The following is an 81,120-nucleotide window of genomic DNA, read 5'->3' as shown; positions in this document are numbered from 1 at the left end:
AAGTAGGTCAAACCACCTCACTATGATTTTTGAGGTTAAGCGCCGCTGGCAAGGAATGGGGCATTTTCGATTTAGAAAATGCCAACTGTAACGTTTCTGGACAGGAATGAGCTAGACGTTTTACTAAATTAGCATTTAACGGATTACCTAAGGTACCTACAAATCTCTAACCTAGTGGCCAAATTCACTGTTCCACAACAAAAAGCTCAAATAGATTTAAACAATGGAGAAATAAAATTAAATCATTTCATAAATTCATTCAGTTTTGCTCTGTAAACATGAACCTTGCAGCGACCATCAAACTCTATTTCAAAACTCCTGATCAAGTTAAGTTCTTTCATTATGTTGAGAATATACTTTGTTGATTCTGTAGCATTTATCGTAACTTTATGCTTATTTTCATTTTCATCACTAATTAAATCTTCGATATTACCTACTCTATATTTAGTCACAAACGTGTTTAATACCAACGCCTTATCTTCACTGAGAGCAAGAGCCTTTTGAACAATGGTTTCTTTGTCTAACACTTCACTATCATTTACGAAGGTAAAGAAATCCCCACTAAGTACCCAAGCTTCTGGCTTAATAATGAAGCCGTCATCCGTAAGTAGGAGATCTAATATCACAGAACTTACAAGCTCATCCTCAAAGTTGATGTCAGAACTTATTAGCTCCTCCAATAACTTCTTTCTAATTAAAGACAACTCACTATCTTCATAATTAACGATAGCAACCTTTATCCTGTCATCAAGTAACGATAGCTGCTTGAAAGGTAGTGCCCCACCTACATCAACGCCCAATAGATAATCAAATGCTAGTTTATTATCAGTATCAAAAATGAAAGCGAACACATCACTTTCAAATGGTATCGTTGAATACTTGACCAGCTGCTTCAAACTTTCCGAATTTGATTCTTCCATCTTCTCAAGTTCTTCTAGGTTGAACTCAATATCATTAAAGATCGCTTTCTTAATCTCATTCGTAACATTTGATGATATAAAATCGCTAGTTAACGCCAATGGTTTGTCATTAAATAGACGCTTAAATTCCTTGCACATGTCATCATCAAATTCATCATTAATTTGGTTCACTACATTCAAATCAAACTTTTCATAACGATGATAAACTTCCGGGATACTAATGTAGTTCAGACCTATGAAGTTATTATCCACCAACAAATCCCAGAGAGATGAAGGGATGTCGTTAAGCTGGTCATATTTATGTGTATATACTTCTAAAAATCTCTCCCTAGCCGATACTTCAAGAGTCTCCAAACTGAGTAGATCAAGGAAGTGTTCACGGGTTTCAACGCCATCACTATCGCAACTGTAAAAGCTTATAAATTCATTAATATTACTCTCAACAAATGCAAGTAGTTCACTATCACCTGTGTCTCTAATCGATGAATAGGAGATGTTACTCTCATCTATTTGATGTAAAACGGACACTAATACTGAGATATTTTCTTTTATGAATACCGCGCTATTATTTTGTTTTAATTTAATAGCTGTATCTATAGAGATGCTTTTAGATATGTGTTTAAACTTACCACTTGCGCCATTGAGTAAATAAGATTCCCAGTCAAATTTAGAGCTCTCAAATGTAAACAATATATCAATATCTCTAATGTTGAATGTTGCTTCATCTACCATATTTTTATAAGTATCAGGCATATCAACAGGATCGACAATTTTCATAATGAAAATGAATTCGGCAAGTTCAGCTTCATTCCCATCTAGAAATTTTAGCATTTCCTTCATATGTAATTCATAGTCAATGGTCATTCCAACAAACTTAATCTTTGTTTGGATATCATCCATTGATTGGTAATAGTTCTGATAATCTGTTCTTTCGATTGCGCAATCAGATAACTCAAATGACGTAACTTTTGGATAGTCTAGGAGTGTTTTTACTAGAGATGCTGGAATTCTCTTAGGTAGCTCTGTGAGTGATAGCTTCGTCAAAACAAGTTTGGGGTTGTCAACCTTTCGTTCTATATCTAGATCCCAACCCTGTTTGAGACTTTGAATTACAGAAATATCATTCTTTGTTAGAGAGCCTTCGTAAAATCTACTTATATAAAACTCATAGTCATTTGCTAATGTTTGGTTCCTGATACATAAAGAAACCAACCCGAATTCTTCACCTAGTTCAGTGCTGATTAGTTTTCTACCTACTGAATGGTTAATCACATCACCGATTGAGTATGTGCGAATCTCGCGTTCTGTTTTCAATAAAGAAGCTCTGCTACTTTTAAGATCTTCAAGCGAAACAATAACTTTTTGTTGAGCTTCATAAGCGGTTTCACCTAATGCATTTTTGATTGCATTAGTTCTGATGGAGGTTTTGGCGTTGCTGTATACAATAGTCAGCTGCTTACCTGATGGGGTGCCTATGAATGTACTTACGAAGTCGTCATACGTCAATCCATCCATAGTACGCACATGATAGCCCGTTACCTCTGCTGCTTCGGCATACAGTAACCAAAAAAGCATATTCACTTCTCTCAGATTAGAATCTAAGCGATTTTCTAATCGTTCTATTTGTTCATCTATTTCTTCTCTTTCTTTTCGCGTATCTCTAGAAAGGGCATCTTTAAATTTATCAATACCAGCGATGGCTTCATAAATATTTCCTTTCCTCAAAATCAGCTGAGCATACTCTTTCGGGTAAAGGTTCTTAATTGCTATCATAGAGAGTAATTTGTTTCCGACTGGCGCCGAGTCGGGAAGCTGTCCTTTATACAAAGTAAACTCATTGACAACGTTATTTATCAACCTCATATCATCAAAATACAAGGCGATAGACTGTAAATGCGATGTCGTAATGCCATCCTTCTCTTCATTATTTACCCTTTCCCCATTAGCTTCGAGTAATCGCTTAAATATCTCAAAAGCGTTACTACTATGGACAACTGGTACTATCGGGATGATGAGGTCAAAAAACTTAGTTCTATCATTCGCTAAAAACAGGCAATCCCTTACTGCATAAATAAAGTAAATGGGTCTTTTAATATTGTCATAACTATTCAATATGAGGTTCAGTTCTCTAAGCGAGTTAAATACTCCTACATCTTCAAATCTATCTAAATCCTCAAAAATGACTACGTCTGTGTCACCACTTTCAAAGAAATATACAATTTCATCTATGTAACGATGTAACGCTGAACTTTTCGGGCTAGTTCCGTTAAATTTGATTCCTTTAAAATCAAAGTTTGAAAAGTGTATGTTTCCAGCAAACTTAACTACTTTCCAACTGACATAAGAAACACCTAATAAACAACCTAAAGAAAATAGCCCTGCTGGAAACATCTCGAAATAGGTAAGTAAGGCCAAAGGAATTTGATCAACTAAGAAGACATAAGCATAACTAGTCAATGAAAACAGAAATATACAAGCGTTTACAAATACAGAAGCCTTAGACTGATAACTAATACGCCTAAACCTTGAGTTAGGGAGGCTTTTTGCTTGTACAGAGTACAATAACTGTTGGACAATACTTTCTTCAACAACTTGTCTAGTGGCTCCCTCATCAGAAGACCCTCTCGCTCCCTCAACAACTGGTTCAGTGGCCTCCTTATTCGTAGGTCCTTTTAACTTATTACTCGAACTATTGGCAAACTTGGCTAGCGACACTGTTTTATACTGGTATTGTGGGTTTCTTCCCTGAAATGACTTGAGATGACTACTTTTACCAACAGAATAGTTGCCAGTTATTGAGATATTCCTAATAGCGGTTCCATATTGTCCCGATAAAACACCATTGAGCTCTTCTTCAAATTGCGCCATTTTACCCACTGGAATTTCTGCTGGAGTCAAAGGCACTAAATTGGACTTATACTCCACAGAATTAAGGCATTTAAGGAAAGTTGACTTTGCAGATTTGAAGGCTCTATAGACATTGCCTACTGTAAACTTGGAGTTGTTTATCACGTTATGACCGCTAATTTACTTGAGTGCTGATATTGTACAAGTAATCGCATATATCAACTAACAAATTACTGAATATGCTAGATCTTTATCCTATTTAGGTGCCAAATTTGGCCGCATAGTTGGATGAGGAAACGTAAGTCAAATTGCTAGGCTGGAAACCAGATTCGATCTTACTCTGACAAACTTTGGGGCACAAACGCTCTAGTAATGTTCATCCCAGCATTGTGATCACCAAGCGATTCTGTCGTACCTTAACAACCAAGCGACTTTGTCGTTATTCGCCTTTGAATTAAGGGGTATATATCTTGTCTTTAATCGTTTATGGAGGTTGATATGGTACAACGCCAACTTCATCTAAAGTGATGACTTTATCGAAATGGTCTAAATATGAATTGTCGTGCGTTACAACAACCATTTTGGTTTGTGGCTCTAATAGACTAAAAATTACCTTCCACAAATCATGGCCTGTTTGACTATCTAAGCCTGTTGTAGGCTCATCGAGTAGTAATAATTCATGGGAATGGATATAAGCTCTAAGAAAACACAGCCTTCGCTTTTCACCGCCACTGAGGTTCTGACCGTTACCATGTAGTTCCGAATCTAATGACAGCCTAGAAGACAGTCCTATCTTATCTAGCTGACTCGTCAACCAACCAATATCCATTTCTTTCCCAAGGGAAAGGTTGTCGTAAACACTTCCCGAGAAAACAAAGTTGTTTTGTTCTAGATAGTTAGAAGAGAGAGGAGATACGGGCTTTGGGGTTAACAAACCTGCCAGAGTATCGAGTAATATTGTTTTGCCTTGTCCACTTTTACCTATAACGGCAATTGTCTTTACATTTGGCTTTGCCAGTTCCTCTAGGGCCTTACTTAATAACTCACTCACTTCAGAACCTTCACCTTTGTGACTTAAAATTTCCTTTAATGCTGAAAAATCTTCTTGGCTTTGATCAAGCAATCTATAGACATCCAATAACCCTGCGAATGCCCTCGTTAAACTAGCAGAGAGAAGTAGTGCTGTGACAAGCGCTCCAGCATCAGCGTGTTGCACTGGAAACAAGAAAAATATGAACAATGCGATAATGGAAAGTGACATTAAGCTGTGTGTCGCTATAGCGACACCATCAAATACACTCCGGCTGACGGCAAGCGATACAGTTGTTTGTCTATAATGTTCGAAAAATGGAGCAATGCGCTTTTCAAAGAACCCTTCGACACGATTAGACTGGATGGTGCGTATACCCGAAAAGACACCAACAAGTTGATCGAGTATTTCATCTTCTGCCTCATTAACTCGACGGATGTGAGGGCGTCTTAGCCTGATAATTAGAGCCTTAATCAATGCAGCAGTCGCTAGGATAACAATCACTAGAGCAAAGGTTCCCCATCCACTAAAGAGAACAATAGCGCCACAAAAGACCAGCAATTCAATGACTAAAGGTAAACCTCGCGATACGCTTAGATTGATGAACTGCTCGTAAGATCCTATGCCTCTTTCAAACTTACTGGCTAATGAACCTATCTCTAACCGTTTGAAATGACTAAAGGGTTTACGAATTAGCTGACTAAACAATATCCGTGATTTGGTCTCGACGTTGAGTTGTATTTCTTGCTCAAAAAAATAGGTAAAAAAAGGCGATATACTAATAGTCACTACTGTCGACAACAGTAGATACGTTAACAAAGTCTCCATTCCTTCTAGCGAGATAGACTGAGAAGCAACGTTAATTATCTGCCCGATTAAATACGAAGGAAGCGCCAAGTTAGCTTTAAGCAAAAGTAAGATAAAAAAGAGCAAAGAATACTTTAGGTAGGTGACTTTAAGCATTACATATCTCCCAATGGTACGACCAACTTCCCCTTATCTATAATATTGAAGCGCTCCAATCCGGGTATATATGTCGATGTAAGCCATATTTTTTCCTGATTAAATGCCGTATGGACTAGTAAGTCATACCCTTTAGCTTTAACTGAACTCACTAGATTTTCGTAATGCTGCTTAAAATCTCTTGAATCCTGTTGCATGGCAGAGCAATCCATAAGAGGTAGCGTGTCTAACTCAGAAAGATCTGTGATTTTACATAGTCTATCGTATTTATTTAGCAATTCGCTTGCCTTAATATCATCATTAAGTTCGACAGCGTCATAGTTCTCTATAATTTGAATGAGCTCTGAGAGAGCTCTTTCTATGGCATGAAATTCTGAATACGAAACACCAGACGAACGAAATGCCATAGGGCTAGCTGCAGAGTGCATCACGCACGCACAAAAATGGGAACCAAAGAGTGTGGTAGACATGATGAAAGAAAGCTCGTCAACATTGGGAAGAGATAGCTGATATTTTTCCAGTAGTTCCCATGGGGGGATGACTCGGTAGAATCCACCAGAGTAATCAGAATAACCTATGTATTGTTTGTATAATTCACTCAAACAATGGCGCTCTACCACTTCGTTTGCTCCATGAAGCACGGCTTCTTCATATGAAGACCCAGATGCCCAACCACTATTTGACGTGTATTTATTAAGGAAACAATACGCATCATTTGGCTGAAGAGTTTCAATGTAAAAAGGGTTAATTAAAGTTTCAGGCACAAGATAGTTTTCTAAGGATAAAAGGGAGTGATAACTTGAGAATTTCAATAACTCATTCCCGTATTCAGCCAGTGTCTTTCCAAAGAGACATTGAGAGTGGCATTTTTTCGATTTCAACCATTCCTTCAACGGAACCACTTGAATATGTGAAGAAGTAAAATGATGCTGCAACATCATGTGCTCAAAAGCCTCAAAATACGCTCCTGTTACAGCGTAGCTTCCCTTTCCTGACCCACTTGATAAGGGGCTTCCTGTTAAAGAGGAAAGCTCAACAGTTGCCACTAGATTGTCTTCCGTGGAGTAAAGTGAGGAGTGAATGTTATGCTCCTTTAACCAAAGTTTCATCGTCTCGACAGCCTGTTGACCACTGAATTCGCGCTCTATTGGGTATGTACACATATAACACTCCTCAAATTTTAAGCTAAGCCAAGAAAGCTAAGAAATCGCGCTCTTTGCTATTTGTGCTTTCGGAGAAGCCAAATTCAAGACTTACTCCCAGAGGTGGCTCAGTTGGTTCGGTAATTTCAGTACGTTTGTTACCCATAGTTTTTCCTTAACATTAAGAGATGAAGTGGACTGTACCGACTAAGAATTAGTGTGCACAGTCGACCTGAACTTATCTGACCCATTGAAGTTGTTTAAATTATTTATACTTAATTATATTTTAGTGTGAGTGGCTTTAAATGGATTTTCTTGGCAGTCTTTGAAGCGTTAGTACGATAAACACGCTCTATGAYCTTGTCATTTATAGCCTGCATTGTTGGAGTGAAAATGCCCCTGTAAAATATAAATACGGTCTCATKTTAAAAACAGTKTGGTCAAATTTGCACCCCAACCCCTTCCAATAGGGGCGTTTTTAATCGATAACCCAGCCTCTTAGCAAAAACAAAAACTAAGTAGAAATAGGGCAAGAAGTGTCCCCTGCTATTTCAAATTCTTTACCACAGCCCACGCTAATGAGAAATCTGGGATTGGCAAGCCAAAAGCTGTACCTAATCGCGCACAGATCCATTCTTTAACCAAACCGTTCGATGCGGCTTTGCGTCCTTTGACAATATGCTTATTGTTCTCATCATCAGTACAAAGGTAAGGAGCCGTTTTTCCTTGAGTCATTTCTCGTGAGATTTTCTCAATACAAATCTCTCTTTACTACAACATTACCGAGTACCAGAACACACAATGCTACGACCCTAACGCAGTAGACATTACACATATAAGAAAAAGTAGGTCAAACCACCTCACTATGATTTTTGAGGTTAAGCGCCGCTGGCAAGGAATGGGGTATTTCTAAGTTGTGTTTATGCTGATGTCGCTATTTCTAAAACCATTGCGACTGTTTCATCAACCGACAATAGCGAGTTGTCAATATGGGAACCAAACTCTGGATAGGCAATGCCACCTTCTACAAGTTCACTAATCCTGGAAATCTCCTTATCAGACAATACCCTATTGCCACGATTACTCTGTAAAACATCAATACATGGAGTGAGTGATATTGGAACTATTTTTTCTACATTCTCACTTAATAGTTCCTTTATAAACTGAAAATTAAATTCATCTAATGGATATGCGATTAGTGAATTTATACCTTGAGCCTCAAAGTTACTCGCTAGTGCAGCTGCATTGGTCAAACTTAACTGAATTGAATCTTGAAGATCCATCCATCGTACGCAGTCTCTAAGAGAATCACCTTCAATAAATGCAAATTTCTGTTGAGTACAAAAAGCATTACCGATGGTCGATTTTCCTGAATTGATGGATCCATTTAAAAGAATAACCACTCACACTACTCCTAATTATCACGACTTTAAGTTCGACGCAGATTGATGTTACCAGCCTTTGTACACAGTAGAGTCATGAGAAAAAGTAAGTCAAATGATGCTCTGGTAAAGTGAGCTGTAGATCGGGCGCAACACGAAAGGGCAGTAAGGTGCTTATCACAGCCTTTGAGAACCTCTCAATACACAGCAAAACCATGGCCAACAACTATACTATTAGTATCGTTATGGCTATCAGGTAAGCATGGGGAAGAGTCAGCTTTTTGAACATGGTCGGCATAACCCATTCTATAGTCGAATCGGTCGCCGTATCATTGTCATAATCATTGCTCTAAGTGGTTTGATTACATTGTTAACAACCCTGATGCAGATCTATTGGGATTACCACGAGGAGTTCAATACTGTCGACCAACGGCACTATGAAATAAGGCGTGTCCACGCCCCTTTGCTCGCCTCATCGCTATGGGATTTTGATATCGTTGTTCTAAAAGAGCGAATGGATGGCTTGGTCGATCTTCCTAGAATAGATTATCTACGGATCGACTCCGAAGATTATTCCTTTGATGCAGGAGTCCCAGTTCGTGGCGATTCTATTTCCAACACCTACCCGCTAGAATATGCCAATCAGGACTTAGCCGAAACAGAAGTGATCGGCCAGATCTATATTGAATCTGACACTCAATTAATTTATGACACACTACTCAGACAATTCATAGTCACTTTGACCCTGAATGCAGCTAAGACCTTACTGGTATGTTACCTCATTCTCATGGTGTTCCATGAAAGCATAAATCGACGGATTTTCTCAATCGCCAACTACCTAAGACACTACAGCCCAAAACAACCGTCCAATCCTCTTATACTGATCCATAAAGCGTGGATCATGGAGAAATATGACGAGCTGAATTTGCTCGCCGATGAAGCCAACAAGATAACTAGAGACGTCACGCAGCTGTACACAAACATAAAATTTGAACAGGAGCGCCTGAGCGATTTTACCCATGTCTCCTCCGACTGGTTATGGGAAACGGATGCAAACGGGCGATTAACATACTGCTCTGAATCCATGTTACAAGCACTGAACATCAACGAGTTTGACAAACCACTCATTTTTGATGTGCCACAATTTAAAACCCTGTTTTCATTACATGAAGCAATTCGTTCGACAACCGATTTTACGATGTGTGAAGAGTCAATCATCATTAACGGACTCACTTATTATGTACTTTTTCATGCGTTAGCAAAGTTTCGCCACGGCGACTTTATTGGTTATCGTGGAACAAGCATTAACATTACGCCGCTCAAATCCACTCTATTTGAATTGGAACAACTTAACGTGACGCTGGAAAAGACGGTTGCAGTTAGGACATTGCATCTAAAACAAAGTATGGAAAAGCTGCAAGCCACTCAGACACAATTGATCGAGTCTGAAAAATTAGCCGCTCTTGGGGCGTTAGTCGCGGGAGTGGCTCACGAAGTGAACACACCATTAGGCATAGCCATAACCACGGCCTCTTATGTTCAGGATCTCACCGCCGAGCTAAATGCTGCCTTTTCCAATCAAACACTCAATAGCGCTGATTTTAAAGCGCTCGTTAACCAACTGGAGGACGGCAACACCCTATTAGACAAAAACCTCAATCGAGCGGCGAAATTGGTCAATGATTTTAAACAAACATCCGTTGACCAAGTGTCCGAGGCTTGCACCCCCTTTTATGTAAAACAAGTTCTCGATGCATTGATGACCACCTTGAGTTCTGAAACCAAACAAGTCCCTGTCACACCAATCATCGATGGAGATGACAGTATCATGATGGACAGCCTACCGGGTGTGATCACGCAAATTGTATCCAACTTAGTGATGAACAGTATTCATCATGCCTTCGATGATAACGATGACCCAAAAATCTCAATTCATTTCTCTCAAAACGAAAATAATATTGTTCTCGAATATCGAGATAATGGTTCGGGCGTTCATCACTCATTACATAAAAAAATATTCGAACCTTTTTTCACTAGCCGGCGTGGTAAGGGTGGCAGTGGTCTGGGACTAAATTTGGTGTTTAATTTAGTAAAGCAAAAACTGTGCGGGCAACTGCATTTTGAATCACAGCCAGATCAAGGGCTCACGTTAACGATGATCATACCGAAAAATCACCAAATGAAGGTGGAATAAACGAACGAGCTAGCTTCGGTATTAATATCACATTTCCACACCCTATACGCTATAAGTATCACCCTTGTGTAAGCCACGCTCCAAGCTTGTCACTCTAAGGCGGTTAACCTCCCCTCAACTATACTTTAGGGTACACAGTAGACGACAAGCAGTAGAAATTATGAAAATATTTTTGCTCGTATTATTCACCCTTTTTTGCTTTCCTGCTGCCGCGGGAAAGATATTACTCATTGAAAGTTATCACTCAGAGTTTCCTTGGGATAAAGAATACATCCAAGGAATAAAAAGTCGCGTCAATGTCGACCATGAATTGGTAACTTTTCAAATGGACACAAAGCGTATCCCCCAAAGCCAATATGCCGACAAGGCGGATAAAGCCTGGGACTATTACCAAAATCATAAGCCAGATATCGTGCTCCTTGGGGATGATAATGCCCTCAAATACATGTTACCAAAACTCTATAACGAGCCCATTAGTATTGTTTTCTTAGGAATAAATTCGAACCCTAGAGGACTTCTTGCTGAGTATAGGGGACAAGCGGAAATCACCGGTATATTGGAGCGACCTTTATTGCTCAAGAACATAAAAAGCATTACCCAGTTGATGCAAATGGACCAAGGCAAAGTGTTAGTGCTTTTTGATTCTGGTACTACGTCCCACATAGCCAACACCTTTATTTCTACCCAGTTTGAGGGCGCCCTTCGCCAGTTAAAGGTGGAGGTCACGAGCTACAATGTTGAAACCATTAGTGAGTGGAAAAGCTTAGTGACTGACGCCAAAAAAGATGGGTACCAAGCCATTGTTATAGGGTTGTACCACACGCTGGTAGATGAACAACTCAATAATGTCGACGCCAACAATGTGTTGTCTTGGACAAACCAGAATACTCCTATTCCCATTTTTGGTTTCTGGGATTTTTCTGTAGGTCAAGGCAAAACTATCGGTGGCATCGTGTTATTTGGGGAAAGCCAAGGGTCTGCTGCCGGGGCAATTGCTGAGCAGATACTCCAAGGTAAATCAGCCTCTAAAATCCCAATTAAAACGGGTGAAAAAGGAAAAGCCATGTATAGTCGACAAGAAGCAGCGCGTTGGAACTTAACCCCCCCTTCTAGTTGGTCTGCAATAGATTGAGTGTGAAGTGCACGAGATTTAAATGTGGGCAGTCACGATCACTCGCCGATCTGCCCACGGGAAATGGCGCCCATTTCAGCGTCTCGCGGAATCAAAAGAAACGTGAATATTAAATGATCCAGCTCTGAAACAAAGTCAGCATTTTGTACGCCCTGAATAAAATAATATTAGATAATTTAGTATTATTTACTTCTAGTTCCATATCATAGGTGCATACTCAATAAGGTTAGTAACGTGGGTTGTCACAGGAAAGTACATACTTCCTTTTTACGCATCACCTGTACTCTTTCTGTATCGCGTTGGTAATAAGTCTGAATTGGTATTTTTGTTTATTTATTGTTCACTTTGGCTACAGTAACTGCACAGTCGGTCTGTAGCCATTTTTTTCAGCGCTAGCATGTTTTTATATATCAAGCGTTGAGCATGTAGTGATTGAGGCTAATTGGTCATCATTTGACCAAGTTTGGATTTGTTAAGGTTATCTGATTTTCAAAGATTCGAAATTCGTAGTTCTCTTAGGTATCCTCTCTCAATAATCTTAACCCTCCTCAACAAATTGCCTTTTACATAATGTTATAGGGTGCTGATTTATTTTTGTCCAGTTACGAGCAGAACCGTTCAACAGCCAGACATAACTATAAGTATCTTAAACTCAGTAGCGCGACCCGTTGCTGAGTAATCGCGCTAAAACACAAAGGGGAAAAAGCGTGTTAGACGGCATTCTCGAAATAGTCTTCTGACAACGTAAAAAGCTAGCTATTGACGCCATAGTCGTTTACGTGCTTGTTACAGGCTAACTAATCTTCAAATAAACCTAAGTTTTCATTCACATAGTCCATCACTTCATCATAGAAAAATTCGTCGATTTTACCCGCAATGACATAACAAAGTAGATAAGATGATACAAAGTGGAATCTGTATTGTTTTTTCGAATTGGAATCGAATGACCAGTCTGTTTCTACTTGTTCATCAATTTCATTGTTCATCATTTCAAATAACGCATCATTGCTCATTTGATTTCGTTTAGCATAGAGAACTGATGCCAATTGGTACATGTTTTCCTTGGAGATTTCACCAGAAGAAATAGCAGACAGTGCTTCTTCTAATGCTGCATTCACCTCTATAAGCCACTTTTCCATCGGCTATCTCTCCGTTATTCTCTAATTGGTACATAACGCTGCATTAAGCGGACTTAAATAGTTGGATATAATGTGTAGCGAAGCGTAACCTAACCAACTGTTTAGTCCCGTTTAAACGCCTTGTTAAATGCCCATGATTGTACAAATTCCATAAGCTTTTCCATCTGTAAGTCACCATCTGTTTTGGTTGCTAGATCAGATAATTCAGCGAAAGACATGCAAGCTATCATTGTCGAAAACTCAATGGCTTCATTAATATGCTCATCATCATAGCAATGTGCTATTGAACGACCGTTAAAATTTCTATTAAGCTGAATACTTCCTGAATGAGTGAGGCTATTTAAACCACTCCAGATGTTATCTTTTATCTCAGAAAAATAAGCGGGCAATTCGTGTGTAGCTTCTACTTCAAGAACCATATCACCAAAGTTAATGCGTTTATTACTCTTTGAAACCAATTTATCTTCGTTAATGTACTTATCCAACTGCATATCATTTGCACATTTCTCTAGCCACATACCACGAATATACGTTTCAAATATAATTCTTAGCAAGGAAGATGCTGAAGGGTAAGCGCTATTACTTAAACAAAATTTTATCCCTTGTGCATGATCAAGAACAATAGCGAATAAAGTCGCAGCAGCTTTAACTGAGACCTTATCGGTCGTAATCTTAATTTTTACGATATTACTTTCGATAATATCAAGTGTTTCTATGTATTTTGGTAGATTATTCATATGTATCACCACGGCCACTTAACGCCAAACTAACCCGCGCGAAACCTTGGCATAGACTTTTGCGAAGCAAAAATTCCAAGCGTGAAGAGTCGGGTTCAGTGCCTTGTTAACTTGCTTTTACAGCCTCTTTGCACAAACCAATCAATACTGCTTTCAGTACATCAAATGGTAGACCACCGATTTGCGGCATAATTTTCTCTTTGGCATTTTTCCAAATTGTTTCATTCTTAATTGCATCTGCGAAATCATGCCCCTCCCACGTTAAAGAAAATGGGATTACTCGTACAATACGGTCTGGCGTAGAACCAGAACATACAGTTTCGCAGCGGACTAAACCTGCTTCATATAGAAGGTGATAATGTTCGTCAAATTCTAGTTCCGTATAACCTTCAAAAAGAGGTTTCATAATCGGATGATCATTTTCTTTTTCCACGATGAACAAGACCAATTTTCGTATTAGATCCATATCTCTTTTCAAAATAATTCCTTTGAACTCGACCAAGCCAGTTAACGCTTATTAGACGGAATAATTCCGCTTTTGCTTTCCCTCTATCTTGCTCAAGCATCATCGGTTACTCACTATGTATCAATGCTTTATTTGAAGTTTGATAGAGGATTACGGAAAAATCCCGTCTTGTAAGCCAAGGCTGTTCGTTAGTTGTTTTGGCTTAATATTGAGTTACAAAAACAATCAGGCTAGCACTCCGAGAAGCTTTAAGCCAAGCACGATTGAGCCTTGATTCTAGGGATGGAAGCTGGACATGAAAAAGTAATAAAATTGTAGAGCTAGATAGACCTTTAATATCCATCATCGTCTCAAAAGATCCAAATATTCGCTTTGGCTCTAGCCAACCATAGCACTTTCATGTGCGCGGCTCAGAAATAAGCAGTAAACCTGCTAGTAAAATGAAGTACAAACTACCCCAGCGCAAATACCATTAAGAAACGCCAAAACGGGGCAATAGATCAAGTATATCCAAAAATTGAATGAGAACGATTGAAACACCGAATGAGAAAACGACAAAAAGAGCGCCGTTTCCACCCACAAATCGATATTGACTAGCACTTGAGCTAGGTTGAGTTTCAGTATTAGATCCCATCAGAGAATCTTTACGCAGTTTTCTCACTATCAAAACTGGGATTATACATGTCCAAGTAGCTGCAAACGGAGCTACATATCCAATAGAGATAAGAAACCCCATCGGATAAAGTAGAGAGCATATCAATGGTGGTAAAAATGTCACAGCCCATGTTTTGGTCCTATCAATGCGAGAGTTTCCAAACTTAAAAACATCAGCAAGAAAGTCAAATAGCCCTAACCCCACACCGATAAAACTCGACAAGATAGCCGCTGATGAAAATGAACCGATCACAATAGTTAATGCTTCATCCTGTAATCCCTCAATTATCGCCAAAAGTAAAGAGTCAACGTTGCCACCAGCAGCATTGATTTCCCAAAAGCTAGACCGTTCTATATTACCGTAAATACTGAGTACCCAAATAACGTATACTGCCAGTGCAATCAGAGCGCCACCGACTAACGCTCTCTGAGCGACATATTCATCACGATAATAGTCTCGCATTGTCGAAACAGCATGATGAAACCCGAACGCTGCAAGAGCAATAGGCAGAAATGAAAGAACATATTTGCTTTGTGATCCGCTGGGATCGTGATACATCAGAAAGTTGACATTGATGTCCTTTACAAGGCCTAAAACAGAGAATATAAAAGTAAAAACCATCACCAGGAGTAGTACAAGTGATGCTCTATCAACCCACTTTGTGGAGTGCCAAATTAAGAACGAAAATACCGAGACAAACAACACTGATGCAACAGAGGCATTTATGCTCACATATTCCTCTAAAATCAGTCCAGAAACGGTGATGTATGCATAAAGAAGGATCACTCCAACAAAATAGACTGCCAAATTATTAATAAGCGCAACGCGATTACCCAATATATCTTTAGTCACGGTTGAATAAGATGAACGATATGGGTAAGCCTTTAGGGCTTCTAACAAAATACACCCGCTTGAGATCATAATGGCCATGACTCCTATAAGGGTGAGTATTGACCAAATAGTCCAAGCGCCCGCTCCAGCGGCAGGGAGAGTTAACGTGCCAGTGCCGACACAGATGCAGGCTATTATACTGCATCCTCCCAATAACTTAGGTTTTTTACTTTCCGTATTTAATTGCTTTTGATTAACTGACTCATTACCAGAAATATTATCCATTATTAGCTCCACTTAATTTTAATTCTTCATCACATTCACACTCCGCCCATACCAAGACAATAACTGACTAACTTACTCACACCTCAAGTATGCTACCAATATTATTGCGGACACATGGTCGCACGTAACAAGAGTTAGAGGTCCTAAATAATGGTTATTTATTATTGGTATATACTTGTTATGAACGCTAAAGGACGTTGAATATATAATCGGTACGTGTAGCGGTGATGAGATAAAATAGATTTCGTAGAGATATCACCACCAGCTAAAATGATTAAAGTTTTAAAAATGGTCAGAATTATCCTATCGGAAACAAGACAGCAAAACCACTCTTTGTCGGATATGACCTAGGGTATATGGCAATAAATTACCGACTATTTACTACCTCACTCAGTACTATCGTGTCATTTTAGCCGTGTAAATAGTTAGACGGGATTAACCTAGCTCAGGTCTGTGTCAAGGAACGACTACTCGGCACCCTCACCCTGTCATCCTATTTACTTGAATGTAGCATTAACCGTACGTTGAACAAACCCGCCCTTTGTTTTACTTACACTCACTGCTGTACCGGCGATGGAGCACCTCATTAAAGAGTACTCCATCGCCTCTTTTCTTTCGATTTATCTTTATGAACGCTGAAACGAATCGATCGAAAACCTAATTAAGCTGAGCATTAGTTAGCCTAAAGATGGCGTTTAGGCTTTGAAACGGCCGCACCTCACTTATTGGAAAAGCAAACGGTTCTCTAGCCCTAAAGATCACGTGGTTCAAGGGTGCCCTCAACGATAGCTCTTAAACTAAAGCGATCTAAATGAGCCTCGTCGATGCGTTCACGAGACAAGCGTCAAAATGCCAAGGGTAGCGAGTAAACAAGGCGCCATTTTTCTTTTAAGGTGAGTATGTTCATTTAAGACAAAGTAGCCCAAAATCATATCCAACATAAAGGCGCATTGAAACAAAGCCATAACGACACTATAGGCGCTCATGTTGAGCACTTTTAATAACAGGTAGTAGCTTATGGAGCCACAAGCGGCTGTTATCATTGCATTTAGTGCGACCTCTTTTATCAAATCATAACGAATTTTAAAGAGTGTTAGCGTTAAAAGAGCCGTCCCGGAAAACCCGATAAACGAGATCACGCTGGAGGGTAAAAGCTCGGTTAGCGTTTTATCAACGCCTATCGCCATGGTTAGGAATATCGGGGCGAGCCAAGCGTGTAAATAAGTCAATAAACGAAGGCTTAGTTGGCTGCTTTTACCGATGAGCATTGACGCAAGCAGTATCAGCATCCCTCCTAAAATTTGCAAGGAGGTCAGACTCTCATTAAAAAAGCAATGCCGAACAGAACGCCCAGGCCACCTTGGTTTTTGAGATAACAGAAACAATGCCTAATTCCGTTGACGTGCGCGCTCTATACCTAGAGTAAGCAAACCCCATCCAGGAGAAAATACTGACAAGGATCAAAAACACGAGCGCCCACCCCCAATCTGCCATAATGTATATGCCTCCTGATTTAAGGTATGGAAAGGAGGCGACAAACGCATTAGCAGAGGCTAACGCAGCCGACAATTGCCATAGTTCAAATTCAATCTCAGCTTCGTTTGCCAACAGCATCTTGCGAATACCGGTTATAGTGATGATTGTAATCAAGCGAGCTCTTATCTGACTAATGGCATTAAAGGGGTTCTCAGAAAAATCAAGAAAATCGACTCAGTTCGCATTGCTATCAAAACGACGAAACGTTTAGAGTTTAATCAAGTGAGCGATAAATAGCATTACACCCATTCGTTCTCCACAACTCTTGATTAACTAGCTTCCAATCGAAATAAAATGCCTTTTTTTGCTCATCTTTCTCAACTTCGAATGCTTTGTCGGGTTCAGACATTTTGGCGACCATATAGCCTAACAATATCTGACGGTCTTGCAGCATTTCTAAAAAAGTCTGCATCACCTCATCATTAGCTTGAAGCTGCAACTCTAGGATTTTGTCCGTATTCGCTGTAATTGCTCTGTAAAACTTGGACATTGCTTTTTGGGCTTGTGCATCTGATTTAAAATTACCTAACGTGACATCCAAGCATTTCGCATAGTCTTGATTGACCGTATAAAGCTGCTTTGCAGAATAAGGAACAGCATGGCTACTTAGAGACACCGCCAGCACAAACAAACTAAGACTAGAGATAAACTTCATATGTTTTTCCTCAAACGTATAACGTTTAGCTAACTCGTACGAAACCTTGGTATATACTTTTTCCGAAGCAAAAATGCTAAAAATTACAGTGTCACGTATATCGCTTTGTTAACTGTATGGCTAAGAACCAAATGGTTTAGCTGAAATTATCATATAGCTGATTGCGTCAATCAGGCGCTCTGCTTTGCTTAAACTTCTTGTATAAAACAGTTTTACCACGAGATTTTCGTCGTTTCTCATTTGAACGATATACCAATCTCTCTTACTGAAAAGTTCCAAGGCTGATATTGAATTGAAATAGTATCTTGAGCTAATGTCAGATGCTTCTATTTTGACAGAAGATAACACCATGCCTGAATCCTCATTAATATTGCTCATAGTGTGACTACTGGTTTTTAAACCGTCAGACAAACCAATATACGAATCGGTGACAACTATGTCTTCAGGTCTGTAATTTAAAGGCTGTTCCATAACAACCTGCTCAATGATTTTTACTGCGGCTTCTTCACTTAACTCTAGCTTGGCGGAATAAGGCATATGTTTAGCGGCACAACCAGATAAAAACAGAAGTAAAAAGACAATACAATTTTTCATCAAAACATTACCTTTAACAATCAATAGCGGGGGAGAAGAGCTTAAAATTAAGGTACCAAGCGTTGTGAATAACTCTTAAATTTATTGTTAGGCGCTAATTATTATCACCCGCCTTTTGCCTCAAGCTATCCTGAAATGATTGTGCAACGAGTGCTGATAAAGGAAAGACTTCCTCACCTTCCTTACCAACAATTTTGAGGCGTAAATCAGAGTCAGTTAATTCCTGCAATTTTGCTGTCGTCAGTTTGATGGCGAAATATTCATATATATTTCCAGCATTAGCTGTATCTCTATCAATAAGCGTTACTGGGTACTCGAAACCCTTTTCGTTATAAACAGAGTCAACAAAATACCAATCTAGTGATTTCAACACGAAGTACAGCTGAATAAATTGTGGTGAATTAGCATTCTCGGACTTGTAAAATGCACGATATTTATACGCAATGCCATTAGCGCCACTTACAAACCAACTCATATAATAATCCGAAGTTAGCCAGCCCTCTTTCTCAAACTGATCGAATTCGTAGGTAACGTTGACAGCTTCAACACTTTCAGGTGTATTCGATATATCAATACGGTCATAGTAAGCATGCTTGAGTGACTGGCAACTAACTAGCATAAACACCAAAGTTGGTATTATTATTTTTTTCATTGTTTATCCAATTCACTGCATAACGCCTAATGCCCTATTAAGGAGTAAACACCGCGATACCGAAGCTTCCGCATAGCACCTTAACCACTAAACCCAACGCATAGAATAAATGCCACGTGTTACGAATCATTCCCAGACAGTTTGTTATACGTTTCAAGCTTCTAGTTGGTATCGTTCAACAACAATTTCTTCCAAGTTTTCTTGGGTAAATTCAGTTGTACGCGGATCAATACCCGCTATCTGTCTAACAAAGCTGGTAATTGATGCATCACCGTCAATATCGAGATTTTGCGCAAATTCCCATGCGGATAAAGGTTTTCCTTTTTTAACGTCATGAGAGTAATTATGTGAATCTTCGAAATTTTGAACTGACACGTAACGCTCTACAATGTTTGGAAATAGCTCGTTACTAGTAACCATCTGATTCCAAATGGTTTGATTCAGGGTCCAAGCACTGTTTGCTTTCGGTGTTTGATCATTTTTCAAAAGCACGTTGCCTTGTCGATCGTATTGGTACCTACAATCACTATCGTGGATTACATGTTGTTTTATCTTAAAGTGCGAGAGCCCTTTAACAAAAAAGGGCATGTTGTTTTTTGTACCAGTATTTAAAACAAATATATCTTTTTCAGGATAGTGTTCATCTAAGAGTTGTCTTACTACTATAGCTTCTGTATCGCCCTCAACCAAAACAACTTCATCAGCAAAAAACGTTTCGCAGATATGTGGGTTAAAACGGTTGAGCATTAGAATACGATCTCGGTTTTTGCCCTGAGAATCAAACACATCATCCCCAACTTGATGAATAATAGTCGTTCCATCTCCTTTTGCCGTCAAACGAGCCAGTGTTGTGTGAGGCTTCGATAAGTCAATTAGTTGAGGATTGTGTGATGCGCATAAAATTTGAAATTTTGATGCTCGACAAAGAGAATAAAGTGTGTCTTTTAATAAGCGAATTCGCTTAGGGTGAAGGTACAATTCAGGCTCTTCAAAAAGGATGATAAATTCCTTTTTAACTCCCTCATTTGCGTCTTCAGGATCATAGTCATTTTTAGATAAGCCCAAGAAGTTAAACATAGCTTGGCGTATTACACCATGCCCGTGAGAGTTAAACTCGCTCTTACCGTTTTGTCCTTCATGGTTTATAGCAACGCAAAACTCTTTGTCCAATGCTTTTGTAACATCAACACTTTGTCCAATTTGCGGCGATATAGATAATGATAATTCTGGGAAAACTTTTTGAAAGTTGGAGTTGGCTTTATCTGAAAAGCCTTTTACTAAGTCCGTATCTTCAATTTGAGACTGAAGCTCATTTAACTTATCAAGAGCTTCTTGATAAGTCTCAGCGTGTTCTGTAGATAGAGTTTTCAATACCTGCTTTTTAATTGTCTCAGTAATCCACTTACTTAAATCTTCTGGAGTTGGCATAGCGGGTATTACTATAGGAGTAGGAGCCTCTTTTGCCAAGTGTGAGTCAAAACCACCAAAACCATTATTTAGAAAATCACCTTCAACAGGATCAAATGTTTCTTTCTGCCCTTCAGCACCTGCGCGGGTCCACGTTTTCCGGAACCTAATTTCGTTTTGCTCTGATACCCATCGGTTAAGACCCTTACGTTCGAATACAGCCTCATCACCAGCTTCTTTAGTAAACACCATTTCCATTTCAATAGTGTTTTCTTCATCAAACTTGTGAAAATCTGATAAGGCACTTTTTTTCTTGGGTGTTACAAAATATTCATATGCTCGTAGAAACGTAGATTTACCTACATTGTTCTGACCAAAGATAAAAATAATGTCAGAATCATCGAACTCTAACACATTATTCTCACCGTTGATGTTTCTGAAACTTATGACTTTTAACGATTTTATTTTCATTTTTACCAACTGATATTTTAATTGTATGACTAAAATCTGGGGAAACGTATAGCGCTTATTAGACGAAATAATCCGTCTAACAATCGATGAACCTTTCATTAGGTGTGCTTGCTTACTTTACAGCGTGACGTTTGTTGAACACCTAATCGCTTGTTACACCGCTAACCTATCCCCATGCCCTACGCGAAACAAATAATTTATGTTTAATAATTAGTCACTAAATGGGGCAAGCCAGAACCGGCGAGTGCGAAGGTAAATGGAAATGAGTTTTGGAAAATAGAATATTCGCGACTCATGAATAACGATGGGTATGGAAAGTCGCTTAGGTTGGTGTTCAGTATTGATGGTGCAGATCAGGGCTGTATTGGTGTATTGTATCCCCATCAATACAGCCCGCTTTTCATTGGTGTATACAAACGAGTTGAATAGACGATCATCAATCGGTTGGGCCGAGTAGTAACACAGAAACATTTTTTCTTGCCCACGCGATTTATTAATCGCTCTACAGGCTTGCCATGCATTTGTATTTATCGTGTTGTTACATGTCTACTTGCGTAAATCGAGCATTGAAATGCCTCAACACAGGCGGCTCATAAGAAAAAGCTAACCCTCTTATTTGGCTTGCGTTTTCCTTCACTATAGAAAAGGCCTTAATGATATAATCCATATGAGACTGAGTGTAAGTCGCTCTTGGGATCGTGATACGTAATAACTCCGCAGGACACGGCAGTTGCACTCCTGTTTTTGGATCACGCCCGAGTAGCAATGAACCAATTTCTGGCGTTCTAATTCCAGCAATTAAATACAATTCATTAGCTAACGCCATTCCGGGAAATTGTGTCGGGGGAATATGAGGCAGTAATCTTCCAGCGTCTACAAATGCAGCATGGCCACCGGGTTGCTGACAGACAACCCCTATCTTTTCTAACCCTTCAACTAAGTATTCGATCTGTTTTACTCTATATTCAAGCCATTCTTGTCGCATCGATTCATACAGTCCAACAGCCAACCTTTCCATTGCGCCGCCTTCTAGTCCGCCATAAGTTGGAAAACCCTCCAAAACCACACATAAGTTTTGGCAGTCTTTAAAGACATCCTCATATTGACGATTTTTGAAACTCAGTAAACCGCCCATAGGTACCATCGCATCTTTTTTTGCCGACATAGACATTAAATCAGCGTATTCAAACATCTCTTTAGTAATCGCCTCAATACTTACATTTTCATACCCAGGCTCTCGCTGTTGGATAAAATACGCATTTTCAGCAAAGCGGGCACAATCAAGGACAACGGGGATCTCATATTCTTTTGCTATGGTGTACACACCTTTAAGGTTAGCCATAGATACGGGTTGTCCACCGATTGAATTGCATGTGATCGTACTAACAATGTACGGGATATTGTGGGGGCCATGCGTTTCGATGGTATCGCGAAGTCTTTCTAGATCAAAGTTGCCTTTAAATAGGCCATCCACGCTAGTGTCAAAGGCTTGGTCAGATGGGGTATTTTTAATCGTGCAGCCATTTATTTGCGCATGAGCCTGCGTGGTGTCGAAGAAAAAGTTTGAGATCACTACCATCTTACTTTTATCTAAACCGTGGTGAGTCTCTCTGTATTTGATCAAGTTAGGAACATACAATTGCTCTGCGCCCCTTCCCTGATGAGTAGGAATCGTCAAAGCGTAACCAAAAATATTAGTGACAACTGACTCCAGTTTTCGAAAGCTTTTACTGCCACTATATGCTTCGTCACCGAGTAGCATCGCCGCTTGCATTGATTGAGTAACCGCACCAGTCCCACTATCCGTCAAACAGTCGATATAAACATCTTTACTGTCCAACAAAAGCGTATTTAGACCCGCTTGTTCCAATGCCCTCAGTCGATCCGTTTTAGAAATTCGAGTAATAGGTTCAATGACTCGGATTCTAAATGGTTCGGGTAAATGAATAGAATCGCTTAACATCGGATCATATAGTTCTGCTTTCATATAGTAGACCTTACTGATTGAATTATGAAGTTCATGAACTACCGCTCAAATACAAGTATTTATATCGGTTTCATGCCTAATTTTAGCTTTATGGTAACCGCACCTAAACACATGCTGATTATTCCAAAAGAACAAATACCATAGCTTTCTATTCAAAAATCCAATCTTAATTTATGCATTAATTATAGCATTCGGTCCATCAAGGATGACCATGACCAAAAAATAAACTGGAGTAAAAGCATCGTTCATTACGTTGGAAATTAGCCGATTATCACAGAGCCATATTATGAACGTCATCTTGTATTCGTAATGACCTAAAGCAAAAATTCAACAAAACTTGGAATCACCATTTAGACCAATTAAACACAATTACGTTACTTAAAACGGTATTTTCGAGTCCAAATACGATTAAACCACTAGCAAGAAAATCGCCAATCACAAAATGACCTAAAAACTTAAATTCTTAATAAACAGTACCTTATAAAATTAGATATATAAATTATTATAAATAATACTTCATGTATGAAATTAATATGTTACTTATATGTAAAATTATCAGTAAGGCACACTAAACAAAAAAACGCTCATTTCTTCTTTTATTATTGGAGAAGAAACAGAGGTGCTTCCCTACAATGACGCTTGCTACACTAACTAAAAACGGAATAATAAGTGACCATGCTTATGACAGACAGCCAAGAAGACATTGATCAACAAACCCAATACCGGCTAGGTAAATGCATTCTTGTAAAAGACGACTCTACCTCCGAAATCCGGCTTCAGAATGGAAAGTCATTTTCACTGACACACCCCGAAAGTGCAATTTTACGCTGTTTGTATGAACACGACGGAAACGTAGTCAGTAAGTATGACTTGATCATCGCAGGTTGGGGACGACCCGATATAATCGGTTCTAATTCACTCCCCGTCGCAATGACTAACATTCGAAAGATTCTTAAACTGGTTGAGGTGGAGATTACTAATGTCCCACGGATCGGTTATAAACTTGAGATCCCGCAGACCGAGTTGCGTGCCACCCCCTCAATGGACGACACACTTCAAGATGGAATTCAAAAAGCATCGTTGCATCATGTGTTTAGTATAATCATTTTCTATGCCGTAATAAGCATTACTGTTTTATGTATATTGTTTGTAAGTACGTCCTGGGTAACTACCCAGTGTACGGTTATTGACACGGTGAAAGTATGTTATAACTCAAGGGAAAAACATCAATCAATAGCAATACCTGACACATTATCAGCCCAACCTAATGATACTTTCTATTTAAGTGGTCAAAACTGGATGAAGGTGGAAAATAATGAATAGTTTTCGAACAAGGTTCTCACTTACCTTATTGGTATTGATGTTTGCTATTTTTCTTTTTGGTGCGTTCGGTGGCTATGTGAGCAATTTTGAAATAAAAATCAATCTGGAAGAACGTCATCGTCGCGCTACGATTGCATCTAATCGTGGTTATGTCTCCGCGCTACATACTCAGGAAGACGATCAGGGCAATGTTATTTCCCAATGGCGTATTAATTCGTATCAGTTGATATATGGGAGCCAATGGATACGGATATTTGAAGATAGAGAGTTTATCGTAGGCAAAAAAGATGATGACAATTATGTCAACGTCGAAAACTTGCTAAGCGAAAATTTGTTTGCTCAATTCGAAAAAATTGAGCGAGTGGGTGACCAAGTTTACCTATGGCAGAATTACCCTACCCCGGCTTTTTGTGTCGGTAAAGTAATAGGGATCACGAGCCTAAGTGAATACATAAATAACCTTTAAACCTCTTCGACAGACGTTCACTAAAACGTTAGCCAAGTAAGGCTTGGGTAACTGGTGTATTCACAAGACAAATTTGGTCATTAAACGAATACTAACTATATAATATCATCGTCATTTTTAGCCCTGCATGACACAAGACCTTGAACGTTAGAATCCATACGAACAAGATCGGCACTTGCCATCTGTGTATTTGCCCCTATAGTCCAATCGCCAAAGCGATCATAACTTGTAATCAGCATTAACATACTGAAATACTGCTCTTTGCCCCCCTTTATAAGAATACGTCTATCATGATCGACAACTAATGCACCATTGCCCGCATCTAGAGTTGATACATAATCGTATGCCCCTCCTTCAGCCCTAATCACTACTTCTTCATGAACGCTGTAGATAGCGATCGGTAGTTTGATGGTTGCTGAATAATCCATAACCCGAACAGTGAGCTTTTCAATTCTTTTATCCCCCCTTGACGTTGAAACCTCGCTAAAAAAAAACGCATTCTTGCTCCTTGGTTTATTGCCATCGCGTATGACTTCCTGCTGTAACATTGGTTCTTCGGGTTCTTCGTCAAAGTACATTTTAGCCTGATCTCGATTAAACGTATTTTGTAGCGTTACGAGTCGCTGTCTAATTTCATCACCATATGTCTCAAATATTTGCTTAATCTCCGCTTCCCAATCAAATTCATCTGCCGCCCCGATCTTGGATACAATCCCAAGTTTAATGACACCGCATCGGCGATCACTATCCAATGAATCAATCGTACATCTGAATCCTTGAGACATTGTAATACTTGCTCCACATTGATAAGTGTCTCCTTCCGACATATTTAGCGGTGGAATGCATACAATGGCGTTTTCAGATTCAAACGTAGCCAGATCAGCTGTCCGATCATCTGCGATTGGTTCGGTTGCCCAACACATTAATGACATTGCTAATGGTTTTCCGAGTGATTTCATTATTTTCCCTCTATTGTGTTTATTCTTTTCATTAATGATCGATAACGAGTCAACATTATTTACAACTAGAACAAAGACCAGTTATTTATAATAATTAATACAAGCCATCCACGTTGGATATACATCAATAAAAATAACCCTACTCAATCCAAAACGAATGACATCACGACTATTACTGCGTTACAAAAACAAATAACAATCAAAGGCATTAAATAATCTATAAATTACTCCTTACCAATAAACACACGTGGTTATATAGGATTAAAATAATGCAGTAACGGCACAGAAATCCCTAGCGATAAATGGCGATAAAATTGAATTATGTTTTTAAAAAACGAACCAATACTAACTTAGGTGAATAACCGGTTACGGAACCAACACCTTAACAGTCACGTAAATAAAGTTCATAGCCTTATTAAAAACTAGAAAAATACGGAGTGGATGATGTACACATACGCAGTCCCATCAGAACGTCAAATAGATGTGAATGAATCACTGAAAAACATTACAGATTGCCTAAAAGAATACAATATTCATTCCTCTGTCAAGACGAGTCAAAATGGTTTAGTGGCGTCCGTCGATTTATCAAACAATAAAGGCGAATACTTAACGACAGGCGTAGGTAAAGGACCTTGGTCGGTTGTCGGCGCATATTACAAAGCACTCGAACAGATACTGCTGCAATATCAGTTCATTTCATCAGACACATCAGTCCAATCTCTAAGACATTGGCTATTATCAGAAGAGAGGCACTGTGCATGCTTGTTTGGGAATATCTTGACGGAATATGACGACGGCCCTTTGAAATACTCGCGCTACTATTCACTCACTAACACCCACACTTACCTAATCCCAGAAGTGCTCGTCAACCCCTATCACGCTGAACCTCTTATAAAAACTGATGCGTTTCAATTTCTTAAGACTTATTCATCAAGTAGCGGCTGGGCCTCTGGCTCAACATTCGAAGAAGCTATTTTGCATGGTGCGAACGAACTTGTCGAAAAACATCATATGAGTGAACTTTATAAACAGTATATTAGTCATTCTCAATATACTGGCTCGTTTTATCGGGTATTAATACCTTTAGCGATATTAGAAAAAAATCCGTTATCAACCATAGATCTTGACCAGGTCACAGTGATCATGTCGGCTACTGAGCTCGGGTCTTATTTCTGTGCTTGTATCCTAGAATCAGATATCAGCCCTATGACATTACGCTCGTCAGGCGTCTCATACTCTAAATACCACGCTATAGAACGGGCATGGTTTGAACTGGTTCAAACCGTCGAATTCTTTAGCCCGATTAAGCATGAAAAAGACACCCAATCCGCAAACTTTTTAAACAGTGTTGAGAAACTAAGTAGGTTGGTCAAATTTTCACACTTTAGCGATCTGCCAATTAGGGATCTAACCGCCCTTAGGCCTGACTTGCACAGTTTTTATTACCATTACAAAAAATTAAACCTAGCGATAAATGAAACACGTTCATCTCTATTATTTCGCACCGCATTCCAAACAAAGAATATATGGTTTGTTTCCGTTTACATACCCGGATTGGAGCGATTCAATATCATTGACAAAGGTAAATGGGTCATACCTTTAAGATAAATTTAGATTATAAAATCAAGACATATCATTCACTAATATAATTACCATGCATTAATTATTCATAATTCATAATTCATATTTTGTATTTTGTATTTTGTGATGATAAATAACCACAACGAAAGGAGCACATATATGCTAATAAACACTGAAAGTTCGCGTTATATACTTACAATAATTATTGGAGTTAACTCTTCCCTAGCTGTCGCTAACGATGTATATAATCACCTTGGAGAACCTATAATGATCGACGTTTCACAACTCCATCAAGACCCGGACAGTTATGAAATGATCGATGAAAATGGCCATATCTATATTTTCAATGGCACATACTTCCTAGATGGAAAAATCCCCGACATTGGAACTAAGGAAGAATTACCATGTAAAGAATCGTTACTGAAAACGATTAATATTGAAGAGGGGGATAATTTACAGCCAGAAATCAACGATTGCTATATACAGAGGATAACCAATGACGAATATGAAATTGTCCCAATAAAATATTTGCCAAAACCGAATCCAGATAGAGCAAATTACTATATGCCTGGTGAAAACAGCTATGGACCACACAGACGACTCGATGTATTTCAGCAGTTAATCATGTAATACGACTTATTGGGAAATCACATTATGGAAAAGGAATACTATGAAAATTAGATGAGCCTACACACTTGGTCTTTTTAACACGGGTTGGCAAATGAGCGTTGTATCTCTTTTATTAATACATCAAACATTATGCCCGCAAAGCCTTTTGCCACCTCTTCATTGGACATCAATCATTTCATTATCTGATAAGGCCTCATTAAAACAGATCGTTCATCCGTTCTATAATTGCTTTAAGTTGCTCTGTTTTCGGATCTTTTGGTGCGGCACCTGCACTGTGCTTTATCAACAGAAGCGACGGCGGCGGTTTCGAGGCCTCAACGATTTTATTTCCTTACTACCAAAATGGTTAAAATCAATCTCATAACCAACAATACCTACTCCCCCATCGAGTGGGTCTGTCTTATTGATGTCAATCCACGCGTCTGACACACGCGGTAACACTTCTCGTACAAAGTAGTTCCCAACGGTTTGCGTGAGTGGAACGTTTTCATAATCACGAAGCTCTGGGTTGGCCTCTGGTGTGCCTTTTGCTTTTCCGGATTCATGCAAACACACTTCGGCCTCATCATCGTGTTCCCCAAGGTGTTTTACTATCAATTTTTGCTGCGCTGCTGTTAACTTTGTGCCCCCCAGAATACTGGTGATGATCAGGTTTAATGAGGTCAGAAACGTGTCGCGCGAGTTCTGTTTTTCTTTCTCAATGCAACTTAAAGCCGCCTTAACATTACTTTGAACTGAACTCGCTAATTTAAGCCAGGCTTTATCGGCTTGCAGTGCAGTGAGTCGAGTCTCATCCTTTGGGTAAATCGCCAATTTTAATGGGCGATCTACTGTGATTCTACGGTAACCAAACGCTCGATAATCGAAGATCTTGCTGACGTCATTTTCAATAAAGTGACCGTAGGTGTTCACAATAATTTCTATGCCGTCTTCGGTGAGTTCCCGACGCTTACTGCCTAACGATTTGCGCATCGCTTGATAAAATACGTGTTCATCTTTTGCTTCATCCTCAACGTCTGTGTTTTGAAAAGAAGCACGACCGTTTTTTTTAGCGTGCTCTTTAGTTGCGTTTATAAGCTGAACTTTGCCCTTTCGGTTTGCTGCTTTATGGCTAGATAAAAGCCACACATAGGTAGCAATGCCCGTGTTGTAGAACATGTCGGTTGGTAGTGCGACGATTGTTTCAAGAAGATCATTTTCAAGAATGTAACGCCTAATCTCACTCTCTCCACTGCCTGCGCCACCGGTAAACAACGGAGATCCATTCAAAATAATGCCAATGCGTGAGCCACTTTCGTTTCGGCTAATTTTACTCGAACGAGGGCGCATTTTACTCACAAGGTGCATCAAAAACAGTAATGAACCGTCTGACACTCGGGGCAATCCTGCACCGAAACGTCCTTCAAAACCTTTCTCTTTGTGTTCGTCGTAGATAAACTTTTGAATTTTTTTCCAGTCCACCCCAAACGGTGGATTCGACAGCATATAATCAAACTTTTCTGTACGCAGTTGATCGTTTGATAAGGTATTTCCCAGTTTTATGTTGTCGACCTTTTGGCCTTTGATGAGCATGTCGGCTTTACAGATCGCATACGATTCAGGGTTGAGTTCTTGACCAAACGCCGAGAGTTCAGCGTTTCTATTGAGTTGAAGAACGTATTCCATACTCGATGATAAGAAACCGCCTGTACCCGCGGTTGGGTCGTAAATTGAGCGCACTAACCCAGAGCTGGTTAATGCTTCTTCATTGGCAAACAGTAACGAGGTCGTGAGATCAACAATGTCTCTGGGTGTGAAGTGCTCTCCCGCGGTGTCATTTGAGCTTTCGGCAAAGCGCCTGATCAGCTCTTCAAAGATAAGCCCCATCCCGTGATTGTTAATGGCTTTTGGGTGAAGGTCTGCGGTTGCAAAACGTTTGGCGACTTTGTATAGCAGATCCGCTTCTTCAAGTTTGTCGATGGTGTTAAAGAAGTCGAAATGCTCAAAGATCTCGCGGGCGTTGGGGCTAAAAGACTGAATATAATGCTCAAGGTTGCTGGCCACCCCAGTTTCACCGAGCCGATTTAGATCCATTTGAGAGGTGTTGTAAAAGCTTAACTTTGCGGTGTACGTCAGCAGTTTGTTTTGCGCTTCAAACGGCATCTCTTTTATGTCGTCATACTTACTAAGAACGTCGGGCTTATTGGCTTCAAGCACACACTCTAACCGTCTTAATAGTGTGAAAGGAAGAATGATTCGACCGTATTGAGATTGCTTGAAATCACCGCGAAGAAGATCGGCGACCGACCATAGAAAGGCAGCCCGTGCAGCGAATTGACTTTCAATTTTCATAGGCGTTTATCAACGATAATCCGTCGACCTCTATATCAAACGTTTTCATACTCATAAAAATAACCTTGTCATTACCTTTAATGAGCAAATAGGTTAGCCTCAGCGTCTAAGGATGGGTAATTAGTTATGAATAAATTATGCTTTGATAAAGCCGCCGTTTTCTATCTCCCTTTTCATTTTTATCAGGTCAATTGAGTCTAATTTTCAGAGTAGACATTCAACAGCATTCCTTATATTGGGTAGCGGGCGTGTTTTCTGGGTGTAGTAATTGATTACCTATAAATAACCATTAATTACTACATCCACCCTCTAATACCTGTCATCTTCAGTGGTGTGAATAAATAAGTGGGTACAACCTAGCCAACCTAGCCTGTGTCGTTTTGCCTAGCGACACTCCCCCCGCTCGTTTATTCATGGTTGTACGCAGCAGTAACAGTATGTCGCGCAAGGAAATGCTGTTTCATTTTGGTCTCCATTCCACTATATGCTGTGTTTGGCTACAGAGCGCTCCCCCCAATAGAGCGTTCTGTAGCCTCTTTATTTCTCTCATTTCTGAACTCAACAATTATTGAATCAGAACTTCTTGATTCAATTTTATCAACCCCATTAACAAGGTCATCAGTAGATAGCGAGAGCGGCTTTTAAGCTCCCCTAACTTGGTTGTTGATGATCATTGGGCAATCTCATTAATCAACGTGACTACGCGAATAGAAGTAACTGGAAGCGCTAGGGCTTCCTATTTCGCTCAGTGCGCTTTTTACGTTGTGGTTGGCACTTGATCTCGCTCATCGATCACGGTAAACCGTTTATAACAACTTAGTGAATGTCGCGACTACCTCTCGGTATCCGAAACCACCATGCCGTCTTTAATCGTGATGATACGCTTGGTATGGTCTGCTAAGGCGTTATCGTGGGTAACGATGATAAGAGTTCTGCCTTCGCAGTGGAGTTGATTAAACAAAGCTAAAACCCCCGCACCAGATTTTGAATCTAGCGCACCTGTTGGCTCATCAGCTAGGATGATCTCGGGATCGTTGACGAGAGCTCTGGCTATGGCGACTCTTTGCTTTTGGCCGCCTGAGAGTTGATTTGGTTTGTGGTTTAAGCGGTCGCCTAACCCTACTTGCTCTAATAATTTGGCTGCACGTTGGCGACGCTCTTTCGCTTTGATACCCGAATACACCAAAGGCAATGCGACATTATCCAATGCAGTAGCGTATTCCAGTAAATTAAAACTCTGGAATACAAACCCTATCTTCTGGTTTCGAATCCTTGCTAATTCATTTGCACTTTGGTTCGCCACGTTTTGACCACCAAGTTGGTATTGTCCGTCGGTCGGTTTATCTAGGCAGCCAAGCATGTTCATCAATGTCGATTTTCCTGAGCCCGAGGGACCAAGAATGGCCAGAAATTCACCTTGTTGAATGGTTAAGTCAACGCCATCTAATGCGCGTACTTCCGTTTCTCCGCTTGAATAGTATTTACATATATTGGTGAGCTCAACAAGCCGCTTACACGACATGATCTTTCCAGAGTTCTTGCTATTCACTTTGTAATGCCTCCAATGGGCTCACTTTTGCGGCTCGGTGCGCTGGCAGCCAAGCAGATACGACGCCAACGAACACTAAGGTGGAAATCACAATTGCAACAACGCCCCAAGACAGTTCAGGGACTGGTTTGCCTAGTTCCTCATAGAACTTGTTTCCTTCTAGACTTATCGCGCCTATTACCGATACAAGCGCATAAGTGACGCCCAAACCCAATACGCCGCCTAACATCATGGTCATCAAAGATTGCACTAAATAGTGCAGACGAATGGCGGTAGGAGTCGCACCGACAGCCATTCGCACGCCTATGTCTCGGGTAGACCGTTTCACAGTGGCATACATCACATTAGCAATCCCGACACCCGCTACAGCAAGAGTGACAAAACCAATGATGCCAAGGAAGCTTTGTAAGCCAATCAAGAATTGCTGCATGCTTTTTTGGCGTAGGAGCATATCTATAATTTGCACCGCCTGAGTATCACTGCTGCTGACACCATACTTACGAGCCATGATTTGGCGAATAGTGGCAGCAAGTTTTTTTCGGTCTGCGCTCGCTTGTGGCTCGACATTAATGCCTTCGATTTCACCATTGAGATAAAAACGCTTCCACGTTGTTAATGGCACAAAGCTGGAATAATTGATCTGTTCGCCCAGCTCGACTAGAGCACTGTTTTTTTTTAACACGCCAATCACTGTGAACGCTTCACTGCCAATCTTTACCGTTTTTCCAACAGGGTCGCTTTGTAATACCTCTGGCGCATACCATGAGAACTCATTGGAAGAGTTGAACAAATTTGCAGCCAACGTGTAACCCAATACAACGACTTTGCGTCTGTGCTTTTGGTCAAACGGGTTTAGCCAGCGCCCACCCTCCATTGGGACTAGATTCGTCATGGAGGCAAATTCTGTTGTCACGGCCAATGGTTCCTGCCATGCGCTGCGGTCACCATGGGTAATACGCTCCGTCCACCTTGCCGTTGATGAAACGCTTTTCACTTCTGGGAGAGCTTGAATCACTTCCGTATCGTCCAGTTTTAAGATCATTAATTTGCCTTCGTAAAACGCGCCATAATCGACACTTATCCGACCAGCGCTCAAATGAATCAGGTTACCGTTCCCATTTTTCGCCGTTCTCATTACGCCCTGGAGAATGCCTTCGCCCACCGCCAACAAGGCTGCGATACACAGTGTCGCCCATGTGACAGCAACAATGGTCAATCCCAAACGAAGTTTTTCTGCGGCCATCTCTTGAAATATTTGTCTCATTGGTAACAACATGATTATGCCCTCGCACTCAAAGCCACCACTGGCGCAAGACGCGATGCTCTTCTTGCAGGGAAATAAGACGCCAACAATGCTAGAACAAGTGTCACTAATAATGACCAAACAATGGAATTAGGCGTGATAACGGGAGACCCTAGCCAATTAGGCAAAGCCATAAACGCAAGTAAATCAACCGTCATATAGGCGATCGTCAAGCCAAACACGGTGCCGACCATAACCAAAAATAAACCTTCGAGTATAAATTGAGTAAGTATCGATTTTTGTGTGGCGCCAATCGCTAACCGCACACCGATTTCTCTCGTCCGTTCCGTTACAGAAAGGAACATAATGTTGGCCACTCCAAGCGCACCAACCGCCATGGTCATTGCTCCGCTCGCACCAAGAAAGAGTTGAATGCCCCGAAAAATACTCTCATACAGGGCACTGCGTTCACTCCAGTCCGGTAGGTTAAGGGCTTCGTTATCTGTGGGATCAAAGCGCAACTGCTTTGCATAAAAGGTAACGATGCCCTGTCGGAAAACCGGCTCCGCCATACCGCTGATAGGCTTTAACATCAGCGATATTGGCTTATCCTCCCACAAGTCGAGATACGTGGTATAAGGGATGAAAACGATCTGGCCGTCAATATACATGCTGCTCGCGTCTTCGTCTTTGATGATACCTATCACCCCAAAAGGGATTCCATTTACTTTGATCTTTTGCCCAATGTGGATTTCACTCACTTGTGCGATATGAGCGCCTAACACAGCAACGCGTGTGTGGTTAGCCATATCACTCGGTGTAAAGTTGCGAGAACCCAGTTCTAGCTTTTGTAGCGTCATAGAGAAGTGAGGCGGTGAGATGCCGTTCACATAGTTTGTTAAGCTCTGTCCTTTGTCGTTGGTTACGGTCGCATCCATTTTGGCGTAAACGCTGACTGCCGCCTCGACAAAACCTGACTGTGTGATCATATCGACCTTCTCTTGCGGAATATGAATTGGGCGTCTTGAAGGCATTCCTTGCCATGGTTTACTCGTGCTCCGTGGGTACGCAGATTGCACATTCTTGGCCATAAACGACAACTGCTGAATTTGATAGCGATAAAAGCCCTCACCCAACGCGATCAGCACCACGACGGATATCACCCCCCAAGCAATGGCAATAATGGCCAACATACTTTTCACACGATGCGCCACCAGCGTTTGCCATGTTTGCTGTAATAAACTTGTCATGAACTAAAAAACTTGGAAATCAATGCCATGGAATCATCATCCAACTTACCTGCGATCTTCAATAAGCCGATGCGTTGACGCCAATAGTTGTATAAGTGGGTTTGTAATTTATGTTTTGACTCGAACAATTGATTGTATGCGTTGATCACTTCCGATACTTCGGTCAAGCCTGCCTCGTAGAGCTTCTCTTTACTACTCAGCACTTTCTCGTGTGACGTTACTAGTTCGTTCGCGATCAACACTCTATCCCAGTTGATATCCACTTGAATAAACTGTTGGGTTACGCGTTGTTGAATATCGATTTCTACTTCACGTAGATTTTGTCTCGCAATGAGAACGTTGAGTGATGCGGTATCGACTTTGGCGCTTATCGCGCCGTTTATATCAATTGGCACATCGAGAGTAACGCCGGCGCGAAATTCCTCGGTTTTGCTATCATACCCTACGCTACTGGTGAGCTTTGGGTAATAGCCTCCTGTCGCCTCCTTTTTCTCTAACTCGCTGGTTTTGACATTCTGCATTGCTACCAAGAGTTTTGGGTTACTGTCTTTAGCTAACTTCACCCACTGCTGTTTAGACTCTAAGCGCATTGGGGGTTGAACGAGAGGTTCCGTGCGGATTTGATCGACATTTTTCGGGAGTAGGTTGGTTAACGCCGCCAGTTTGACGCGGTTGACTTCTAGTTCAGCTCGAGCATTCAACAACCCTGCTTTTGCCTCGACGTGATTGGCGCTGATCTCTTCGACATCGACCGATTTCACTTTACCTGCAAGGTAACGCTTCTCAATAATCATCAGCAGCTTGCTGGATTTTTCTAGTTTGGATTTCGCCAATTGGATTTCGCTCTGCGCACTTGCCACATCCAAGTAACACAAAAGCAGCTTCCCTGCTAAATCATTGTAATACAAGGTAAGACTTAACTTAGCTTTGATATAACCGGCTTTGGCTTTATCCAAACCTGACCACGCACTACTGTCCCAAATGGTCTGATTAAGGGATGCCCCATAATTAGGAGGGGTCGTTGCTGACTCACTCCACCCTACCGATGCCCTTGCACCCAAACTGGGTAATAGTGGACTTCGCATAGCGTCCACGCCAGCGTCACTAACTTGGACACTTATCTTGGCTTTTTTGTAACCGGGATCGTTTTGTTTCGTCTGGTGCCAAGCTTGTTCAATTGAGATCGCGTCGCTCGGTAAACTGACGGTCGTAGCCAAGATCAAACACCCGAACCTAGATATGGGGAACTTAACCATGTGGTACTCCCATCATCATGCTGTTGTCGATAATTTGGTCATCTAATTCGACACCATCCAACACTTCAACATGGATACCATTGGACAAGCCCAACGTCACTTTCTGCTTTCGGAAACCTTGCCTAGAGCTATCCGGGATCAGCACGTATGGCGTATCGCCATCAAATTGCAGGGCGCGCTCAGGGACGGTTACTACATTCTCGGATCGCTTCAAGGTAATTTGAGCGGTTGAGGAGAAGCCCGAACGTAGTCGAACGTCTTGTGGAATGTTGAGCTCACCCACTTCCACTTCAAATCCATTATCAAAGCTTTTCTCCCCCTTCGAATTGTTGCCTGACGAGTTTAGGCTCTCGGACTGAATCGCCACTTTCGTGATCACGCCCGATATTTCGACATCGGGATAAGGAGCAACAGCAACCATTACCGCCATACCCTGAGAAAGTTGTGCTGCATCATATTCACTGACATGACCTTTAAAGATCAGGTTATTCATGTCAGCCAATGACATCATTTCTGTCGCGGTTTGGCTCGATTCTGTCGAGATGATGGGCTCACCAACTTCAACTTTTCGGTTCAATACCGTGCCATCAATTGACGCAGTGATGGTTGAGGTCACACGAGCGTCACCGATAGAGGCTTCACCGCTATGGATCAACTCTAGGTTATGACGCTTTTGTTGGACGTTCGCTTGTTCTGATTTCACCGCTGAACGTGCACTGACATAAGCGTCAAAGTTTTTTGGGATGATTTTCTGCTTCACCAAGCCTTCCCAGTTAGCCAGTTTTTGTTTGTGCGACTCCAAGTCCGCTTCGCTACGCTTCAACTCTGTAAAAGCTAGCGTAAGAGCTTTAGGGGTAGGATTTGGACGCACTTTAATCAACGGTTGGCCCTGTTTAACTTCCTCACCAACTTTAACGTAGATTTCGCCCACGATACCGTTAATCTGCGACTTAATTAACACCGAGTGCGCCGGAACAATTTTGCCGACCGCTATGGCTTGTTTTTCAATGGTTCTTGCTACCGCAGAGAGTGTGGTGAAATCATTCGGTTGAACCGAAGATTGCAAATATAAATAGACGCCACCGCCAAGCAATGTAGCGCTCACAGTAGATACCAGCCAAGTTTTTGCCATCATTGATACCAATTGTTGTTGTGTTGTCAGTGAACATCACATGGACAAAAAATTGTAGCGATGTTCAATATTCACCGACAAGTTTCGACTTCTCACCAGGCACCAAATCAACCTAAGCAGTTAATTAGTCTGATATTTATCAAGTATTCTTGTTCGGAGCTACGAAATCAGGGTCTCACACTGATACAAACTGAGAAGCAAAGCATATTAATAAGAAGCTATGAGGCGCCTTACGATGACCAACAGCAATTGACCCCATTTTGGCCCTGCCATGTGCTCGTTCATTCAGTACCTCAAATGGGGAGTGAGCGTATAGAACCTAGCGGGCTCGTCAGCTCTAAACAAACTGAGTTTTTGCGTTCGGTGATCACTCGGAAACAATCTCGACGGCCGGTATCAATAACTTCTGAGAATAAATAACGTTCAACTCGAATATCGTTAGTACGAGTGATTATGTAGCTTAACAATTTCATTTTTATCGTTACCCTAGGGTCTCTTTTCACCAAAGCAAAGTTCTTAACTCGCTCCAGGAATTCCTTCGTGTCGATCTGGGCAAGAATGTCGTAATTTATCCGATGTCCAATGGTGTTCTTTGTGTAATCTACTCTGTCGAAATCCGCATACGAAACCAACAGTTTTTCATCTTCGGTAAACAAAATAGGACCAATTTCACCATCCCACCCCACTCCACCATTCACCCCTATTTCTTGATCCGTTAATGGCACCACCGTGTATCTATAATTGTGGTTTGACCAAAATGAACGCGTAATATCGGGTTTGATACCAGATCTCAACGAAAACGCATCCGCAGCAGCTTCAGAATAAGGACTCGCGATCCCATATGCTGCAAGATGTGGGGTGTACACACCTTTACAATAGAACACATCAAAGCTTGTATCCCACCCAGCACAGAACACACCCGTAGCACTATCCGGAAGATAAGATATCTGCTGCCCTTTTCCTTCAGACTTAGTCTGAAACCGCTTTCCATTACCACGCGTTGAAATAATGGCCGTACAAGTATCTAATAGGCCGATATGATCATGATATAGAACAGGGTGACTTTGTATGTTGGGAAGTAAACGTGTATCTGACAAAGCGAAAGGACGTGTAGACCAAAGAGGCTTAATATCCTTATCATCAAATATTTCAGTTTGTCGGCAGTACGGCAAAAAATCCGGAGCTGAAACGATAGAATAAGCCGCAATATTGAGACAACGGTTTAGTCTCCCTCCGCCATGAATCGTCGAAACCTTAACGTAACCGTCCCCTGAATGATCGACATAATGAAGAATGTTATCTTCATTTGATTCTAGGTAGGTCTTAAGATCATCTTGCCAGTTTACATCTTGCGTCATCCCTGTGAATTGGTTTTTGATGGCATGCCTTATATACAAAAACTCTGGTGTCGATCGTGGAAAAATCGACAAGTTTTCGCCTGCTTTTATTCGACTCGCAATGGGGACAGCGCGAGGCATCAAACGTAAGCTAGAGTGACACAAATTGATCTGGTGGCGTCTGTTCATCAAGGAGAGTGAAAAAGGCTTTCTGAGACCAACAAGTTTTTCTTCAGATTTGGCTACCTGTATCAATTCGGCGTGTATGGCCGGACATAGTATTCCCAACTCAGCGTCATAATCTGCAATGTTTTCATTTACTTTAAACGGGTAACTACCCCGTTGTTCTGGTTTACTACCGACTTTTAGATCCATACCGTCCGACAGAAAATCGTGTACCTTCTTAATCTTTTCGTTGGCGTGGTATGTTGAATATTCCAGATTTAAGTTCAACCCTTTTACACACTCACTCCCATTAAAAAGTTTGTGGATCGGTAGCCAAAAATCTAACTGTTCATCTTGATAAGAGGAAAAAGGATCGCCTCGCTGACCCACATTCAAGCGATGTCCTAATATAGATTTACTGCCTTTTACCTTCATCGCCAGATAAGCATCGTACTTTGCAGGTAAAACGCGCGTACGATGAGGATCATCAGCGAATCTCGAGACAAAACTTCGTCGTTTTTCATCGTAGCATGGAGGCGCATCTCCTACGCGAGTGATCCCCGTTCGAGAGTACACCATATCAGCATGTTTCTTGTGGACGGTTTCATTAGAAACTCGATATTGATTGGCGAATACGACTACGGCACATTCTTTTGAGTCTAAGTACTGCTGTAACTGGTCTAGTTTCAAATTCGCTAAGGCGAAAACATTATTTTCAATCACATTTAGAGCATGTAACGAAGGAAATTGAGTTAAAGGAATTTTTTTTTCTTTGTCAGCCCACATCACGAGCGGCGAGGCAAAAGCATGGTACAACAGACTATGCGCGGGTTTCGATGGCGTAATGGCCTGATTACCTTCCTGAGCAAACTCTCTAAAACCAGGAATCGTTCGATTAACGTACAGTGGTTTTTGAAGTTCAGAAGAGAGATCTGAAGCACAGATATTGAGCCCATGCTGACTAAAAAGATCCCCCCAACCATAGGGTGCCATTTGTCGCAATATCTCTTTTAATTCATCAATAAGCGCCATTATTTTCCTCCCTAATCCCCTCGCTGTAACAACGCATGCTTGTCTTTTTACAATAAGAAAACTGGCAGGAAACACCGATACAGTAAATAGCCTTACTGCTAATTAATTATTATTTATTCATCACTTTTACCAAGCATCAGGGGTTGGTTAACAGGACTTCCCCTGCACCAAATTAAATAGCAAATAACAGTCTTATATCCCTGAGACCAAATAAGTCGCTACTTTCAGAAGGAAAATGCCAATTTCCAATACTTAAATAGCGATAAATTACTCCTTAACAATCGAGGTGCATGTTTATATAAATCCACTGGCTAATAAAACGTACATCACCAATAAGGGCACCATAAAGATGGGAAATTATTATAGCGAAACCAATCCAAGTTATTCCATAAGGATTAATTAAGCCTACGCCCTCGGCTATACACGATTAACAGCAATAAGCGTCAATTAAAGACCTTCTACGATAACACTAAATAAGGAGTTGATGATGGACATCGTACCAACAGAACGTCAAATGAATGCCAATCAAGCTATTGAAAACATTGTAAAATGGTTTGAGGCGCACGACATAGACTCCTCTCTTACAACAAGCCGTAATTATCTAGTGGCAACCGTTCAATTATTCAATTCGAAAAACGAATTCTTAGCCTCGGGGGCGGGCAAAGGCCCTTGGGCAATTATTGGGGCATACTACGAAGCGTTTGAACACCTTTTATTGGAACATCAATTTATTTCAACCAATACGTCAATTCGTTCTTTACGCTACTGGTTGGGATCAGAAGATCATCACGAAGACTGTCTTTTTGGGAAGCCTCTTAAAGAATATGAAGATGGGCTTTTGAAGTTTTCTCGATATTACTCTCTTCTCAATGCGCGAACCTACCTGATCCCTGAAGTGCTCATCAATCCTTTTTATAAAGAGCCTCTTATCAATAGCGACGCATTTCAATTTCTTAAGCCGTATTCAGTCAACAGCGGTTGGGCCTCTGGTTCAACGTTCGAAGAAGCCATTTTGCATGGAGCAAATGAGGTGATCGAATGTCATCATATGAGTGAGCTTTACAAACAGTGTATTGGTCATAAAACCTCCTCTGGTTCGGAGGGATTTTACAAGATAAAATTACCCTCGGCTCTATTGGTGCACCCCTTATCCATTCCCAACCTTGACCAAGTTTCGGTCGTTATGTCGAAAACAATATTAGGATCTTATTTCTGTACTTGTGTTCTATTGTCCGACCTCAGCCCGATGGCGCTACGTTCATCAGGCGTCTCATACTCAGAATATCATGCCATTGAGCGAGCATTGTTTGAATTGGAGGAAACCATCGAACTCTTCACCACCAAACGACGTGACTGCGAGATCCAAGCAGCTAATTTATTAAGCTGTACGCCTAAACTAAGCAGATTGATAAAACTCTCGAGTCTAGACGAGCTCCCCTATAAGGATCTGACCTCATTATCCCCCACCAGTCATTACAAGTTTAGTGCCCATTATAGGAACTTAATACAAGCCTTAGACGATAATAACTGGACCCTACTATTTCATACCGCTTTTCAAACCACCAATATATGGCTGGTGTCTGTCTTTATTCCAGGGTTAGAGCGATTCAACGTCATTGACAAAGGTCACTGGGTCGTACCATTAGGGAATAAATGATGATGTCACCTTTTCATTGATACAACACACCCGAGCACGCATTTTCTGTTACCACTACGGTCATTAGGTTGATCAATTTTCATAAATATATGACGCGGAGAATCAATAAATAACCCATTATTTATTACACTATTCGAACGAAATCAGCCAACATAGCATTGTGTAGCGTTGAAGAAGAAGTTGATGTTGATGAAGTTGATGGAGAGGAGGGGTACCTGGGTAACACTAGCCTAGTCGGTTGACTGGTCAACTTTACCCAATATATTTTTCCAACGTAGGCACACAGTAGTAAATGTTGTAACAGCAAGAGTTTCCTGTTTGGTTAACACTTTACGCAGTATTTAGGCTACAACGTTGCTCCACCTACGGAACACCGGACTGTAGCCATTTTTTTTCCATGGAACCTGTATTAATAAGGCATGAACAACTTCCAAGTTTAGGTTCAACAAACTTACCCCACATTGAAAGAACCAGAAGCCTCGTAGAAATAAAGCGGCATTTATGGCCTAGAAATGCCAGAAACCCAAGTATGATCAAAATACTTCCTGCCCATCGTGAAATAGTTGCCATCCAATGACTACTTACCTTACATCGACGTAGCAAATAATCAGACATTATTACACTTAATAGATAGACACTACTGAATACGATATTCGTAATCGTTCCTAAAATCAGTATTTGCAACCAAACAGCTGCACTATCGCCTTCTCGAATAAATTGAGAAAGAAATTCGATATAAAACATCGCGGCTTTGGGGGGAATTACGTCAACAATAATGCTGTCGATAAAGGCTCTTCTGGCACTATCCCCTCAAGGTGAAAAGGAGATTTTCTGACTGTTTTTCGTTATTACAATGCGCTTTAATCCTAGCCAAATAAGGTAAAGCCCTCCGAGTTTTTGCATTGTTAAATAAAGTTGAGGAAGGCTACTGATAAATACAGCAGAAATACCCAGCTCTTCCGAGGGAATATGAATGTAGCCACCAATGTGCAAACCAAACACTGTGACCAGACCTATTTTTCTCCCACTCGATACTGTTTACGCTACGCTATACAATATTGCAGCTCCTAGAATATATACATAGAGCAACGTCACTATCATATACGTGATTAACTCGGTCCCCCGAAAGCATCAGGTATCATCCAAACAGTATTTGAACGTTTGAAGTTCCTTGGCTAAATCTGCCACGACGATTCTAGCATGGTCATCAAAACAACGCGTTAGAAGGCAACCGGCAATGACCTTAGCAAGTACGACAAGCGCGTTATGGGTGATCCCTAAGCGAGTCACTTCGGTGACTCCAATACGAATACCTGAAAGCCGATGTCCATCGCCCGGTAAAGCAACTGCATTAACAAATATACCAACGTTCTCCAGCCGATACGTTGCAGCTTTTGCCCCCTCTGGATAACACCATTTTACTATTATCTGATGTGTCTCAGTGTAATCGGGTGCGCCGAGTACCTCTAGTCCTTCACTGTGTAAGAGTGAGGCAAGCCGTTTGGCGTTATTTATGCCTGTTCTCATGTACTTTTTACCAAAAGTTCTCATTTCGATGCATGTAACAACCAGTGAAGCGACTCTATTTAGCTGATGAGATCCGGTTAACGTTGGAAAGATCATGGTTTCTATAGGCCTGGACAAGTGGTCATCATTCCAACAAATGATTCCGCCTTGAGGCCCACTGAACGTTTTCCCTGTGGAGCCCGTAAAAACATCAGCACCTTCCAATATCGGGTTGGGGTAGACACCCGCAGCAATAAGCCCCGCTTGGTGTGCACCATCAAAAAACACACGGCCCCCCCACTGCGAAATAATGTCTTTGATTTCTCTAACAGGAAAAGGAAACAGATGTACCCCAGCGCCCAAACTCACTAAAAGCGGTTTGTGAACATTCGCAAGGTATTCAAATTTATTCAAGTCGATTTTCAGAGTTTGTGGCTCTATAGGGAGATCGATAATCGAGTAGTCGAGTATTCCAGGTGGCCCCATTTTATAATTGGATAAATTCCCTCCATAGAATGGATTGAGAGCAAACATATTTGTAATGTTAAAACGTTTTTTTAACATTGAATACACCACCGTATTAGCGTGTACCCCTCCCATCAGTCTTGGGTCAGAATGTTTACATTGAAATAGATCGTTAATAAGTGAAATAGCCAGCGCTTCAATTTCATCCGCTTGATCAAGCCCTGTAAAATAGCGACTCCTACGGCCTATCTCACCACACGATGCTCGAGTACCAAGCTCGCAGCTTAATAAATAGCGAGCCTGACGACTCATTGGACTATCAGCGGCGACAAGGTTTATTCCTTGCTTGCCACGGATCTCGTTATGCCTATCAAGTATGCTGATAAGGTGTTGATATAGCCTATCTCCCGTCAACGATACCACCAGTTTTTTAGCCTTGTTGATTAGGGTATGGTCGTGGTAACTGTTTTCTGAAAGCAAACGGAACCTCCTCACTCTTGGCGGTATTTATTCCTACCACCAGACAAATCCAAACCAGAAACCAGCAAATTCGTGTATTCTGAGATGTTAAGGTTGGAGCCGTCAAGAACGTCACCTAAATGTCGACCGGAGTAAATTTCAGCATCCGTTGTCGTGATTCGAATATTCATGGCCAATCTTTCTGTGTTCGACATGTTGACCAATGAACAATGCATTGTTCGCTCAGCAAAAATGACAAACTCTCCCTTCCTCATAGGCACGGTAACGATGTCGGCGTCATCATCATTAACCCAAAAGGTTTTCTTAACCATCATCTTTTCAAATTTTGCCATGGCATATGTTTTTACCTCTTCGTAAGGCTCCCCTACCCAATCATAATCGTGAAAAATGGCAGAAGTATCCACATCTAGAACCAAGGCGAGATTATTCACCCGTTGAACAATGTCTTCGACCGTACTGCACTCTAGAAAAAGGTCTCGCCAAAATTCATACTTAGGCATGCTGACCATCGTTTTTCTGTACTGTTTTTTGTGAGAACCACAAATAAAGCGTTGAGGCGCACACTCGATTTCAACATCCGTTAACGCAATCCAAACGGTTAAATTCCACCAACCTTTGTCTCTACAATTGGGCCCCAGACTCGGTATGTTATTTCCTATTTCTTCCCAATCAAAATCGCCCCACTCTCCATGCCAACCAGTACTGGTTTCAAGGGATCTTTTATGGCATATTTTCGACCGCCACAGCACCAAATCCTGTCCTGCTAACGATCGCAAACAAGACACTAATGTGGGGTGTGTGACAAGCGCTTCGATGACGGGTGAAACGAGGTGCCAATCATGAACTGAATAACGTCTATGCAAGGGGTGCACGCTAGGGTTAGAGATGATCTCTTTAACTACTTTTACAGCGCCATTAAGTAAAAGCTCGTTAGCAAATCGAGGCAGCGGCCCTACAAAGCCACAATCGATAAAACACTGTATTTGTTGTTCTGTAAGACCTTTACCTTCAATATTCATTTAACTTCCTTGCGTAACGTCACATCATAGTTCAACCTCTAATTTGCCAAGTAGTCATTCAATAGGAAGTAATTTAAGGATAATTTATTAGGGGAAAGGAAGCAGTGTCGCTGTAAAAAAGCGCTCAGAAAATCAGACAGCAGCCCAACTAAAGAAAGAAAAATTCCTCATCTGGCTACCTTCTTAAACAATTCGTTATGTTATTTTCTTGTTTTTATAGACAAAATAGGAAACTTATTAACTGCAAAACTGATGATTACAGACATTACCTCATTACCTTTAAAGCTCTGAGAAAAATTCGAAGGGAATATGTAATCGCCATTCGCCAAAGTGGACAATAAATGTTTTTCTGTCAATGTTCTACGGCTACTTGACTCGTTCTTCAACGTTACAACAGCCCAACGCTCGCCTCCCTCTTCACTCAGCAATATATAGTTGATAACCGTAAAATCGCTTATATTCGGTTCAATATTATCTTCATTTGGAAAGGCCAACTCGAACCTTTCAGAAACAACTTGCTCAATATTTATCGCCTCATAGTCATCTGATAAAGCAGAGAAAGACAAACACAAAAGAGCAGAAATAATGTACTTACTCAATTTAAACCCTCCAATTATAAACGCTTATTAGTCCGAGAAGTCGGCCTAGAAAACAACGAACTAATCACTAGCCACTAACTCTATTTCGCTAACTTAGGACAACAAAAATCAAAGAGAGTGAGCACGATAAAAAGCTTGGGTCGCTTCCAATTTAAAACGCAACGATTGTAGAGCACCCAACAGTTAGCTTAACCAGTAAGCTATGTCTACTCTCTTCACGTGGCAAATAATTAATGATTAATCATTAGCACCTAATGGCTATCTACTTGTTGTACAAACAGCAGCAAGTTACACCTTTATGGTCATCAGATCTTTTCGGTCTATCTAAATCGAAATTGGACAGAAGTAAGTTAGTGCTATTGCACTAACTTAACCATATTCGATTAGAAAATGTATCTTGAAACCCTAAATGCTTGTTAGCTGCTTATCTGACAAGCGTATCGTAGTCTGTTTTTACACCACTAGGAATACTAGCAGGGTCGAATAATTCAAGAGCTCGTTTCAGACGATTTAGAGATGCAGGAGAATTACTCAGTCTGCGCCCTAGGTCTGAGTTACGATTCATTGAAAGACGAATTAATGTCGCTATTTCTCTAGGAGAGAAGCCTTCAATAATTTTGGTGTAATAAGGCACGGCTGCATTAGACACACCATACCCATTACCAACAGCACAACATGCTACAACATGAACTAAGACTTCTTGCATAGTTTCAGGAATTGCACCTTGCTGGGTCAGTTCTAATAAGCGCTCAGCGAATGGAGGTTCGTTATAAAAGTTATTTGTACCATTATGTACATTCCACAACCGTGTAGTGGCTTTGGAAAATACAGCATGCTGCTCCGATTCATTCAATAGACCGAGGTAACCTAATTTTTCAAAAAACTGTAACGAAGCTGTATGCTTCTCTTCAAAGCCCTTCGCTACATACTCAGTATGATGGTTAATTAATTCGGACTTAATTGAACTAGTAAGGGTATCTTTTAAACCAAAGCATATATCTAAAGCATTTAGTCGAGCTGGTTCACTAGTTGCTGAATCACAATAAATTCCGTGAACCATCGAAACCAACAATTGACGTTGGGCATCGTGAGTGTCTTTTAATCTTTGAGCCCAAATTTGACATTGCTGCTCATTAAATCTTCCGCCTTTAACTGCTGAGATAAATGCACTAATTTCGACTCCTCTTGGAGATGCTGAATCAGCTAATGCATAACGCACACAGCGATTTAAGAACGTAGTAAATTCTCGGTCATTCACTGTCCCCATTGTAGGGTGTGCTGCTGAAAAGTTGTTTCTTACGTCTCTGCATTGATCTAAGAAAAAATACCCATCTTCATCGATTATATTTAGCTTCAGACATAGCTCTAATAACCGACTATCTTGAAGTTCTAAAAGGTGTTTCTCCTCAAAATCGCTTTGGCGGATTTGGGCGACTACCGCTAGCCCAAAATTTCGAATTTTTTGACGCAAATGTAAAATTGCGGCATTCCAAATGTAGTTCATTGCACCATCAAATAATCCCGTACTTACAGCAACACACATTCTTGCCACAAGCTCTCCACGTAGATCTGATGGGATCTCTCTTAGCTCTCGTGGTAAATCGCGCCATGCATATTCAATTTCTTCATCGCTAGCAAGAACATTGCGAGGAATACCCAATGAGGTTGTTAGCTCAGTAAGAGCGGGAAGTACCGTATTAGGTAGCGATGGTAACTGTACATCTTCTCGAACAACTATATCTGACATTGTATTGTTTACCTTTAATTATAATATTTGAAACTTATTTTTGGAGCGGATAACGCCCGCTTAACTTACTGCCAACTGCACTGCATACAAACGGACCACCGTAATCACATAACCCAAACCGAACCAAAATTGCCGCAGGTCGGCAGTCAGGCTGAAGCGTTTGTTATACCACGGACATCGCTGATTTCTCAGATTTCCACCTAAAATAGAGACCTTTAACGAACTGATGATATTCAACTATATCGTCTTTCGTGAGTGGGGCTGGACGATACTGCTCTGGGGGAGCATGAGATATAGCGTTCCGCAAACTAGCCCAGTTTAGTAGCTCCTCTATTTCTTCGGCTGTTATCGTATAGCCAATAGCGGTTAAAGAGTCTAGCTTAGCTTTGAGACCAAACAGTTTCTTTGCCCCTTGAGTTTCAACAAGTTGATGTGCGATTACTGCCTCAATTAATCCCTGTAACCGCCATAACGCAAATTGCCAGAGATATTGATTATCGGTGTATCTGTAATACGCAACGTCATCCAAAATCTCTTCGGCAACATCAGGGCTTTCCTGTCTTACCTTGGCAGCTTCAACTTCATATTGCTTATTTCTGGCTTGAATCATCTCTGTTACCAAGGTTAGTGCATGATCAAAGTCTGACTCTGAAATACCGTATACCCAATAGTCCTTTTCAGTTAAATTTTTCAGCTGATCTCGCACAAAAACTCCTTAGGGGTATAACGAATGACATGGATTCCCCCCTCTCGAGGAACTGCCACACTTAAGTTGTACACATTTGCACCGGAGGCACCATGTCTGATTACTCTTATTTTTGCGGGATTGATTTAGCTAAAAACCACATCAGCATTCATGCTGTTGACCAGCATGACAAACTTTTACTTCATAAATCAGTCACTCGCTCTAAACTGCTGACTACAATAGCAAATATGCCACCTATGCGAATAGGTGTCGAAGCGTGTGGTGGTGCACATTATTGGGCAAGAACATTACGCAAACTCGGGCATGATCCTCGTATCATTGCGGTTAAATATGTCACTCCCTATCGAACCAAAGAAAATAATACCTCAATGGTGAGGTCGCTATATGGGAAGACGTGCAAAGACCTACTACTCGCTTTGTTCCTGTCAAATCCCCTGAGCAACAAGCTATCTTAGTGGTTCATCGAATGTGAGAGCATTGGGTTGATCATCCCCGTTGGTCGCGCTTCGTTAATGAGGCTAGTACCTGATATACTTGCCCCCCGAGAACGAGCTTCCTAAATTGGCACGTGCAACGCTAACTGATGCATTCGAGCACCTTAAATCTCCGAACCAGAATATCGATAATACAACTCCGTGTTACATGAGTTGCTAAATTAGTAATCTACGGATTACTTAGCGTATTGAAAAGCCTCTAAGCATGTGACCTAATTCAGCATACTGCACATTGCCAGGATTGTGAGGGGGGTTAAGGCGCCATACTAGACGCCTCACGAGAAAGACCTAGACCATTTTTGCCAGTTCTAGGTCTAGGTAAGCATCCACTTTATCCGGTTCAAGTCTTCCAACTAAGTACCAAGCCTTAACTTCTTTAACCGCAAGTACACCAAACCGAGCATAAGCAATGATGTTAGCGTGTTTCATAAACCCGAGAACAGTGCCTCCAGATTTCAATGTTGCGTCCACAGTATCTACCGCACATAGGGTTCCATGAGAAACCAACAGCATACGCCGCAATTCAGGATTAGATACACTTGGGATACACTCAGACCAATCTTGCTCATGATAGAAACGACGTTTCACCACCCACATAATTCGAGTCAGCAATTCCGTTATTACAACCGGTATCGCCATTGCAGCACCGTGGCGAGCATCATATCCTTGTTCAAATACTTTCACTGCCATCGTTGCAAAAGACTGTTTGTGCTCACCAAACTCACCAATGTCAAACAACTGAAGTAGGCTAAAAAATGGAATAGGGATACCTGAGCCTCGCGTTACTGCTCCAGACGAACCGGCAACATCTGAAAACAGATGTCCTAGCCAATTTGTGAAGCCACTAAATATTTTAGAAATAAAATCTGAGCCTTGTAGCGCGAATTCATCTGTATCGATAGTGATCAACTTCCCACCTGCAATGAATGACGCGGTATTAGTAAATTGATTCAAAATAGAGAAAAACAAACCGACCAAATCAGGGGAGTGACCAAGACTCTTAATGTGATGGTTTTTTGTACTCATTTTGAACAAGTGGTCAACGTCACCACCATGACGATGATCGTAATTAATTTTAAAGTTCCTCTCGAGAAACCCGATCGCACTTGTGGTTGGGTCAGAGCCTTCTCTTGGACCTTTCCATCCGTTAAGTTGAGCAAACTTCTCTACCGCTTTATTGGTCATTTCATCGGTGAACTTCCCTGCAAGACCTTCACCAGGAGCAATGACAAAGAAAATATCAATCAAGCCACCAATCAAGCCGCATGTGGACGCAATAAAGTAGTCATACTTATCACAATTTGCATTCTGATATGTGAAGTCTTCCTTCACCCATCTTTCAAATTCGATACGTTCTGATACGGACATTAAATCTTTGTAAGGGTCGGAGTCTAAGTTAAGGCTTTGACGCTGAGCATAAGCATCATTTAACTCAAGAATATCTTCCAATGAGTCTGCTTTGGATACCTTTATATAATCGATTTGTTCCACTGTATGAATTGGCGTAGTAGACTGATAAATTGAGTGCTCATCAACTGATACTGTTGACACCTCACTTAACTCATCGTTATTACCAAGCATTGTTTCTGCTTGGCTGATTGCATCCAATAAAGCCTGATTCAAAGCGTTTTGGTCGTCGTTTAGTTCATCAAGCTTGTTGTCGGTCGTTGACAGCTGAGAGGCACCAGTTTTCAACTGGTGCTGTTGTACTTTAGCCGCATTACCAAGCTCTGTTAGCAAATGATTTTTACTGTCACTACTCACTGAAACATACCCTTAATTGCGGTTTTCGCTTGAGAGGCTTTATGACCTGCAGCTCCTACGACAATGTCAGATAAGTTGTAGTATCCTATTTGATCAATAGCAGCGGATAAAGAGTCCAGTTCTTTAACGCTCAAGTCATCTCGTAAGTGCCAACCTTTACTTTCTTGTTGCACATAGCAACCAAGGATAAAATCACGAATAGTCGATGCCGTGTAATCCGAGGTCAAACTCTCTACTTTCTCGCGCTCGATGGATGCTGGAACACGTGTACGAAGAGTTGCTTTTTCGGTAGCTTCAGCGGACTTATTAAGTACCTGACCTGCTGAGGTTAGTTGTTTGAGAGTCATCATCAACTTACCGGCTAGTACCTTCGTTTCTTCATGCCCTGAAATTGTTTGATTAAGTTTGTCTGTGATATATGCAATATCTTCCATTAACTGAGAAAGCGTTATTTGGGTTTGTTTGTTTATTGAAACTAACATCAGCTCACGACGCTTATTGCTGTTTAGTTCATCAGCGCCAGTGAGTTTCTTAACACCAGCGTAAGTTCCGACACCAATTAGCACAATAACACCAATCCCAGTAGCCATACTAGAAAGCCCAAGAACGCCACCCATACCAAGAGTAGCCAAACCAGAAGTCATACCTGCAGCCGAAAGGCCTATGACGGATCCAGACAAGTAAACTGCTGCAATCGGAGTACCCACAGCAGTCGCTTTTGCTGCTAGCTTCTTCATTTCAGCCTCAACTTGCTCGTTAGTAGTGTCTTCATTGAGCAGCTTGAAGTCCATTCTTATTGCCGCACAAATTAGATCTATCGTATCGGTCGAAACATCAAACAAATGTTTGTAATCATTGAAGAACGGGAAGTCAGAAGTAACGATATACTCTTTATCACCTTCAGATTTAGATGTGACTGAGTTTAGGTACATTAAGTCTTTACATAGTGACACCATAAGCGCTTTAAACTCAATTGGTGTACAAAAGGATGATAGAGATTCGACCAAGCTTTGAGTTTGTTCTAGTACGTCTGACGATGATAGATAGCTGCGTACCGCGAGGCGACTACTTGGAGAAAAGTCTAAGCGTGTCATCAATCTAAGAATCTCTGCAAGTTCCTTTGCATCAATCTCATTATCATAGTAAGCCATGTTAATAACGATCTTAGTGTAAGCTACACGAACGTCATCGCTCATGTCATTCAATGCAACAAGTACATTTTCTTCTTGATACTCTGAGAACTCGGTCGCGCAAGTCATTAATACTTTTGCCAGTTTTTCTACGTTACAATCGGCAACTAGTGAAAGTAGCTTTCGAGACCCGTCTTTCAAATGTAGTAAAACAGATTGTTCCTCTGCAGTGTCACCAGTGAGGACAACATTTTCAATCTGGTCGAACTCTATGAAAATACTATCTGAGAAGTGCTTCTTGTAGAAAATCCCCTTTGCCGTAAAAAGCACACCGTCTTTGATGTTTTTGAGTAAGGTAGAATCCAGAATACCAACAATGCTGCTCGGTTTTATTTTATTCTGATTATCGATTGAAAAGTTGTCCACCGCATCATTCAGGACACTTTCAGAAATACCTGGAGCAACGTGAATGTCCGCAAGGTTTGCATTAGCTGATATTTCAGATTTTACTTTTTTTGCTTTATTCAGCAATGAGCTACCAAACCCCAACACACTCGAAGTATCTAATTCATCATCATTAGTTAAGGACTTTTGAAGTAAAAGTGTAGAAAGGTTTTCTTGAAGATATACAGTCACACTAGCCATAAAATTCACTCAATAGTAATTGTTAGATTTATTCTGACATTGAACAGCCACCGAATTAATAGGCATTAGCAAAGCTTATTCCAATAGTCACCCATGCACATAATGAAATACTATGGGAGCCCGGTCAAATGATGCAGAGCGATTATATGACGATGTCATATGTCAAAAACGTTTAGGGGCATAAAAAAATTCATAAAATGCCATATGTAACACCTCTGGATAAAACCGAGTCAGCGCCTTTCCTAAATTAACATTTAATGGATTACCTTCGGCATCACAAAACCTTTGGCCTAGTGGTCAAATTTATTCATCCACTAGACTCCCATAGATCCAGTCCTCGACAAATATATTACACTTATATCGACTTAATGAATTTTGGATAAATTATGGGACGTACACTTACCTTTCCGCGCGGTGATACTGGTTTCTTACCAAACATTTTCAATCTAGCCGCCATCCTTCATAAACCAATCAGCGCACGTAGAATAGCTAAGTTTCTGTCTGTTGCTGCGAATATTCCCCTAACTCTATCTGATTCCACACTAGATAAGATGATGACTACTGGTGTTGGGAAAGAGTCATGGAAACGCTTCGAGACATTACTTATTAAAAGTGTAAGTTCCAAAAACAGGGCTACTCGTACTATAGGGCCGCAAAGCCCCATAGGTAGTCATGATTCACATATAACATGGACCTTGATTCTGAATGAGTTTAGAGAGTTTTTACCACCAGATCATAGCAGTATTTATGTTCTAAATTACTTAGATAAACGTTGCCATATTCACGCTAAATCCATGCTTAGGCCTCAAGCTAATGGCGTACAACGTCTTGAGGTCGTCAGGTTTTATTTGGGCTATACAGGACTCACCGAACAAGAGAGAAAAGAGGTGTACCTAGATTTCAAAGCCAAGTTAACTCAATATAATTCTGGAGTAAGTATAGAGGATATTAATGCAAGAAAAGGGATCGCTATTGAGCGTTTCGAACTTGATTTCTATCTTGGTTTCCTTTCTTCCCTAGAAGAAACCTTAGGGCGTGTCGTACTGCAAGAAATTATGAATCAAAAAAAAGACACATATTGGCAATGCTTCCTCAATTATGTACTCATTCATAGTATTGCACAGGGAAGTGTTACTAAGATGGCTAAAGTAGTTCCGATCACGGGTTTGTATCAAGATACAGAGCATAGAAAAGAAGCTCAGAAGAATAAGCTTAATAAGTGGCGAAATGGCAAGGATCTTCCATCTAACAAAGTGTTGGGTATTTTTCTTACAAAACTAAAGGTTAGAGACTTGCTAATTTATGCTCATAGTTGCCGTTATTTAGACAAGTTACGAGACTGCGGTAAGTGGACATATTGGGACGACATTGTGACAAGTGACAATATCTGCCGATATCGTAACTATTTACAGCAAGCATAGAGCATTTGTAAAATAGAAAGCTGCCAATTATGACAGCTAATCTATTACTAACTATTTACTTTTATGTGGGTTGTTTCCCCGCCCCTTCCCTGATGGCTTGCCTGTTGTGCTTGGACCATTGTTTGGTCTAGGATTGCTCATAGTCTGTCCTCCCAGTCTTCTGGCCGATCATCTTCTCCGCGTGATTGCCAATAAGCATCATGCTCAGGATCAAGTTGTTGAGAGTGGTTATCTAGGTCAGCTTGAGTCGGCTCATAGCCATCTTTAAATCCAGACATAATTGGATTCCTTTCTAATGAGTAGCGTCATTGCTACAACACAAATAATGCAATAGAAAAACTGTTTCTATAAGGGGGGGTAAAAGCGTATAAAACTAATTCCGTTTATTACACTCATAAATTTGGCCACTTACATAAGAAAAAGTAAGTCAAATATTGCTTGGGCGAAATGTGTGTTGAAAGAGTTAAACAAGGAAAGGGGCATTTTCGTGTTTCATACCCCGTCAGCTCGCTTCTGGACATAAATGATTTTCGGAAAAGAAAATATTAACAAATCATGAATTAAAACTAGTATGGGACTGGCACTTAACTAAGAGTCCAGTCTGGATGGTGCGGACCACTCAAGCAATAATGTATTAAGTGGGTATAGAATTACATTAATAACAGCCTATTTTTTCGTTATATTACTCATTTACTAAGGTTGTAATTATTATACAGCTCATTGAAGTTGGGAATGTTGGCGTCCCAAATCGGTTTGTCCTCGCCGACAATAGCCTTTAATACATCTATGAATAGCTTGGTTTTTCGTGGCGCATCTCTGTGGGGGTAAACCGCGTAAAAAGTGCCATAATCTTCCAGTGGTAATTCCGTCATAACAGGCACAAGCTTCCCTTCAAGCACTTCATCATTGATCATTTGAGCGGCAACAACAGCCAATGTATTGCCACTTAAGGTACTTTTAACTACCATTTCAACATCATTCACTTTATAAGCCGCATTCAATTGAAAATGCTGCAATGTGCCTGACTCGTCATAATAACCAAACTTGTTTAATACAAGGCCACTATTAGCATAAATAGTGGCAGGTAGTGACTCTAACTTGTCGAGTGAATCAATGGGGCCGTGTTTTTCAATAAAGTCTGGGGCGGCCACAATCAATAGCCGACTTCTTGCAATCTTTCTTGAAATCAAGGAAGAGTTTTTAGGCTTACCAATGCGAAAACCAATATCAAAGCCTTCTTGCACAATGTCGACAACTCGGTCGTCTAGTCTCAACTCACATTCAATTTCGGGGTAGCGTGACTGAAAAATTGAAATCGCATCTTGTACGAACTGGCGACCAAACATCATCGAACTGGTAATTTTCAAAACCCCTCTTGGTTCTGAGTGATAATTTTGTGCTAACCGATGTGTATCGTTGAGCAGATTGCGTAGCTCCGTTGCCTGCTTAACGACTTCACCACCTGCAGTCGTTAACGATAGCGAGCGCGTCGTTCGATTTAGAAGGCGCACTCCAAGCTCGTCTTCTAGACGCCCTATTTGCTTAGAGATCATTGAACGATCCACGTTTTTCTTATCGGCTACTTTTGCAAACGACCCTAACTCCACCACATCAAGTAGCATCAATAAACGACTAGACAAATCCATCTAAACCTCAAACTCTACAAAAAACAATTGATGAATATATGGCACCAATATAATTCCAATTGTGGCATTTATCGCATCCAGCTAAACAAATATAGTAGCTACATCGTCAAGAGGGCAAACGTATTCCCCCAGTGACCAACAAATTTATCACTTTTTTGGAGTCAATTATGAATAAGATTACAGTTTCAAACCAAAACGGCATCGCTACAGTTTCAATCAACAACTCACCGGTCAACGTTCTAACGATTGATCTGATCAATGAAGTGAATGAATACGTGCTTTCACTAAAAGATGATCGTGATACAAAAGTGGTTGTATTTGAATCACTAAATGATGCACTTTTCATTGCACACCTTGATCTGAATATCATCAATGGCACTCAAGGTGGACAAGCAGCATGTATTGAATTTAATCACATGATCGAAAACATCAAAGCAATGAAACAGGTAACTGTAGCGGTTGTTGACGGTGTGGCTCGTGGCGGCGGTAACGAATTCGTAATGGCATGTGACCTATCATATGGCACTGAAAATGCTCGATTTGCTCAACCAGAGCTTAACATTAATATTCCTACTGGCGGTCAAGGCGCTGTGCAATTTGCACGCCGTATGGGTAAAGGTAAAGCTCTTCAAGCTTTACTACTTGGTAATGACTTTACCGCTCAACAAGCTGAGCAACTAAACATTATTACTCAGTTCGTACCAAAAGCAGAACTTGAGTCATTCCTAGCACTAACGCTAAGCATGTTCGCTCGTTTGGAAATTCGTGACATTGTTATGTACAAGGAAATCATTGCCACTTCAGTAAAAGATGAAGCAGCAGGCGCTGAGCTAGAATTACGCTACTTCCTTGAACGTGCTAAAGAGCAAAAAACAGCGTTGATCATTGATGCATTCATGAAACATGGTGGTCAAACAATGCGTGAAGTTACAGACCTTAATGGCCTACTTATGGATACTGCAGGCGAATTTGCTTAAGTAGACCGAAACTATTGTGCCTACCCATATCACGGGTAGGCAGTCGACCAATTTAAGAGGCTAACTATGAGATACGAAGGCAATATTTATCGCCCGCCACCAGAGGAAGACGCTTACATTCTGCAATGCACCATCGGCTGCTCACATAATCGCTGTACATATTGTGCGATGTACAAAGACGTACGCTATAGAGTTCGCAGCATCGAAGAGCTTAAAGAAGATATTCAAATGGCCAAAACCGCTTTAGGGCGCAATGTCGAGAAAGCCTTTCTTAGTGATGGCGATGCAATTTCATTGCCTACTGACATGCTTTTGGAGATTCTAGCGGAGCTTAAAGCTGCATTTCCAAAACTTCGTCATGTTAGTACCTATGCTGCTCCTCAAAGCACACTCGATAAAACCGCACAAGAGCTCAACCAGTTGAAGCAAGCGGGGTTAACGATGATGTACTTAGGCGTCGAGTCTGGTTCAGACGACGTACTAAAAGATGTGCGTAAAGGGGTTAACGTCGAGCAGATGCGACAAGCAGGTCAAAATATAGTTAATGCTGGTATTTCACTTGTTGCTATGGTCATGCTTGGCCTTGGAGGCAGTGGCCCTCAGTCAAAGGAACACGCTAAGGCAACAGCAGAGCTGATCAACCAAATGAATCCTGACTTCTTAGGGCTGCTCACTACAGTTCCTATTGAAGGCACCGCACTGTTTCGTAAGGTAACCAACAGCGACTTTATACTGCTTGACCCATATGAAGTATTGGAAGAGATCCAGGTGATGCTCGAAACTTTATCGAACGAAGCTATGATCATCGACAGCACGCATGGCTCGAACTTACTCTCAATAAGAGGAACCGTCGGCGAGGTCAGAGAAATGGTATTAGAGAAAATTAATCACCTGTGCCAAAACAAAGACGACAGCCTAATTGGTCAAGCTTATGTTGGCAGGTTTTAGACCAAAATCAGATGTGTGCTAGGTTAGTTAAAAGCGCCACCGTAGAATTTTGTTCAATGAGTTAGTTACTAGTTCTATGAGATCCCAACTAAGGCACTGGGATGTCTTGCTCTGTAACTCGTTAGAAGCTTGGAGCATCAGGCTTTTAGTGAAGCAATGCATTAATTGAGACATTTCATCGATTAGAAATTTTAAGTCAATTGAGTAGTACTAGCATGTAGTAAACTCGGACGCTAGATGATTTCGGGGCAATAACGAGATAGTAAAGTTGAGAAGACTGACCGCTCATGCAGTGAGTCTATCTCTTTAATAAGTACCGAGTACTTCTACCTGCTCCTGATTTCTCTAAACACCCTTGCTCCACAAGCACCCTTAGATGGCGGGTGGCTGTCGGTTTACTGACTTTTGCGACCTTGTGATATTGAGACGTTGTTACTCCTTCGGTAAAGTCACCATCTAACAATCTATTTAGCACTTTTACTTGTTCATTGGTCAGCAGTGTTTGATCTACGTTTCGCCAGAAATTTGTTTTGAAAACAGTTTGGTCAATTTCTTTTAATGCCTCACCAAACGTTTCATTTAGCGTCTCAAAGAACCAAACTAACCAATGAGTTATGTCTACCCCCCCTTTCTGAGTTCTCTCAAGTATTTCATAGTAGCTTTTTCGCTTCGCCAATATACTCACAGACATTGCGTAGAAGCGGACAGATTGCTCCTCTGCTTGTGCCAGCGCTAAATCTGTCAATAAACGTGTTATACGTCCATTACCATCAGCCAGCGGGTGTATCGTCACAAACCACAGATGTGTTATCGCGGCGCGAACTAATGGGTCAAGCGAGGTGTCACCTTTTGAGCTGTTAAACCACTCAATAAATTGCTCTAATTCTTGATCTAAAACGTCGCGTCCTGGTGCTTCAAAATGGATCACGGGTTTATCTAACCGACCAGAGACAACTTGCATCGGCGTATCCCCCCTCAGTTGGCCACCAACGACAGGATTGAACATCGTATAACCTTCTGGAAATAACCGTTCATGCCAAACTAAGATACGCTCAAGGGTTAGTTTTATATCTAGATTATCCACGGCATCTAGCATTATTTCTGCGAGGCCGTCTGTTTGCTCAGTCGTTGGGAACGGTCGCTCTTCAGTAAGTCCTAGCTTACTCGCAAGTGACGAGCGCACTGAGAATGCATTCAATTTTTCACCTTCAATAGCGCTTGAATGAACGATGTTGGCCAGTAGAGTATCGAGCATGCATTCTTTGTCATCTTGTGAATGGCTAAGCATTTTCCCCAATAAGATGCCCTGATTTAATCGAGTTCGCCTAACCAATGGCTCAACAGTCGCTTTGTCCCAATTGAAGTTAGGCCAATCGTTGTTTTTCCAGATCCACATAGGAGTTCCTTGATTCGTAATACTGCCATAATCAAATCACATTATGATTCGTTTCCCTCAAAGAATCAAATCATAATATGATCTGATTAGATGTATTAATCAGATCATATTATGTGCATTTTCCAGATTCGTATTAAATTTGGCTCTAGAATGAACGATTGTCATTGGTGCTTGTAAAGGACTTAGATAACTGTTGTGATTAACCAAACTTGCCCTGTAATGAACAAGCTATATTGGCCGCAAAGTTAGGGTGATAGATAAGATCTGCTAATGAAAACTACTGATTAGAATTCGGGCCCCCTTTCCCCCTAAACTCGCCTTGGAGCAACAGCTTGTCAGAATAGTAGCTAATTGAAACCCTAAGAAATAGAGTTCCTTTCGACTAACAATCAGTGCCTTCTGAAAGTAACAATGCGTCTTCTAATTCAACACCAAGATAGCGAATCGTGTTATCTACCTTTGTGTGTCCCAGTAAAAGCTGCACCGCTCGAATATTTTTCGTTTTTGCATAGACCAATGTCGCTTTGGTTCGCCTCATTGAGTGAGTGCCATACAGGTTAGAATCCAACCCAAGATCTGACGCCCACTTTCTGACTAGGTATCTATAGTACGAATAGCTAATTGGTTGTTGCTTTCGCCTTTTGCTTGGAAAAAGAAAATCGCTGGCGTTTAGCGAAGAAATTAAAATCCATTTCATTAGACTTTGTTGAGTTCTTGTCGTTATTTCAAATTGAACTTCAATGTCTGTTTTTCGCTGAATATGCTTAACACGACTAAATATCCTATCTTGCGAAGATACATCGCAAACTCTGAGCGAGAGCAAGTCACTCGCTCTAAGTTTGCTATCAATAGCTAAGTTAAGTAGCGCAAGCTGCATCAAACTATTTTCAATCTCTAACCTGGTTCTGATCCGCCAAATTTCCTCAAGCCGAAAAGGCTTTTTGACGCCACTTCGTTTTGTTTTGTTGAAAACCACCATGATGACCTCCTTCTTTTTTTGGTCATCACGATTGTAGTTGGAAAGAAATGGACAAAGGCGAGTAAGAACAGCGTGTTCTGACTCGGCACCGACTGTAACGGCTTCAGGCAAGAGCTATATAAATTAAAATCCAATACCAACGGAAAAGCTGACTTTCTGTTCATCCAACTCTAATCCTTGATAAGCACCTACCTTAACTAACATGCCAATAATTCCAAAACGGCCGGATATACCTAGGTAGTTGTCTTTTTTAAAATCACTGCTGCTACTTGAGATATGCTTATACGATACGCTAGCCCCATAACTCATTTTAGGAAATAACCCTTCACCGAAGCCTAGATCTAGACCTTGGCCATATTTACCAATACTGGCTTCTAAATATGGTCCTTTATATCCGGAAGAAGCACTCTGACCAAGCGAACCACCGTAACTGCCTGTCACTCCTAAAGCAGAATCGTATTGGATGCCAAAGAGCGGGATGCTTGCAGCAACATCAACAGGAACTGCGAACAAACACAGAGCTAATACGAGACGAAACCAAGAGTGTTTTTGTGAGTGACTAGTTTGCATTTCCATTGATAAAATCCCATATAAACACTAACTTTCCGACCGTACTAGTGGGAATGTTAACATACTGATTTTTCAGTTAGTTTAGACAAGTGACTTCGTATCTTAAACGAAAATACCAATTCATTTTGTCTATATTGTTAGGTGAAGTAACCAAAAATAAAGTAATGAGAAAGACGTCAACATTGTATTTCAGGATACGCCTTATAAAACGACTTAATGAAATAACGAACATTTATACAAATAACTTGGTCTGTCATATATAACGGACCAATTTAAGTAAAATTAAAGAAAGGAAGGAAAGATTCTAACTTGCTTAGCGGGGAGCCAATCTGAAAATGCCAACAGTCACTGTTCTAGTCAAAGATATAAGAACGTATTCGTTTCTTAGTGCTGATCTAGATACCACGTCGACTTCTCATCCTCGAAATAGTGCACTTCCTCTTCAGGTTTTAGCTGAACTTCACTAAGCCAAGATTAAATGACACTTTCCCTGTGTTAACAGAGGCATTGAGTTTGTACCATTGAAGATTGGAACCACATTTTCTACAGAATCAAGCTATGAGTTGAAGGTTTGGATACTATCTTCTCTAAATCATTGAAAGGCGTCTTGAGCGACTACAGAGAAAGATCTAAATGCCGCACCATGGGGTTTTTTACACATATTGAACCAATGATGGTCAAGTCTTTCCTTTTACCTACCCATTGCGAAATGTATTTCAAAGTTATCTTACTTACTCCTTTCCTTGAGCCAAAACTCATAAATGGACAACCCCGAGTTACGCTCTAAGGAGCATCTAACTTTTCGGATTACTTCTAGTATTGCAACCATGCGGCCAGCCTAGATGTAGTTGGCCAAATCCCCTTATCCACTACACGTTAAAGCTGTCTGATTGATATGATCAAAATGAGAAAAAGGCTCTAAGAATTAATTCTTAGAGCCTTTTTATAAGGATATACCTGTCCTAACGGAGTTTTGTCTTTAGATCGTTAGATATTGTTATCTGTTCTCATTCAAACTTACAACAATACCTTCATCATTGAAGCCCACGAGATCTGGCAGACCATTGCCCGTCACATCTCCTAGCAATCGGAAGTGACTCTCACTTGTCCAACCTGCTTGGTAAGCAAAATTATTCCATTGTTCAGCAATCTCAGGGATTCGCCCATCAAGAGTATAAACTGCAGTTACACCACCCAAGTATTCAAATCGATCACCGTTAGAGTGAGCAACCAGTAAGTCTCGATTTCCAACGTTAGCAAGATCGGCACGACCGTTACCCGTCATATCAATCGCCGTCTTCAAATAACGGCTATTTTGCCAGCCAAGGAAGTCCAATCTATCGCCTTCACCATGATCGTTATCAAGCCAGCTTACTTGCTGTTCAAACGTTCCATCTTCATTTTGAAGCGATGCGTAAATACCACTTCTTCCGTAAACAACCACATCCGCTTGCCCGTCGCCATTCACGTCAGCCAGTAGTCGATTGGTCATCTCTAACTCACCACGGAAAATACGGTTTGAACCATCATTTTCAATCACGGAATCTAAACCAAAGTTTTCACTCACTTTAACCACAGGTGCAAACTGTTCACCATCAGAAAAAGCAACGTAGAGTCCATCATCACCGAACGCCGCTAAGTCGGTCAGGCCGTTACCGTTGACATCAACCGCTATGAAGTCATGAATAGAAGCGTTCCAGCCGTTATCCGTTGAGAAGTCATCACCCCACAGAACCATCTCGCCGAATTTATTGCCTTTTGATTCAGAAACATACACACCGTCAGTCGTTAGTGCAATGAGCTCAGATTTGCCATTACCGTTAACGTCTCCCACAAGACGAGTCATCTCTTCGTTCCAGCCTTGTGCGTGGTTAGGCGTGTAATTAGAAGCCCAAATCTTTTTCTTTTGGAATCGATTATTCTTTGATTCCGAAACATAGACTTCACTTCCTTTGAAGCCAACGATATCAGCGCGACCATTGCCGTTAACGTCGGCTAGGTAGACTTGGCTATTCGCTGGCGTCCATTCACCAGCCACAAATGAGTCTCCCCACATGGCATCACCTGCGAATGCACTTGATGTGTAGCTGTTATCGTTATCAAACGTACCCTCACCAAAGAAGTGGTTAAAATCGCGGATTGCAGAGCCGTCGCTTCCATCTATATTGCCACGGTAAATATGATAATGACTCGAAACGAGGTGCATTGAACGAATACGAGTCCCCTCTTCAATCATTGCATCTACAATTTTAATGGCCTGTTCGGCATTCTGATACGTTGTTGTCGAAATCTCTTCTAAAATGACCTCTTCTTCTGGCCAATCGTATTTTTCTTTTAAGATAAGTTGAATAGCGGCAGCTTCAGTAAGGCCGCCTTGTTCAACACAAGTTTCAACAGAGGTTGGGTTACCTTTACCCGTCGCCATAATAACCGGGTTCGGTAGAGATTGAGCGACTTCGTGAACACGATCAACGCGATATTCCATTAATTCACGAGGCGTACATGACGCGTAGTTGACTTGCAAACCAAGGTTTATGACGAGATCAATCGGGCGGTTTTGTTGGCCAGAAGAACGCTCACTCTCGACAGCATTGGCTGCGCCGCCAATAGCAAGCGATCCAAATAAAGATATTGCGATTACATTTTTATTCACAGTACTACCTTATCTCTGTTGACTAATTTTAGTAAAAACTAACACTAGACAGTAGTGTTTTATATAGCGTGCCACAGTAATTGTGATGCCCTTGCAAATATTAAAAACCCGGACATTTCCATTACATAATGATTATTATCTTGAGTTCCATCAAACAATATAAAACCAAAATAAACACAAGGATAAATATATAAACACCTTATCTAAAGAGACAAGAAAGCAACTTACAAACAATAAGTTATGACTAATGTGTTATTTATAGGAATGAGTCAGATCGCATTCAATATTAAACATAAGGACTTATACGAAGACGAAATAAAGTCAATTCATGCTTATAACCACTCAGGCTTTAATTTTCAATAGGCTTCGTTACCGTCGCCTTATAAAGGTTTGGTGTAAGCCCTGAAACTCTTTTAAAAGCACGAGAGAAATGCGCTAAATCAGAATAACCCAATTGACTCGCAACATAGGTAAGAGAGTGCTGTTCTTCAATCAACTCACAGGCGACCGAAAACACCAAGTTATCTCTAATTTTGCGAAAAGAGGTTTTTTCATGGGTCAGTTTTCTTTGTAACGTACGCACTGAGTAGCCCAGTAACTCAGCCGCATATTCAATCGATAAGTCACGCTCTCGCACGTAGGGCTTCAATACCTCAAAAACATTGTCCGTAAAGCTTGTATGCCATTCAACCAAAGAGGGTTTATCACTCAAAGCGGCAGAGCTTAATGAGATGGGGTGGCTCAATAATTCATTGGGGATTCTAACGGCGGTAAAGTCATGCTCAACAAACAAACGACAACTTTTCGGGATAACCTGTTTAACGATGTCGGCCTCACTACTTTGAATTTTAACCGAATCAGGTAGCCAATCTTTATTGAGTAACGCGGTCATTAACTGCGTAATGTAAACGATCGCGAAAGACTCTGACCATTGATAATGAGGACTGCCTTTTCCGATAGAGTTAACACCGAACCAAGTCTGCCCATATTCATTAACGATGAAGACATTACTGCTTGGGGTATCGATACGAAAAATACGCTCAATGTCATTGAGTGCATCGCCAATCGTCAAATATTGAGCAAATTGATGAAGAATGACCGGAAGTATTCTTTGCCCAATCGACAGTTTCAAGATGTCGACAAAGCTACTCACACCCAACTGCGTAGAACAGAGAAAAATAAGTCGTTTGATCGAATCGGAGGGAATGAACTCACTATCTGACTGCATCAAGTCAGCAGGCAGCCCTGACTCCTCTAGGAGCTTATGCAAGTCCAACCCAAAGTCAGTACACACTTGTACCAAGATTTTGGCGTAGTTCGTCTGAATCACCGGGATCTTAAAGTCTTGTGAGTCCACTTAAAAAGCTCCTTTGTGGTTATCCCTTACACTTCACATTCATGCACTTTCATCTACGCAGCGCTTCACTTTACCACAGTTACCCGACAGCAGATCTTAATGGACTCCACGTTTTTACGAAGCACTTATCATCCTTAGGTGGCGTAAAATGGCAAGTGCTAGTTTGGCGAATCCGTAGAATCATTTTCATTCGCTGAGGAGCACAAAACGCAGACTTCAGTCATCCCAGTTTATCTAACTAAGAGAGACACTATGAAATCAAATATCCCATTTATTGCTAAATCAGTTATTGGTATCACTGCTGTATTTACGGCAAACCACTTTTGGTCTTGGTTCACAGTGAGCAGCGTTCAAGTTGCAATTCTTGTTGGTATTCTAATGCAAGCGTGTTTGAGTTTCTTTATTTGGTTAGAAGCCTTCACAGCAAGTAAGTGGCAGGAAAGAGGTTCGGCGAAAATCCATAAAATTGGCCGAGGTATAACCTCTTACATCTCATTGGTTGGCGGTAAATTTGTCACAATGGGCATCATCGCCGCGTTTTTTGGAAGCTCGGTAGTAATGGAAGGTTACATTAACGGGGTGGTTGTTTTCTTTGGCCTTATCTTCCTAATCTTAGGTATGGAAAAAGCGGTAGAAAAAGTGTTTTATAAACCAGAACTCACTATAGCTTAATCGAAAACAATGAAATAGTTAACGTGGTTGCCTTCGTGTCAGGAGTAAGTGTGCTGGCACTGATTTGGACACAAACTATTTTACAGGTCTGGCTAAATTAGCACTTAACGAATTACCTGAGGTATAGCAAAGCCCCTAATCGGTAAGCCGAAATCAGTCACCCACCACAGTCACCTCGATGATATGTGTGTCGCTATCAGGACTAGTAAACTCGAGTTTTCAGGATGTATATTCTGTTTGCGAAGCAGGCGATACGTTGCAACGCACCAACCACTTTATTACCGTTATAGCTGAGAAATACATGGATCGTTTCAGACTAACAATCCAACGCGTAATGCAGGGCTTTTCTTCTTTGGACAAACGCTGCCATATGGAGCTCCTTAGCTAGTAGGCTCAGTAAGAATCTAAGCAGGTTGATATCGACCGAAGGTAGCCAGCGTTTCATAGGCGACCTGGCACTGATCGAGTACTTCTTGAAATTCGGGTTTCAATGCAACGAGGCGTTCTTGCAAGGTGCCAACGGTACGGCGGTGTAGGTACCGGTCGTTGTCGCCATACCACTGAGTTATTCCCGCGAGGAAATGACGGTCTGCGTCAATAAGCGCGCCATAAAACATTCGATAGGATTCGTATTCCCGTACTTTCCATAGCACCGAATAATAGAGCTGCTGGTAGCAGGCCTGTTCAAATTCAGTTTGGAAATTAGCCAGGTCAGCGGGGTGGTATAAAAAGAATCATACTTCTTTGAGCTGGGCTTTCTTACTATGAAACTCATTTTTTGCATCGCCTTAACCTGTGCCGGACTCACGTTGTAAAAACTCTTCACTCGACCATGGGCGTCACGTTTGTAATCACGACAAGACAATGTTTGGCACATGATATCTGGCCACTGATCAGAATGGTTATTGGTTTTCATGCCCAATTTAGTACGCATATAACCAGCAAACTTGTTTCTCTTTAAATTGTGGTTTCTTTCTATGATTTTTCTATTTTCGCCTTGAATCGGTGTTTGATAGAACTGCCTCATAGCCAGGACAATCTCATCAAGCAGGACATGGCAATGTTCAGTCACCGCTATCCGTTCAGAAAGATTCTTCTCTAATGCAGCATGATATCGCTCTGCTTCAAACACGGGCTCGTTCATCATTCGTCACTCCTTAATGCACTGATGACACTAATCATGACGAATAAATTTAATCAAAATCGTAGATAAGCGGACAGAAATGCCCCCTTAACTACTGAACGGGCCCAGAACAGCGGCAAGGCCCATTGGTAATGTCACGGCGTATTTAGGCGCTTTCACGGTAACAGGAACGCTCACAGAGCGTATCGATGAGTGTTAAATGTCATGAATAAAAGGAGGAAATAATGAGCCGGCGATGATTACGAGTCACCCTTCGCCAAAGGAAAGCAAAAATTGATGATGCCTGTCGACATGAGTCAGCTTTAATTTGATTGTCGACGTTTGCCTTATTTCACGCTCATTCGTCGCACGCCTATGATTATTGCTATTTGTTGACGAGTCATTGATAGGGTTCCCCCAGCCTGTACATCAAGGCCACCGTGCAGTGGCAGTCGCCAGGCCACAACCTCGCGAGTCGAGAGGGATCATTTGATTGGATTTTAGTTCTCTTCGTTCATGCTCAAGGCCGCATCGACCAGACTTGTCACCGGCGGTAGGATGCCGATGGATCTTTTCCCTCTGACGTTACCCGTCACAGGCTCACGGTCCGCAAGGCCAAGGTTTATGCTCAGCTGACGATGACTTCTTATTAGCGCTGTTTATGCACATTGCCTCAAGGCCGAGTGGCCAAGGGTAATTGACACGTTCGTTGTGAGTCCTAATACTAATCCGTTGGTAACGCTCATGTAGTGCGATACCATTCCATACAAATTTGGCTCTTTTAGGGGGTTCTTCGTTAACAGATACCAATTAACGGAAAAAAACTTCAGTATTCAACAATCCATATATACCTCAAGGTATTGATTTCATTTCACTTGGTGATTCTAGGCTTTTAGACCTCTACATTTAGCGTGTAACTCGATACCAATTAACGGCGATCTAACCCACTTGAAGAACGCTCTTACTTACGCTATCCATTTGATATATATCTAATTAATATTCTTAGTCGGATTTCACTATTTTTTTTCCCATTGTCCGATACCAATTAACGGGCTTAAGCCATCAGCCTACGATAATTACTAAAACCTATCTCATTGATAAACTTACTCTATTTATTCGAGCGAGTCGCACTAAGCCAAAATGACCATTACGCGATACCAATTAACGTCATGACTATCATTCTAAGTTTTACACCTTCCATCTATCACCTTGTTCTATATGGTTATTATTCACCATGCCGATAACGCAATTTTATGCACTTATTATTCACATTCAAAATGAAATGGGATATTTATTTGTATTTACAGTTACTTGGCTCAATATCATTCAAAAGACATGTTCAGCGATACTGCGATATTTGCCATCCAACAGCCTTTCAACAGCCTCTCAACTGCCTCTCAACTGCCTATCTACTGCCTATCAACAGCTTTCAACCTATTGCACGCTTAGGGTTTGATGAAGACTTTTAGCTCAACAGCCTTTCAACTGCCTTTCAACCGGCTTTCAACTGCCTATCAACTGCCTATCAACTGCCTTTCACCAAGTCCAGATCGCAAATGAAGCAAAGTTGTCCTCTTATCTTCGATTTTTAATCTTATTGGCCTGCATACTCACTGCATACTTTTCGACCACAACACCCAAACTAGGAGTACCTATGAACACCAATTCTCTACCACACCATGCCCCATGCCGTCGCTATCGCGTTAATGTTGGTACAACAGCCGTGCCCGATCATGATAAAGCGGTCGCATTAGGTTTTGCGGAACTCGCCAGACAAATGTCTTTGTCCAAAATTGAACGACGCACTGTGTCTAAGTGAGGAGCTCATGGCCAAAGAACGTATTGACCTCTACAAATTGCTGTTTAATCGCTCGGACTTTCATTCCCGTGACGAAAAAGAACTGCGTAGTCTACTTCGCAAAGCGCTGCACTTTGCTTCGCTGAAAGATATTGCGGATAGAGAAGAGCTGGAGCTGCTCTATTACCAAAAAAAATTGGCGTGTGATGATTTTATTCGTTTAAGCGTATCCAAAAAGTACGAACAGCTCTTCATGGAAATCGTCCAAGGCGGCATTTACCAATCGATTAATGCGTATTCATGCCGCGATTTGTTACTTGCAACGTGAAGAGACACGAACTAGTTCCTCGTCGTCTATTTTAGATTCTATTGATGTAGAGCCGTATCTATCGGCTTCTATGATCGACACGAGTAAAGAAAACATAGTTGGTTATACTTATTCACATGCAACAAAATTGATCGATAAACTTAATCTCTAAGATCATCTTTTTCGGTCTGGGATATTTTAAGAGAATATTCGTAATGCTCACGGTGAGGCTTAACAAATTGTCCTGCCTATCTGTCACCAAGTGTCACACATCCTAGCCAGGACTTCCAAAGAGGTTGCTTATGCCAACGAGTGTTCCGTGGCTAGGCACCTGTTCACCTGGGCTATTTAATGCATTCTATTCACCACGTAGTGGTGGCGATACTATTATTGATTCCATCATTTATCGAGCAATAAGTAGCATACGTCTAGATACATTACCGATATGAAGAAAACTAAGTCAGGCATGGCTCTTTTGAGAGAGGATTTAATTGGAGCTCACACAGAAAGGGCATAGATGAGTCAGTTGCTATTGGGTTTGGTTTGCTAATAATCTTTCTGGACTCTTCAATCGAAGCTAAAGTGGGCCTTTCATATCGTTCTTTGTCTAGTGATAGACAATTTACACCTCATACAATTATTAACTTCACATCGATCAATCCTACTTTTCACCCGCATTATAATACCCATAAAATCACATCAATTTCGTAAATAAAGTTCATGTAGCGATTATTGGTTTCTTATCTCCAATTTTCTACAAAAAAATGTCTTAGCATTATATTTATCAGCAAGTTAACGCAAAAAGTTACGATGACATATGACATTTAACTCTTCCTATGATCAAGCTGAGTAATGTTCCTATTTAAAACTGAGACGCTAATTATGAATTATGAAGAATCAAGTGTACTCCCACTAAAAATCGCGAGTGAAATCGTTGGTTACAGACCCGATACTCTAAGAAAAAAAGCTCGAGCCGGAGTTTATCCAACAAGTGTAATTTGGAAAAACAGTTGTGGTTCTTGGTTGGTAGACACTAATGAGTGGCAAAGATGGCAAAGAAGCCACCAATAATTACGCCACCTGGCGTTGAAATTCATGGCAACTCAATTCGTATTTCCTTCACTTATAAGGGAGTTCGTTACCGTGAGACATTAGGCCTGAAATCCAACAAACAAAACCTTATGTTTGCAACTCGCAAACGTGAGGCAATTCTCTACGAGATTAAGATCGGCACTTTTGATTACGCGACACACTTTCCTGAATCGAAACATGCTTTAGATACATCAACAAATGACCCGCTGTATAAATTAGTAACCACCTATCTAGAATCTCGAAAGAGAGATGTACGTTACGCAACGTTCATTCGATATCAACTGGCACTAATTAATTTTCTAAATGCATATGGGAAAACAAGAGGATGCAATACTCTCTCACCTAGAACATTAATAAAAATAAAAATGCTGTTCATCGACGGTAGAGCTGCTCGAACGGTAAACAGGGAGCTTGTTACAGTAAATGCGTTCCTGAAATGGCTACATAAAATGGAATACATTCAAAAAGATCTTTCAGACGTGCTAACTCGCCTCAAAGAAACCGAAGTCCAAATCAACCCACTTTCGGTAGATGAAATCAATGCCGCAGTATCTCAATGTAATCACCTACAACATAAAAATGCCATTCTACTACTTGTATACACAGGGTTGAGAATTGGAGAATTATGCGCTCTAGCATGGGAGGATGTTGATTTTGATAACGAGAGAATTCTTGTAAGAAGGTCTGCTGATAATGAACGATTGTTAAAAACAACCAAAACAGACACAGAGCGCTACATAGATTTACTACCTCCTGCACTGGAAGCGCTAAAAGCTCAAAAACTTGTGACTGATGAGTTACCCGCTAATAAATACAAAATTGAATTGGCTGACAAAAGCCACAGAACAGATACCATTCATTTTGTCTTCAATCCGAAAGCGGTGAGAAGAAGCAAAAATGGCTATGACTTTTGTGGAAAAAGGACATTTCCTAAAGTATGGGAGAGAGCATGCCGGGACGCGAAGATTTCATATAGAAACATTCACCAGTTAAGACATACATATGCCTGTTGGCTTATTACTCATGCTAACGTTAACCTCCACTATCTAGCCAAGCAGATGGGGCACGCCAATATCAATACAATAATTAAGGTCTATGGAAAGTGGCTTGAGCAATCAAACAAAAAAGAATCACGTAGAGTATGGAATGAGTTAAGAAAAGTATTTCAAGTATGAAGTCATCGAGATAAAAGTAGCCTACTCGTCCACTTCCGTCCCTAAAAGCTAGCCCACGTCACTCAATAAACCCATTTGAAAACACATCAAACTTCCAGATAATAAATTGAAAAATATAAATAAAAAAACATTTTTGCCCCAAAGTTCTTTGGGGCAATTCATAAAGCATGCTTGGGGCAAAATTGGGGCAATTTGAATACTAAACTATGACAATTTTAGCTTAAAATTACCACTTTAGGCCTGAGGGAAAATCTTGTGTACACGATATTTCACCTAGGCCTATAATGGCTAAATCACCTATTCCCAATCAAGGATAACTTTGCCAGAAAGCCCGCTACGCATAGCGTCGAAGCCTGCTTGGAAGTCATCAACCTTGAAATGGTGTGTAATAATTGGCGTTAGATCTAGGCCAGATTGAATCAGTGAAGCCATCTTGTACCACGTTTCGAACATCTCACGACCGTAGATACCTTTGATGACCAAACCTTTGAAGATCACTTGGTTCCAATCTACCGCCATATCTGATGGCGGAATACCTAGCAGAGAAATCTTGCCGCCGTGGTTCATGTTCGTCAGCATGCTGTTAAACGCTGAAGGAACACCAGACATCTCTAAACCAACGTCAAAACCTTCAGTCATGCCTAGGTCGGCCATCACGTCTTCAAGTTTCTCTTCCATTACGTTTACAGCGCGTGTTACGCCCATTTTCTTAGCAAGATCCAAGCGGTATTCATTCACATCAGTAATAACAACGTGACGTGCGCCTACGTGTTTAGCTACTGCAGCAGCCATAATGCCGATTGGGCCAGCACCGGTGATCAGTACATCTTCACCAACTAGATCAAATGACAACGCAGTGTGTACAGCGTTACCAAACGGGTCGAAGATTGACGCTAAATCATCAGAAATTTCAGCTGGGATCTTAAATGCATTAAATGCAGGAATAACAAGGTACTCAGAAAATGCACCAGTACGGTTAACACCAACACCTGTAGTATTACGACAAAGGTGAGTACGGCCGCCACGACAGTTGCGACAGTGACCACATGTAATGTGACCTTCGCCAGATACGCGATCACCAATAGTGAAACCACGAACTTCTTGGCCAATACCAACAACTTCACCTACGTATTCATGTCCAACAACCATTGGTACAGGAATCGTGTTTTGTGACCACTCATCCCAGTTGTAAATGTGCACGTCTGTGCCACAAATAGCGGTTTTCTTAATCTTGATGAGAAGATCGTTATGACCCATTTCCGGTTTTTCAACCTCGGTCATCCAGATGCCTTCTTTAGGCTTTAGCTTTGATAATGCTTTAATTTTCATAATTATTCCTCTCGCCCGATTAAGCGATGATCTCCATCTCTTTACCAACAGCGATGAACGCATCAATAGCACGATCTAATTGGTCACGGCTATGCGCTGCTGACATTTGAGTACGGATACGTGCTTGACCTTTTGGTACAACAGGGAAAGAGAAAGCAACAACATAAATGCCTTTTTCTAGAGCACGTTCAGCAAACTCAGCGGCTACTTTTGCATCGCCAAGCATAATTGGGATGATTGCGTGATCAGCGCCACCCATTGTGAAACCAGCGTCTTCCATACGTGTACGAAAATGTGCTGCATTTTCCCAAAGGTTAGTACGTAAATCACCAGACTCTTTAAGAAGATCAATAACACGGATTGAAGCAGAAACAATCGCTGGAGCCACAGAGTTTGAGAACAGGTATGGACGAGAACGCTGACGTAACCAGTCAATCACTTCTTTCTTACCTGAAGTGTAGCCGCCTGAAGCGCCACCCATTGCTTTACCAAGCGTACCAGTAATGAAATCAATACGGTCAATAACGTCATGATACTCATGAGTACCCCCGCCATTTTCGCCCATAAAGCCAACCGCGTGAGAGTCATCAACCATCACAAGTGCTTCGTATTTATCAGCTAGGTCACAAATAGCAGGAAGGTTAGCAACCACACCGTCCATTGAGAACACACCGTCGGTTACGATAAGCGTATGACGAGCACCCGCTTCTTTCGCTTCGATAAGGCGCTGCTCTAGTTGCTCCATATCGTTGTTTGCATAGCGGTAGCGCATTGCTTTACATAGACGCACGCCATCAATAATCGAAGCGTGGTTTAGCGTGTCTGAAATGATTGCATCTTCTTTGCTTAGAATCGTCTCAAACAAACCCGTGTTAGCATCGAAACAAGATGTGTAAAGAATCGTGTCTTCTTTACCTAAGAATGTTGATAACTTTTGCTCTAGCTCTTTGTGTGAATCTTGAGTACCACAAATGAAGCGAACTGATGCCATACCAAAGCCATGCTCATCCATACCAGACTTCGCTGCATCAATAAGTGCAGGGTGATTTGCAAGACCTAAATAGTTGTTTGCACAGAAGTTAAGAACCTCTTCGCCAGTCGAAATAGAGACTGAAGCTTTCTGAGCTGAAGTGATAATGCGCTCAGACTTATACAGCCCTTCTTCTTTTACTTCTTCAATTTGGTTTTGGATTTGTTGGTAAAATGACGATGACATCAGCAATGTTCCTTACTAGTTATTATCGTTAAACAAACTAGCTGTTATTTTCGTTAAAATAAGCTTAGTTGTTTATTGTAGGGTTTTGACATGGAGGCCACATCAAATTCGATCTAATAGCAGTGTAAACTAACTCACCAAATAGCATTATCCCATCACATGGAAAAACATTAGTGAAATTCAGGCACAATTAGTAAACACCTCTCTTAACCTCGTACTTTATGACAGCCCTTTTACCGTGACGACAAAAAATAGCTATGAAAATCAACACTCTTTGATGGTGAATGTTCTCTTTTGCAACTATAATCAATTCAAATAGATTCTTATCCCCCTCAACACGCACTATTAACGGACTAAGCTCATGAATCGTCTCTCTATATCACAAAAGATCAGCATTCCTTTATTTGCCATTTTGGCAGTTTTTGTCGCTTCGACACTGCTTTCCGTCATTCAAGCCAACAAACAAGACGATCTCAATACGCTTCTCAGTCAGCAGGTTCAGCCGGCAATGGTTAGCCTCGAAAACGCTTACAGAGATTTGTATCAAGTTACCGTTGCTATTCAAGGCATCGCTAGAGCTACGTCAGATGCTGAAAGCAAGCATCACAGTTTTGAGTTCAAGGATAATGCCTATCAGGCAATACCAAGAATGAAGGAGGTCCAGAGTTTGATTGACATTGGTTTTTTGCCTAAGTCCAGTCAAACTGAGCTAAACAAATTGGTTAGCTCTACAGAGAAATGGTTGAAGCTAAATGAACAAGTGGCAAATCAACCGCAAAACGCTGGTGAAACACTGACAAACAATCAATCGCTTATTGATAGTGAGTTTAAAGCAATGCGCAGTAGCTTAAAGGCGCTCAGTAGTGGGATTGAGTCTAAGCAGCAGAGTTTGCAGGAAAATGTTAGTGGCTCAATTCGCGCAAACAAACTTACAGTCGAGATCGGTCTTGTTATCGCTCTTGTAACCGGTGCTATTGCGTTTTGGATGATAAAACAATTCGTGCTTAAGCCAATTAAGAACATAGAAAGTGCAATGGCGGCGATTGCGCAAGGAGACGGTGATTTATCGAAGAGAATGGAAGTCACTAGTAAAGATGAACTTGGCCGCGTAGCTGAATCTTTTAATCAGTTTGTTGGTAAAATTCACATCACCGTAGAAGAGGTCATTATCTCATCTAACGCCGTACGTGCTGATATGGAAAACATTAAATCACTCACTCAAAGCATTGCATCATTTAGCTCTAACCAACAGCAAGAGAGTGAACTGGTTGCAACTGCAGTTCATGAAATGCAAGTCACTAGTTCAACCGTTAGTGATAATGCAAACGAAGCAGCACAAGCGAGTGGCAGCGCCAACAATGAAGCCGACCAAACGAGTGCAATTTTGGGCCAGACTGTTGAATCGATTCAAAACTTGTCTGGTGACATTGATAACGCAAGTCAGGTCATTCACGCGCTTGACAACGATGTAGGTAACATTGTTTCCATTCTCGATGTTATTCGTGGCATTGCCGATCAAACTAACTTGCTTGCTCTTAACGCCGCGATCGAAGCAGCACGAGCTGGCGAACAAGGCCGAGGTTTCGCTGTGGTTGCTGACGAGGTTCGCTCACTAGCAAGTCGCACTCAAGAAAGTACTGGCGAGATTCAAGCCATGATAGAGAAACTGCAAGAAGGCGCAAAACAAGCCGTTACGGTTATGGAAGCAAGCAAAAATAGCAGCAACGCAACAATAGACACAGCGGGGTCTGCTGCAGCATCGCTGGATAAAATTCGTAGCTCTATTGGGCAAATGAACGACATGAATACTCAGATTGCGTCTGCGGCGAGCCAACAATCTAATGTTAGCCATGAGGTAAACGTTAACGTTCAACGTATCGCTGATAACAGCTACCAAATGGTAGAGATGGTTAACAGTGCAGATAACGCCTGTATCAGTTTATCGGAGCAATGCCAAAAACTGGATGATTTAGTTGCAGAGTTCGAAGTTTAATATTCCTACCACCGTTCTAATACATCTTAAATAAATGGTTAAAGCCACATCATAACGCACTGTTAAGTTGTGGCTTTTTTATGATGAGTTGGGCACCAGTTAATGACGAGCACACTATTTTCAGCAATAATGTTACTCACAATGTCTATGATGCAGTAATACCTAAGGCCCTATTAACCCTATGCTTAACCCTAAACTGATCTCATTGCTGCCCGATTTAGCGTCTTTTATTTTAGTCGTTAATGAAGGAAGCTTTACTGCAGCAGCAAAAACACTCAATGTCACGCCATCTGCGCTGAGTAAATTGATCACACGTTTAGAGAATGCACTGAGTGTAAAGTTATTTGAGCGAACAACCCGTAAATTGGTCATCACTCAAGCGGGACAAAAAATCTACGATCAAGCCGTTGTGATGGTTAATGCCGCCCAACAAGCGATTGAAGTCTCGACAGCGGATCACAGCGAACCATCTGGCATTTTGACCGTCGCCGCTCCTGAAGCGTTTCTTAATTCGGTATTGCAGCCATTTGTCATTCCTTTTCTTCAGCAGTATCCACTTATCCAACTTAAATTGCGCGCCGTTGATGGTGAAATTGACGTGTTTAAGCATGGCATTGATATAGCATTTAAACTGACAGATAAACCTGATGAAAAGTTAGTTTTAAAAGAAATTGGTCAAACTGATTTAGTCTTGTGTGCGAGCCCTGGTTATATACAAACGCGTGGAATGCCAAGTCACCCAACCGAACTCATTGAGCATGACTGCCTATACCTTGCTGAAACTGAGCAAGACAACGTATGGGACTTCTTAAAAGATGATGAATTCCATACAGTCACTATTTCAGGCCGGTATGCAGTGAATCACTCTCAAATGCGATTGAATGGTGTAAAAAGTGGACTAGGGATTGGAATTTTCCATGACTTTGTAGTGAAGGATGCCATAGAGCAGCAGCAAGTCATTGCGGTACTACCAAGCTGGACAATTAAGAGTAGCTACCACGGCGAGATTGCTATGCAATACGCTCAAACTAAGTACATGCCCGCGAGGCTACGAGTGTTTATCGATTTTGTAATGGCAAACTTAACCAATAAGCTCTCTATTGATTCTAATTAGGCATAATAAAGGGCAGTCCTAAATCGGTACTGCCCCCTTGTATCATTTTAGAAATCTAGCCGAATATACGCTTCCAGATGCTTGGATTACGTCTGTCATGGAACTCTACACGTAGGTCATCAACTTCGCGCAAAGCTTCTTGAGCTAACTCTAATTCACCGTTATCAAGATGTTCTTCAACATTCTCTATAGCAATGCGTAGTTTTGTAAAGCCTTCAGCGTACAGTTCACTTTTCTCTTCAGGATGTTCCGCTTTCTTTAAATCTTGAATCAATACAGACAAATTGGTAATTGGTGTTTGCATAGACTCTATGCTTTCTGCTTTCGCTGCTTGTCTAAACTCCAGACCCATCTTCTTCATTGTTTGCGTCATATCGAAATCTGTAGCTGCCACATTAAATGAGACAGCCAAGCCTAGAGCTATAGGTAATATTTTTTTCATTGTTTTAAAGTTTCTTTAGAAAAATTAACAAGAGTGTAATGGAAAACACCCAAAGGATTGAAGTACAAAAGTGTATCAATTTGCATGAAAGAGTTTATAAATGACTAAACTCTTCAATAGCATCGCGGCCTCTAAGCTCTAGGAAATCGAGAAACTGACGAGGCGTATGAGTAACTACTTTTAGTGGATCAGCTTCAATGCTTTCTAGAAGCTTATCAACCAATTCAAGCTTACCGATGTATTGGCAAAAATGGGCATCCGATCCAGTCGTTATGTAAGCGCCATACTGCTTTGCAAGGCGAGCGATTTCATAGCATCGTTCAACGCTCCCCACTCGGCTTTTCCCTGTAAGTGAAGTGTTGTTGATCTCAATAGCTACATTGTATTCAGCGGCACATTTAATAACCTGATCAAAATCAAAGTCAAAATTTGGGTTGCCAAGGTGACCTAACGCGTCAACTCGTCCACCCTTGATTACATTGATCAACGCTTCAGTATGTGCAACTTTATCTTGAGGCTTAAAGACAGGTTCATGAAAGCTAGCTAATACCCAATCTAAATACGGATAGACAGTTGCAGGAAGATCAAGATCACCCTCAGTATTCAGAATATTCACTTCTACGCCACGCAACACTCCAACGCCTTCAAGAAAACGAGGCAAAATATGCTGATTAGAAAAGAACCAATAATGGGGCGCGCCCGGCATCGAATCGGCGTGATCAGTGGTACAAAATAGGGTTAAGCCATTTTCTTTTGCAGATTTAGCATTTTCAATTAAAGTGCTGTACGCATGACCACTCGCGTACGTATGAGTATGAGTATCGACACAAAGTTTCATCACTTGCTCTTATAGGTAAAATAATCTGCGATGAGTTTAGCAACATACCCAAGCTTAGTCTCGCTAGAATTACCGAGTATTGATATCAGGATTTATAACAATTACCCACTCATTATCACGTTGAATCAATCGGTCACTGCTCTTACGTTTTTTTAGAGTGACAAGTAACAACAACCACCTTTATTCCCACATCAATCTAAGCCTCTTCACACAGCTCTTTGATCATAGGCAGCGCTTTTTCCCATCCATTATTAAACATAGAGATGAAGTCCGGATGTGTTTTTACCGTCACTTGCAGCACAACAGTCTTCTCTAAGGGATCGATATGAAAAGACTCCGATGAACCAATCCATTTATCCGCCACATCACTGTCAATGTCTTTAAGATGCTCTGGGAAAAAAATCGCTATGTGATGATACTCAATCGCTTCATTAATCGATATTTTGTCGATTCTTGCTCGTGTCCCGCCTAAACTTGGGTCGAAGAAAAGCATGTCTTCTCCCTCAATCCAATGACCTTCAAATTGAGATTGAGGTGAAAAAGCTTGTGCCCACCTCTGATAGTTATTCAGTTCGGTAAGCACTTTCCAAACCGTTTTTGGGTCCGACTTAATTTCAATTCCATAGTTAAGCGTTAACATGAGCAATCCCTAATAAAATATTCTATTTACATGTATAGAAGAGTTTGCTTTCAATTTGATTAAAAAATCATCTTTTTGCGACGTTAAACTCATGTTCTAACTGTTTTTAGACCAATTTCACAAAAATTCAAGCCACTAAGTTCAAGCTTATAAATTTAAAGAAAGTTTTTGCATCATTGAGTGTTTAGACAATACTTAGGAGAGCTATTTGCAATGGAATTGTCGATGAGAAAACGCCGCTACTCCCTGAGTATCCACATTACTAGTCTATTTCTGGTTCTCACTACGTTAGTAGGGGCGGTTCTGATTGCGATAAGCTACAACCACTCGCAGGCGTTATTGGCCGCTAGTGCAAAGGAGGTCAGCAGGGAAAATACACGTAAATTAGAGACGGCCTTCAAACAAAGCACAGGACCTATACTTACCACTTTAGATTTTTTGGCATACAGCCCGATCGTTGAACAAAAAGCGTCTCCAATAAAGAATGAACGATGGATAGCGTCAATTGAATTGATTTTCCAGCGCAACAAAAGCTTAATCGCCATCTATTACGCGAGTGAAGATGGTACGTTCACGTTACTAAGTCCACTTAGAACCAACCTTGAAAGAGAACGATATCAGTCCCCTGCTAAAGCGAGCCTAATGATTAATATTACAAAATTATCAGGTTCAAACGAATATATCTTTCTTGATGGTAACCATAATAAAGTGGGCTATAGAAAAACTGACGATAACGAATTTGACCCTAGAATTCGCCCTTGGTTTACCAATGCAGATATTGATGGTGAGATCCGTTTAACAGAGCCCTATCTTTTTTATACATTACAAAAAAATGGGGTGACACTTTCACGTCGGTCGATGAATGGTCAGGCTGTTATTGGAGCGGATTTCACGTTAGATTCAATGTCAGAACAGATCAGCGAAATTGGATTCTCAAGCAACTCAAAAATATTGCTATTTGATAATAACTTCCAAGTGTTAGCTCATCACCAATCAGGTATTAACCTTAATCAACCGATTGAACAACTTAACCTTTCAATCAAAGACAGTGTATTTGAATCTATTTTAAACCGAAGTAGCAGCCAAACATTGTACGAACAAGTTTCGTTCGATCAGCTCCTATGGTCAATAACTCTAACGCCAGTAACACTCAATAATCATGTCCGATTACTGTTGGCAGAAGCAACGCCTCAAGATGATTTGATCAGTAACTTAGTCTCAATGAGAAACAAGCAAATTACTGTGGCACTTTCCATGTTAGCGGTTAGTTTTTTAATCGTTTGGATTATTGCTCGTAGACTGGCTAACCCACTACAGAATCTAGTACAACTCACCGATAATATTGCTCGCTTCGACTTTAAAAAAACGCGATACCCAAAGAGTGTGATTAAAGAAGTCACGAACCTCACTCAGTCGATCGAATTAATGGAACATACGCTACATGACTTACTTCGCTTGCTAAGGGAAACAGCATCAAATCAAGACTTTAATTTACTTGCGAAGACAATAACTCATCAAAGTTACCTAGTGACACGCGCTGAGACAATCATTTTATTTGTTAACTCCGAACAAGAAGACCAATTTGTTACCGCTGCAAATCACGCCATCATCCCGTTTAAGATTGAAATAAATTCGTTCTTAAGTGAAACACCTTGGATGCTCACTGATTTGAAAAAAGGGGAAATAATTCACCTAAACCAACATGATAATGCGTTGAGTAAGCACAAAGAGTATCTCTATAACTCTGATATATATTTCTTCCCACTGCTCAATCGAGAAAGGCAACTAGTTGGTGTGTTAACTCTTGGCTACGAACGAGAAATCACTCAGCAACAGAGCGATAAACACGCCTTCCTTCGTGAGTTGTTAAGCTTTGCCGAGATAGCAAAAGATAATATCGACCAGATGGAGCAACAAAAGGAGATGCTGAATGCCTTTATCGAGCTCATCGCTTCAGCTATTGATACAAAATCCCCTTACACTGGAAGTCACTGTCAGCGCGTACCTGAACTAACTGAAATGCTAATTAAAGCCGTGGAAGACGATGATAAGTACTTCCCACGCTTCGCGATAAGTCCAAAACAGAGAGAAGAAATTCATCTAGCTGCTTGGTTACATGATTGTGGAAAAGTCACCACTCCCGAATATGTGGTCGACAAGGCAACCAAACTCGAAACAATCTATGACCGTATACACGAAGTTAGGATGCGCTTTGAATTGATTAAGACTCAAGCAGAAGTCGACTACTGGAAAGAAGTACATCAAGGCGGAGATGCAGCTACACTCGAAAAAGAACTCTCGCGATTGCATCTAAAATTAGATGAAGAATTTGCCTTTGTTGCTTCGGCCAACATTGGCGGTGAATCAATGACTGATGAAGATTTAGCAAAGCTTCAAACGATCAGCCAACGACAATGGCGACGGACGCTTGACGACCAATTAGGCGTATCTTGGATTGAGCAAAAACGATCACCTGAATATGTTTCTCTACCGGTGATGGAGTCACTACTAGCGGATAAAATCGTTCATGAAATTCACTGGGAAGAAGGCTGTAAACCACAAGATGTTTGGCAAGAAGCGTTTATCTTAGAGCCCGGCGAACTTAAATATAATCGTGGTGAGCTATATAACCTGTCAATACCAAGGGGAACACTCACAGACGAAGAGCGCTATATCATTAATGACCATATCATCCAGACAATATCGATGCTTAAGCGTTTGCCATACCCTGAACACCTAAAAAATATTCCTGATATTGCAGGGGGGCACCATGAGCGCGTTGATGGTAAAGGTTACCCACGCGGCCTAAATGAAGAAGAACTCTCTATCCCAGCTAGAGTGATGGCTATTGCCGATGTACTTGAGGCACTAACATCCAGTGATCGCCCTTACAAGAGAGGCAAGAGACTCAGTGAATCTATCTCGATAATGACTGATATGGCGACATCAGGTCACATTGACCCTAAACTTTACATACTATTTTTGGAAAACAATCTGGATCAAACCTACGCTGATGCGTTTTTAGAAGAAAAACAATGTGATGAGTTTGACAGAGAGTTCCAAATTCAACAGGTGAAAGAGTATTTAAAAACGCTGTTTTAGAAGGGTAAACCAACGTCAAACAAAACATCCGCTATTTGACTGCCTATTGCGCCCAATGAGGTTCAAGCTGAGTAACCAATTGGGTGCAACTCAAGTTGACCCAAACATGGAACCGTTCCGTCGAAAGTGCGGTGTCTGAGAATTGAAGTTCTTGTAAGTCATAACCATGATCAATCGCTATAAACTGACCGCTGTACTTATCAGAAAAGACCAAATCAATTCGATTTTTGACTAATAAATCGAAGCCTTGCTCTAAAGAATCAATCGCGTAAACATCCAAGGCATTGGCATACATTAAACCGCTCAGACCTTTTTTAGAATATGAACTTAACAGCCCTACAGAATGCCCTTTCAGTTCGGACAAGCTACCCCAAGTAAACTCACCATCTTGTTTTACACGGTAGAAACCGAGCTTGACCTCTTCTTTCGATATTTCCCATTTCTTAAAATGACCGCCTTTTTGATCTCTTGGTGGGTAAAAACTCATGCACCAATCACGCAACAGTAAACGTTTACCAATTCGAGTAGGCGGCGTAAATTTTGCGGTTACTTCTATTTCAGACATTGCAGGATGAGCACGAAGTTTCTCGAAAGCAATTCCATCGGTCTCGAGTTTAGATGTCGTATAGGGCGGAAACTCAATCGCAAGAACTTCTACACTGATTTTCGGTGATGTTTTAGATGCAGCTGTAGCTGAAAATACACCTATCCCAATCAGTACTGATAAATTCAATAATTTCATCAACCATCCATTTCGTTTAAAACCCAACAAGCCATAACTAGCCTATCAATTCATATGACTATTTCTTCTTAAAGAAGTGCTATTTGGGTTGTCTATCAT

Annotated in this window: 64 protein-coding genes and 1 pseudogene; 19 read left to right on the top strand and 46 right to left on the bottom strand. The window is 41.0% G+C overall.

Annotation, left to right across the window (positions count from 1 at the left end; genetic code table 11):
- Nucleotides 1-242 precede the first annotated feature (242 nt).
- The 6 genes from L4C54_RS19925 to L4C54_RS19900 all read right to left on the bottom strand — a co-directional run bounded on the left by L4C54_RS19925 (nt 243) and on the right by L4C54_RS19900 (nt 8,305).
- Entirely contained in the window at nt 243-3,824 is a 3,582-nt protein-coding gene (locus tag L4C54_RS19925) for a YobI family P-loop NTPase (RefSeq protein ID WP_428809522.1), read from the bottom strand.
- 427 nt (nt 3,825-4,251) lie between these two features.
- Entirely contained in the window at nt 4,252-5,760 is a 1,509-nt protein-coding gene (locus tag L4C54_RS19920) for an ATP-binding cassette domain-containing protein (RefSeq protein ID WP_428809521.1), read from the bottom strand.
- Entirely contained in the window at nt 5,760-6,923 is a 1,164-nt protein-coding gene (locus tag L4C54_RS19915; RefSeq protein WP_428809520.1) for a YcaO-like family protein, read from the bottom strand. Before L4C54_RS19915 ends, L4C54_RS19920 begins: the two co-directional genes overlap by 1 nt.
- A 22-nt stretch (nt 6,924-6,945) precedes the next feature.
- Nucleotides 6,946-7,068 (bottom strand): hypothetical protein, encoded by a 123-nt coding sequence (locus L4C54_RS19910; RefSeq protein WP_428800180.1) that lies wholly within the window; start codon nt 7,066-7,068, stop codon nt 6,946-6,948.
- A 380-nt stretch (nt 7,069-7,448) separates the two neighbouring features.
- A complete protein-coding gene (locus L4C54_RS19905; protein WP_428800751.1) occupies nt 7,449-7,649 on the bottom strand; it encodes a HipA family kinase in 201 nt (66 codons plus the stop codon).
- Nucleotides 7,650-7,822: 173 nt separating this feature from the next.
- On the bottom strand, nt 7,823-8,305 hold the full coding sequence (locus L4C54_RS19900; protein ID WP_428809519.1) for a hypothetical protein: 483 nt from the start codon (nt 8,303-8,305) through the stop codon (nt 7,823-7,825).
- A gap of 241 nt (nt 8,306-8,546) precedes the next feature.
- Between L4C54_RS19900 and L4C54_RS19895 the strand changes: the two genes are divergently transcribed.
- Together L4C54_RS19895 and L4C54_RS19890 are read left to right on the top strand one after the other, a co-directional pair.
- Entirely contained in the window at nt 8,547-10,478 is a 1,932-nt protein-coding gene (locus L4C54_RS19895) for a sensor histidine kinase (protein ID WP_428809518.1), read from the top strand.
- A gap of 160 nt (nt 10,479-10,638) precedes the next feature.
- Complete coding sequence (locus L4C54_RS19890; RefSeq protein WP_428809517.1) at nt 10,639-11,610, top strand: ABC transporter substrate-binding protein; 972 nt, start codon at nt 10,639-10,641, stop codon at nt 11,608-11,610.
- Between the two features lie 797 nt (nt 11,611-12,407).
- Here L4C54_RS19890 and L4C54_RS19885 read toward each other — a convergent pair.
- The 10 genes from L4C54_RS19885 to L4C54_RS19840 all read right to left on the bottom strand — a co-directional run bounded on the left by L4C54_RS19885 (nt 12,408) and on the right by L4C54_RS19840 (nt 21,137).
- Complete coding sequence (locus tag L4C54_RS19885) at nt 12,408-12,749, bottom strand: hypothetical protein (protein ID WP_428809516.1); 342 nt, start codon at nt 12,747-12,749, stop codon at nt 12,408-12,410.
- Nucleotides 12,750-12,850: 101 nt separating this feature from the next.
- The gene (locus tag L4C54_RS19880) at nt 12,851-13,486 is read right to left on the bottom strand and encodes a DUF6988 family protein (protein WP_428809515.1); all 636 of its coding nucleotides are present in this window, start codon (nt 13,484-13,486) and stop codon (nt 12,851-12,853) included.
- 106 nt (nt 13,487-13,592) lie between these two features.
- Nucleotides 13,593-13,952: a DUF2513 domain-containing protein gene (locus tag L4C54_RS19875; protein WP_428809514.1), complete on the bottom strand. Its 360-nt coding sequence runs from the start codon at nt 13,950-13,952 to the stop codon at nt 13,593-13,595.
- 472 nt (nt 13,953-14,424) lie between these two features.
- Nucleotides 14,425-15,723, bottom strand: coding sequence for an aromatic amino acid transport family protein (locus L4C54_RS19870; RefSeq protein ID WP_428809513.1), 1,299 nt, complete (start codon nt 15,721-15,723; stop codon nt 14,425-14,427).
- Nucleotides 15,724-16,553: 830 nt separating this feature from the next.
- Entirely contained in the window at nt 16,554-17,012 is a 459-nt protein-coding gene (locus tag L4C54_RS19865; protein WP_428809512.1) for a hypothetical protein, read from the bottom strand.
- Between the two features lie 34 nt (nt 17,013-17,046).
- Entirely contained in the window at nt 17,047-17,373 is a 327-nt protein-coding gene (locus L4C54_RS19860; protein WP_428809511.1) for a hypothetical protein, read from the bottom strand.
- Nucleotides 17,374-17,473: 100 nt separating this feature from the next.
- A complete protein-coding gene (locus L4C54_RS19855; RefSeq protein WP_428809510.1) occupies nt 17,474-17,914 on the bottom strand; it encodes a hypothetical protein in 441 nt (146 codons plus the stop codon).
- Between the two features lie 120 nt (nt 17,915-18,034).
- Nucleotides 18,035-18,508 (bottom strand): sensor protein, encoded by a 474-nt coding sequence (locus tag L4C54_RS19850; protein ID WP_428809509.1) that lies wholly within the window; start codon nt 18,506-18,508, stop codon nt 18,035-18,037.
- A 94-nt stretch (nt 18,509-18,602) separates the two neighbouring features.
- Nucleotides 18,603-19,160 carry a hypothetical protein gene (locus L4C54_RS19845; RefSeq protein ID WP_428809508.1) on the bottom strand — a complete coding sequence of 186 codons (558 nt, stop codon included), beginning with the start codon at nt 19,158-19,160 and terminating at the stop codon, nt 18,603-18,605.
- 153 nt (nt 19,161-19,313) lie between these two features.
- Nucleotides 19,314-21,137 (bottom strand): ATP-dependent nuclease, encoded by a 1,824-nt coding sequence (locus tag L4C54_RS19840; RefSeq protein ID WP_428809507.1) that lies wholly within the window; start codon nt 21,135-21,137, stop codon nt 19,314-19,316.
- Nucleotides 21,138-21,332: 195 nt separating this feature from the next.
- On the opposite strand from L4C54_RS19840, the gene L4C54_RS19835 reads away from it, so the two are divergent.
- Nucleotides 21,333-21,467: a hypothetical protein gene (locus L4C54_RS19835; RefSeq protein ID WP_428809506.1), complete on the top strand. Its 135-nt coding sequence runs from the start codon at nt 21,333-21,335 to the stop codon at nt 21,465-21,467.
- A gap of 109 nt (nt 21,468-21,576) precedes the next feature.
- Here the strand turns inward: L4C54_RS19835 and L4C54_RS19830 are convergent, their stop codons facing one another.
- Nucleotides 21,577-23,025 carry a tryptophanase gene (locus L4C54_RS19830; protein WP_428809505.1) on the bottom strand — a complete coding sequence of 483 codons (1,449 nt, stop codon included), beginning with the start codon at nt 23,023-23,025 and terminating at the stop codon, nt 21,577-21,579.
- A gap of 675 nt (nt 23,026-23,700) precedes the next feature.
- Here L4C54_RS19830 and L4C54_RS19825 point away from each other — a divergent pair.
- Both L4C54_RS19825 and L4C54_RS19820 read left to right on the top strand, forming a co-directional pair.
- Nucleotides 23,701-24,348 (top strand): winged helix-turn-helix domain-containing protein, encoded by a 648-nt coding sequence (locus L4C54_RS19825; protein ID WP_428809528.1) that lies wholly within the window; start codon nt 23,701-23,703, stop codon nt 24,346-24,348.
- Nucleotides 24,341-24,814: a hypothetical protein gene (locus L4C54_RS19820; RefSeq protein WP_428809504.1), complete on the top strand. Its 474-nt coding sequence runs from the start codon at nt 24,341-24,343 to the stop codon at nt 24,812-24,814. Before L4C54_RS19825 ends, L4C54_RS19820 begins: the two co-directional genes overlap by 8 nt.
- 95 nt (nt 24,815-24,909) lie before the next feature.
- On the opposite strand, the gene L4C54_RS19815 is transcribed toward L4C54_RS19820, so the two are convergent.
- Nucleotides 24,910-25,773, bottom strand: a complete 864-nt coding sequence (locus tag L4C54_RS19815) for a hypothetical protein (RefSeq protein WP_428809503.1) — start codon at nt 25,771-25,773, stop codon at nt 24,910-24,912.
- Nucleotides 25,774-26,214: 441 nt separating this feature from the next.
- Between L4C54_RS19815 and L4C54_RS19810 the strand changes: the two genes are divergently transcribed.
- Both L4C54_RS19810 and L4C54_RS19805 read left to right on the top strand, forming a co-directional pair.
- Nucleotides 26,215-27,381: a YcaO-like family protein gene (locus L4C54_RS19810; protein ID WP_428809502.1), complete on the top strand. Its 1,167-nt coding sequence runs from the start codon at nt 26,215-26,217 to the stop codon at nt 27,379-27,381.
- 240 nt (nt 27,382-27,621) lie between these two features.
- Complete coding sequence (locus L4C54_RS19805; protein ID WP_428809501.1) at nt 27,622-27,984, top strand: hypothetical protein; 363 nt, start codon at nt 27,622-27,624, stop codon at nt 27,982-27,984.
- 282 nt (nt 27,985-28,266) lie between these two features.
- On the opposite strand, the gene L4C54_RS19800 is transcribed toward L4C54_RS19805, so the two are convergent.
- From L4C54_RS19800 to L4C54_RS19770, 7 genes are all read right to left on the bottom strand, one after another.
- Entirely contained in the window at nt 28,267-30,315 is a 2,049-nt protein-coding gene (locus L4C54_RS19800; protein WP_428809500.1) for a type I restriction-modification system subunit M, read from the bottom strand.
- An 832-nt stretch (nt 30,316-31,147) separates the two neighbouring features.
- Complete coding sequence (locus L4C54_RS19795; RefSeq protein WP_428809527.1) at nt 31,148-31,837, bottom strand: ABC transporter ATP-binding protein; 690 nt, start codon at nt 31,835-31,837, stop codon at nt 31,148-31,150.
- 19 nt (nt 31,838-31,856) lie between these two features.
- Complete coding sequence (locus L4C54_RS19790) at nt 31,857-33,140, bottom strand: ABC transporter permease (protein ID WP_428809499.1); 1,284 nt, start codon at nt 33,138-33,140, stop codon at nt 31,857-31,859.
- Nucleotides 33,141-33,142: 2 nt separating this feature from the next.
- Nucleotides 33,143-34,357 carry an ABC transporter permease gene (locus tag L4C54_RS19785; protein ID WP_428809498.1) on the bottom strand — a complete coding sequence of 405 codons (1,215 nt, stop codon included), beginning with the start codon at nt 34,355-34,357 and terminating at the stop codon, nt 33,143-33,145.
- Nucleotides 34,354-35,613 carry a TolC family protein gene (locus L4C54_RS19780; protein ID WP_428809497.1) on the bottom strand — a complete coding sequence of 420 codons (1,260 nt, stop codon included), beginning with the start codon at nt 35,611-35,613 and terminating at the stop codon, nt 34,354-34,356. Before L4C54_RS19780 ends, L4C54_RS19785 begins: the two co-directional genes overlap by 4 nt.
- The gene (locus tag L4C54_RS19775; protein WP_428809526.1) at nt 35,606-36,745 is read right to left on the bottom strand and encodes an efflux RND transporter periplasmic adaptor subunit; all 1,140 of its coding nucleotides are present in this window, start codon (nt 36,743-36,745) and stop codon (nt 35,606-35,608) included. Before L4C54_RS19775 ends, L4C54_RS19780 begins: the two co-directional genes overlap by 8 nt.
- Nucleotides 36,746-37,038: 293 nt before the next feature.
- A complete protein-coding gene (locus L4C54_RS19770) occupies nt 37,039-39,279 on the bottom strand; it encodes a hypothetical protein (RefSeq protein WP_428809496.1) in 2,241 nt (746 codons plus the stop codon).
- 484 nt (nt 39,280-39,763) lie between these two features.
- Between L4C54_RS19770 and L4C54_RS19765 the strand changes: the two genes are divergently transcribed.
- Nucleotides 39,764-40,936, top strand: coding sequence for a YcaO-like family protein (locus L4C54_RS19765; RefSeq protein WP_428809495.1), 1,173 nt, complete (start codon nt 39,764-39,766; stop codon nt 40,934-40,936).
- Nucleotides 40,937-42,067: 1,131 nt separating this feature from the next.
- Here the strand turns inward: L4C54_RS19765 and L4C54_RS19760 are convergent.
- The 5 genes from L4C54_RS19760 to L4C54_RS19740 all read right to left on the bottom strand — a co-directional run bounded on the left by L4C54_RS19760 (nt 42,068) and on the right by L4C54_RS19740 (nt 47,458).
- On the bottom strand, nt 42,068-43,387 hold the full coding sequence (locus tag L4C54_RS19760) for a serine hydroxymethyltransferase (RefSeq protein ID WP_428809494.1): 1,320 nt from the start codon (nt 43,385-43,387) through the stop codon (nt 42,068-42,070).
- An 11-nt stretch (nt 43,388-43,398) separates the two neighbouring features.
- Nucleotides 43,399-44,406, bottom strand: coding sequence for a phytanoyl-CoA dioxygenase family protein (locus L4C54_RS19755; protein ID WP_428809493.1), 1,008 nt, complete (start codon nt 44,404-44,406; stop codon nt 43,399-43,401).
- A 200-nt stretch (nt 44,407-44,606) separates the two neighbouring features.
- Complete coding sequence (locus tag L4C54_RS19750) at nt 44,607-45,005, bottom strand: hypothetical protein (protein ID WP_428800150.1); 399 nt, start codon at nt 45,003-45,005, stop codon at nt 44,607-44,609.
- 424 nt (nt 45,006-45,429) lie between these two features.
- A complete protein-coding gene (locus L4C54_RS19745) occupies nt 45,430-46,752 on the bottom strand; it encodes a hypothetical protein (RefSeq protein WP_428809492.1) in 1,323 nt (440 codons plus the stop codon).
- Between the two features lie 163 nt (nt 46,753-46,915).
- On the bottom strand, nt 46,916-47,458 hold the full coding sequence (locus L4C54_RS19740; RefSeq protein WP_428809491.1) for a hypothetical protein: 543 nt from the start codon (nt 47,456-47,458) through the stop codon (nt 46,916-46,918).
- Nucleotides 47,459-47,550: 92 nt separating this feature from the next.
- Between L4C54_RS19740 and L4C54_RS19735 the strand changes: the two are divergent.
- Nucleotides 47,551-48,106: pseudogene (locus L4C54_RS19735) on the top strand (transposase); the annotation flags it as partial.
- Between the two features lie 134 nt (nt 48,107-48,240).
- Here the strand turns inward: L4C54_RS19735 and L4C54_RS19730 are convergent.
- Nucleotides 48,241-49,716: a hypothetical protein gene (locus L4C54_RS19730; RefSeq protein WP_428809490.1), complete on the bottom strand. Its 1,476-nt coding sequence runs from the start codon at nt 49,714-49,716 to the stop codon at nt 48,241-48,243.
- Nucleotides 49,713-51,491, bottom strand: a complete 1,779-nt coding sequence (locus tag L4C54_RS19725) for a hypothetical protein (RefSeq protein ID WP_428809489.1) — start codon at nt 51,489-51,491, stop codon at nt 49,713-49,715. Before L4C54_RS19725 ends, L4C54_RS19730 begins: the two co-directional genes overlap by 4 nt.
- Nucleotides 51,492-51,877: 386 nt before the next feature.
- On the opposite strand from L4C54_RS19725, the gene L4C54_RS19720 reads away from it, so the two are divergent.
- A complete protein-coding gene (locus L4C54_RS19720) occupies nt 51,878-52,912 on the top strand; it encodes a hypothetical protein (RefSeq protein WP_428809488.1) in 1,035 nt (344 codons plus the stop codon).
- 137 nt (nt 52,913-53,049) lie between these two features.
- Here L4C54_RS19720 and L4C54_RS19715 read toward each other — a convergent pair whose 3' ends face one another.
- Both L4C54_RS19715 and L4C54_RS19710 read right to left on the bottom strand, forming a co-directional pair.
- Nucleotides 53,050-53,190 carry a hypothetical protein gene (locus L4C54_RS19715; RefSeq protein WP_428809487.1) on the bottom strand — a complete coding sequence of 47 codons (141 nt, stop codon included), beginning with the start codon at nt 53,188-53,190 and terminating at the stop codon, nt 53,050-53,052.
- Nucleotides 53,191-53,598: 408 nt separating this feature from the next.
- A complete protein-coding gene (locus L4C54_RS19710; protein ID WP_428809486.1) occupies nt 53,599-54,558 on the bottom strand; it encodes a LysR family transcriptional regulator in 960 nt (319 codons plus the stop codon).
- A gap of 167 nt (nt 54,559-54,725) precedes the next feature.
- Between L4C54_RS19710 and L4C54_RS19705 the strand changes: the two genes are divergently transcribed.
- Both L4C54_RS19705 and L4C54_RS19700 read left to right on the top strand, forming a co-directional pair.
- The gene (locus tag L4C54_RS19705; protein WP_428809485.1) at nt 54,726-55,535 is read left to right on the top strand and encodes an enoyl-CoA hydratase/isomerase family protein; all 810 of its coding nucleotides are present in this window, start codon (nt 54,726-54,728) and stop codon (nt 55,533-55,535) included.
- Nucleotides 55,536-55,601: 66 nt separating this feature from the next.
- Nucleotides 55,602-56,483, top strand: a complete 882-nt coding sequence (locus tag L4C54_RS19700) for a radical SAM protein (RefSeq protein WP_428809484.1) — start codon at nt 55,602-55,604, stop codon at nt 56,481-56,483.
- Between the two features lie 298 nt (nt 56,484-56,781).
- Here the strand turns inward: L4C54_RS19700 and L4C54_RS19695 are convergent, their stop codons facing one another.
- The 5 genes from L4C54_RS19695 to L4C54_RS19675 form a co-directional block, all read right to left on the bottom strand.
- Nucleotides 56,782-57,879, bottom strand: a complete 1,098-nt coding sequence (locus tag L4C54_RS19695) for a Fic family protein (RefSeq protein WP_428809483.1) — start codon at nt 57,877-57,879, stop codon at nt 56,782-56,784.
- A 382-nt stretch (nt 57,880-58,261) separates the two neighbouring features.
- Nucleotides 58,262-58,858, bottom strand: a complete 597-nt coding sequence (locus L4C54_RS19690; RefSeq protein ID WP_428809482.1) for a tyrosine-type recombinase/integrase — start codon at nt 58,856-58,858, stop codon at nt 58,262-58,264.
- A 123-nt stretch (nt 58,859-58,981) separates the two neighbouring features.
- A complete protein-coding gene (locus L4C54_RS19685; RefSeq protein WP_428809481.1) occupies nt 58,982-59,434 on the bottom strand; it encodes a hypothetical protein in 453 nt (150 codons plus the stop codon).
- Nucleotides 59,435-60,425: 991 nt separating this feature from the next.
- Nucleotides 60,426-62,081, bottom strand: coding sequence for an ElyC/SanA/YdcF family protein (locus L4C54_RS19680; protein ID WP_428809480.1), 1,656 nt, complete (start codon nt 62,079-62,081; stop codon nt 60,426-60,428).
- Nucleotides 62,082-62,430: 349 nt separating this feature from the next.
- Nucleotides 62,431-63,438, bottom strand: a complete 1,008-nt coding sequence (locus L4C54_RS19675; RefSeq protein WP_428809479.1) for an AraC family transcriptional regulator — start codon at nt 63,436-63,438, stop codon at nt 62,431-62,433.
- A 252-nt stretch (nt 63,439-63,690) separates the two neighbouring features.
- Here L4C54_RS19675 and L4C54_RS19670 point away from each other — a divergent pair, with 252 nt between their 5' ends.
- Complete coding sequence (locus L4C54_RS19670) at nt 63,691-64,110, top strand: hypothetical protein (RefSeq protein ID WP_428809478.1); 420 nt, start codon at nt 63,691-63,693, stop codon at nt 64,108-64,110.
- A gap of 565 nt (nt 64,111-64,675) precedes the next feature.
- Here the strand turns inward: L4C54_RS19670 and L4C54_RS19665 are convergent.
- On the bottom strand, nt 64,676-65,257 hold the full coding sequence (locus L4C54_RS19665; RefSeq protein ID WP_428809477.1) for a hypothetical protein: 582 nt from the start codon (nt 65,255-65,257) through the stop codon (nt 64,676-64,678).
- 1,630 nt (nt 65,258-66,887) lie between these two features.
- On the opposite strand from L4C54_RS19665, the gene L4C54_RS19660 reads away from it, so the two are divergent.
- From L4C54_RS19660 to L4C54_RS19650, 3 genes are all read left to right on the top strand, one after another.
- Nucleotides 66,888-67,052, top strand: coding sequence for a hypothetical protein (locus tag L4C54_RS19660; protein WP_428809476.1), 165 nt, complete (start codon nt 66,888-66,890; stop codon nt 67,050-67,052).
- A 7-nt stretch (nt 67,053-67,059) separates the two neighbouring features.
- Nucleotides 67,060-67,359 carry a hypothetical protein gene (locus L4C54_RS19655; protein WP_428809475.1) on the top strand — a complete coding sequence of 100 codons (300 nt, stop codon included), beginning with the start codon at nt 67,060-67,062 and terminating at the stop codon, nt 67,357-67,359.
- A 1,028-nt stretch (nt 67,360-68,387) separates the two neighbouring features.
- A complete protein-coding gene (locus tag L4C54_RS19650) occupies nt 68,388-69,605 on the top strand; it encodes a site-specific integrase (protein WP_428809474.1) in 1,218 nt (405 codons plus the stop codon).
- A 297-nt stretch (nt 69,606-69,902) separates the two neighbouring features.
- Here L4C54_RS19650 and tdh read toward each other — a convergent pair whose 3' ends face one another.
- The gene (gene tdh / locus L4C54_RS19645) at nt 69,903-70,934 is read right to left on the bottom strand and encodes an L-threonine 3-dehydrogenase (protein WP_428809473.1); all 1,032 of its coding nucleotides are present in this window, start codon (nt 70,932-70,934) and stop codon (nt 69,903-69,905) included.
- A gap of 19 nt (nt 70,935-70,953) precedes the next feature.
- Nucleotides 70,954-72,150 carry a glycine C-acetyltransferase gene (locus L4C54_RS19640; RefSeq protein ID WP_428809472.1) on the bottom strand — a complete coding sequence of 399 codons (1,197 nt, stop codon included), beginning with the start codon at nt 72,148-72,150 and terminating at the stop codon, nt 70,954-70,956.
- A gap of 361 nt (nt 72,151-72,511) precedes the next feature.
- Between L4C54_RS19640 and L4C54_RS19635 the strand changes: the two genes are divergently transcribed.
- Nucleotides 72,512-74,143: a methyl-accepting chemotaxis protein gene (locus L4C54_RS19635; RefSeq protein ID WP_428809471.1), complete on the top strand. Its 1,632-nt coding sequence runs from the start codon at nt 72,512-72,514 to the stop codon at nt 74,141-74,143.
- A 181-nt stretch (nt 74,144-74,324) separates the two neighbouring features.
- Entirely contained in the window at nt 74,325-75,257 is a 933-nt protein-coding gene (locus L4C54_RS19630) for a LysR family transcriptional regulator (protein ID WP_428809470.1), read from the top strand.
- Between the two features lie 55 nt (nt 75,258-75,312).
- On the opposite strand, the gene L4C54_RS19625 is transcribed toward L4C54_RS19630, so the two are convergent.
- From L4C54_RS19625 to L4C54_RS19615, 3 genes are all read right to left on the bottom strand, one after another.
- Entirely contained in the window at nt 75,313-75,699 is a 387-nt protein-coding gene (locus L4C54_RS19625; RefSeq protein WP_428809469.1) for a cytochrome b562, read from the bottom strand.
- 94 nt (nt 75,700-75,793) lie between these two features.
- Nucleotides 75,794-76,537, bottom strand: coding sequence for a phosphatase (locus tag L4C54_RS19620; protein WP_428809468.1), 744 nt, complete (start codon nt 76,535-76,537; stop codon nt 75,794-75,796).
- A 196-nt stretch (nt 76,538-76,733) separates the two neighbouring features.
- Nucleotides 76,734-77,177 (bottom strand): SRPBCC family protein, encoded by a 444-nt coding sequence (locus L4C54_RS19615; protein ID WP_428800606.1) that lies wholly within the window; start codon nt 77,175-77,177, stop codon nt 76,734-76,736.
- A 225-nt stretch (nt 77,178-77,402) separates the two neighbouring features.
- On the opposite strand from L4C54_RS19615, the gene L4C54_RS19610 reads away from it, so the two are divergent.
- The gene (locus L4C54_RS19610) at nt 77,403-80,279 is read left to right on the top strand and encodes an HD domain-containing phosphohydrolase (RefSeq protein ID WP_428809467.1); all 2,877 of its coding nucleotides are present in this window, start codon (nt 77,403-77,405) and stop codon (nt 80,277-80,279) included.
- Nucleotides 80,280-80,322: 43 nt separating this feature from the next.
- On the opposite strand, the gene L4C54_RS19605 is transcribed toward L4C54_RS19610, so the two are convergent.
- Nucleotides 80,323-81,021: a hypothetical protein gene (locus tag L4C54_RS19605; protein ID WP_428809466.1), complete on the bottom strand. Its 699-nt coding sequence runs from the start codon at nt 81,019-81,021 to the stop codon at nt 80,323-80,325.
- Between the last annotated feature and the right edge of the window lie 99 nt (nt 81,022-81,120).

It is taken from the genome of Vibrio lamellibrachiae (assembly GCF_050337265.1).
Classification (GTDB): domain Bacteria; phylum Pseudomonadota; class Gammaproteobacteria; order Enterobacterales; family Vibrionaceae; genus Vibrio; species Vibrio kyushuensis.
Note: the sequence above shows the minus strand (reverse complement) of the source record. Positions and strands in the feature narration are given on the sequence as shown.

What these genes read in the sequence shown, in the direction of transcription:
- L4C54_RS19620 (WP_428809468.1), bottom strand. Translation starts at nt 76,537, where the DNA reads ATGAAACTTTGTGTCGATACTCATACTCATACGTACGCGAGTGGTCAT.
- L4C54_RS19805 (WP_428809501.1), top strand. Translation starts at nt 27,622, where the DNA reads ATGATCGACGTTTCACAACTCCATCAAGACCCGGACAGTTATGAAATG.
- L4C54_RS19845 (WP_428809508.1), bottom strand. Translation starts at nt 19,160, where the DNA reads ATGAAAAAAATAATAATACCAACTTTGGTGTTTATGCTAGTTAGTTGC.
- L4C54_RS19625 (WP_428809469.1), bottom strand. Translation starts at nt 75,699, where the DNA reads ATGAAAAAAATATTACCTATAGCTCTAGGCTTGGCTGTCTCATTTAAT.
- L4C54_RS19785 (WP_428809498.1), bottom strand. Translation starts at nt 34,357, where the DNA reads ATGACAAGTTTATTACAGCAAACATGGCAAACGCTGGTGGCGCATCGT.
- L4C54_RS19850 (WP_428809509.1), bottom strand. Translation starts at nt 18,508, where the DNA reads ATGAAAAATTGTATTGTCTTTTTACTTCTGTTTTTATCTGGTTGTGCC.
- L4C54_RS19895 (WP_428809518.1), top strand. Translation starts at nt 8,547, where the DNA reads ATGGGGAAGAGTCAGCTTTTTGAACATGGTCGGCATAACCCATTCTAT.
- L4C54_RS19685 (WP_428809481.1), bottom strand. Translation starts at nt 59,434, where the DNA reads ATGGAAATGCAAACTAGTCACTCACAAAAACACTCTTGGTTTCGTCTC.
- tdh (WP_428809473.1), bottom strand. Translation starts at nt 70,934, where the DNA reads ATGAAAATTAAAGCATTATCAAAGCTAAAGCCTAAAGAAGGCATCTGG.
- L4C54_RS19765 (WP_428809495.1), top strand. Translation starts at nt 39,764, where the DNA reads ATGATGGACATCGTACCAACAGAACGTCAAATGAATGCCAATCAAGCT.
- L4C54_RS19865 (WP_428809512.1), bottom strand. Translation starts at nt 17,012, where the DNA reads ATGCTGATACTGCTTGCGTCAATGCTCATCGGTAAAAGCAGCCAACTA.
- L4C54_RS19910 (WP_428800180.1), bottom strand. Translation starts at nt 7,068, where the DNA reads ATGGGTAACAAACGTACTGAAATTACCGAACCAACTGAGCCACCTCTG.
- L4C54_RS19870 (WP_428809513.1), bottom strand. Translation starts at nt 15,723, where the DNA reads ATGGATAATATTTCTGGTAATGAGTCAGTTAATCAAAAGCAATTAAAT.
- L4C54_RS19835 (WP_428809506.1), top strand. Translation starts at nt 21,333, where the DNA reads ATGAATAACGATGGGTATGGAAAGTCGCTTAGGTTGGTGTTCAGTATT.
- L4C54_RS19840 (WP_428809507.1), bottom strand. Translation starts at nt 21,137, where the DNA reads ATGAAAGGTTCATCGATTGTTAGACGGATTATTTCGTCTAATAAGCGC.
- L4C54_RS19810 (WP_428809502.1), top strand. Translation starts at nt 26,215, where the DNA reads ATGATGTACACATACGCAGTCCCATCAGAACGTCAAATAGATGTGAAT.
- L4C54_RS19605 (WP_428809466.1), bottom strand. Translation starts at nt 81,021, where the DNA reads ATGAAATTATTGAATTTATCAGTACTGATTGGGATAGGTGTATTTTCA.
- L4C54_RS19815 (WP_428809503.1), bottom strand. Translation starts at nt 25,773, where the DNA reads ATGAAATCACTCGGAAAACCATTAGCAATGTCATTAATGTGTTGGGCA.
- L4C54_RS19880 (WP_428809515.1), bottom strand. Translation starts at nt 13,486, where the DNA reads ATGAATAATCTACCAAAATACATAGAAACACTTGATATTATCGAAAGT.
- L4C54_RS19825 (WP_428809528.1), top strand. Translation starts at nt 23,701, where the DNA reads ATGCTTATGACAGACAGCCAAGAAGACATTGATCAACAAACCCAATAC.
- L4C54_RS19670 (WP_428809478.1), top strand. Translation starts at nt 63,691, where the DNA reads ATGAAATCAAATATCCCATTTATTGCTAAATCAGTTATTGGTATCACT.
- L4C54_RS19705 (WP_428809485.1), top strand. Translation starts at nt 54,726, where the DNA reads ATGAATAAGATTACAGTTTCAAACCAAAACGGCATCGCTACAGTTTCA.
- L4C54_RS19800 (WP_428809500.1), bottom strand. Translation starts at nt 30,315, where the DNA reads ATGAAAATTGAAAGTCAATTCGCTGCACGGGCTGCCTTTCTATGGTCG.
- L4C54_RS19830 (WP_428809505.1), bottom strand. Translation starts at nt 23,025, where the DNA reads ATGAAAGCAGAACTATATGATCCGATGTTAAGCGATTCTATTCATTTA.
- L4C54_RS19655 (WP_428809475.1), top strand. Translation starts at nt 67,060, where the DNA reads ATGGCCAAAGAACGTATTGACCTCTACAAATTGCTGTTTAATCGCTCG.
- L4C54_RS19775 (WP_428809526.1), bottom strand. Translation starts at nt 36,745, where the DNA reads ATGGCAAAAACTTGGCTGGTATCTACTGTGAGCGCTACATTGCTTGGC.
- L4C54_RS19715 (WP_428809487.1), bottom strand. Translation starts at nt 53,190, where the DNA reads ATGTCTGGATTTAAAGATGGCTATGAGCCGACTCAAGCTGACCTAGAT.
- L4C54_RS19920 (WP_428809521.1), bottom strand. Translation starts at nt 5,760, where the DNA reads ATGCTTAAAGTCACCTACCTAAAGTATTCTTTGCTCTTTTTTATCTTA.
- L4C54_RS19615 (WP_428800606.1), bottom strand. Translation starts at nt 77,177, where the DNA reads ATGTTAACGCTTAACTATGGAATTGAAATTAAGTCGGACCCAAAAACG.
- L4C54_RS19630 (WP_428809470.1), top strand. Translation starts at nt 74,325, where the DNA reads ATGCTTAACCCTAAACTGATCTCATTGCTGCCCGATTTAGCGTCTTTT.
- L4C54_RS19665 (WP_428809477.1), bottom strand. Translation starts at nt 65,257, where the DNA reads ATGATGAACGAGCCCGTGTTTGAAGCAGAGCGATATCATGCTGCATTA.
- L4C54_RS19770 (WP_428809496.1), bottom strand. Translation starts at nt 39,279, where the DNA reads ATGGCGCTTATTGATGAATTAAAAGAGATATTGCGACAAATGGCACCC.
- L4C54_RS19780 (WP_428809497.1), bottom strand. Translation starts at nt 35,613, where the DNA reads ATGGTTAAGTTCCCCATATCTAGGTTCGGGTGTTTGATCTTGGCTACG.
- L4C54_RS19795 (WP_428809527.1), bottom strand. Translation starts at nt 31,837, where the DNA reads ATGTCGTGTAAGCGGCTTGTTGAGCTCACCAATATATGTAAATACTAT.
- L4C54_RS19690 (WP_428809482.1), bottom strand. Translation starts at nt 58,858, where the DNA reads ATGGTGGTTTTCAACAAAACAAAACGAAGTGGCGTCAAAAAGCCTTTT.
- L4C54_RS19635 (WP_428809471.1), top strand. Translation starts at nt 72,512, where the DNA reads ATGAATCGTCTCTCTATATCACAAAAGATCAGCATTCCTTTATTTGCC.
- L4C54_RS19745 (WP_428809492.1), bottom strand. Translation starts at nt 46,752, where the DNA reads ATGTCAGATATAGTTGTTCGAGAAGATGTACAGTTACCATCGCTACCT.
- L4C54_RS19755 (WP_428809493.1), bottom strand. Translation starts at nt 44,406, where the DNA reads ATGAATATTGAAGGTAAAGGTCTTACAGAACAACAAATACAGTGTTTT.
- L4C54_RS19915 (WP_428809520.1), bottom strand. Translation starts at nt 6,923, where the DNA reads ATGTGTACATACCCAATAGAGCGCGAATTCAGTGGTCAACAGGCTGTC.
- L4C54_RS19710 (WP_428809486.1), bottom strand. Translation starts at nt 54,558, where the DNA reads ATGGATTTGTCTAGTCGTTTATTGATGCTACTTGATGTGGTGGAGTTA.
- L4C54_RS19885 (WP_428809516.1), bottom strand. Translation starts at nt 12,749, where the DNA reads ATGGAAAAGTGGCTTATAGAGGTGAATGCAGCATTAGAAGAAGCACTG.
- L4C54_RS19875 (WP_428809514.1), bottom strand. Translation starts at nt 13,952, where the DNA reads ATGGATCTAATACGAAAATTGGTCTTGTTCATCGTGGAAAAAGAAAAT.
- L4C54_RS19640 (WP_428809472.1), bottom strand. Translation starts at nt 72,150, where the DNA reads ATGTCATCGTCATTTTACCAACAAATCCAAAACCAAATTGAAGAAGTA.
- L4C54_RS19725 (WP_428809489.1), bottom strand. Translation starts at nt 51,491, where the DNA reads ATGGCTAGTGTGACTGTATATCTTCAAGAAAACCTTTCTACACTTTTA.
- L4C54_RS19890 (WP_428809517.1), top strand. Translation starts at nt 10,639, where the DNA reads ATGAAAATATTTTTGCTCGTATTATTCACCCTTTTTTGCTTTCCTGCT.
- L4C54_RS19855 (WP_428809510.1), bottom strand. Translation starts at nt 17,914, where the DNA reads ATGAAGTTTATCTCTAGTCTTAGTTTGTTTGTGCTGGCGGTGTCTCTA.
- L4C54_RS19790 (WP_428809499.1), bottom strand. Translation starts at nt 33,140, where the DNA reads ATGTTGTTACCAATGAGACAAATATTTCAAGAGATGGCCGCAGAAAAA.
- L4C54_RS19660 (WP_428809476.1), top strand. Translation starts at nt 66,888, where the DNA reads ATGAACACCAATTCTCTACCACACCATGCCCCATGCCGTCGCTATCGC.
- L4C54_RS19610 (WP_428809467.1), top strand. Translation starts at nt 77,403, where the DNA reads ATGAGAAAACGCCGCTACTCCCTGAGTATCCACATTACTAGTCTATTT.
- L4C54_RS19650 (WP_428809474.1), top strand. Translation starts at nt 68,388, where the DNA reads ATGGCAAAGAAGCCACCAATAATTACGCCACCTGGCGTTGAAATTCAT.
- L4C54_RS19700 (WP_428809484.1), top strand. Translation starts at nt 55,602, where the DNA reads ATGAGATACGAAGGCAATATTTATCGCCCGCCACCAGAGGAAGACGCT.
- L4C54_RS19720 (WP_428809488.1), top strand. Translation starts at nt 51,878, where the DNA reads ATGGGACGTACACTTACCTTTCCGCGCGGTGATACTGGTTTCTTACCA.
- L4C54_RS19695 (WP_428809483.1), bottom strand. Translation starts at nt 57,879, where the DNA reads ATGTGGATCTGGAAAAACAACGATTGGCCTAACTTCAATTGGGACAAA.
- L4C54_RS19820 (WP_428809504.1), top strand. Translation starts at nt 24,341, where the DNA reads ATGAATAGTTTTCGAACAAGGTTCTCACTTACCTTATTGGTATTGATG.